The sequence below is a fragment of the Haloplanus sp. XH21 genome (genome assembly GCF_023276355.1).
Classification (GTDB): domain Archaea; phylum Halobacteriota; class Halobacteria; order Halobacteriales; family Haloferacaceae; genus Haloplanus; species Haloplanus halobius.
In genome coordinates this window covers 668780-780508 of the sequence record NZ_JALLPL010000001.1, presented here as the reverse complement: position 1 = coordinate 780508, position 111729 = coordinate 668780, and the positions used below count along the sequence as shown (strand labels likewise).

At 66.9% G+C, this 111729-nt stretch carries 105 protein-coding genes, 1 tRNA gene, 3 rRNA genes, 3 pseudogenes and 1 CRISPR repeat array (2 of these 113 only partly in view); of the genes and pseudogenes, 61 read left to right on the top strand and 51 right to left on the bottom strand.

The genetic code is table 11. The annotated features are described in order from the left end of the window. A protein-coding gene (locus MXB53_RS04045; RefSeq protein WP_248895919.1) for a molybdopterin molybdotransferase MoeA crosses the window boundary here: on the bottom strand, window positions 1-166 show its start. Its footprint begins 1061 nt before the window's first position; only the first 166 of its 1227 coding nucleotides appear in the window; its start codon is at window positions 164-166; its stop codon lies off the left edge, out of view. A gap of 88 nt (window positions 167-254) precedes the next feature. On the opposite strand from MXB53_RS04045, the gene MXB53_RS04040 reads away from it, so the two are divergent. After that, window positions 255-686 (top strand): VOC family protein, encoded by a 432-nt coding sequence (locus MXB53_RS04040; RefSeq protein ID WP_248895918.1) that lies wholly within the window; start codon window positions 255-257, stop codon window positions 684-686. Window positions 687-754: 68 nt separating this feature from the next. On the opposite strand, the gene MXB53_RS04035 is transcribed toward MXB53_RS04040, so the two are convergent. Then, a complete protein-coding gene (locus MXB53_RS04035; protein WP_345779695.1) occupies window positions 755-1684 on the bottom strand; it encodes an NAD(P)-dependent oxidoreductase in 930 nt (309 codons plus the stop codon). 67 nt (window positions 1685-1751) lie between these two features. Between MXB53_RS04035 and MXB53_RS04030 the strand changes: the two genes are divergently transcribed. Next, window positions 1752-2297 (top strand): CinA family protein, encoded by a 546-nt coding sequence (locus MXB53_RS04030; RefSeq protein ID WP_248895916.1) that lies wholly within the window; start codon window positions 1752-1754, stop codon window positions 2295-2297. Here the strand turns inward: MXB53_RS04030 and MXB53_RS04025 are convergent. Next, entirely contained in the window at window positions 2294-3484 is a 1191-nt protein-coding gene (locus MXB53_RS04025; RefSeq protein WP_248895915.1) for a redox-regulated ATPase YchF, read from the bottom strand. The genes MXB53_RS04030 and MXB53_RS04025 overlap by 4 nt on opposite strands. A gap of 112 nt (window positions 3485-3596) precedes the next feature. Between MXB53_RS04025 and MXB53_RS04020 the strand changes: the two genes are divergently transcribed. After that, entirely contained in the window at window positions 3597-3914 is a 318-nt protein-coding gene (locus MXB53_RS04020) for a DUF8124 family protein (protein ID WP_248895914.1), read from the top strand. After that, window positions 3911-4255, top strand: coding sequence for a hypothetical protein (locus tag MXB53_RS04015; RefSeq protein WP_248895913.1), 345 nt, complete (start codon window positions 3911-3913; stop codon window positions 4253-4255). The genes MXB53_RS04020 and MXB53_RS04015 overlap by 4 nt, the downstream gene beginning before the upstream one ends. Before the next feature lie 9 nt (window positions 4256-4264). On the opposite strand, the gene MXB53_RS04010 is transcribed toward MXB53_RS04015, so the two are convergent. From MXB53_RS04010 to MXB53_RS03985, 7 genes are all read right to left on the bottom strand, one after another. Further along, entirely contained in the window at window positions 4265-6028 is a 1764-nt protein-coding gene (locus MXB53_RS04010; protein WP_248895912.1) for a hypothetical protein, read from the bottom strand. 201 nt (window positions 6029-6229) lie between these two features. Continuing rightward, window positions 6230-6351, bottom strand: a 5S ribosomal RNA gene (gene rrf, locus MXB53_RS04005). A gap of 130 nt (window positions 6352-6481) precedes the next feature. Continuing rightward, window positions 6482-9406: ribosomal RNA gene (locus MXB53_RS04000) — 23S ribosomal RNA — on the bottom strand. Between the two features lie 217 nt (window positions 9407-9623). Then, window positions 9624-9695: transfer RNA gene (locus MXB53_RS03995), tRNA-Ala, on the bottom strand. Window positions 9696-9834: 139 nt separating this feature from the next. Beyond that, a 16S ribosomal RNA gene (locus MXB53_RS03990) occupies window positions 9835-11305 on the bottom strand. Together the 16S, 23S and 5S rRNA genes with 1 tRNA gene alongside form the textbook arrangement of a ribosomal RNA operon. A 170-nt stretch (window positions 11306-11475) precedes the next feature. Beyond that, window positions 11476-11604, bottom strand: a complete 129-nt coding sequence (locus tag MXB53_RS15600; protein WP_283102229.1) for a hypothetical protein — start codon at window positions 11602-11604, stop codon at window positions 11476-11478. Between the two features lie 356 nt (window positions 11605-11960). Beyond that, window positions 11961-12272 carry a non-histone chromosomal MC1 family protein gene (locus MXB53_RS03985; RefSeq protein WP_248895911.1) on the bottom strand — a complete coding sequence of 104 codons (312 nt, stop codon included), beginning with the start codon at window positions 12270-12272 and terminating at the stop codon, window positions 11961-11963. 196 nt (window positions 12273-12468) lie between these two features. Between MXB53_RS03985 and MXB53_RS03980 the strand changes: the two genes are divergently transcribed. After that, entirely contained in the window at window positions 12469-12666 is a 198-nt protein-coding gene (locus MXB53_RS03980) for a hypothetical protein (RefSeq protein WP_248895910.1), read from the top strand. Between the two features lie 63 nt (window positions 12667-12729). After that, a complete protein-coding gene (locus MXB53_RS03975; protein WP_248895909.1) occupies window positions 12730-13785 on the top strand; it encodes a quinone-dependent dihydroorotate dehydrogenase in 1056 nt (351 codons plus the stop codon). Window positions 13786-13787: 2 nt separating this feature from the next. Here the strand turns inward: MXB53_RS03975 and MXB53_RS03970 are convergent, their stop codons facing one another. The 8 genes from MXB53_RS03970 to MXB53_RS03935 all read right to left on the bottom strand — a co-directional run bounded on the left by MXB53_RS03970 (window position 13788) and on the right by MXB53_RS03935 (window position 30126). Next, on the bottom strand, window positions 13788-14216 hold the full coding sequence (locus MXB53_RS03970) for a universal stress protein (RefSeq protein ID WP_248895908.1): 429 nt from the start codon (window positions 14214-14216) through the stop codon (window positions 13788-13790). 22 nt (window positions 14217-14238) lie between these two features. Continuing rightward, a complete protein-coding gene (locus MXB53_RS03965; RefSeq protein ID WP_248895907.1) occupies window positions 14239-14673 on the bottom strand; it encodes a universal stress protein in 435 nt (144 codons plus the stop codon). Window positions 14674-14737: 64 nt separating this feature from the next. Next, entirely contained in the window at window positions 14738-17341 is a 2604-nt protein-coding gene (locus tag MXB53_RS03960; protein WP_248895906.1) for a valine--tRNA ligase, read from the bottom strand. Between the two features lie 182 nt (window positions 17342-17523). Further along, window positions 17524-23063: direct repeats of the CRISPR family, unit length 30 nt; unit sequence GTTTCAGACGGACCCTTGTGGGGTTGAAGC. A gap of 85 nt (window positions 23064-23148) precedes the next feature. Beyond that, window positions 23149-24903, bottom strand: coding sequence for a phenylalanine--tRNA ligase subunit beta (pheT, locus tag MXB53_RS03955; protein WP_248895905.1), 1755 nt, complete (start codon window positions 24901-24903; stop codon window positions 23149-23151). Continuing rightward, window positions 24903-26408 carry a phenylalanine--tRNA ligase subunit alpha gene (gene pheS, locus MXB53_RS03950; RefSeq protein WP_248895904.1) on the bottom strand — a complete coding sequence of 502 codons (1506 nt, stop codon included), beginning with the start codon at window positions 26406-26408 and terminating at the stop codon, window positions 24903-24905. The genes pheT and pheS overlap by 1 nt, the downstream gene beginning before the upstream one ends. A gap of 266 nt (window positions 26409-26674) precedes the next feature. After that, complete coding sequence (locus MXB53_RS03945; RefSeq protein ID WP_248895903.1) at window positions 26675-28288, bottom strand: tryptophan--tRNA ligase; 1614 nt, start codon at window positions 28286-28288, stop codon at window positions 26675-26677. A 1-nt stretch (window position 28289) separates the two neighbouring features. Beyond that, window positions 28290-29339 carry a tRNA-intron lyase gene (locus MXB53_RS03940; protein ID WP_248895902.1) on the bottom strand — a complete coding sequence of 350 codons (1050 nt, stop codon included), beginning with the start codon at window positions 29337-29339 and terminating at the stop codon, window positions 28290-28292. Window positions 29340-29397: 58 nt separating this feature from the next. Continuing rightward, window positions 29398-30126, bottom strand: a complete 729-nt coding sequence (locus MXB53_RS03935; RefSeq protein ID WP_248895901.1) for a topoisomerase DNA-binding C4 zinc finger domain-containing protein — start codon at window positions 30124-30126, stop codon at window positions 29398-29400. Between the two features lie 76 nt (window positions 30127-30202). On the opposite strand from MXB53_RS03935, the gene MXB53_RS03930 reads away from it, so the two are divergent. Then, window positions 30203-30532, top strand: a complete 330-nt coding sequence (locus MXB53_RS03930) for a hypothetical protein (protein ID WP_248895900.1) — start codon at window positions 30203-30205, stop codon at window positions 30530-30532. Between the two features lie 63 nt (window positions 30533-30595). Here the strand turns inward: MXB53_RS03930 and MXB53_RS03925 are convergent, their stop codons facing one another. Beyond that, window positions 30596-32941, bottom strand: coding sequence for a DEAD/DEAH box helicase (locus MXB53_RS03925; protein ID WP_248895899.1), 2346 nt, complete (start codon window positions 32939-32941; stop codon window positions 30596-30598). 207 nt (window positions 32942-33148) lie between these two features. Continuing rightward, window positions 33149-34594 (bottom strand): MATE family efflux transporter, encoded by a 1446-nt coding sequence (locus MXB53_RS03920; RefSeq protein WP_248895898.1) that lies wholly within the window; start codon window positions 34592-34594, stop codon window positions 33149-33151. Between the two features lie 111 nt (window positions 34595-34705). Here MXB53_RS03920 and lipA point away from each other — a divergent pair, with 111 nt between their 5' ends. From lipA to glyA, 6 genes are all read left to right on the top strand, one after another. After that, the gene (lipA, locus tag MXB53_RS03915) at window positions 34706-35635 is read left to right on the top strand and encodes a lipoyl synthase (protein ID WP_248895897.1); all 930 of its coding nucleotides are present in this window, start codon (window positions 34706-34708) and stop codon (window positions 35633-35635) included. 156 nt (window positions 35636-35791) lie between these two features. Then, window positions 35792-37240 (top strand): dihydrolipoamide acetyltransferase family protein, encoded by a 1449-nt coding sequence (locus MXB53_RS03910; protein ID WP_248895896.1) that lies wholly within the window; start codon window positions 35792-35794, stop codon window positions 37238-37240. 106 nt (window positions 37241-37346) lie between these two features. Next, the gene (gene ilvA, locus MXB53_RS03905) at window positions 37347-38564 is read left to right on the top strand and encodes a threonine ammonia-lyase (protein ID WP_248895895.1); all 1218 of its coding nucleotides are present in this window, start codon (window positions 37347-37349) and stop codon (window positions 38562-38564) included. Window positions 38565-38621: 57 nt separating this feature from the next. Continuing rightward, window positions 38622-39950 carry an aminomethyl-transferring glycine dehydrogenase subunit GcvPA gene (gcvPA, locus tag MXB53_RS03900; protein WP_248895894.1) on the top strand — a complete coding sequence of 443 codons (1329 nt, stop codon included), beginning with the start codon at window positions 38622-38624 and terminating at the stop codon, window positions 39948-39950. Next, window positions 39947-41401: an aminomethyl-transferring glycine dehydrogenase subunit GcvPB gene (gcvPB, locus tag MXB53_RS03895; protein WP_248895893.1), complete on the top strand. Its 1455-nt coding sequence runs from the start codon at window positions 39947-39949 to the stop codon at window positions 41399-41401. Before gcvPA ends, gcvPB begins: the two co-directional genes overlap by 4 nt. A gap of 78 nt (window positions 41402-41479) precedes the next feature. Next, window positions 41480-42733: a serine hydroxymethyltransferase gene (gene glyA / locus MXB53_RS03890; RefSeq protein ID WP_345779694.1), complete on the top strand. Its 1254-nt coding sequence runs from the start codon at window positions 41480-41482 to the stop codon at window positions 42731-42733. A 23-nt stretch (window positions 42734-42756) separates the two neighbouring features. Here glyA and MXB53_RS03885 read toward each other — a convergent pair whose 3' ends face one another. Beyond that, window positions 42757-43443, bottom strand: a complete 687-nt coding sequence (locus MXB53_RS03885) for a hypothetical protein (RefSeq protein ID WP_248895892.1) — start codon at window positions 43441-43443, stop codon at window positions 42757-42759. A gap of 483 nt (window positions 43444-43926) precedes the next feature. Between MXB53_RS03885 and lpdA the strand changes: the two genes are divergently transcribed. From lpdA to MXB53_RS03860, 5 genes are all read left to right on the top strand, one after another. Continuing rightward, complete coding sequence (gene lpdA / locus MXB53_RS03880; RefSeq protein ID WP_248895891.1) at window positions 43927-45351, top strand: dihydrolipoyl dehydrogenase; 1425 nt, start codon at window positions 43927-43929, stop codon at window positions 45349-45351. A gap of 169 nt (window positions 45352-45520) precedes the next feature. Continuing rightward, complete coding sequence (gene fer, locus MXB53_RS03875) at window positions 45521-45910, top strand: ferredoxin Fer (protein ID WP_248895890.1); 390 nt, start codon at window positions 45521-45523, stop codon at window positions 45908-45910. A gap of 104 nt (window positions 45911-46014) precedes the next feature. After that, window positions 46015-46965 carry an A24 family peptidase gene (locus tag MXB53_RS03870; RefSeq protein ID WP_248895889.1) on the top strand — a complete coding sequence of 317 codons (951 nt, stop codon included), beginning with the start codon at window positions 46015-46017 and terminating at the stop codon, window positions 46963-46965. A 47-nt stretch (window positions 46966-47012) separates the two neighbouring features. Next, entirely contained in the window at window positions 47013-47378 is a 366-nt protein-coding gene (gene hisI, locus MXB53_RS03865) for a phosphoribosyl-AMP cyclohydrolase (protein WP_248895888.1), read from the top strand. Beyond that, window positions 47375-48505 carry a DUF7118 family protein gene (locus MXB53_RS03860; protein ID WP_248895887.1) on the top strand — a complete coding sequence of 377 codons (1131 nt, stop codon included), beginning with the start codon at window positions 47375-47377 and terminating at the stop codon, window positions 48503-48505. The genes hisI and MXB53_RS03860 overlap by 4 nt, the downstream gene beginning before the upstream one ends. Here MXB53_RS03860 and glmM read toward each other — a convergent pair. After that, the gene (gene glmM, locus MXB53_RS03855; protein ID WP_248895886.1) at window positions 48488-49864 is read right to left on the bottom strand and encodes a phosphoglucosamine mutase; all 1377 of its coding nucleotides are present in this window, start codon (window positions 49862-49864) and stop codon (window positions 48488-48490) included. The two genes, MXB53_RS03860 and glmM, sit on opposite strands and share 18 nt — an antisense overlap. 100 nt (window positions 49865-49964) lie before the next feature. Between glmM and hisA the strand changes: the two genes are divergently transcribed. From hisA to MXB53_RS03840, 3 genes are all read left to right on the top strand, one after another. After that, complete coding sequence (gene hisA, locus MXB53_RS03850; RefSeq protein WP_248895885.1) at window positions 49965-50687, top strand: 1-(5-phosphoribosyl)-5-[(5-phosphoribosylamino)methylideneamino]imidazole-4-carboxamide isomerase; 723 nt, start codon at window positions 49965-49967, stop codon at window positions 50685-50687. A gap of 37 nt (window positions 50688-50724) precedes the next feature. Next, window positions 50725-51309, top strand: coding sequence for an imidazoleglycerol-phosphate dehydratase HisB (gene hisB, locus MXB53_RS03845; RefSeq protein ID WP_248895884.1), 585 nt, complete (start codon window positions 50725-50727; stop codon window positions 51307-51309). A gap of 82 nt (window positions 51310-51391) precedes the next feature. Continuing rightward, complete coding sequence (locus MXB53_RS03840; RefSeq protein WP_248895883.1) at window positions 51392-51631, top strand: hypothetical protein; 240 nt, start codon at window positions 51392-51394, stop codon at window positions 51629-51631. Here MXB53_RS03840 and MXB53_RS03835 read toward each other — a convergent pair. Next, window positions 51628-52590: a C-terminal binding protein gene (locus tag MXB53_RS03835; RefSeq protein WP_248895882.1), complete on the bottom strand. Its 963-nt coding sequence runs from the start codon at window positions 52588-52590 to the stop codon at window positions 51628-51630. The two genes, MXB53_RS03840 and MXB53_RS03835, sit on opposite strands and share 4 nt — an antisense overlap. 97 nt (window positions 52591-52687) lie before the next feature. Here MXB53_RS03835 and trpY point away from each other — a divergent pair, with 97 nt between their 5' ends. Next, complete coding sequence (gene trpY / locus MXB53_RS03830; RefSeq protein ID WP_248895881.1) at window positions 52688-53188, top strand: TrpY family transcription regulator; 501 nt, start codon at window positions 52688-52690, stop codon at window positions 53186-53188. Continuing rightward, entirely contained in the window at window positions 53188-53796 is a 609-nt protein-coding gene (locus tag MXB53_RS03825) for an IMPACT family protein (protein ID WP_248895880.1), read from the top strand. The genes trpY and MXB53_RS03825 overlap by 1 nt, the downstream gene beginning before the upstream one ends. Window positions 53797-53992: 196 nt before the next feature. Here MXB53_RS03825 and upp read toward each other — a convergent pair whose 3' ends face one another. Next, window positions 53993-54667, bottom strand: a complete 675-nt coding sequence (gene upp, locus MXB53_RS03820; RefSeq protein WP_248895879.1) for a uracil phosphoribosyltransferase — start codon at window positions 54665-54667, stop codon at window positions 53993-53995. 74 nt (window positions 54668-54741) lie between these two features. After that, the gene (locus tag MXB53_RS03815) at window positions 54742-54918 is read right to left on the bottom strand and encodes a DUF8107 family protein (protein WP_248895878.1); all 177 of its coding nucleotides are present in this window, start codon (window positions 54916-54918) and stop codon (window positions 54742-54744) included. An 81-nt stretch (window positions 54919-54999) separates the two neighbouring features. On the opposite strand from MXB53_RS03815, the gene MXB53_RS03810 reads away from it, so the two are divergent. From MXB53_RS03810 to MXB53_RS03790, 5 genes are all read left to right on the top strand, one after another. Continuing rightward, the gene (locus tag MXB53_RS03810) at window positions 55000-55410 is read left to right on the top strand and encodes an SRPBCC family protein (protein ID WP_248895877.1); all 411 of its coding nucleotides are present in this window, start codon (window positions 55000-55002) and stop codon (window positions 55408-55410) included. A gap of 127 nt (window positions 55411-55537) precedes the next feature. Further along, the gene (locus MXB53_RS03805) at window positions 55538-55720 is read left to right on the top strand and encodes a hypothetical protein (RefSeq protein WP_248895876.1); all 183 of its coding nucleotides are present in this window, start codon (window positions 55538-55540) and stop codon (window positions 55718-55720) included. A gap of 63 nt (window positions 55721-55783) precedes the next feature. After that, complete coding sequence (locus MXB53_RS03800) at window positions 55784-56080, top strand: DUF7990 family protein (protein WP_248895875.1); 297 nt, start codon at window positions 55784-55786, stop codon at window positions 56078-56080. A gap of 49 nt (window positions 56081-56129) precedes the next feature. Beyond that, the gene (locus tag MXB53_RS03795) at window positions 56130-57113 is read left to right on the top strand and encodes an ArsA family ATPase (protein WP_248895874.1); all 984 of its coding nucleotides are present in this window, start codon (window positions 56130-56132) and stop codon (window positions 57111-57113) included. A gap of 76 nt (window positions 57114-57189) precedes the next feature. Further along, window positions 57190-59037, top strand: a complete 1848-nt coding sequence (locus tag MXB53_RS03790; RefSeq protein WP_248895873.1) for a carbon starvation CstA family protein — start codon at window positions 57190-57192, stop codon at window positions 59035-59037. Here the strand turns inward: MXB53_RS03790 and MXB53_RS03785 are convergent. Both MXB53_RS03785 and MXB53_RS03780 read right to left on the bottom strand, forming a co-directional pair. Further along, window positions 59034-59663: a DUF8052 family protein gene (locus MXB53_RS03785; RefSeq protein ID WP_248895872.1), complete on the bottom strand. Its 630-nt coding sequence runs from the start codon at window positions 59661-59663 to the stop codon at window positions 59034-59036. The two genes, MXB53_RS03790 and MXB53_RS03785, sit on opposite strands and share 4 nt — an antisense overlap. 70 nt (window positions 59664-59733) lie before the next feature. Next, window positions 59734-60105, bottom strand: coding sequence for a cupin domain-containing protein (locus MXB53_RS03780; RefSeq protein ID WP_248895871.1), 372 nt, complete (start codon window positions 60103-60105; stop codon window positions 59734-59736). Between the two features lie 90 nt (window positions 60106-60195). On the opposite strand from MXB53_RS03780, the gene MXB53_RS03775 reads away from it, so the two are divergent. Genes MXB53_RS03775 through MXB53_RS03760 form a run of 4 tightly spaced genes read left to right on the top strand, consistent with a single transcriptional unit; the run spans window position 60196 to window position 63893 of the window. Next, window positions 60196-60408 carry a DUF8007 family protein gene (locus MXB53_RS03775; protein WP_248895870.1) on the top strand — a complete coding sequence of 71 codons (213 nt, stop codon included), beginning with the start codon at window positions 60196-60198 and terminating at the stop codon, window positions 60406-60408. A 45-nt stretch (window positions 60409-60453) separates the two neighbouring features. Further along, on the top strand, window positions 60454-61140 hold the full coding sequence (locus MXB53_RS03770; RefSeq protein WP_248895869.1) for a DUF5828 family protein: 687 nt from the start codon (window positions 60454-60456) through the stop codon (window positions 61138-61140). Between the two features lie 41 nt (window positions 61141-61181). Further along, window positions 61182-61424, top strand: coding sequence for a ferredoxin (locus MXB53_RS03765; RefSeq protein ID WP_248895868.1), 243 nt, complete (start codon window positions 61182-61184; stop codon window positions 61422-61424). 57 nt (window positions 61425-61481) lie between these two features. Next, window positions 61482-63893, top strand: coding sequence for a DEAD/DEAH box helicase (locus MXB53_RS03760; RefSeq protein WP_248895867.1), 2412 nt, complete (start codon window positions 61482-61484; stop codon window positions 63891-63893). Here the strand turns inward: MXB53_RS03760 and MXB53_RS03755 are convergent. Next, window positions 63887-64474, bottom strand: a complete 588-nt coding sequence (locus MXB53_RS03755) for an Sjogren's syndrome/scleroderma autoantigen 1 family protein (RefSeq protein ID WP_248895866.1) — start codon at window positions 64472-64474, stop codon at window positions 63887-63889. The two genes, MXB53_RS03760 and MXB53_RS03755, sit on opposite strands and share 7 nt — an antisense overlap. Window positions 64475-64619: 145 nt before the next feature. Here MXB53_RS03755 and mdh point away from each other — a divergent pair, with 145 nt between their 5' ends. Further along, window positions 64620-65534, top strand: coding sequence for a malate dehydrogenase (gene mdh / locus MXB53_RS03750; RefSeq protein ID WP_248895865.1), 915 nt, complete (start codon window positions 64620-64622; stop codon window positions 65532-65534). Between the two features lie 190 nt (window positions 65535-65724). Here mdh and MXB53_RS03745 read toward each other — a convergent pair whose 3' ends face one another. Beyond that, window positions 65725-67458 (bottom strand): excinuclease ABC subunit C, encoded by a 1734-nt coding sequence (locus MXB53_RS03745; protein WP_248895864.1) that lies wholly within the window; start codon window positions 67456-67458, stop codon window positions 65725-65727. A 90-nt stretch (window positions 67459-67548) separates the two neighbouring features. Between MXB53_RS03745 and MXB53_RS03740 the strand changes: the two genes are divergently transcribed. From MXB53_RS03740 to MXB53_RS03730, 3 genes are read left to right on the top strand one after another with little or no spacing between them, the layout of a single operon-like run. After that, a complete protein-coding gene (locus MXB53_RS03740) occupies window positions 67549-67809 on the top strand; it encodes a DUF7967 family protein (RefSeq protein WP_248895863.1) in 261 nt (86 codons plus the stop codon). Between the two features lie 47 nt (window positions 67810-67856). After that, entirely contained in the window at window positions 67857-68774 is a 918-nt protein-coding gene (locus tag MXB53_RS03735) for an ABC transporter ATP-binding protein (protein ID WP_248895862.1), read from the top strand. Then, window positions 68771-69676 (top strand): ABC transporter permease subunit, encoded by a 906-nt coding sequence (locus MXB53_RS03730; RefSeq protein WP_248895861.1) that lies wholly within the window; start codon window positions 68771-68773, stop codon window positions 69674-69676. Before MXB53_RS03735 ends, MXB53_RS03730 begins: the two co-directional genes overlap by 4 nt. Window positions 69677-69680: 4 nt before the next feature. On the opposite strand, the gene MXB53_RS03725 is transcribed toward MXB53_RS03730, so the two are convergent. Continuing rightward, window positions 69681-70793, bottom strand: a complete 1113-nt coding sequence (locus MXB53_RS03725; protein WP_248895860.1) for a pyridoxal-phosphate-dependent aminotransferase family protein — start codon at window positions 70791-70793, stop codon at window positions 69681-69683. Between the two features lie 120 nt (window positions 70794-70913). Between MXB53_RS03725 and MXB53_RS03720 the strand changes: the two genes are divergently transcribed. The 7 genes from MXB53_RS03720 (at window position 70914) to MXB53_RS03690 (ending at window position 78252) form a co-directional block, all read left to right on the top strand. Then, window positions 70914-72182: an O-acetylhomoserine aminocarboxypropyltransferase/cysteine synthase family protein gene (locus MXB53_RS03720; protein WP_248895859.1), complete on the top strand. Its 1269-nt coding sequence runs from the start codon at window positions 70914-70916 to the stop codon at window positions 72180-72182. Beyond that, a complete protein-coding gene (gene metX, locus MXB53_RS03715) occupies window positions 72179-73405 on the top strand; it encodes a homoserine O-acetyltransferase MetX (RefSeq protein WP_248895858.1) in 1227 nt (408 codons plus the stop codon). Before MXB53_RS03720 ends, metX begins: the two co-directional genes overlap by 4 nt. Before the next feature lie 258 nt (window positions 73406-73663). Next, on the top strand, window positions 73664-74905 hold the full coding sequence (locus MXB53_RS03710; protein WP_248895857.1) for an ABC transporter substrate-binding protein: 1242 nt from the start codon (window positions 73664-73666) through the stop codon (window positions 74903-74905). Window positions 74906-74963: 58 nt separating this feature from the next. Next, window positions 74964-75905: a branched-chain amino acid ABC transporter permease gene (locus tag MXB53_RS03705; protein ID WP_248895856.1), complete on the top strand. Its 942-nt coding sequence runs from the start codon at window positions 74964-74966 to the stop codon at window positions 75903-75905. Window positions 75906-75911: 6 nt separating this feature from the next. Beyond that, a complete protein-coding gene (locus MXB53_RS03700; protein ID WP_248895855.1) occupies window positions 75912-76775 on the top strand; it encodes a branched-chain amino acid ABC transporter permease in 864 nt (287 codons plus the stop codon). After that, entirely contained in the window at window positions 76772-77536 is a 765-nt protein-coding gene (locus MXB53_RS03695; protein WP_248895854.1) for an ABC transporter ATP-binding protein, read from the top strand. Before MXB53_RS03700 ends, MXB53_RS03695 begins: the two co-directional genes overlap by 4 nt. Beyond that, entirely contained in the window at window positions 77536-78252 is a 717-nt protein-coding gene (locus tag MXB53_RS03690) for an ABC transporter ATP-binding protein (RefSeq protein ID WP_248895853.1), read from the top strand. Before MXB53_RS03695 ends, MXB53_RS03690 begins: the two co-directional genes overlap by 1 nt. An 89-nt stretch (window positions 78253-78341) precedes the next feature. Here MXB53_RS03690 and MXB53_RS03685 read toward each other — a convergent pair whose 3' ends face one another. After that, window positions 78342-78866, bottom strand: a complete 525-nt coding sequence (locus tag MXB53_RS03685; RefSeq protein ID WP_248895852.1) for a CBS domain-containing protein — start codon at window positions 78864-78866, stop codon at window positions 78342-78344. 182 nt (window positions 78867-79048) lie between these two features. Continuing rightward, the gene (locus tag MXB53_RS03680; RefSeq protein ID WP_248895851.1) at window positions 79049-79573 is read right to left on the bottom strand and encodes a CBS domain-containing protein; all 525 of its coding nucleotides are present in this window, start codon (window positions 79571-79573) and stop codon (window positions 79049-79051) included. A gap of 200 nt (window positions 79574-79773) precedes the next feature. On the opposite strand from MXB53_RS03680, the gene MXB53_RS03675 reads away from it, so the two are divergent. Further along, window positions 79774-81066 carry an O-acetylhomoserine aminocarboxypropyltransferase/cysteine synthase family protein gene (locus MXB53_RS03675; protein WP_248895850.1) on the top strand — a complete coding sequence of 431 codons (1293 nt, stop codon included), beginning with the start codon at window positions 79774-79776 and terminating at the stop codon, window positions 81064-81066. Between the two features lie 16 nt (window positions 81067-81082). Here MXB53_RS03675 and MXB53_RS03670 read toward each other — a convergent pair whose 3' ends face one another. Together MXB53_RS03670 and serB are read right to left on the bottom strand one after the other, a co-directional pair. Then, window positions 81083-82042: an asparaginase gene (locus tag MXB53_RS03670; protein ID WP_248895849.1), complete on the bottom strand. Its 960-nt coding sequence runs from the start codon at window positions 82040-82042 to the stop codon at window positions 81083-81085. 90 nt (window positions 82043-82132) lie between these two features. Continuing rightward, window positions 82133-82780, bottom strand: a complete 648-nt coding sequence (gene serB, locus MXB53_RS03665; protein ID WP_248895848.1) for a phosphoserine phosphatase SerB — start codon at window positions 82778-82780, stop codon at window positions 82133-82135. 100 nt (window positions 82781-82880) lie between these two features. On the opposite strand from serB, the gene serA reads away from it, so the two are divergent. Continuing rightward, entirely contained in the window at window positions 82881-84476 is a 1596-nt protein-coding gene (serA, locus tag MXB53_RS03660) for a phosphoglycerate dehydrogenase (protein WP_248895847.1), read from the top strand. On the opposite strand, the gene MXB53_RS03655 is transcribed toward serA, so the two are convergent. Then, entirely contained in the window at window positions 84473-84787 is a 315-nt protein-coding gene (locus MXB53_RS03655; protein ID WP_248895846.1) for a hypothetical protein, read from the bottom strand. The two genes, serA and MXB53_RS03655, sit on opposite strands and share 4 nt — an antisense overlap. Before the next feature lie 100 nt (window positions 84788-84887). Between MXB53_RS03655 and MXB53_RS03650 the strand changes: the two genes are divergently transcribed. Then, complete coding sequence (locus MXB53_RS03650) at window positions 84888-85199, top strand: hypothetical protein (RefSeq protein ID WP_248895845.1); 312 nt, start codon at window positions 84888-84890, stop codon at window positions 85197-85199. Here the strand turns inward: MXB53_RS03650 and thrC are convergent. The 3 genes from thrC to MXB53_RS03635 all read right to left on the bottom strand — a co-directional run bounded on the left by thrC (window position 85196) and on the right by MXB53_RS03635 (window position 87249). After that, window positions 85196-86458 carry a threonine synthase gene (thrC, locus tag MXB53_RS03645; RefSeq protein WP_248895844.1) on the bottom strand — a complete coding sequence of 421 codons (1263 nt, stop codon included), beginning with the start codon at window positions 86456-86458 and terminating at the stop codon, window positions 85196-85198. The genes MXB53_RS03650 and thrC overlap by 4 nt on opposite strands. 61 nt (window positions 86459-86519) lie before the next feature. Continuing rightward, window positions 86520-86894 carry a helix-turn-helix domain-containing protein gene (locus MXB53_RS03640; RefSeq protein ID WP_248895843.1) on the bottom strand — a complete coding sequence of 125 codons (375 nt, stop codon included), beginning with the start codon at window positions 86892-86894 and terminating at the stop codon, window positions 86520-86522. A 121-nt stretch (window positions 86895-87015) separates the two neighbouring features. After that, window positions 87016-87249, bottom strand: a complete 234-nt coding sequence (locus MXB53_RS03635; protein WP_248895842.1) for a DUF8001 family protein — start codon at window positions 87247-87249, stop codon at window positions 87016-87018. 97 nt (window positions 87250-87346) lie between these two features. Here MXB53_RS03635 and MXB53_RS03630 point away from each other — a divergent pair, with 97 nt between their 5' ends. From MXB53_RS03630 to MXB53_RS03610, 5 genes are all read left to right on the top strand, one after another. Further along, window positions 87347-89608, top strand: coding sequence for an ATP-dependent DNA helicase (locus tag MXB53_RS03630; protein WP_248895841.1), 2262 nt, complete (start codon window positions 87347-87349; stop codon window positions 89606-89608). Further along, window positions 89605-90108, top strand: a complete 504-nt coding sequence (gene cgi121, locus MXB53_RS03625) for a KEOPS complex subunit Cgi121 (RefSeq protein ID WP_248895840.1) — start codon at window positions 89605-89607, stop codon at window positions 90106-90108. The genes MXB53_RS03630 and cgi121 overlap by 4 nt, the downstream gene beginning before the upstream one ends. A 57-nt stretch (window positions 90109-90165) precedes the next feature. After that, window positions 90166-91878 (top strand): formate--tetrahydrofolate ligase, encoded by a 1713-nt coding sequence (locus MXB53_RS03620; RefSeq protein ID WP_248895839.1) that lies wholly within the window; start codon window positions 90166-90168, stop codon window positions 91876-91878. Window positions 91879-92167: 289 nt separating this feature from the next. Further along, window positions 92168-92494, top strand: a complete 327-nt coding sequence (locus MXB53_RS03615; protein WP_248895838.1) for a DUF8062 family protein — start codon at window positions 92168-92170, stop codon at window positions 92492-92494. A 15-nt stretch (window positions 92495-92509) separates the two neighbouring features. Continuing rightward, a complete protein-coding gene (locus MXB53_RS03610; protein WP_248895837.1) occupies window positions 92510-93157 on the top strand; it encodes a precorrin-2 dehydrogenase/sirohydrochlorin ferrochelatase family protein in 648 nt (215 codons plus the stop codon). A gap of 1 nt (window position 93158) precedes the next feature. Here the strand turns inward: MXB53_RS03610 and MXB53_RS03605 are convergent, their stop codons facing one another. The 8 genes and pseudogenes from MXB53_RS03605 to MXB53_RS03570 all read right to left on the bottom strand — a co-directional run bounded on the left by MXB53_RS03605 (window position 93159) and on the right by MXB53_RS03570 (window position 99454). Further along, the gene (locus MXB53_RS03605) at window positions 93159-93497 is read right to left on the bottom strand and encodes a ferredoxin (RefSeq protein WP_248895836.1); all 339 of its coding nucleotides are present in this window, start codon (window positions 93495-93497) and stop codon (window positions 93159-93161) included. Between the two features lie 38 nt (window positions 93498-93535). Continuing rightward, complete coding sequence (locus MXB53_RS03600; RefSeq protein WP_248895835.1) at window positions 93536-94606, bottom strand: anthranilate phosphoribosyltransferase; 1071 nt, start codon at window positions 94604-94606, stop codon at window positions 93536-93538. Then, on the bottom strand, window positions 94603-95436 hold the full coding sequence (gene cobA, locus MXB53_RS03595; protein WP_248895834.1) for a uroporphyrinogen-III C-methyltransferase: 834 nt from the start codon (window positions 95434-95436) through the stop codon (window positions 94603-94605). The genes MXB53_RS03600 and cobA overlap by 4 nt, the downstream gene beginning before the upstream one ends. Continuing rightward, complete coding sequence (locus MXB53_RS15935; RefSeq protein ID WP_248898061.1) at window positions 95433-96083, bottom strand: DR2241 family protein; 651 nt, start codon at window positions 96081-96083, stop codon at window positions 95433-95435. Before MXB53_RS15935 ends, cobA begins: the two co-directional genes overlap by 4 nt. Before the next feature lie 57 nt (window positions 96084-96140). Next, a pseudogene (locus MXB53_RS15930) lies at window positions 96141-96956 on the bottom strand (CbiX/SirB N-terminal domain-containing protein); the annotation flags it as partial. Beyond that, on the bottom strand, window positions 96953-97240 hold the full coding sequence (locus tag MXB53_RS03580; RefSeq protein WP_248895833.1) for a DUF6360 family protein: 288 nt from the start codon (window positions 97238-97240) through the stop codon (window positions 96953-96955). The pseudogene MXB53_RS15930 and the gene MXB53_RS03580, both read right to left, overlap by 4 nt. A gap of 1 nt (window position 97241) precedes the next feature. After that, window positions 97242-99020, bottom strand: a complete 1779-nt coding sequence (locus tag MXB53_RS03575) for a nitrite/sulfite reductase (RefSeq protein ID WP_248895832.1) — start codon at window positions 99018-99020, stop codon at window positions 97242-97244. Window positions 99021-99121: 101 nt separating this feature from the next. After that, window positions 99122-99454 (bottom strand): DUF8134 family protein, encoded by a 333-nt coding sequence (locus MXB53_RS03570; RefSeq protein WP_248895831.1) that lies wholly within the window; start codon window positions 99452-99454, stop codon window positions 99122-99124. 228 nt (window positions 99455-99682) lie between these two features. On the opposite strand from MXB53_RS03570, the gene MXB53_RS03565 reads away from it, so the two are divergent. Next, window positions 99683-99841 (top strand): hypothetical protein, encoded by a 159-nt coding sequence (locus MXB53_RS03565; RefSeq protein WP_248895830.1) that lies wholly within the window; start codon window positions 99683-99685, stop codon window positions 99839-99841. A 105-nt stretch (window positions 99842-99946) separates the two neighbouring features. On the opposite strand, the gene MXB53_RS03560 is transcribed toward MXB53_RS03565, so the two are convergent. Beyond that, window positions 99947-101056: a glycosyltransferase family 4 protein gene (locus tag MXB53_RS03560; RefSeq protein ID WP_248895829.1), complete on the bottom strand. Its 1110-nt coding sequence runs from the start codon at window positions 101054-101056 to the stop codon at window positions 99947-99949. A 154-nt stretch (window positions 101057-101210) separates the two neighbouring features. On the opposite strand from MXB53_RS03560, the pseudogene MXB53_RS03555 reads away from it, so the two are divergent. The 6 genes and pseudogenes from MXB53_RS03555 to MXB53_RS03530 all read left to right on the top strand — a co-directional run. Beyond that, window positions 101211-101519: pseudogene (locus MXB53_RS03555) on the top strand (RNA-guided endonuclease TnpB family protein); the annotation flags it as partial. A gap of 142 nt (window positions 101520-101661) precedes the next feature. Then, window positions 101662-103641, top strand: coding sequence for an aldo/keto reductase (locus tag MXB53_RS03550; protein WP_248895827.1), 1980 nt, complete (start codon window positions 101662-101664; stop codon window positions 103639-103641). Continuing rightward, window positions 103638-104381: a CDP-alcohol phosphatidyltransferase family protein gene (locus MXB53_RS03545; protein ID WP_248895826.1), complete on the top strand. Its 744-nt coding sequence runs from the start codon at window positions 103638-103640 to the stop codon at window positions 104379-104381. The genes MXB53_RS03550 and MXB53_RS03545 overlap by 4 nt, the downstream gene beginning before the upstream one ends. A 170-nt stretch (window positions 104382-104551) precedes the next feature. Further along, window positions 104552-105574, top strand: a complete 1023-nt coding sequence (locus MXB53_RS03540; protein ID WP_248895825.1) for a zinc-dependent alcohol dehydrogenase — start codon at window positions 104552-104554, stop codon at window positions 105572-105574. Between the two features lie 24 nt (window positions 105575-105598). Then, on the top strand, window positions 105599-105976 hold the full coding sequence (locus MXB53_RS03535) for a 6-pyruvoyl trahydropterin synthase family protein (protein WP_248895824.1): 378 nt from the start codon (window positions 105599-105601) through the stop codon (window positions 105974-105976). Beyond that, complete coding sequence (locus MXB53_RS03530; protein WP_248895823.1) at window positions 105973-106794, top strand: class I SAM-dependent methyltransferase; 822 nt, start codon at window positions 105973-105975, stop codon at window positions 106792-106794. The genes MXB53_RS03535 and MXB53_RS03530 overlap by 4 nt, the downstream gene beginning before the upstream one ends. Here the strand turns inward: MXB53_RS03530 and MXB53_RS03525 are convergent. Then, window positions 106779-107159, bottom strand: coding sequence for a DUF7475 family protein (locus tag MXB53_RS03525; protein WP_248895822.1), 381 nt, complete (start codon window positions 107157-107159; stop codon window positions 106779-106781). The two genes, MXB53_RS03530 and MXB53_RS03525, sit on opposite strands and share 16 nt — an antisense overlap. Window positions 107160-107235: 76 nt before the next feature. Here MXB53_RS03525 and MXB53_RS03520 point away from each other — a divergent pair, with 76 nt between their 5' ends. Then, entirely contained in the window at window positions 107236-107958 is a 723-nt protein-coding gene (locus tag MXB53_RS03520) for a glycosyltransferase family 2 protein (RefSeq protein ID WP_248895821.1), read from the top strand. Window positions 107959-107979: 21 nt separating this feature from the next. Here MXB53_RS03520 and MXB53_RS03515 read toward each other — a convergent pair whose 3' ends face one another. Next, window positions 107980-108222: a hypothetical protein gene (locus MXB53_RS03515; RefSeq protein ID WP_248895820.1), complete on the bottom strand. Its 243-nt coding sequence runs from the start codon at window positions 108220-108222 to the stop codon at window positions 107980-107982. A 271-nt stretch (window positions 108223-108493) separates the two neighbouring features. Then, a complete protein-coding gene (locus MXB53_RS03510; RefSeq protein WP_248895819.1) occupies window positions 108494-108709 on the bottom strand; it encodes a hypothetical protein in 216 nt (71 codons plus the stop codon). Between the two features lie 121 nt (window positions 108710-108830). Between MXB53_RS03510 and MXB53_RS03505 the strand changes: the two genes are divergently transcribed. Both MXB53_RS03505 and MXB53_RS03500 read left to right on the top strand, forming a co-directional pair. Beyond that, entirely contained in the window at window positions 108831-109823 is a 993-nt protein-coding gene (locus MXB53_RS03505) for a type II glyceraldehyde-3-phosphate dehydrogenase (RefSeq protein ID WP_248895818.1), read from the top strand. Between the two features lie 54 nt (window positions 109824-109877). Then, window positions 109878-111200, top strand: a pseudogene (locus MXB53_RS03500) (putative PEP-binding protein); the annotation flags it as partial. Window positions 111201-111664: 464 nt separating this feature from the next. Here the strand turns inward: MXB53_RS03500 and MXB53_RS03495 are convergent. Continuing rightward, window positions 111665-111729 carry the final stretch of an Nramp family divalent metal transporter gene (locus MXB53_RS03495; protein WP_248895817.1) on the bottom strand. It continues 1333 nt past the right edge of the window, so the window shows 65 of its 1398 coding nt (coding positions 1334-1398); its start codon lies beyond the right edge, outside the window; the stop codon is at window positions 111665-111667.

Here is a 111729-nt window from a genome sequence, read left to right as displayed (position 1 = left end):
GCGTCGGCGCGGTCACCGTCTCAGCGAGCGTCCGGCCGTCGACCCGTCCCAAGGCGATGCGCTCGGTTCGGTCGTGGCCCGACACGGCGTGCAGAATCGTCTCCAGGGCCTCGTCGACGCGGGTTCGATCCTTGAATCCCGCGTGTTCGAGGTCGTCGTGGCTCATAGCCGCCCTTGCGTTCGCGCATACAAAAACCCGTAGCTGTGCGGCGGGGCGGGGAAACCTATTTCGCCCCACACTCGCCAGTGAGGGCATGGACGCCATCGACCACATCAACATCGACGTGGACGATCTGGACGACGCGTACGCCTTCTACCGAGACATCCTCGATCTCGACCTGTTGCGCCCGCCGGAGGACTTCCAGGGCGCGCACGTCATGTTCGAGACGGGCGGCGGCACGGTCGTCACGCTCATGGAGACGGGACGCGCGGAGAAGTGGGACGAGGCGGATCTGGATCACCCGCTCGATAAGGCCCATATTGCCTTTGAGACGGATCGCGACACCTACCAGGCCCTGATGGACGAACTCGACGACCAGTTTCCGATGCAGGGCCCCTACGACTGGGGCGAGTTCGAGGGGTTCTACTTCCTAGATCCGTCGGGGAACCTGCTCGAAATCGTCACGTACGACCCTGCGCCCGAGGATCGCGAGCGGCGACTGCTGGACCACGACGACATCGAGTAGCGGCCGCAGCCGACAGCCTCAGTCGTCGTCTTCGACCTGCGCCTTCGCTCGGCGGACTCGAAGAGTATTCAATCGTCTTCGACTCGCGCCTCGACACCCGCCAGATCCTCGATGACCTGCATCACGCCGGAGTTGTCGTCTTTGCCACGCCCCGTCTCGACCATCGACTTGTACATCTCGTGGACGAGTTCGGTCTGGGGCATCGGCGAGCCGTACGCCTCGCCGGCGTCGGTCGCGATGCGGAGGTCCTTGTACTGGTAGTCGGCGAAGAAGCCGGGTTCGAAGTCGCCGTGGATCATGTTCGGCGCGCGGTTGTCGAGCGTCCAGCAGCCGGCGGCGCCGCCGCTGATGGCGTCGACGACGGCTTCGAGGTCCGCGTCGGCCTTGTACGCGAACACGAGCGCCTCGCTGACGGCCTCCATCGTGCCCGCAACGACGATCTGGTTACAGGCCTTGGTGACCTGGCCCGCGCCGTTGTCGCCGCAGTACGTGATCGTCTCGCCCATCACTTCGAGGATGGGACGACAGCGGTCGAGAACGTCCTCGTCGCCACCGACCATGATCGACAGCGACGCCTCGATGGCGCCCTCCTCGCCGCCGCTGATGGGGGCGTCGAGCATCCGCGCGCCGCGGTCGCGCACCTCTTCGGCGAGGTCCTCGGTCACCATCGGCGAGATGGTGGAGTTGTCGATGACCACGTCGCCCTCGCTCAGGCCCGCGAGCACGCCGTCCTCCTGCCGCATCACCTCGGACACCACGTCCGAATCGGGCAGGCACATGATGGTCACGTCGGCACGTTCGGCGGCTTCCTTCGGCGTCTCCGCCGCCTCGCCACCCGCTTCGACGTGTTCGTCGACCGGCCCCTGCGACCGGTTGTGGCCGATCACGGTGTAGCCCGCATCGAGGAGGTTCTTCGCCATCGGTCCACCCATGATACCCAGTCCGACGAAGGCGATCGTCTCGTCTGCCATATCCAGTTCACTCCGCTCGGCCGACATAAAGGGTCGGAAAACCGGCATTCCGTTCGGCGGCCATTTGATGGGGCGCGCCGCCCAACCGGTGGCCATGACCGACGCTGATGCCGAGGCGACCGATCGGATCGGACCTGCACCCGCAGGCGAGGACGCCATCGAACGGCGGCTCGGCGACCACCTGCGGGAGCGCGACGACACCATCGCCACCGCGGAATCGCTCACGGGTGGCTTGATCGGGTCGCTGCTGACCGACGTTCCCGGGTCGAGCGACTACTTCGACCGCGGGATGGTGACGTACTCGAACGACGCCAAACTGGACGCGCTCGGCGTCTCCCGCGAATCGCTCGACGCCCACGGCGCCGTCTCGGCCCCCGTCGCCCGCGAGATGGCCCAAGGGGTGCGCGACCGGGCGAGGACGACGTGGGGCGTCTCCACGACCGGAATCGCCGGGCCCACCGGCGGCACCGAGGAGAAGCCCGTCGGTCTCGTCTTCATCGGCGTCGCCTACGCCGCCCCCTGGGGGAGCGGGGAGTCCTTCGTCCACGCCGAGCGGTACGTCTTCGACGGCGACCGCTGGACGGTGAAGGGCAAGAGCGCGAAACAGGCGCTCGAAGCCGTCCTCGAAGCGGCCGACTAGTTCGTCGTCACGAGTTCGACCACGTCGCGGTCCGAGAGTTCGTGGTCGCCACCGATCTGTCGCGACGAGCGACAGTCGATGCCGTGGAGCAGGCCGTCGCCGAGGTCGGTGTGGATGTGGTACGCGAAATCCGCCGTCGTCGACCCCGACGGCAGGAGGAAACAGTCGCGGAAGACGCCCTTCTCGGAGGTGGATCCGTCGTCGCTCCCCGGGAAGACGGCGATGCGATCCAGCGCGTCGAACAGCGCCGCCTCGAGCGACGACTGGACGCCCGTGCCGCCGTACTCGTCGACGAGCGAGCGGATCTGTTCGAGACCCGTGGCCTGCTCGTCGCTCACGTCGCCGACGACATCAAATCCCCCGTCGCCGGGTCGGTAGTCGACCGTTCCCGCCTCGTCGGCGGCCTTGAGCGCCTTCTCCGCGTGCGCGCTCGTCGGGACGAAGGAGAGGTGGTCGTAGTCCGGATCGGTCGATATCTCTTCGAAGTTCGCCGCGGCCGCGGGGTCGTCGATCTTGTTCGCGGCGATCACCATCGGCTTGGTGCGCTTGCGGATCTCCCGCGCCAGCGACTCGCGGTCCGCCTCGTCCCACGTCGCCGGGTCGGGATCCAGCTCCTCCGAGCGAATGATCCGCTCGATTTCGTCTTCGTCCGTCCGGAACGCGCTCATCTGCTCGGCGAGGTCGTCGACGATGCTCGCGTCGGCGCCGTGGTATTTCGTCTCGAACCGCTCGATCCCTTTCTCCAGGATCCCCAGATACCACATGTCGAGTTCGTCTTCGAGGAAGTCGATGTCGTCGCGGGGATCGTGCCCCTCGGTCGCTTCTCCCTTGCTGTCTGTCTTGCCCGAGAAGTCCACGACGTGGATCAACACGTCCGCCTCGTTGAGGTCGCTCAGGAACTGGTTGCCGAGCCCCTTCCCTTCGTGAGCGCCCGGGATCAGGCCAGCGACGTCGACGAGTTTCACGGGGACGAATCGCCTGCCATCGTCGCAGTTGCCCACGCTCGGGGTACACGTCTCGCCGAACTCGGGGGCCGCACACTCCACGCGGACGTAGGCCTCGCCGACGCTCGGATCGATCGTCGTGAAGGGGTAGGCCCCTTCGGGTACGTCGTTCATCGTCGCCGCGTTGAAGAAGGTCGATTTGCCCACGGAGGGCTTCCCGACCAGACCGATGGAGTAGCTCATGGCGGGACTGCGCGGGCAGCGGCCAAAAACGACGCCATCCGGTCGCGGTCTGCCAGTCAGTCTCACGCGCGACGACCGTCTCGCTTATGCGTCCGGGCCACGGAGCGCGCGTATGACCGACGACCCCGACGGCGGAGGGAGGGAAGCAGGGGAGTCGACCGCCGACACGTTCGGCGTGAGCATCGGCGTCGACGACGACGCGTTCCGGTTTCTGGTCCACGTGCCGTCGAATCTCGACGCCGCCTGGAGCGACCGCGACGCGTTCCAGCAACTCGTCGAGCGCGTCGTCTGGGAACGTCTCGACCGCGAGCGGGTGCTCCGCACGGTCGATCGGGGCGCCGAGTCCGGCGAACGCGTCGATCTCGGCACGGTGACGGTGGCGCCCGACGGCACCGTCGTCGACCACTCCCTCTCGGTACCGACGCCGTGACGTTCGCGGAGATGCGGGCAGCCGCCATCGACCGAGCGCTGGGCGGGGACGACCCCGAACCGGCACTCGCCATCGCCGGCGCCGCCGATATCGCTGCCGACGGCGGCCGGGCCGATCCGTTCACCGCCGCGATGCTCGCCGTCACGGTGGCCGCTATCGACGACGACCGTCCGTTCGACGAGAGAGCGTGGACTCCCGGAACCAGCGCCGCACCGCTGGCCGTGGCCGGCGCCGCAGCGGCCGTCAGACTGCGAGACATTTCACTCGACCGAGCGGCCGCGCTCGCCGACTGTGCGCCCGCAGCGGTCGAAAAACAGCGTTGCCGCGAAAAACCGATCTAACGGGGTCGGTTACCGGCCGTTGCCACCGGCGTTGCCGTTACCGCTGCCGCCGGCGTTGCCGTTTCCGTTGCTACCGGCGTTGCCGTTTCCGTTGCTACCGGCGTTGCCGTTTCCGTTACTCCCGGCGTCGCTTCCGTCATCACCGTCGCTCTCGGTCTCTTCGTCGTCGCTCTCGCTCTCTTCATCGTCACTCTCGCTCTCTTCATCGTCGCTTTCGTCGTCACCATTGTCGGAGCGGCCGGGCGCGTCGCCCGAGTTGCCGGGCGCGTCACTGTCGTCGTCACCGTCGTCGGACTGACCCGGTGCCGCACCCGAGTTGCCGGGCGCATCACTGTCGTCATCCTCGCCGCTGGACTGCCCCGGAGCGTCGCCCGAGTTACCGGGCGCGTCGCTCTCGTTGTCACCGTCGACCGGAGGATCAGCCGGGACGACGCGGGAGTCGTTCTCGGCCGTCTCGTTGTCGTCGGTTTCGTTCCCGTCGTCCGACGGTGGGCCCGCGTGTTCCGGCGGGCCGCGCTCGGATGCGTTCGCGTTTGCGTTCTCGTTCGACGGGTTGTTGTTCGTCACGAAGTCGGAGACCTGCTCACCGAGCGGGCCACTGAAGCCCGCGCTCTTCAGCGACTCGACGAACGACGAGACGATCTGACCGAACGGTCCCGTCGATTCGGGCGGCGTCAGTTCGGCCGTCGTGGTCGCCGTCTCGTTGTCGTCCGTCGCCGTCACCGTCACCGTGACGTTCTCGCTCGGCGCGGGGAGGACGACCGTTCCGCTATCGTCAGTGTCGTACTCGCCCGCACCCGCGTAGGAGTCGTTGCCGTCCGCCGTCACGGTCACCGTCGCGTTCGCGACGGGGTCACCGAGACGACCGACCGAGATGGTCACCGATCCGTCACTCGCCTGTTCGACGCCGACGGCCAGCGTCTCGACCGGGTTGACGACGACCGAGGTGGTCGCCGACTCGTTGTCATCCGTCGCGGTGATCGTGAGTTCGACCGGTTCGGACGGGTTCGCGAGCGTGACCGTGCCGTTCTCGTCGGTCGTGAACTCGCCCGTGTCGGCGTACGTCGTGTTCGCCGTCACGTTCACCGTGGCGTTCTCGACCGTCGAACTCCCGCGCGTGACCGTCACCACGACCGATCCGTCGTCGGCGCCCTCGACGGCGACATCGAGCGCCGGGTTGAGATCAGCGGTCGTCGTCGCGACCATGCCGTCGTGGCTCGCTTCGATGGTGACGGTCACCGGATCGTCCGGCGCCGGGAGCGACACCGTGCCGTTCGCGTCAGTGTCGTACTCGCCGGTGCCGGCGTAGGAGTCGTTCCCGCTCGTGGTCACGTTGACCGTCGCGTTCTCGACTGTCGAATTCGCGCTCGTAACCGTCACGACGGCCGAGCCATCGTCGTTCTCGGCGATAGCGACGCCGAGCGTCGGTTCGATGTCAGCCGTCGTCGTCGCGTTCGCGCCATCGTGGCTCGCCACGACCGTGATTGTCACCGATTCGTTGGGGGCAGGGAGCGAAACAGTCCCGTTCGCGTCGGTCTCGTACTCACCCGCACCCGCGTACGAAGCGTTGCCGTCCGCCGTCACGTTCACCGTCGCGTTCTGAACGGCCGTGCCGTTGCTCGTGACCGTCGCGGTCACGTCACCTGTCTCAGCGTCCTGTGAGACGCCGACAGACAGGGAATCCGAGTCTGACTGTGCCAGCGCCGGCGGCGCAACCGCCGACACGAGCAGCAGTGTCGCCACCAGTAGCGCGCCGAGTCGTTTCGTGTTCATTCCGTTCGGGAGGACGACTGGCATCCCATTAAATCGGGAACTCGCTGAACCCGGGTTGGGGCCGATTCATCCCGATTAAACCCGGTTTAATTCGGCCGACGGCGGCAGGACAGGCCGGAAAGGACGCGGTGGCGTTCGATATGAGAAAAGCCGAGCGACTGTGAGTACACGCAGTGCTCGGCGGGTGAATGAAGTATGAATGGGAGGCGGCGAATCGGCACTCCCAGAGGGTCGCCCACTCCAGTACTGCCCGATACGCAGGCAGGCTTAACGTCCGTGTTCGGGATGGGTACGGGTGTGTCCCTGCCGCTATGGCCGCCTTCATGCCGACCAACGGAATCGAACCGTTGCAATGCCAGCGTCGGTGGGTCAAAACGACCGTATATCCGTGCGATTCCAGTTAACGCCTGGACCCGATAGTCAAATCGAATCGGGTCACAGTGCGAAATCCAATGAATGTGGCTTGGTCTGTTAGTGCTCGCGGGCTGAACGTCTCGTTGCCTTGACGCGTACACCCCGAGTCTATCTAACTCGTCTTCTACGAGTGACCTCAGCGGTATCTCTTTTCCAGGTAGGTTTCGAGCTTAGATGCGTTCAGCTCTTACCCTGCGGTGCGTGGCTGCCCGGCAACTGCCCTCTCGGACAACCGGTACACCAGTGGCACCCAGGCGGAGTTCCTCTCGTACTATACGCCTGTTCCCGTCAGATACCTTCAACACCCCCAATAGATAGCAGCCGACCTGTCTCACGACGGTCTAAACCCAGCTCACGACCTCCTTTAATAGGCGAACAACCTCACCCTTGCCCGCTTCTGCACGGGCAGGATGGAGGGAACCGACATCGAGGTAGCAAGCCACCCGGTCGATATGTGCTCTTGCGGGTGACGACTCTGTTATCCCTAAGGTAGCTTTTCTGTCATCCACGGGTCCCATTAATGGACCTCGTGGGTTCGCTAGACCACGCTTTCGCGTCAGCGATCCTCGTTGGGAAGATCACTGTCAGGCTTCCTTGTGCTCTTGCGCTCTCTTCCGAGTTTCCGACTCGGATGAGGAAACCATCGGGCGCGCTCGATATCTTTTCGAGCGCGTACCGCCCCAGTCAAACTGCCCGGCTACCGGTGTCCTCCGCCAGGAGTGAGAGTCGCAGTCACTACCGGGTAGTGTTTCATGTGTGACTCGGTGGCCCGCTAGCGCGGGTACCTGTGTAACGCCTCCTACCTACTCTGCACAGTAGCGACCACGTCTCAGCGACAGCCTGCAGTAAAGCTCTATAGGGTCTTCGCTTCCCCTTGGGGGTCTCCAGACTCCGCACTGGAACGTACAGTTCACCGGGCCCAGCGTTGGGACAGTGGCGCTCTCGTTGATCCATTCATGCAAGCCGCTACTGAAGCGGCAAGGTACTACGCTACCTTAAGAGGGTCATAGTTACCCCCGCCGTTGACGGGTCCTTCGTCCTCTTGTACGAGGTGTTCAGATACCCGCACTGGGCAGGATTCAGTGACCGTACGAGTCCTTGCGGATTTGCGGTCACCTATGTTGTTACTAGACAGTCGGAGCGCCCGAGTCACTGCGACCTGCCTCTCTCCGAGGCAGGCATCCCTTATTGCGAACGTACGGGACTAACTTGCCGAATTCCCTAACGCCGGTTGATCCCGACGGGCCTTGCCTTTCGCCGGCAGAGCACCTGTGTCGGATCTCGGTACGATCATCATACTCGTCTTTTCACGGGCTCTAGGTACGACCGACTTGCGCTGTCCCGAGAGTCGTCCGCTTCCTGCCATTACGGCTTCCACGGAGGTACTCGGTTCGACTGGGCGAAAGCCCAGCTCGGTTGTCCCCAAAGCGTCGACTTTCAGTGTATGATGGCGCTGGAATATTAACCAGCTTCCCTGTTGTCTCAGTCGAGTTGCGGTGAGACTTAGGATCGGCTAACCCTCGGCTGATTAGCAGTGCCGAGGAACCCTTGCTCGTAAGGCCGTCGGGTGTCACACCCGACTATCGCTGCTACTGTGACCAGGATTATCGTCACCACTCGGTCCACACGAAATCTCTCCCGTGCTTCCGCCCGAGCGGCGTGCCAGCCTACGCGATTGTCCGGTGAAGGACACGGGTAGGTCTCGGTAGTGGATTTGAGCCCCGATCATTTTGGGCGCCCCGAACCTCGGCCGGTAAGCTGTTACGCTTTTCTTAGAGGGTAGCTGCTTCTAAGCTCACCTCCCGGCTGTCTAGGGCTCGGGACCACCTTCGATCGCACTTAATCCACATTTGGGGACCTTAACCTACCGCTGGGTTGTCTCCCTTACGGTGCACAGGCTTACCCCGCACACCGGACTCCCTTCGTCTACGGCGTTCGCAAGTTTGGAGTTCGACAGGATGGCCGACTCCTCTCGGAGGCGGATCATCCAATCGGTAGCTCTACCTCGCGAACTACCTCGGAAGAGGTCATGCTTCGACATGTTTCGGCTGGAACCAGCTGTTGCCGGGTTCGATGGGCCTTTCACCCCTACGCATAGGTCACGGGAGGGTATTGTAGGACACCACCCCTAACGGGCCTCCACGTGCCTTTCGGCACGCTTCACCCTGCCCACGCGTAGATCACCCGGTTTCGGGTCGCACCCGCTTGACTCCCCGCGCTTGAACACGGTGACCCTGGTCTTCGAATGAAGACTGCGGTCATATCGGTTTCCCTGTGCCTTCCCCGATGGTCGGGTTAGACTCGCCAAGCAAGTGCACTCCCTGGTTCGTTTTTCAAAACGCACGACGGAACATCGGCTTCCCACGAGTCCTACTAGAGGGTCGCCCCTCGGTCGTTTATCGTGGGACCTTGTATGCCCCGTCGCTCGATCGCCAACTGATTTCAGGCTCTATTGCAGTCCCCTTCTCGGGGTACTTTTCAGCGTTCGCTCACGCTACTTGTTCACTATCGGTCTCGAGGAGTGTTTAGCCTTCCCAGTTGATGCCTGGGATCTTCACGAGGAATATCCAATCCTCGCTACTCGTGGACTGACTCACACGCTACTGCATCCCGATACGGGGCTGTCACCCTGTATCGCACTCCATTTCAGGAGATTTCTCGGGATGGGTCGCGTGCTGATTGTCAGCCGACACCACATGTCTCGTTAGAGATTCGGTTTGGGCTGACCCGCGTTCACGCGCGGTTACTAACGGGATCGCATATTTGCGTTCTCTTCCTGCTCCTACTGAGATGTTTCAATTCGGAGCGTTCCCCATTGCGCGAAGCAATTGCGGTGGGGATTCCCATTCGGAGATCCTCAGTTCTTTCCCTCCATGCGGGTCCCTGAGGCTTATCGCAGCTTGGCACGTCCGTCATCGGCTCTCGAGCCGAGCCATTCACCAGCTGGCACAGTAGCCAGATTGATGGTTTGTCACACTAGTGACCCGGTTTGACTGTCGGGTCCAGTGGACGCCTGGAATCGCACGTACATACGGTCGTCATCACGCTCTCGTGGGTTGCGCGAGCGTTCGACCCTTCCCATCCGCGTTCGCACGGGATGGTGCATCGGTCTGGACCAGTTCTATCCCCCTTGACCACTTAAGCAGCGTGGTTCGCGTCGGGCGATTTTCCCGGTCCGGCATGGACCCGCTGGGATTTGAACCCAGGGCGTCCTCCTTGCAAAGGAGGTGCTCTACCGCTGAGCTACGGGCCCTGTCCCTTCCTGGGACGAGCGTAATATGTGAGCCATGGTGGTTCTTCGGTGCCCGGTCGGCGTGGTGGGCGAACGGCCACCTGTGGTACCGTCAGTGGGACGTGGTGGGCTCTCCCCAGAAGGGAGAGTCCCGATCAGTAGGAGGTGATCCAGCCGCAGATTCCCCTACGGCTACCTTGTTACGACTTAAGCCCCCTTGCGGAGCCCAGATTCGACATGGGTATCCATGCCTCATCCGGACCCCACTCGGGTGCTTTGACGGGCGGTGTGTGCAAGGAGCAGGGACGTATTCACCGCGCGCTGCTGACACGCGATTACTACCGAATCCAGCTTCATGAGGGCAAGTTTCAGCCCTCAATCCGAACTACGACCAAGTTTAGGAGATTACCGTCCTCTCTCGAGGTTGGAACCCATTGTCTTGGCCATTGTAGCCCGCGTGTAGCCCAGCACATTCGGGGCATACTGACCTACCGTTGCCCGTTCCTTCCTCCGTGTTAGCCACGGCAGTCCTCCTAATGTACCCACCCATGCGAACATGGTGCTGGCAATTAGGAGTGCGGGTCTCGCTCGTTGCCTGACTTAACAGGACGCCTCACGGTACGAGCTGACGGCGGCCATGCACCTCCTCTCAGCAACTCTGGCAAGGTCATCAACCTGACCGTCATTACTGCTGTCGGTGCTGGTGAGATGTCCGGCGTTGAGTCCAATTAAACCGCAGGCTCCTCCGGTTGTAGTGCTCCCCCGCCAATTCCTTTAAGTTTCATCCTTGCGGACGTACTTCCCAGGCGGTCTGCTTAGCGGCTTCCCTACGGCACAACACCCACTCGTAGTGGGAGTCACACCTAGCAGACATCGTTTACGGCCAGGACTACCCGGGTATCTAATCCGGTTCGAGACCCTGGCTTTCGTCCCTCACCGTCGGATCCGTCTTCCCGAAGTGCTTTCGCCATCGGCGGTCCGTCCAGGATTACAGGATTTCACTCCTACCCAAGACGTACCCTTCGGGTCTTCCGGTCCCAAGCCACACAGTTTCCACCGGACGCCCGCCAGTTGGGCTGGCGGATTTCCCGGTGGACTTGCGTGGCCGGCTACGAACGCTTTAGGCCCAATAAGATCGGCCATCACTCGAGCTGCCGGTATTACCGCGGCGGCTGGCACCGGTCTTGCCCAGCTCTTATTCCACTACCATCGTACGGTGGTGAAAAGCGAGGACTGTATGCCCTCGCACTCGGGGTCCCCTTATCGCACTTGCGTGCAGTGTAAAGGTTTCGCGCCTGCTGCGCCCCGTAGGGCCCGGAATCTTGTCTCAGATTCCGTCTCCGGGTTCTTGCTCTCACAACCCGTACCGATTATCGGCACGGTGGGCCGTTACCCCACCGTCTACCTAATCGGCCGCAGCCACGTCCTACAGCGCGTGAGCATTTGCGCGTCTCGGCATTCCAGCGTGAGACGGGTATGAACTATTAGCCTCAGTTTCCCGAGGTTATCGTTCTCTGTAGGGTAGTTTGGCCACGTGTTACGGAGCTATTTGCTACGAGTCTGAACTCGTACAACTAGCATGGCTAAGTCGGACCCCGATAGCAATGGCCTCCGGCAGGATCAACCGGAATGGGCTCACTCCGTGTGGAGTGAGGGGTGGCGGGAAGACTCGTTGTCTTCTCGTCGTATAGACCACTGAGGTCCAAGGTGGCGGTTCGGTCCACCGCGTCGACCGGGTGACACCGAACCACCATGGCTCACATCAGATCCCGTCTTACGGCGGACCGCAGGGGTGGGATCCTCATGTTTCGTCCGGACCTGAACCGAAGACGGCGACCATCATAAACCCGTTGATCGGGCGTTGACGGGCGGCCAGTTCATCGGCGTTCCAGTCCGGGCCGAGGGCGTTCGTGCCCTCGCTTCTTCGCATTACCACCGAACGCCCTTGACCACTTAAGGTCGTCGGAAGCGTTCCGACGCCGGCCGTCGATTAGCGGTCGACCGAACCGACTCCGGCCGCCGTCATCGACGCCGACGACGTGTGTACTACAACACAAACCGGTGTGATAGATAAGGCCGTCGAAGTGGGACCGCTTCGTCAAGCGATTCCATGGGGGGCGCATTACGATCCGTCAGTAGAATGTCGCGTGGCTGGAGGCCGGTCGGTCATCCCTCGCTTGCACGGTCGGTCTCGCCGGGGAGCGGCCACGCGGTCACCGATGCGCGACGAACGAGTAAAGCCCTGTCGGCACTCGTCGGGGGGAGCGCCCCGACGCTCCGGCGCGGTTACTCCTCGATATGCTCGATGCCTTTCTTCGAGACGTTCCCCTTCGTGATCTCCGCACCCATCCAGTCAGGCTTGTCCTCCGGTGCCTCCTCTTCCCAGGCCCAGGCCTCGAAGATGTGGACCTTGTCGGTCCCTTTCTCCCGAAGCCGGATTTCCTCGGCGTCCTCCTCGGCTGCATCCTCGGAGTCCTCCGGTTCGAGTCGGCGCGCCGCCTTCAACGCGGCCTGCCGTGGCATGTTCCCCGAGAACACACTGTCCTCTTCACCGTCCTCGCGCATCACGAAGTTTCGCTTACCGTCCTCTCGTACCATGATTTTGCACCTCTGTGGGAACCGAGCACATGCCACAACATAAATATATCGGCAAATCGAGGGCTCTATCGGCGGGGACGTATAAATGCAGGGCGGCAGCGACCCGCCTCTCGGCGGGACAACATGACGACGAACCGACCCACAAGTAACCAACACTTATGTATATCCTGTAGCGAAAGACGGCTAGAGACCCCCGATGGTCCGGAAAAAGAAGCTCAGTCCAAGCGGTGCCAAGGACGAAGACGGCGAATACCATAACGTCCATGTCAATCTGCACGAGGACGAACTCTCCGTGGCCGGGATGGACATCGGCGACGAGGTGTTCGTCCGGGTGCGAGACAGCAAGATCATCATCCAGAAAGCCGATCAGGACGACGTCGAACACGACTTCTGATCCGATGGCTCACGACCGGGGCAGAACCCGCCGTAGACGCGATATAGCGCGGAACGATGGCCGATGAACCCATACGAACTACTCAAACCGGCGCTGTTCGCACTGCCTGCCGAGACGGCCCACCGGGCCACCCACCGACTACTTCGGACCGTCCAGCACACGCGGGTCGAAGACGTACTCCGCGCGCAGTATCACGTCGACGACGACCGCCTCACGACCGAGACCTTCGGTCTCACGTTCGACAACCCAGTCGGTGTCGCCGCTGGCTTCGATAAGAACGCCGAACTCCCGTCGATCCTGACGGCGCTCGGCTTCGGTCACGTCGAAGTCGGCGGCGTCACCGCGGAACGGCAACCGGGCAACGCCCGGCCACGCCTCTTTCGCCTCCCCGAGGACGGCGCGCTCATCAACCGCATGGGGTTCAACAACGAGGGCGCCGACGCCATCGGCGCCCGCCTCGACGACGCCGACCTGCCGGCTGCGCCGGTCGGGATAAACATCGGCAAGTCGAAGTCGACGCCCCTCGACGAGGCTCCCGACGACTACCGCTACACCTACGAACGCGTGGCCGACGCCGGCGACTACTTCGTCGTGAACGTCTCCAGTCCGAACACGCCGGGCCTGCGCGAACTCCAGCACCGCGAGTCGCTCGAACGCATCCTAGGCGGCCTCGTCGACGCCGGCGCCGACCCGCTGCTGGTGAAACTCTCGCCGGACCTCGCGGCGCCTGCCATCGAGGAGGCACTCGCCGTCGTCGACGACTTAGACCTCGCCGGCGTCGTCGCGACCAACACGACGGTCGAGCGCCCGTCGGGCCTGCGCAACCCGAACCGGGCCGAACGCGGCGGCCTCTCGGGCAAGCCCATCGAGGAACGCGCCACCGGAACCATCCGCTTCATCGCCGAACGAACGGACGCGCCGATCATCGGCGTCGGCGGAATCACCGACGCCGCAGGCGCCTACAGAAAGATCCGGGCAGGCGCGAGCGTCGTCCAGTTGTACACCGGCCTAGTGTACGAGGGGCCGAGCCTCGCCCGCGACATCAATCGGGGGCTGCTCGAACTGCTCGAGCGCGACGGCTTCGGTTCCGTCGCCGACGCGGTCGGCGCCGATCTGTGATCTTAGACGACGACGACCGGCACCGGCGCCGTGTTGGCGATGCGTTCGACATCGTCGGCGACGACGTAGGACGTGAAGGCGTCGCGGTCGCTACTTCCGACGATAACGGTGTCGACATCGTTGTGGGAACAGTACTCTCGGATAGTGTCAGCGAACGGGCCGAACGCGACGACCGTCTCCAGCGTAACGCCGTGTTCGTCGGCGACCGCACGGGCGTCGTCGAACGCGCGCTGGGCCCGTTCGCGGTGGCCGTTCATCCAATCGTCCGTCGCCGTCTCGGAGTCTTCGAATCGGACTGATCCGAGATCGTCGGCGGCCGAGTCGACGTACATCGCGGTGATCGTATCCTTCGGGAACGTCTCGCAGGCGTAATCGAGACCGCTGTGCAGGTTGTGGCCGTCGTTGACGACGACGAGGTGATGTCGAGTCATTGGTGGGATGAGTGAATGGGGATCATTTCACGAGCGCAACCGGGATGTCCGAGGTGCGGATAACCCGATCGGAGAATTCGCCGGCGAGATACGCCGAGAGCCGCGAGCGCGGGTGAAAGCCCATCACGACTAGGTCGACATCGTTGTCGTCGTAGAAGTCGATGATGGCGCGGTGGACGCGGCCGATGGCGGTGACGGTTTCGATGGTCGCCCCATGCTCGTCGGCGATGGTCTCCGCGTGTCGATACAGTTCGTCGGCGAACTCACGCCGGGAGTTGATCCACTGCTCGTACTGGTCGGTCGTGTTCCCCCACCCGATGGCTGCCGTCTCGTCGGTGTGGGAGTCGATAACGTGCATGACCGTGATCCGGTCATCCGGAAACGTCGAACAGGCGAATTCGAGTGCCCGTGTCGAAAGATCGGAGTCGTCGAACGGGACGAGTAGGTGCCGTGTCACGACGGTCAAGACGACGTGTGAGATATTAAACATAGGTGCCCGCTCGCCGGGCGACGCCGCGCAGTCAGTTCTGGACGATGACGACCGTCTCGTCGGCTTCGACCATTTCGCCGTCGCCCGTGTACTGCCGCTCCTCCTCGATTTCGAACATGTCTGGACCGAGTTCGACGCCGGCGGCGTGGAGGTGGCCGTCGACCACCTCGTACTCGCCCTCGGCGATGGCGGCCTCGATGTCGGACACCTGATTCCCGAACTCGGGGCCGACCAGCGAGTAATCGAGGTCGACGCCGGTCACGACGGCCTCCACCGGCGGCTTTTCGCCGACCGATTCGAGCTCGTCGACGTGCATCACGCGCCGAATGTCGTCGGCGAAGGCCGCGACGTCGCCGTACACCCGGACCGTGTCGACGCTCGCGTTCATCGACAGCTGGTGATCCGTCTTGTACTTCCGGAGCGCACCGACGACGGCCATCGCCCGTTCGCCAGCGTCGAGGTCGGCCTCCACGCCGAGCGGTTCGGGCCAGTCGGCCGTGTGGACGCTCCCCTCGCTGTACATCTCCCGCCAGAGTTCCTCGGTGACGTGGGCGAGGATGGGAGCAAACAGCTTACAGAACCGCCGGTGAGCGATCTGGAGCGTGTACGCCGCCGACTCGTCGTCGCCGTCGCGGAGCCGCTGTTTGGCGATTTCGAGGTAGTCGTCACAGAACGTATGCCAGAAGAACGACCGGAGGCCGTCGCGGGCCTTCGAGAACTCCCGGCGCTCGAACTGCTGGGTCGCGGTTTCGATGCGCTCGTCGAGTTCGGCCAGCAGCCAGCGGTCGATTTCGCGGAGGTTGGGCCGCGAGAGTCGTTTCTCCGGCGTGAGGTCGTCGACGAGTTTCGACGCGTTCCAGAGCTTGCGGATCAGGCGCTCGCCGGCCCGGAGCCCTTTCTCCTTGTACGGCAGGTCGTCGCCGACGGCGCTTCCGGCAGCCCAGTAGCGGGCGGCGTCGACCGGGAACTCGTCAAGCACCTCGTCGGGCGTGACGACGTTGCCCTTGGATTTCGACATCTTCTCACGGTTCTCGTCGAGCACCATCCCGTTGATCATCACGCTGTCGAAGGGCACCTCGCCCGTGTGCTCGTAACACTTGACGACGGTGTGGAACAGCCAGAACGAGATGATGTCGTGGCCCTGCGGGCGCAGGTTCATCGAGTAGAGTTCGGGCCGTTCGATCTCCATCTCCTCGGTCTCGGGGTTCCACTCCCAACCCGCGTTGATGAGCGGCGTCAGCGACGAGGTGGCCCACGTGTCGAACACGTCCTCCTCGGGCACCAAGTCCTCGTGGCCACACTCCGGGCAGTGGTCGACAGGCGGGTCGTCAGAGAGCGGGTCGACCGGCAGCTGGTCGCGGTCGGCGATGACCTCCGCGTCGCACTCGTCGCAGTACCAGACCGGGAACGGAATGCCCGAGGAGCGCTGGCGCGAGATGGCCCAGTCCCACTGAAGCCCCTCGATCCAGTTTTTGTACCGCGTGAACATCTTCTCCGGGATCCAGTCCATCGACCGGCCCGCCTCCAGATACTCCTCGGTCTTATCGAGGAGTTCGATGTACCACTGCTCGGTGACCAGGAACTCGACTTCCGTATCACACCGCTCGTGGACGTTGACGACGTGGGTGATGGGTCGGCGGTCCAGGAGCGCCCCGTCGTCATAGAGGTCCTCGACGATGGCCTCCCGGGCCTCGTCGGCGGAGAGCCCCTCGTAGTCGCCCGCGACATCGGTCATCGTCCCCGACTCGTCGATGGCGATGCGGAGCGGCAGGTCGTGGGCCTGATACCACTCGATGTCGGTCTGGTCGCCGAACGTACAACACATCACGACGCCGGAGCCCGTCTCCATGTCGACGCGTTCGTCCGCGATGATCGGTACCGTCTGGCCGAAAATCGGGATTTCGGCCTCCCCGCCCACGAGATACTGGTTGTCGTCGTCGTCAGGATGGACGAAGACCGCCACGCAGGCGGGGAGGAGTTCGGGGCGGGTCGTCGAGATGGTGAACGTCTCGTCGTCGCCCGCGACGTCGAACTCGATGTCGTGGAAATGCGAGTCCTGCTCGGAGTCCTCCATCTCGACCTGGGAGATGGCGGTCTGGCAGTCCGGGCACCAGATGGCGGGCGCGCGCTGGCGGTACTCGCGTCCCTTCTCGTAGAGGTCGATGAAGGAGAGTTGCGAGATGCGCTGGACGCGCGGTTCGATCGTCTGGTAGGTCTCGGTCCAGTCGATGGAGATGCCAAGCGCCTGCATCTTCTCCGTGAAGTCCGCCTCGTATTTCGCACAGACGCCGCGACACATCTCCTGGAAGATGTCGCGGTCGTACTCCTGGTGCTGGACGTCGAGTTCGCCCTCGGTGAGACGCTCCGAGGCGATGCCGTTGTCGTCGTAGCCGAACGGGAAGAAGACATCCTTGCCCTGCATCCGGTTGTAGCGGGCGACGAAGTCCTGCAGCGTGAACCCGTATACGTGGCCCCAGTGGAGGTCACCGGACACGGTCGGCGGCGGCGAGTCGATGGAGAAGACGGTGTCCGGATCTACCTCTCCCCCGCCCTCGTAGGCGTAGAGGTCCTCCGCCACCCACCGCTCCTGCCACTGTCGTTCGACCGTCTCCGGGTCGTATTCTCCGCTCGGCATTGCTCGCCTGACGCTACCGGAGTGACCGATGTTAAACGCCTCGGTTAGCAGTTTGCAGGGCCGATCCGAGCGTCGCCGTGGTTCTCAGTCGACCCCTGGGGGATAGTAGACTATCGAGGGTCGACGGAAGTTCTTTGTCGAAGTCGACAGATAGGGAACCTGTGTGCCCAGTATGGGGCATGGTTTCAGACGGACCCTTGTGGGGTTGAAGCGCGCCGCTCGGTTGGCGACAAACCGCTCCCCTGCTGGTTTCAGACGGACCCTTGTGGGGTTGAAGCAACCTCGCAATGGCCATCGCGGCGGCTCTTTGTGCGGTTTCAGACGGACCCTTGTGGGGTTGAAGCTCATTGTCGTACTCCAGCGACCCCACACGGCGGGTTTCAGACGGACCCTTGTGGGGTTGAAGCCCGCGGCGTCGGAGTCGTGCATGATCTGTGGGCTTCGTTTCAGACGGACCCTTGTGGGGTTGAAGCATCGGCGAGGTCACAGTCCTCGTCGTGGACGATCGCGTTTCAGACGGACCCTTGTGGGGTTGAAGCGATGCCAGCCGCCAGCGCCCTCGGTTTAGGTTGGTAGTTTCAGACGGACCCTTGTGGGGTTGAAGCTCCGTGACTTTCGCCCGCTCGTCGGCAGTGAATCCGTTTCAGACGGACCCTTGTGGGGTTGAAGCATTGGCCGGACTACACCAACCGAGCGTTCGGGTTTCCCGTTTCAGACGGACCCTTGTGGGGTTGAAGCTGGAAGAATTGACGATTGTAGTCCTTCGCCGCCTCGTTTCAGACGGACCCTTGTGGGGTTGAAGCGTCCTCGACGAGCTCGGTGCCGTCGTCGACGCCCGTTTCAGACGGACCCTTGTGGGGTTGAAGCGTCGAACTCGGCGCCGCAGTTGTAGCAGACCCACGCGTTTCAGACGGACCCTTGTGGGGTTGAAGCTCGCGACTGGTGGTGGCCTCGGGGTCGAGACTCTCGAGTTTCAGACGGACCCTTGTGGGGTTGAAGCGCACCCAGGGCGTCAGCGTGGGGTCGATCCCGGGCGAGTTTCAGACGGACCCTTGTGGGGTTGAAGCAGCGCGGCGAAGGCACCGACGAGGAGGCCCACAGGTTTCAGACGGACCCTTGTGGGGTTGAAGCTCCCTCGGGCTTGATGCGAACACGATCTGGGGCAGTTTCAGACGGACCCTTGTGGGGTTGAAGCGCGTGCGGGTAGAGGCGGCGGTTGTGGCACCTCGTGAGTTTCAGACGGACCCTTGTGGGGTTGAAGCCGGACAACGGAGCCACGGGCTCCCGCATCGTGCCCGTTTCAGACGGACCCTTGTGGGGTTGAAGCCTCCCGATCCAGGCCGAGGCCGACGCGAACGCCGCCGGTTTCAGACGGACCCTTGTGGGGTTGAAGCGAATCACCACCGACGCGACCACTGCCGACGCGCTTCGTTTCAGACGGACCCTTGTGGGGTTGAAGCGGGCCAGACCAGCCGGAGTTACGACCCCCAGCCCGAGTTTCAGACGGACCCTTGTGGGGTTGAAGCTCGTAGTACTGTTCGTCGCGCTGTCCCATGTGTCAGCGTTTCAGACGGACCCTTGTGGGGTTGAAGCGCGTGCGGGTAGAGGCGGCGGTTGTGGCACCTCGTGTTTCAGACGGACCCTTGTGGGGTTGAAGCCTCGCGTGCTGTCTCCCGGCCGCCTGCGACATGTCGTTTCAGACGGACCCTTGTGGGGTTGAAGCGTGTTGGTCCGAGATATCGACCGGGTCCCGTCGCTGTTTCAGACGGACCCTTGTGGGGTTGAAGCCGAGCGACACGGCGCCGATCGGCTGGATCGAGCGCGTTTCAGACGGACCCTTGTGGGGTTGAAGCCGGTCCAGCGATGCGGCGCCGTCGCGAACAGCGGCGGGTTTCAGACGGACCCTTGTGGGGTTGAAGCGGTCGGGGAGTCCGCGGCGATACGTAGTTGACTCGGGTTTCAGACGGACCCTTGTGGGGTTGAAGCCTCCGTCGGCACCGACGGATCGACTCCGAACGGGTTGGTTTCAGACGGACCCTTGTGGGGTTGAAGCCGAGCGACACGGCGCCGATCGGCTGGATCGAGCGCATGTTTCAGACGGACCCTTGTGGGGTTGAAGCGAGGAGACATCGAAGTTATCAGCTATCTCTCGGTGGGTTTCAGACGGACCCTTGTGGGGTTGAAGCCCGTCGCGGTGATGGACGTCGACACGGTCGACCTGGTTTCAGACGGACCCTTGTGGGGTTGAAGCGGGAGCTATTCGGCCCGCCAGTTGATCGCCATCCTCGTTTCAGACGGACCCTTGTGGGGTTGAAGCCGGCGATCCGCACGGCGCAACTCTGGGCGAGCGCGTTTCAGACGGACCCTTGTGGGGTTGAAGCGTCGAAAGAATTGCCACCCCCGCTCCCGATATTCGCGTTTCAGACGGACCCTTGTGGGGTTGAAGCGTCGAAAGAATTGCCACCCCCGCTCCCGATATTCGCGTTTCAGACGGACCCTTGTGGGGTTGAAGCCTATAGCCATAGACATGACCCTACGCGGTGGCACTGTTTCAGACGGACCCTTGTGGGGTTGAAGCGCATACCCCGACGTGTCGACGCGATAGGTCTTGTCGTTTCAGACGGACCCTTGTGGGGTTGAAGCGGGTTGTAGTCGTTGCCCTCGACGTCCTCCTGGGGGTTTCAGACGGACCCTTGTGGGGTTGAAGCTCCGTGCCCTAGTCCAACCAGAAGCATACGATACCGGTTTCAGACGGACCCTTGTGGGGTTGAAGCCGCCACTGTTCGCTCGCGCCCTCTGGACCCGAGTGTTTCAGACGGACCCTTGTGGGGTTGAAGCACGAGAACACGAAATCAGAATAGACGATGACTGAGTTTCAGACGGACCCTTGTGGGGTTGAAGCGCGAGCGTGTCGGCCGGGATGATCGCGTGGAACCCGTTTCAGACGGACCCTTGTGGGGTTGAAGCCATCTGCAAACTCGTGGGTCGTCGGATACTCCCGATGAGTTTCAGACGGACCCTTGTGGGGTTGAAGCCTCGGAGGATGGCTACCCCCGCATCGTTGGCTACCCGTTTCAGACGGACCCTTGTGGGGTTGAAGCATCTCGGTGAAAGCGCCCGTCAGTCGGCGGAGCAACAGGTTTCAGACGGACCCTTGTGGGGTTGAAGCGAGAACCCGAATCGGGCGGCGCCCCCGTGCCCGGTTTCAGACGGACCCTTGTGGGGTTGAAGCTCGCTGATACCCGGCGCCAGCTCGACGCCGAGGTCTTGTTTCAGACGGACCCTTGTGGGGTTGAAGCCTCCTGGAGAGCGTCGGCCTGTACTGTCCAGAGCTGTTTCAGACGGACCCTTGTGGGGTTGAAGCCCAACGGCGAGGTCGCCCGACGCCAGAGCGCCGAAGTTTCAGACGGACCCTTGTGGGGTTGAAGCGCGTGCTGCTCCAGGCAATCTCGAATATCCCCGTCGTTTCAGACGGACCCTTGTGGGGTTGAAGCCGCGAGGCGCTGTTTATGCTCTGGGTTGCCGGGGTGTTTCAGACGGACCCTTGTGGGGTTGAAGCCTTCCATGTCTGGAGCCACTCGGAAACGGCACCATTTGTTTCAGACGGACCCTTGTGGGGTTGAAGCGACGTCGGCTGTCCGTGGCCGTTAACCTCCGCGGCGTTTCAGACGGACCCTTGTGGGGTTGAAGCTGCCTCCACGAGGGGGCAGGAGCCTCTGTAGACGACGCGTTTCAGACGGACCCTTGTGGGGTTGAAGCGGTCCTCGCACGCGTATCTGTGGACGCCGGTCAACGGTTTCAGACGGACCCTTGTGGGGTTGAAGCTCGGTACGGCTCACCGTCCGGGAGGTCGTCGCCGGTTTCAGACGGACCCTTGTGGGGTTGAAGCGACAACAGTGACGACATCGACGAACAGGTGTCGGCGTTTCAGACGGACCCTTGTGGGGTTGAAGCATCATGAATCTCGGCCGCAGGGTAGTCACCAGTAGTTTCAGACGGACCCTTGTGGGGTTGAAGCATCATGAATCTCGGCCGCAGGGTAGTCACCAGTAGTTTCAGACGGACCCTTGTGGGGTTGAAGCTGGGCGTCGTCGACGCTGATCGGATGCAGCTCGGGGTTTCAGACGGACCCTTGTGGGGTTGAAGCGAGGTCGTCCCCGCGACATCCAGCGCCCCGTCGCCGGTTTCAGACGGACCCTTGTGGGGTTGAAGCTTGTGGATAGCTCTTCCCACAGCCCATGCAGCGCTGGTTTCAGACGGACCCTTGTGGGGTTGAAGCGACCAGAGTCTGGGCACGCCACAGTCCTCGCAGCTGTTTCAGACGGACCCTTGTGGGGTTGAAGCGAGCGTGACCATCTCGACGTGGACGCGCCAGTCTTGGGTTTCAGACGGACCCTTGTGGGGTTGAAGCTGCTGCTCACGGCTTGTTGCTTGTTGGGACAGTTCGTTTCAGACGGACCCTTGTGGGGTTGAAGCTCGGTCAGGGTGAATGTCCCTGACATCGATGTACTCGCGTTTCAGACGGACCCTTGTGGGGTTGAAGCCCGCCAGGGATGCTCGATGTGACCCACTACGTCGTCGTTTCAGACGGACCCTTGTGGGGTTGAAGCATGGTGGTGAGTGGTGAGGTTGGATGCCCGGGGCAGGTTTCAGACGGACCCTTGTGGGGTTGAAGCCGTGTGGATCGCCCTTTCGCGCCCACCGCCTGCTTGTTTCAGACGGACCCTTGTGGGGTTGAAGCGGTCATCTGGATGGTGACATCCTGATCCGGTGGTTGGTTTCAGACGGACCCTTGTGGGGTTGAAGCCCATCACGATACCAACGAGGATCGGATAGATCCAGTTTCAGACGGACCCTTGTGGGGTTGAAGCAATCATACACGCGGTCCGGCAGGCGATTTTCAATCGTTTCAGACGGACCCTTGTGGGGTTGAAGCCGCCACCGGAGGCCGCACCGACCCTCGCGATCAGTTTCAGACGGACCCTTGTGGGGTTGAAGCCACTACGAATGTGTCGAGACGGTAGTCGTCGAGGGTTTCAGACGGACCCTTGTGGGGTTGAAGCGACATCATGGAAGTCGCCGGTCTCGGGTGCCGTTGGGTTTCAGACGGACCCTTGTGGGGTTGAAGCGCCCACTACCAGAAGGTGGAACTCCTGCGTGACTGCTGTTTCAGACGGACCCTTGTGGGGTTGAAGCTCGCGTCTCGGCGTGGAGTAGGTGCGACTCCGAATCGTTTCAGACGGACCCTTGTGGGGTTGAAGCCCCGAGGCGACGGTGCAACGGGTGACAGACGGTGGCGTTTCAGACGGACCCTTGTGGGGTTGAAGCGAGTACGAGGAACTGGAGGACGGCAAGCTCATCGCGTTTCAGACGGACCCTTGTGGGGTTGAAGCGAGGATGTCGAACCCGAACGCGTGGAGGAAATCAAAGGTTTCAGACGGACCCTTGTGGGGTTGAAGCACGAGTACAGTAAGCCGTTCGCCGTCGTCGAGATCGTTTCAGACGGACCCTTGTGGGGTTGAAGCGGCGTCGGCCATCGTAATCTCGTCGCGAAGGTGCAGTTTCAGACGGACCCTTGTGGGGTTGAAGCCCCGACCTCTCGGGGAACGACGGGGACAAGCGGTAGTTTCAGACGGACCCTTGTGGGGTTGAAGCTCCTCGAAGTCGTCGGGGTGTGACCCATGCCCACCGTGTTTCAGACGGACCCTTGTGGGGTTGAAGCGTCGCGAGGAGCGCACCATCGTCATCGCGAACGGCGAGTTTCAGACGGGACCTCACGAAGTCGACGCCGAACGGAGAGACGGCGATTACGCCAGCGCGTCCAGCCGGAACTCGAACGCCGCAACGGGGAGTTCCAGATCGTGGTCGACCAGCACCTGGGGGTGAACCTCGCCGATGACGCCGACCGCCTCGCCGTCGATGACGACATCGGCTGCGCGCCCGTCGATGAACGTCGGATGGTCCGTCGCCGGCGTCGCCAGCTCGACATCGAAGTCGTCACAGAGCGCCGCGAGACGCGATTTGACATCCTCGTAGGAGGCGTCGTGGCGCGCGAGCGCCGCGGCGACGGTGCGGTGTTCCGCGACGCCCGTGTTCGCCGTGTCGTCCGCGTCGGCCGCCAGGCCGATCTCCGCGAGATCCTGGGGGTACGCGCGGTGGGTGTTGTTTTCGAGGACCATCAGCAAGGAGGGGAGCGCCCACGTCCGGAGCATCGTGTAGTCCTCGCTGTACGGTTCGGTGATGGTCACGGGGTCGCCGCCGCCGACGACGGCGGTGTCGGGATCGACCCGCATCCGCTCGTAGTTCTCCCGCTCGGAGATCATATGGAAGTTGAGCAGGTCCTCGAAGCCGAGACCGACGAGTGACGTTCGGGCGGCGGCTTCGAGCGTCGAGCGGTCGTGACGGCCGCCGACCGTCGCCACGTCAGGGTAGCTCGGGTCGAGTTCGTTGAACCCGTAGGCGCGGCCCACGTCGTCGACCAAGTCGAGCGGATGGAGCACGTCCGTTCGGTACGGCGGCACCGAAACCTCGTAGGTGACGGTCCCGTCGTCTTGCTCCTCGTGGATGGCGTCCAGTCCCGACCGCTCGAAGAGGTCGACCGCCTCCTCGACGCCGAGGTCGATGCCGAGCAGCCCTTCGATGCGGTCGTGGACGACGGTTTTCTCCTCAGTGTCGAAATCGGGGCGGACCAGCCGTTCGTCGGGGTAGTCCACCTCGACGGATTCGATGGTCGCCCCGCGGGCGTCCAGCGCGTAACAGATGACGTTACACATCCGGTCGATGGTCCACTGATCGGTGCCCGTGAGTTCGACGAAGAGGTTCCGCGAGTCGGTCGACACCTCGGTCCGGCGGCCGTTGATGACCGGCGGGAACGAGAACAGGCCGATTTCGTCGTAGATGGCGGGGTAGCGGCCGTACTCGCGGACGATGGGGGCGTACTCTTCGCCAGTCGGGTGGTCGTCGAGGACGTCGACCGGCGTCATCTCCCGGTCGGCGTCGAGGGGGACGAACCGGTCGCCCTCGGGGTCGATACCGCGGTACGTGATGGAGTTGCGGCGCCCGCCGCCGCTACTGCTGTCGGGGCCTTCGTCCATCTCCTCGGCGTCGTAGCCCGCGCCCTTGAGCATCGTCAGGTCGTGGATACCGATGGCGCCTTTGGCGCGTTTGCGCCCCATCGTGGCGTGGAGTTTCTCCTGTAACTGGATCAGGGAGTCCAGCGCCGCCTCGTCGAGGTCGACACCGCGAATCACCGCGCCGGTGACGTACGGGCGCTCGTCGGGCACCGACTCGTCGACGACGATGGTCCAGTCCGCGTCGTTCGTACTCGGGGTGTAGACGCCGCGGTCGTCGCCGTACTGGTAGCGAAGCGAGCGGGCGACTCCCTCGACGGAGAGGCGGTCAAGGCGGTCCGGACCGAACTCCAACTGGAGTTCGCCGTCCTCCGTCTCGCCCTCGTACTCCAATCCGAGCGCGAACAGGTCGTCGATGAACTCCTCGTCCGATTTCTCCTCGTGGCCCGTCAGGTCCCGCAGTTCGTCGGGGTCGATGTCGACGACGGGCATCAGTGAAGCACCTCCGTCTCCCGCAGGAGTTCGAGGTCACAGAGCGTCCCGTGCACGTCGCGGATGTCGTCGAAGCCGTACATGAGCATCAGGAGTCGTTCGAGCGCCAGCCCCCAAGCCATCACGTCACACTCGACGCCGAGTGGACGGAGGACTTCCTCGCGGAACATCCCGCTGTTGCCGATTTCGATGAGTTCGCCCGTCTCCGGATGCGTCCCGAACAGTTCGAACGACGGTTCGGTGTAGGGGTTGTAATGCGGCTTGAACTGCAGGTCGGTGATACCGAACTGCTGGTAGAACTCCTCGAACGTGCCCATCAGGTCGCGCACGGAGAGATCTTCGGCCATCACCCAGCCCTCGATCTGGAAGAACTCCAGCAGATGCGTCGGGTCGAGCGTGTCGTTGCGGTACACCTTCTCGACGCTGAAGAACCGCTCCGGGGGTTCGAGGTCGCCGATTTCGTGCCCGGAGAGGTAGCGCATCGACAGCGAGGTGGTGTGCCCCCGGAGGTCGACCTCGCGGGCCACCTCCTCGGTCCACGGCGAGTGGTACCCCTGGCCGTCCTCGCCGACGCCGTCCAGATGCGCGGCACGAACGCGGTCGAGGAGGTCGTCAGGGATGTCCTGCATCGGCGGTACGTCGAGGGCGAACTGGTCCCAGTGGGTGCGCGCCGGGTGGTCCTGGGGCATGAACAGGCAGTCGTTGATCCAGAACTCCGAGTCGGCGTGGGGGCCGTCCATCTCCTGGAACCCCATCCCGACGAGCGTGTCCTTCACGCGCTCGGCGGTCTGGCGGAGGATGTGGACCTTGCCGCCCTGGGTCTCGGGCGCGTCGGCCTCGACGTTGTACGCGGTGAACTCCACGTCGCGCCACTCGCCCGAGGCGAGCATCTCGGGCGTGAGGCGGTCGACCGTCTCGGCGACGTCGACGCCCTCCATCAGCGCGGTCACCCCCTCGTCCGTGAGCGTCACCGACCGGACGGATCGCTCCTGTCGATCGACCAGCCCACGACGCACGAGTTGGTCGATCGCGTCCGACGAGTCGACCGATTCGCCGGCGACGAGGGCGTGAAGCGCCTCGGCCTCTTCGTCGTCGTCCGGGTCGGCGTCCGGATCCGCGGTGATCTGTCCCGACTCGATGTCGCCGTACCCCTTGCGGGCGTAGTTGGCGAGGGCGATGTCGACCGCGTCGCCGTCGAGGTCGGCGTCGCCGATGACCTCGCCCAGGGAGACTGGCTCCGCGTCGGCACCGGCCGAGAGGGCGGCGCGGTAGAGACGGACCTCGGGCAGTCCCGACTCGGCGTAGGCCTCGCCCTCCGCCGTCACCGCGTGAGAGACGGCTTCGGCCTCCGAGACGGTCACCAGCCCCGCGTCTTCGAGGTCGAACGCCGCACCGGTCACCGTCTCCGATTTGAGATTCGTCGCCTCGCTTAGCTGTTCGATCGTTCGATCCTCCGTCGCGCTCGCGGCTTCCAACACCGCGGCCTGTGATTCCGGAAGTCGCATTCTTGTCTTGTTCACGGCCACCGAAGTTAGTTAGCAGTTCCGAAGCCCCACGCAGCCGCGTAGCCGCGTAGCCCGTCGAACGGACCGGTTTCGTCACCCACCGCGGGCGGAGTCCGCCGCCCCTACGCGTCGAAAAAGAATCCGAAACCGAACCCCTGTGCAGTCGCTTCGCGGGCAAGCGAGTCGGCCGTGGCGGGGTCGGTCGCCATACGCGTTCGATGCGTGGCGGGCGGCAAAAGCGTTCTGCAAACCCGGCTCGCGGGCGACTAGTGCCCGTCGCCAGCGACGCCCCGACGATCGGTGTCGAGGTCGATATCCAGGTCGTCGAGGACGGCCTCCATCTCCTCGCGTTTCTCCTGGTGGTCTTCGAGGAACTCGCGCATGAGTTCGGCGGCCTGTTCCTTACACCCGCCACAGAGGCGTTCCCCACCGACACATTCCTCGTACACCTCGGTCGCGAACTCGTCGTCGTCGCCGGCGAGCAGGTAGGCGTACAGTTCGTAGACGGGACAGTCGTCGGCCTCGCCGCCGAGTTCGCGCTGTTTCTCCGCCGTCTCGCGGCCGCCGGTGGTCGCCGACTTCACCTTGTCGTAGCCGTCCTCGGGGTCGTCGAGCAGCGAGATGTGGCTCGCGGGCACCGACGACGACATCTTCCCGCCGGTGAGGCCAGTCATGAACCGGTGGTAGATGGAGGAGGGTGCCATGAACCCGAAGCCGCCGTGGTCGACTTCGACCTCGCGGGCGAGGTCCTCGGCGTCCGCGCGGTCCATGTCGAAGGCGTCGATATGTTCCTCGTAGCGCCGCTTCTCGCCCGGAATCGCCTCGATGAGGGCGTCGAAGGCCTCGGGCGTCGCGTTGCGGTCGAGGAAGCGTACCCGGGGCCGGAGCGGTTCCTTCCCGGCGGCGCGGAGTTTGTCGACGACCGAATCGTGAGCGGCGTCGGCCGCCATCTCGGCTTCGATCCAGTCGGCTGCCGCCGCACACCGGACGGGAGAATCGTCCTCGCCGTCCCGGAGCGCCGCGTACGCCGCCGCGAGGTGGTCACGTTCCGCCGCGTTGGCCTCGAAGGAGGCGTACGCCTCGGTCACCTTGAAGTAGCGCATCCGCGCGGCCACGTCTCGCGCGAGGCGCATGTGCGGATCCTGGTCGGGGCCGACGGGGATGACCGTCGGCTTCGGCTCGTCCAGCTGGGGATAGAGGATGTCCGCCATCTGGGTCACCACGGACTGCATGTGGGAGACGGAGGTTTCGCCGTCGAAGCCGTAGATGCCCTCGAACTCCGCGAACCGCGCTTTCGACCCGAGTTCGAAGGCGAGGTCCTGCACCTCGCGGTTGGTGGACTGCCGGTAGAGTTCGCCCTCCTCGGGGTCGAACCCGAGCGCGAGCAGGGAGAGCAGGTAGTCGCGCGCGTGTTCGTCGATTTCGTCCCACGAGAGGCCGCGGGCGCTGTGGGCCTCCAGATCGGCGATGAGGCCGTAGGCGTCGGCGCCGCGCTCCTGATGCCAGATGATCTCGTCGAAGACGAGTTTGTGGCCGATGTGGGGGTCGCCGGTGGGCATGAATCCGGAGAGGACGGCCGCGTCCTCGCCCTCGCGGAGCGCTCGCGCGACGGGACGGTAGTCGCGGTGGCCGAAGATGACGCCCCGCCGCATCAGATAGTGCGGACTCGGCACCTCGGGGAGCAACTCGTCGAAAGATTCGATGCCGAACTCGTCGAAGAGTTTGCGGTAGTCGGAGACGGTCGAGGACCCCCACGGATCGAGCGCAACCTCGTCGGCGCCGGCGGCGACGTCGCTGCCGCCGTCGGTGGCGGGGCGTGCCGCCGGGTCGTCGGTGGGTGTCTCCTCGTCGGAGTCGTCGCGCGGCGTGTCTCGTGTCATGTTAGGGCGTGAGTCGGGCGACCGAGAGCCAGTCTATCCCCTGGTTCACGTCGGTCAGCGCAAAAACCATTCGCTTCCGGACCCCACCGGCGAGGCGGACGTCCAGCGAGAGGTCGCGGGGCAGGAACGTGTGATCGGGCGACACCACGCGAATCAGGCGGGTGGAGTGGTCCATCTCGTCAACGGTGGTGAAGGCGTCGTAGGTGCGGAAGTCAGCGCCGAACTTGAACCCGCTTTTCGGGACGCTGCCGGCCGCTCGGAGCGCCGCGTAGGCGCGAAGCCGGCGGTCGAACCGCTCGCCTTCGACCTGCCGGCCGCGCTCGACCACGCGTGGTTCGGGCAGGTGGAGGGCGTCCCGTCGGGCGAGAAACGCCGCTTCGACGAGCGACAGCTGGAGCGGCCCGGTTTCGGCGCTCCGCCCGTGGAGCCGCTGGCCGTAGAACCCTCGATCGTGGAGGTCGTCCGGCGGGTCCCAGACGATCGCCCGGTCGGCCAGGAGCGACGCCTCCTGCCCCGACGGCGGAGTGTAGCGCTCCTCGTCCGTCGCGTCGGTCCCGCCCGCGGCCGTACCGTGGGTCGTCTCGAAGTAGGTGAGTTCTCCCTCCTCGTCGACGACGGCGAGGACCACGCCGCCGAGCGTGTCGGCGCGGATGGATTCGCGCTCGCCGACGACACGAACCCGGTGTTCGACGGCGTCGTCCGCGGGGCCTTGCCCGCGCGGATAGACCACGAAGTCGGCGCCGACGGGGTCGTCGACCCACTCCTCGCGGGCGGGCGAGAGGTAGAAGCCCCGGTCGCGAAGGTCCTTGTAGACGACGAACTCGAGGGCGATATCGGTCGCGACGAGGAACTCTCGGAACCCCAGGCGCTCGTCGCTTTCGGGGACGGCGACGGCGTCGAGGTCGTCCCGAAAGAGGAGGTGGGCGGCCTCGACGGGCGCGAGTTCGATGCGGTTGCCCGAGAGCGGCCGGCCGTAGCCGCTGGCGTCGTAGAAGCGCTGGCGCGCGTCGCCGCCGACGCGGACCACACCCTCCTCGAAGGTCCCCTGCATATCCGTGTGGGGGTGCGGCGGCGGTAAAGGGCCTGCGGTGCGGTGAGACGGCAGGGCCTCATCCCGAGAATCGGTCACAAGTCCCGTCGAGGCACCGACGGCCTGCCGCGGTTTCGAAGACCGGCAGCCCACAGGGGCAGTCGTCGACGACGACACCCGCGGGGATGGTGAAGGCCGTCTCGCAGTCGGGATAGGCGTCACAGCCGGCGAGCAGCCGCCCGTTCCGGCGGATGATCCGCAGGTCGTCACCACAGTCCGGACAGGTCCAGGCGCGGTCGAACCGGTCGCGCACCGCGTCGTCGAGGGGCTCACATCCCCGGTCCAGACACACCTCGAAGACGGCGCCGCGTTCGACGCGCATGCGCGGGAGGCCACAGTCCGGACACCGCTCGTCGAGCACGGTCGCCCCGGCGACGAGCGGATATCGCGTCTCGGTCGCGAGGTCGACCACCGCACCGCCGGTGCGAACCAGCGTGCCGCCGGTGTCGGGATGCGTCCCGACGGGGACGCCAGCGGGAGTGACGGGGTACACCGACCGCCGGATCCGGTCGGCGGTCACCCGGAGCGTCCGGCCGTCGAGGCGAGCGACGAGGCCGAACCCGTCGCCATCGGTTTCGACGGTGACGGCGTCGGCGCGGGTGAACCACGCCACCGGTTGGTAGCCCTCGGCGTCGTGGACCAGCACGGTCCGGTCGGGCTTGACGAGGACGAGGACGCGGCCCCGGTGGGTCTGGTCGTCGGTTTCGACGGTACAGTCGCCGGCGAAGGCGCGAATGGCGTCAGCCATGGCCCGGATGGGCCGCGTCATCGGATGAAAAGCTCCGGGCGAACGCCTAAGGTGGCGACAGATGTCGTAGAAGGAAATGGCGCTCCCCGGGTTCGTCCGACTCGGTGCCCTCGCCGTCGTGTTGCAACTTGCCGTTGTCGGCGTCGTCTACGCCTATCTCCGGCACCGTCATCCGGTCGCAGACCCCTCCGTTCGGCGGCGGCGGACCCGTCTCGTGCTCGTCGGGTCAGGGCTCGCGGCACTCGGTCAACTCGCTGCCCTCGGCGCAGTCGGGATCCTCCGTCTCGCCCCAGTCCTCTCGCTGGACGCGGCGCTGGCGGTGCAAAACGTCGGGGTCCTTGCGGCTGCCCTCGGCTACATCGGCGTGATCGCGGGGTTCGTCGTCCACATCAGAGCGGCCGACTAACACGGAAGGTTCGCCCCACCACCCGAAAGTCGAGTTCGTCGGCGTCCGCCGAGAACTCGACGACTACGCCACCCGCACCACGCGCTCTGCCACCACCGGCCGAATCGGCAACTCCGGGAACGACACCTCCACCTCGAAGTCGAGTTCGTCGGCGTCCGCCCCAAACACCCCGATCGGCGCCGTCGTCTCGTCGGTGAGATACGCCGCCTTCTCGTGCATCTCGACGCCGTTGACGGTGACGCGGACGCCCACGCGGGCGCCACCACCCGCGTTGCGGACCCGCACCTCGCACATCTCGCTGTCGCCGGGGGCAACGGTATCGGGAAGGTCGTCCCACGACACCGAGATGTCGGGGAGGTCCGCGGCCGCCTCGACGACGCGTTCGGCGACGCCCTCGGCGAGGCCGGCGTTCGTGAGTTCGGCCGCGCCGGCGTCGACCAGATCGGCGGGGCGCGAGAGGCCGCCGGTGGCGAGCTTGCTGGCGCGGCCGGCACCCACGCCGTCGATGGCCGTCAGCGAGACGGCGTCGCGACTGACGCCGTGTTCGATGCGGGCTTCGAGGCGGCGCGAGAGGTTGGCCGCCCGCGGGCCGGAAAAGCGGTCGAGGAACTCCCGGAGCGCCGCGAGCAGGCGAAGCGCGTTCCGGCGGATGATCCATGCGTCGCTCCGCAGATCCGAGGGAATGGAGTCGCTGGTGCTCGCCTGCAGGATGGCGAGGACCTTCCGTCCGCCGTCGTCGAGGGCGGCCTCGCCGTCGGCGTCGCCGAGAACGGCGTCGACGGCATCGGCCTCGGACTGACGGGCAGAGACGGAGTCGAACTCGGCGGCGGCGGCGACCGTTTCCAAGATAGCGTCGACATCGATGCGGTCACGCTGAGCGAGGTCGTGAAACGCCGTTGCGGTCGAGAGTCGGAGGTAGTATTTCGACGCGAGGCGGCCGAGCGACGTCGCCTGGATGGCGAGGTCGTCGCCCATCTCGACGAAGCCGCGGTCGACGAGCGATTCCAGCGTCTCGCGAACCCGGTCGCGGAGGCCCTCGAAGTCGTAGGCCGCCGGTTCCGACGCCGCGCGGACGTAGTAGTACGTCGTCTCCAGCCACGAGAGTACGTCGTCCAGGTCGTCGACGGTCCCCATGGCGATTTCGGCGTTGAGATGGGCGTCGAGGTCGGCCGCGAGGTGGGACTCGATCTCGGTGCCCTCCCGCAGAAGGCGACGGTAGCGGTCGGCGTCGGAGCGGTCACAGACGATCCAGCCGTAGCCCACGTCGTCGTAGCCGGGGCGCCCGGCCCGGCCGAGCATCTGGAGGAGGTCAAGCGGGCTGATGTCCACCTCGCCCTCCAGCGGATCGTGGTACTTGGTGTCGCGGACGATGACACACCGCGCGGGGAGATTGACGCCCCAGGCCAGCGTCGACGTCGAAAAGAGGATGGAGATCTTCCCCTCGCGGAACCAGGTCTCGATGCGGTCGCGGTCGGCTTTCGAGAGACCGGCGTGGTGGAAGGCCACGCCGTCGAGGACAGCCTTTCGGAGGCGGTCGTCGCCGAGTTCCTTCGCTTCGGTGTGGAAGTCGTAGTCGCCGCGCGAACCGACGGGGACATCGCGTTCCGCGAGTTCGTCGCGGGTCTTGGCGGCGGCGCTGACGGCGTCCTGTCGGGAGGCGACGAAGACGAGCGCCTGGCCGTCCTCGCGGATGTGCGGTTCGGCGAGATCCAAGGCCCGGTAGAGCCGGCGATACTTGTCGGCGAAGGCGTTCTCGCCGTGGGTGTAGGTCTTCACGCCCGTCTGCAGGTCGACGGGTCGGTAGTCGTCGCCGAAGGCGAAGGTCGCCTCGGGCGGGGCGTCGAGCCACGCGGCCACGTCCTCGACGTTGGGCATTGTCGCCGAGAGCGCGACGAATCGGGGGTCACAGAGTCGGCGGAGCCGCGAGACGGTGACTTCGAGGACGCCACCGCGTCGCTCGGAGTCGAGCAGGTGGACCTCGTCGATGATGACACAGTCCACGTCGGTCACGAAGTCGTAGCGCCGGGAGTCGTGTTTACGGGTCGCGGAGTCGACCTTCTCGGGCGTCATCACGAGGACATCGGCGTGACGCGCGCGGCGCGGATTCAGGTCGCGTTCGCCGGTGACGACGTACACCGAGTAGCCCATCTCCTCGAAGCGCTCCCACTCGCTTTCCTTCTCGTTGGTCAGCGCGCGCATGGGGGCGATGAAGAGCGCTGTGCCACCCTCGCGGAGCGTCTTACAGATGGCGAGTTCGGCCAGCGCGGTCTTCCCGCTCGCCGTCGGTGCCGAGGCGACGACGTTGTGATCGGTCTCGACGATGACCGGGAGGGCCTCCCGCTGCATCGCGTTGAACTCCTCGAAGTCGAACGCGTCGGCGAACTCGGGGATCGCGTCGGCGACCTTCACGCGGTCGGCACCTCCCGTCTCGGAATCGGAGCGCGGCGCGTGCCGTGGCGGGTGGAGCCGTGAGTCATGTACCGAGTCGCGGGGCCGTGACGGCAAAGGCGTTTCCGTCGTGGCGCGCGCCACCTCATACGGTGTATTGTAAGTCAGTACCAGTGGGTCGCCGACCCGTCTTGGGGACCCACCGGAAGACAGTTACAATACACCGTATCAGTCGGACGGGTCGGTGCCGCCGCTTGCCGAGTCGTCGACCGCCGCGTCGGCGAACAGGCCGCCCCGAACGGCGCGGGCGTAGTAGGCAGCGACGCCGACGGCGGCGGCAACGTTCGATCCCGTGACCGCCCAGAAGACGGCGGGCATCCCCAGGTCGAAGCCGGGTGCGAGGGTGACACCGAAGATGGCCACTGCGGCCGTCGCGGGCAGCGCGAGGGCGGCGACCGGGAGGCGCACCCCCCAGTATTTCACCAGGTCGGCGATGAAACTCGTCCGGGTCCGACTCGCGCCGTTGAACCCCGCGAGCAGGAGGTCGACCGCACCGATGGCGGGGTAGCCGTAGGCCAGGATGCGGAGGTAGTCGACGGTGAGCGCGAAGCCGTCGCCGGAGAGGTCTGGCACGAAGATCCGGGCGACGGGACCGGGAACGACCCACTGGACGGCGCCGAGGGCGGCGAGCGCCGCGACGGCGATGGCGACGCCGACGCGGGTGGTCCGCCCGGCGCGGTCCGGTCGGCCGGCGCCGACGTTCTGGCCGACCATGCTCTGGGCGGCCTGCCCGAGCCCCTGGGAGGGCAGTACGGCTACGCTCGCCACCCGCGCGCCGACGGTGTAGGCGGCGAGGCCCGCCGCCCCGCCGGTGATGGCGACGATACCGACCAGCAGGACGCGGACGCTTTGGCTCACCACCTGTCGGCCCGTGATCGGCGCGCCGACCGAGAGCAGGGCGCGGAAGTCGTCGACCGAGAGCGAGAGGTGTCGGCGCGCGAGGGTCATGCGCGGGCCGAGCGCGAGCGCGAGAGCCAGCAGGAGGCCGGCGGCGTAGCCGGCGACCGTCGCCAGCGCCGCACCGCGAACCCCCATCGCGGTGATCGGTCCGACACCGAAGATGAGAATCGGGTCGAGGACGACGTTGACGGCGACGGTGGCGACGTTGATCCAGAGCGAGGCCCGCGAGTCCCCCTGCCCGACGAAGCCGGCTTCGAGCGCGTCGCTGGCTGCCGCGAGCGGGAGACCGAGCGCGACGACCCCGAGATAGAGCGCCGCGGCGGGCGCCACGTCGGGGCCGGCACCGACGAGGGTGACGATGGGACGGGCAACGAGGAAGACGCCGACACCGAGGGCCGCACCGAGCACGAGCGCGAGGGCGAGCCCATGGACGACCGTCCGGGTGGCGCCGTCGCCGTCGTCGGCGCCGACGCGCTGGGAGACGAGGATCTGCGTGCCGACGAAGGGCGTCACCAGCAGGGCAAAGAGGACGCCCATGACGGGTATCGTGAGGCCGACGGCGGCGACGGCCGTCTCGCCGAGACGCCCCAGCCAGAAGGTGTCGATCACCTGCTGGGCGACGCGGACGACGTTCTGGGCGACGAGGGGCAGGGCGAGACCGACCAGCGTCCGGGGGATCGATCCGTCGACGATGTCCGCCCGCCTGTCGGCCATACCGGCGTGGGTTCACGAACGACGACCATAGACGTGTCGGTCGCGGCGACGGTTCGATGATCGAACAGATCTGCCCCACACGTTTTTGCCCGCTAGGCCGAAGGATGGGGTATGGCACGCAGGCGCAAGCCCGACTGGCTGAAGATCCAGCCACCGTCGGGCCAGCGGTTCGCGGAGATCAAGGAGACGCTCCGGGACCGCGACCTCCACACCGTGTGCGAGGAGGCGAACTGTCCCAACATGGGCGAGTGCTGGAGCGGCCGCAACGGCCCCGGGACGGCCACGTTCATGCTGATGGGCGACCGCTGTTCCCGCGGCTGTAACTTCTGTGACGTGGAGACGGGCGGGATGGACGCACTCGACCCCGAGGAGCCGGCGAAGGTGGCCGACGCCGTCGCGGAAATCGGCCTGGACTACGTCGTCCTGACGAGCGTCGACCGCGACGACCTGCCCGACCAGGGCGCGGGCCACTTCGCCCGGACCATCGAGGCGATCAAAGCACGGGATCCGGGGATTCTGGTGGAGGTGCTCATCCCCGACTTCCAGGGCGATCCGGCGCTCGTCGACCGCATCGTCGACGCCGGTCCCGACGTCCTCGCGCACAACGTCGAGACCGTCGAGCGCCTGCAGTGGCCGGTGCGTGACCGCCGGGCCGGCTACGAGCAGTCGCTCTCGGTGCTCGAACGCGCCAGCGACACGGCGGACGTGTACACCAAAACGAGCCTCATGCTCGGGGTGGGCGAGTACGACCACGAACGCTACCGGACGCTGTCGGACTGCCGCGAGGCCGGCGTCGACGTGGTGACGCTCGGCCAGTATCTCCAGCCCTCACGTTCACATCTCGACGTGTACGAATACGTCCATCCCGACGCCTTCGAGACGTGGCGCCGGGTCGCGGAGGAGGAACTCGGCTTCCTCTACTGTGCCAGCGGGCCGATGGTCCGGTCGTCGTACCGGGCGGGCGAACTGTTCGTCGACGCGGTGCTCCGGGAGGGCCGGAGCGTCGACGAGGCGCGCCGCGAGGCACACGCCGCGACGTGATGCGGACACCGAACCGACCGCACGACCACCACGACGAACCCTCGACATGAGCACGAACACACGGGCGACGAACCCACCGCAGGAACAGCCGACCGACCCCGATTCACGGAGCGACATCGACGCGACGCACGTCGACGGCGCGGAGGGGGCGACACCATGACCGTCGAAACCGTCGTCCTGCCGGACTTAGGCGAGGGCGTCGTCGAGGCGGAACTGCTCCAGTGGCTGGTCGACCCGGGCGACGACGTGACCGAAGACCAGCCACTCGCCGAGGTCGAGACCGACAAGGCCGTGATCGAAGTCCCGGCACCGATGGCGGGGACGGTCCAAGAGCGCCACGCCGAAGCCGGCAACATGGTGCCCGTCGGGACGCCGCTCGTCGCGCTCGACGTGGGGGATGAGGGCGACGAGGCAGACGGAACTAGCGACGAACCGGAGGAGACACCGGCGACCGAGGCGGCCGAACGACCGATCGAGGGCGGCGAACCGAGCGGCAGTGCGTCGGTCGCGACGGCGGCCGAACGCTCCCGCGCGTTCGCCCCGCCGCGAACCCGCCGCCTGGCGCGCGAACTCGGCGTCGACCCCAGTCGCGTGGCGGGCACCGGCGAACGGGACCGCGTCACCGACGCGGACGTACGACGGGCGAGCGAGAAGTCGCCGCAGGATCGCCGGCCGACGCCGCGGGCGCTCTCGGCGACGGCGACGCCCGTTCTGCGAGAACGGGACGAGCGCGCGGAGCCGACCCATCGGGAGTCGGCGACGACCGTCGACCGCGCGTCGGCGGCCGCCGCCGACGTGACCGGGAACGGCGCACCGACGACAGAGGAGGAGACGGTGAGCGGAGGGGCGGAGACGGCAGAACCCGAGAGTGAAGTGCCGGAGACGGCACAGGAGAGCGGGATCGCGCCCGGCGATCGGCTCCCCGTCGAAGACGTACCGGCCGCCGGCGGTCGGTCGGGTGCGTCTGCGTCCGCATCCGCGTTCGCAGTGCCGCACACCACCCACGCGGACGAGGTGGACGTGACCACGCTGGTGGATGTCAGAGCGGACCTCGAACCGTACGCCGAGGTCGAGGGGATCGACCTCACCGAACTCCCCTTCGTGCTGCGCGCGGTGACGCTGGCGCTACGGGAGTTCCCGCGACTCAACGCCTCGATAGACGAGTCTCAGGGGGAGATCGTCTGTCACGACACGTACGACCTCGGCGTGGCGACGGCGACGGATGCGGGGCTGTCGCTACCGGTCATCGACGCCGTCGACGGACGGGGATTGCTGGATCTCGCGTCGGAGACGGCGACGAAACTGTCGCGGGCCCGCGAGGGGCACGTCGCCGACGAGGAGTCGCCGGACTGCACATTCACCGTCACGGACATCGGCGCCGTGGCCGGAACGTACGCCACGCCACCCGTCGTCCGTCCGACGGTAGCGACGCTCGCGCTGGGGCGAATCGAGTCCCGTCCGCGTGTCGTCGACGGTGAGGTGGTCGCCCGCCAGACGCTCCCGCTGTCGCTGTCGGTGGATCCGCGCGTCGTCGACGGCGCCGTCGCCGCGCGGTTTCTCGACCGGGTGGCGAGACTGCTCGCGACGCCCACCCGCCTCCTGTAGTCGCAGTCAGTGCGAACAGTTCCGGACGCGACGACGGTCGAGTGACGGCGCGGGAACGTTGCGGTAAGCAGGTGATTTAACCCGCCGCTTCGCGAGAGGATAGGTCATGACAGTTACCCTCGCGGATATCGAGGCGGCGCGCGAACGGTTCGACGACCCGGACATCGTCCGGCAGACGCCCATCGAGACGAACCGGTCGCTCAGCAAGATGTCGGGCGGCGACGTCCACCTGAAGATGGAGCATCTCCAGCGGACGGGGTCGTTCAAGACGCGAGGGGCGTACAACAAGCTGAAACAGGAGGCCGAGGCGGGCAGCGACAAACACGTCGTCGCCGCGAGCGCGGGCAACCACGCCCAGGGCGTCGCGCTGGCGGCGACGACGGTCGGACTGGAGTCGACCATCGTCATGCCGGAGAACGCGCCGCAGGCGAAAGTCGACGCGACGCGGAGCTACGGCGCGTCGGTCGAACTCCACGGGTCGACGTTCGGCGAGGCGATGTCGTACGCCCAGGCGAAAGCCGAGGAGCCCGGGATGCTGTTCGTCCACGCGTACGACGACCCCGACATCGTGGCGGGTCAGGGGACGCTCGGCCTGGAGATCCACGAACAGGTGCCGGACGTCGACACCGTCATCGTCCCCATCGGCGGCGGGGGACTGATCGGCGGCATCAGCACGGCACTGAAATCACTCGACGACTCCATCCGCGTCATCGGCGTCCAGGCCGAGATGGCGTCGACCGTGCCGGACAGCCTCCAGAAGGGCATCCCGGTCGACGAGGAGTCGCCGAAGACCATCGCCGACGGCATCGCCACGGGGAGCATCTCGTCGCTGACGCTGGGGCTGATCGAGGACCACGTCGACGAAGTGGTGACGGTGAGCGACGACCAGATCGCGCGGAGCATCCTCGTGGTGCTGGAACGCGCGAAGCAACTGGTCGAGGGGGCGGGCGCGGCCTCCATCGCCGCCCTGCTTAGCGACGCGGTCGACGTCGAGGACGAGACCGTCGTCCCGCTGCTCTGCGGCGGGAACATCGACATGTCGATGCTCCAGACGGTGTTGACCCACGCCCTGACCGACCGGAGCCAGCTGCTCCGCCTGCGCATCCGCATCCGTGACGAACCGGGCGAGATGGGCCGGATTTCGGGCATCATCGGCGACGAGGGCGCGAACATCCGGACGGTGCGCCACGACCGAGCCGTCGGCGACCTCCACGTCGGCGACGCGTACCTGGTCTTCCAGGTGGTCACGAGCGGCGAGGGCCACGCGAAAAACGTCATCGAGGCCATCGAAGACGTGGGCTACGAGGTCGAGCGCGTCAACTGACGGCGACGCCGGCCGCGGCGTCGAATATATACGTCGAGCGACCGGAGGGCGACTAGTATGCCGTACGCGACTCACACCGGCGCGGAACGGTCGGCGATGCTCGACGCCGTCGGGGTAACGGATCCCGACGAACTGTTCGACATTCCCGAATCGGTCCGATTCGACGGCGACTACGGGATCGAGTCCCACTCGGAACGGGCAGCGCGGGCGGCGGTCGAGGGCATCCTCGACGGCTCGCCCGACCTGACCGAGTTCCTCGGCGGCGGCCACTACGACCACTACGTCCCCTCGGTGGTCGATCATCTCTCCTCGCGCTCGGAGTTTCTCACGAGTTACACGCAGTACCAACCGGAGATCACGCAGGGCTTCCTCCAGGCACTGTTCGAGTTCCAGTCGCTCGTTCGCGAGTTGACGGGGCTGGACGTCGCCAACTGCTCGATGTACGACCGGTCGACCGCGCTGGGCGAGGCGGCACTGCTCGCCGACCGAGTGCGGGCGACCGACGGCGATACGGTGCTGGTGCCCGAGAGCCTGCCCGAGCGCGTGCGGTCGGTGCTCGACAACTACACCGACGGTCCGGACATCGGCGTCGACACCTACCCGACGACGGGTGGCACGGCGGACGTGGACGGCCTCGCGGAACGCATCGGCGACGACACGCTGTTCGTCTACGCCGCGACGCCGAACGCGCGGGGTCTCCTCGAACCCGACCTCGACGCCATCGGCGACCTGGCCGACGACAACGACGCCCTGTTCTGTGTCGGCTCGGACGCCGTCGCGCTGGCGCTGCTCGAACCGCCTGCCGCCGTCGGTGCCGACGTGGTGGTCGGCGACGCAAGCGTGCTCGGCCTGCCGACGACGTACGGCATGGGCCTGGGCCTGTTCGCGTGTCGCGAGGAGTTCCTGCGACAGGTGCCGGGACGTCTCGTCGGCGCGGGCGAAGACGGCGCGGGCAACCGGGCGTACACCCTGACACTGCAGACGCGCGAGCAACACATTCGCCGGGAGCGAGCGACGTCGAACATCTGCACGAATCAGGCGTGGCTGGCGCTTCGGGCAGCCATCCACGCGGCGTGGCTCGGCCCGCAGGGCCTGGTCGACCTGGCCGAGGAGTGCGTGACGGGCATCAGGGAGGCCTGCGAACGCATCGGCGAACTCGACGGCTTCACCGCGCCCGTCTACGACGGCCACCACTTCCGCGAGGCGCTCGTGGACTGTGACGCGCCGGCGGCGGACGTGGTGGATCACTGCCGACACGCCGGCCTCGCCCTCCGGACCGTCGCGGACGCGGGCGAGAACCGCCTGGCCGTCTGCGTGACCGACACCAACCGCGACCAGGTGGACGACCTGGTCGACGCGCTCGCGGGCTACGGAGGTAGCGTATGAGCCAAGAGCAGCGGGAGGCCAGCGAGGAATCGGCCGAGAGCGCCCCGCACGAACAGGCACGGTGGTACGCCGGCGGCAAGTACGAACCGCTGCTGATCGAGAAGGATTCGACGAGCGTCGACGTGGAGTCGTCGCTGCCGGACGACCTGACGCGCGACGAACTCGAACTACCCGCGCTGGCGGAACCGGAGGTGGCGCGCCACTACACCCGCCTCTCGCAGATGAACTACGGCATCGACTCCGGTCCCATCCCGCTGGGGTCGTGCACGATGAAGTACAACCCGAAGTTCACGGAGGACGTGGCGGCCCACCGCGGCAACCGGATCCATCCGCTCCGGAGCGACGACGACAAACAGGGCATCCTCGGCCTGTTGTACGAGCTACAGGAGACGCTGGCAGCCATCGGCGGGATGGACGCGGTGACGCTCCAACCGCCCGCCGGCGCCGCCGGCGAGTTCACCGGCATCCAGGTGGCGAAGGCGTATCACGAGGCAAACGACGAGGGAGAGCGAAACGAGGTCATCGTCCCGGAATCGGCCCACGGGACCAACTTCGCGAGCGCCGCGATGGCGGGCTACGACGTGGTCGAACTGCCGTCGAACGACGAGGGCCGGGTGGAAGTCGAGGCGCTGCGGGCGGCCGTGGGCGACGAGACGGCGCTGCTGATGCTCACCAACCCCAACACTCTGGGCCTGTTCGAGCGGTCGATCGAGGACATCGCCGAAATCGTCCACGGCGCCGGCGGCCTGCTCTACTACGACGGCGCGAACCTCAACTCCCTGCTCGGCAAGGCCCGGCCGGGCGATATGGGATTCGACATCATGCATTTCAACCTGCACAAGACGTTCGCGACGCCCCACGGGGGTGGCGGGCCGGGACAGGGTCCCATCGGCGTCGGCGCTGACCTCGCACCCTTCCTGCCGACGCCGCAGGTCCGCGAAGTCGACGGCGACTACGAGACGTACGAACCCGCACGCAGCATCGGCCGCGTCCACGAGTTCATGGGCAACTGGCTGGTGCTGGTGAAAGCCTACGCTTACATCCTGCGCCACGGCGACGAGGGGCTGGAGCGCATCAGCGAGCGAGCGGTGTTGAACGCCAACTATCTCGCCTCACAGATCGACTACGAGGTGCCGTACGGCCCCTTCCACCACGAGTTCGTCGCGAGCGCGGACGCGGATGCGGCCGACGTAGCGAAGGGGATGCTCGATCACGGCGTCCATCCGCCGACGACGAAGTGGCCCGAAATCGTCGACGAGGCGCTGATGACGGAGCCGACGGAGACGGAGTCGAAGGCGCGACTCGACGACCTCGCGGCGGCGTTCAACGCCGTCGCCGAGATGGATCCCGAGGAACTGGCCGAGACGCCGGCCCAGACGACCGCGCGACGCATCGATCAGGCGGCGGCGGCCCGCACCCCCCGCCTCTCCTGGCACGCGCTCGACGAGTAGGGGGCAAGCCGTCACGAATCGCGGGAAAGTTTGTGACGGACCCTGCTACTTATCTGGGTGTTCGTCCTGCACTGTACCGTGACAACGAGCCATTCGCACCTGCAGGAGACCGATCCAGCGGTCGCCGAGGCTATCGCGGGCGAGGAGCGCCGACAGGAGAACAACCTGGAGATGATCGCGTCGGAGAATCACGTCTCCGAGGCGGTACTGGAGGCCCAGGGCAGCGTCATGACGAACAAGTACGCCGAGGGGTATCCGGGCGAGCGCTACTACGGCGGCTGTGAGCATATGGACACCGTCGAGAACCTCGCCATCGACCGGGCGAAACAGCTCTACGGCGCCGAACACGTCAACGTCCAGCCCCACAGCGGGACGCAGGCCAACATGGGCGTCTACTTCTCCGTCCTGGAGCCGGGCGACCGCATCCTCTCGCTCGACCTGAACCACGGCGGCCACCTGAGCCACGGCCACCACGTCAACTTCTCCGGCCAGCTCTACGACGTCGAGCAGTACGGCGTCGACCCCGACACGGGCTACATCGACTACGACGCCGTCGCCGCCCAGGCCGTCGAGTTCGACCCCGACATGATCGTCAGCGGGTCCTCGGCGTACCCCCGCGAGTTCGACTTCGAGCGTCTCTCGGAGATCGCCGACGAGGTGGGCGCCTACCACCTCGCGGACATCGCCCACGTCACCGGCCTGGTCGCCGCGGGCGTCCACGTCAACCCGGTCGGCGACGCCGACTTCGTGACGGGGAGTACGCACAAGACCATCCGCGCCGGGCGCGGCGGCATGATCATGACGACCGACGAGCACGCCGAAGCGGTGGATAAGGCCATCTTCCCCGGCGGCCAGGGCGGTCCCCTGATGCACAACATCGCGGGGAAAGCGGTGGGCTTCGGCGAGGCGCTCGAACCCGAGTTCGTCGACTACGCCGAGCAGGTGGTCGCGAACGCCAAGACGCTCGCCGACGTGTTCACCGACGCGGGCATGGCGCCCGTCTCCGGCGGCACCGACAAACACCTCCTCCTGCTCGACCTGCGCGAGTCCCATCCGGACCTCACGGGCGAGGAAGCCGAGGACGCCCTCGACGATGTGGGCATCACCGTCAACAAGAACACGGTGCCCGGCGAGACGCGCTCGCCGTTCGTCACCAGTGGCATCCGCGTCGGCACGCCGGCGCTCACCACGCGCGGCTTCGATGACGACGACATGGCGACGGTCGGCGAACTCATCGTCGAGCGCCTGAACAACCCCGACGACCCCGACGTGGCAGCGTCAGTGCAGGACGAAGTCGACCACCTCTGTGCGAAGAACCCGGTCTACGAGTAAGCTCCCCTTCTGGCGTTTCGCCGTCACAGAGTCGTCTGCACGGAGAGTTGCACGATCTGTGGGAGAATGACGCTGATGAGAATCTGCGTCCACATCGTGAACGTCGTCGGATACGTGCTGGTCGACCGAACGAAATCCAGCCGTTGTTGCACCTCGTCAAACTTCTCTCGGTCGCTGATTTTCGCCGAGCCGATGTCGTAGGGGTCGTCGACGGTGTCGTGAAGTTCTGCCTCGATCTCCTGGATTTTCGCCTCCTTCTCGCGCGCCATGAGCTGGTGTACTTTGTAGATAGAATAGGAGAGCGTCGCCAGCCCGACGAGCCACAGGAGCGTGAAAAACACGGCGGCGACAGTTCCTGGCTCCGAGACGACCACGAACTCATAGGGCACCAGAATCGGGCCGTAGATCCACGTGAGATACAGCAGCAGGCCCGTCGTATAGAGATAGTAAGATCGCTTGAGGAGTGCGCCGAACGGTCGGAAGCCGCCCATCTGTCGCGGGTCGAAGAAGTGAACCCCGAGGTCCGAGTTCGCCAACCGTCTCGGGAGCAGGAGATGTATCGAGAGATAGATTAGCACGGCTTCGACGGCGACGGAGATATAGAGCGGCCCGATAACAAACGTGGTGATGACCGTCCAGATGACGCCTCTGACTCGAAAGAGCGATTCGAGGCCAACGACGAAGACGACGTGGCCGTAGACGGCGGCCAAACAGACGAGATAGACAGCGACGGTGGTTTTGAACGATATCGGGCGGGCAGGGAATTCGCTGTCGTTTCGCTGCGTTCCGTGAGATGGCGGACGCTCCCGCGCAGCCCGTCGCGCATATATCGAATCCCGACGACAGCGAGGACGAGTCCGACGGGAATCAGCACCGAAAATGGGTTTTGCAGGAACCAGAGCGGTGACCCGGTGAGCAGCTGTCGAAGGGTGTTTCCAATCCCGAAATCGACGAAGAGGACGAGCCCGAGAAGGAGATACGGTGGGTACAGGCGCTCTCCGGGGAGCCGTCGGGAAAGAGACTCAACTCCGAGCCACTTGGCAAGCCATTCGACGAGAAGTGGGTCCGTCCCCTCGACTGTTTCCGACACAGAACCTAGGGGCGACGCGGATGGTTTCAAACTGCTGCCGCTAGAAGTATCCCCCCAATCCTGCCAGTTTTTATAACCAGGGGCCACCCGACGTGTACCAACGATGGTCGTCGGAGACGCCACCACCGAAACCGAAGTACTGGTCATCGGCGCGGGACCGGGCGGCTACGTCGCCGCCATCCGCGCCGCCCAGCGCGACCTCGACGTCACGCTGGTCGAACGCGACGCCTACGGCGGCGTCTGTCTCAACAGCGGCTGTATACCCTCGAAGGCGTACGTCACCGCGGCGGACGTCGCCCACGACGCTGCGACGGCCGAATCGATGGGCATCTACGCGGATCCCGCCGTCGACCTTGCCGGGATGTGCGAGTGGAAAGACGGCGTAGTCGACCGACTCACCGGCGGCGTGGAGAAACTCTGCAAGGCCAACGGGGTGACGCTTCTGGCGGGAACGGCGCGCTTCGTCGACGAGGAGACGGTGCGGGTGGACCGCGAAGGCGACGAAAGCGAGACAGAGAGGGTGAAATTCGAGCACTGCGTCGTCTCCACGGGGAGCCGGCCGATCGAACTCCCGAACTTCTCGTTTGCCGACGACCCAGTACTGGATTCGGCGGCCCTGCTCGACCTGCAGACGGTGCCCGACCGACTCGTCGTCGTCGGCGCGGGCTACATCGGGATGGAACTCTCGACGGTGTTCGCCAAACTCGGGAGCGACGTGACGGTGGTAGAGATGCTCGACAGCGCCCTTCCGGGCTACGCAGACGACGTGACGCGCGTAGTGCGCAAGCGCGCCGAATCGCTGGGCGTCGACTTCCAGTTCGGCGAGGGGGCGAGCGGGTGGCGCGACAGCGCCGACGGCGGCATCGTCGTCCGAACGGAGACGGAAGACGGCGAGGAGTCGACCTACGGCGCCGACCGCGTGCTCGTCGCGGTGGGACGAACGCCGGTGACCGACACCCTGGAACCGGAAAACGCCGGTCTCGAACCGAACGACGAGGGCTTCTTCGACACGGACGACCAGTGCGAGACCGACGTGGACGGGATCTACGCCGTCGGCGACGTGGCGGGCGATCCGATGTTGGCCCACGCGGCCTCGACGGAAGGGATCGTCGCCGCCGAAGCGATCGCGGGCGAACCGGCCGCCCTCGACGCGCGGGCGATTCCGGCGGCGGTGTTCACCGATCCCGAGATCGCGACGGTCGGGCTAACGGAAGCCGAGGCCGCAGCGGACGGGTACGACCCCGTCGTCGGCGAGATGCCGTTCAACGCAAGCGGCCGGGCGCTGACGGCGGGCGAGTCGGCGGGGTTCGTCCGCGTCGTCGCCAGCGCGGACGGCTTCCTGCTCGGGGCACAGATCGTCGGTCCGGAGGCCTCGGAACTCATCGCGGAACCCACCCTCGCCATCGAGATGGGGGCGACCCTGGAGGACGTGGCGGCGACGGTCCACACCCATCCGACGCTCGCGGAGGCGGTGATGGAGGCCGCCGAAAACGCACGCGGCCAGGCGATTCACACACTGAACCGGTAGCGCGACGCCGCGGTCGTTGTGTTGGTGTCGATATCACGCTCGTTTCCCGTCAAAAGGTGCACGGATCGGAGCGACGCCAGTCGAATCGAACACGTTCGGCGGCCGATCCGTCGACAAGGCTTCGCCGAACAGCAAAGTCTAATGGGGTGGCCACGCAACAATTCGCCTGATGCCCACGGTAGAATACCTCAACTACGAAGTGCTGGACGATCACGGCTGGGAAATGGACGATGACGACCTCTTCGAGAAGGCTGCTGACGCCGGTCTCGAAGACGTGGACTACGGCAGTCTCGAGGTCAACGAGGGCGAGTACGTCCTCGAAGCGGCCGAGGCCCAGGGCTATGACTGGCCCTTCTCGTGCCGCGCTGGCGCGTGTGCGAACTGTGCTGCCATCGTTCAGGAGGGCGACCTCGACATGGACATGCAGCAGATCCTCTCGGACGAGGAAGTCGAGGAGAAGGACGTGCGGCTGACCTGCATCGGCAGCCCCGCCGCCGACGAGATCAAGCTCGTCTACAACGCGAAACACCTCGACTACCTGCAGAACCGCGTTATCTAACGCGGACACGCAGCCATTCGACCCCCATTTTTTCGACGCCACCCACGTAGCGACCGCACCGCCGAGCCGGAAACCCTAATTCCGTGCCCCGCGCCTACCGGACCATGATCGCGGAGCCGACCGACCTGTTGCGCCTGCTCGCCGTGCCGGCCTTCGGCTGGGCGGCCTGGCGCGACGTGCGCACCCGTCGCCTGCCGAATCGGCTCTGGTATCCGCTGTTCGCCATCGGCCTGCTCACGCTCCTCTGGGACGCCCGCGCCCACCTCCCCGTCGCGGGAATCGGTGATCGCCTCTTTCTCATCCGCGTGGGGATCAGCATCCTCGTCATCGTCCCGCTCGCCTACGGCCTCTGGTGGTTCGGCGGGGTCGGCGGCGCCGACGCCAAGGCGCTGATGGCGCTGGCCGTCCTCTTTCCCACCTCTCCGGTGTTCTACCTCTCCACCGGCGCCTACCCCGCGGTGGTGACCACGCTCGGCGTGTTCTCGCTGACCATCCTGACGAACGCCGTCCTCGTCGGCATGACCTACCCCGTCTATCTCACCGTTCGCAACGCCCTCCGTGGCGACTGGGCACCGATCATGTTCCTGGGGCGCCGGGTGGACGTGGCGGCGCTCCCGGCCGAACACGGCCGCCTGTTCGAGACGACGGAAGGAGTCACGCGCCAGGGGCTCGACATCGACGCGCTCCGGATGTACCTGCGCTGGCGTGGGGTCACGCTCGCGGAACTGCGTGACGACCCGGAACGGTTCCGCGACCCAGAGAGCGTCGGCGAGACGCACGAGCCGACCGACGGGGCGGTGGCGACCGACGGTGGCGAAGAGCGCGCTGTCGACGACCCCTGGGCGGCCGCACGCTTCCTCGACGAAATCGAAGGGAGCGCCTACGGCACGACGCCGGAGACGCTCCGCGAGGGGTTGCGCGTCGTGACCGAGCGGGAGACGGTGTGGATATCGCCGGGCATCCCGTTCATCGTCCCGCTCTTCGTCGGCCTGTGTGTCGCGCTGACGTACGGCGACCTGTTGTTTGCCCTGTTGCGCGCCATCGGTGCGGTGTGACGCCGCTCCGACACAAGACCTATCGGGGGAGACGCCCAGCATCGGGCATGACCGTCGACGTTGATTTCGGTTCCGACGGCCTCGTCCCCGCCGTCGCACAGGACGCCGACTCCGGCGAGGTGTTGATGCTGGCGTACGTCTCGCCCGAGGCGCTCGAACGCACCCGCGAGACGGGGCGTGCCCACTACTACTCTCGGAGCCGTGACGAACTCTGGGAAAAGGGCGCGACGAGCGGCCACACGCAAGAAATCGAGGAGATACGGGTCGACTGTGACGCCGACGCCCTCCTGTATCTGATCGACCAGAGGGGCGGCGCCTGCCACACCGGCTACCGCTCGTGTTTCCACCGGACCGTCGAGGGGGAGACCGTCGGCGAACGCGTCTTCGACCCCGACGACGTGTACGACGAATGAGCGTCGAAGACCTCCAATCGGACGGGGACGACGCCGCGGCGCTGCGGACGGCCCGCGAACGCCTGGAGTCGGCCCGCGCGGCCGTCGAGGACCACGGCGAGGAGCGCCTTCAAGCGGTCGCGACGGCCTACCGCGAGGCGACGGACCTCCTCGAACGCTACGAGGAGCGCGCGACCGGCACGGGCGACTTCGCCGCCTTCGTCGAGTTCCAGGAGCAGTTCGTGGAACTCGTCGACGGACTCGACGATGACCTCCCGGCACGGAACGCGTTCGAGGAAGCCAACGACATCCTGGATCAGCGCCGGCTCAGCGAATCGGATTTCGACCGGGCGCGTGACGCACTCGACCCCGCCGCGGACCTCGTGTCCCTCCTCGACGACCGCGAGGCCGCAGTCGAGCGCTACGAGGCCGCAAAGCGCGACGCCCGCCGCCGACTCCAGGAGTTGGACGAGCGCATCGAGACGTTAGAGCGTCTGCAACGGCTCGGCGAAGCGGATCTGGACGCCCCCGTCGAGCGCCTGCGAGAGCCGATCGAGGCGTACAACGAAGCGGTCGAAGAGTCGTGGACGACGTTCAAAGGCGAGGCGAGCGCTCGCGAGGTGTTCCGCGTCGTCGACGCGAGTGAGGCGTATCCGCTCGCCGCCTTCCGTCCACCGCCGTCGGCGCTGCGGGAGTACGTCGAGTCGAAGCCGGCCGGCGAGGAACCGATCCCGACGCTGCTCGAGTACGCCGACTACTCCGACTCGAAGCGCTCGCACTACGTCGACGATCCGACCGCGCTCCGGACGCGCGTCGCGACCCACCGGACCTACCTGGAGCGACTCGACGCCGAGCCACTGATCGTGTCGTGGCCGCCGCCGGAGGCGGGCACGCTCCGACACCGCGCCGCGGAACTCGTCTCCGTCGTCGCCCGGTTCGCGCCCGATTCCGTGGTTTCGCGGGCACGGACGCTGCGCACGTTACCCGACCGCGTGGACTACGGTCGCCTGCGCGAGACGGCGCTCGCCCGCGACGAGTTGATGGCGGACGAACGCGACCGTCTGGAGCGGGGCGCGGTCGAGGAAGAACTGACGGCCGCCCGCGACGAGCGGGAGCGGTTGCAAGCGGCGCTAGAAGACATCGGTTAGGCGCGCGTCGTCGAGGTGGCGGCGGAGGTCGCCGGCGAGGTCGGCCGCGCGGTCGGCGTCACGGGCCTCCGCGTAGATGCGGATCTTCGGTTCGGTGCCGCTGGGACGGACGAGGAGCCACGCGTCGCCGAAATCGAGGCGGTAGCCGTCGGTGGTGTCGAGGTCGGCGTCGGCGTCGCGGGCGTAGGCCTCGGCAGCGCCGAGTAACCGATCACGCTCGGCGTCGGTGTCGTAGCCGACGTTCTCGCGGACGAAGTGGTAGTCGGTGTAGGGTGCGACCACCTCGCTGGCGGGTGCGTCGACGCGGGCGAGGCGTTCGAGGAACTTCGCGGCGGTGTACGCGCCGTCGCGAGTGAGGCGGTAGTCGGGGAAGAACACCCCGCCGTTGCCCTCGCCGGCGATGGGGACCGTCTCGCCCGCGCGCTGTCGCTCGCCGACGCGCGTGATGATGTGCGTCGAGCCGATGGGCGTGAGGTCGAGGTCCGCGCCCGCGTCGGCGACGACGTCCACGAGTCGCTGGGAGACGTTGACCGCGGTGACGACGACATCGCCAGCGTCGAGTTCGCCGGCCGCGAGCGCCGCGAAGGAGGTGTCGCCGTCGATGAACGCGCCGCGCTCGTCGACGAAGATCGCGCGATCGGCGTCGCCGTCGTGCGCGATGCCCACGTCGGCGTCGGTCGAGCGGACGAGACGCCGGAGCGCGGTCAAGTTCTCGGCGACGGGTTCGGGGTCGCGGCCCGGGAAGTGACCGTCCGGATCGGCGTTGACCGTGCGGACGGCGCAGCCGAGTTCGCGGAAGAATTCGGGCGAGACGAGTGCGCCCGCGCCGTGGCCGGGGTCGAGGGCGACGGTGAGGTCGGCGGCCGCGATAGCGTCCCGGTCGACGCCAGCGCAGAGGGCCGCGCGATAGTCGTCGTTGACGCCATCAACGAGGCGGGTCGTCCCCACACCATCCCACGGCGCGAGGGTGTCGGTGTCGGCGAGGACGTGTTCCTCGACGCGTTCGTAGCCATCGACCGAGAGTTCCGTCCCGTCGGCGCCGACGAGTTTGACGCCGTTGTACGCCGGTGGGTTGTGCGAGGCGGTGAGGAGAACGGCAGGGACGCCCGCCGTCTCGCAGTAGTGGGCGACGCCTGGCGTGGGCACCACGCCCAGCCGGTCCACGTCGACGCCGGCGCTGGCGAGGGTGCCAGCGGCCACGTCAGCGAGGGGTTCACCCGAGAGGCGGGTGTCGCGGGCGACGGCGACGCGGTCGGCGTCCCAGACGGTGGCCGCGGCGCTCGCGACCCGTCGGACGAGGTCGGGCGTGAACTCCTCGCCGACGACACCACGGGTGCCACTCGAGCCGAACAGTTGCATTCGAGCAGTGGTCGGCGCGCGGGCCACAAATCCGTTCCGACCGCGCGCCGCCAATCGGTCGGAACGGTGGGTTTAGGCCGCCGCCCCGTCCAGAGCCCGTATGACGCAGTTTTCGACGTTCGAGGTCATCCCGGCGGTCGACATGCAGGACGGCGAGGTCGTGCAACTGGTTCAGGGCGAGCGCGGCACCGAGAAACGCTACGGCGACCCCGTCGAGGCCGCCGAGCGGTGGGTCGACGCCGGCGCGCGCACCCTGCATCTGGTCGACCTGGACGGCGCCTTCGAGGGCGAACGGGCGAACGCCGCGGCCGTCGAGGCCATCGTCGACGCGGTGGACGTGCCGATCCAACTCGGGGGCGGTATCCGCACCGTCGACGACGCGGCGTCCCTGCTTGACCGCGGCGTCGACCGCGTGATCCTCGGAACGGCCGCCGTCGAGGACCCCGACATCGTCGCCGAGATCAGCGAGCAGTATCCGGAGAGCGTGATGGTGAGTCTCGACGCGAAAGGCGGCGAGGTGGTCGTCTCGGGGTGGACCGAAGGGACGGGACTGGATCCCATCGACGCCGCCGAACGGTACGCGGACCTGGGTGCGGGCGCCATCCTCTTTACCGATGTCGACGTGGAGGGTCGCCTGGAAGGCGTGCGCACCGACCGCATCGAACGTCTCGCGGGAGCGGTGGACATCCCCGTGGTCGCCAGCGGGGGCGTCGCCTCGCTGGACGACGTGCGAGCGTGCCGCGAGGCGGGCGCCGCGGCGGTGGTCGTCGGCACCGCGCTGTACGAGGGGGCGTTCACGCTCGAAGACGCGCTGGACGCCTAGACGCAACCGACTTACGCACGCCGCGAGAGGGTCGCGTATGGACCGCACGGCCGCCCGAACCCGCGAAACCGCGGAGACGACCATCGACCTGACGCTCGACGTGGACGGCGACGGCGACGCCCGCGTCGACACCGGCATCGGCTTTTTCGACCACATGCTCGAATCGTTCGCCAAACACGGCCTGTTCGACCTCACGGTGGAGTGTGACGGCGACCTGAACATCGACGACCACCACACCGTCGAGGACGTGGCGCTCGTCCTCGGCGCGGCGTTCGACGACGCCCTGGGCGACAAGCGGGGCATCCGCCGGTTCGCCGACCGCCGGGTGCCGCTGGACGAGGCCGTGGCGAGCGTCGTGGTCGACGTGAGCGGGCGCCCGCTCTTCCGGTTCGAGGGCGAGTTCTCCGAGGAGCGCGTCGGCGAGTTCACGAGCGTCATGGCGCGACATTTCGCCCGGTCGCTGGCGACAGCGGGCGGCCTCACGCTCCACGCGGAGATCGCGGGCGAGAACGCCCACCACGAGGTGGAGGCGCTGTTCAAGGCGCTCGCGCGGACGCTCGACGACGCCACGCGCATCGACGACCGGCGGTCCGACACGCCGAGCACGAAAGGCGAGCTGTGACAGGTGTTCGTCACAACTGCTGTCGTACTCTCTTTCGACACCCGTCGTTACTTATTTGAGCACGCCCGGAGAGAGCACACGTATGCAGGCGTTCGACACGCTCGAAAGCGATACGTCGAAACTGGTCGTGTTGTACCTCCAGCGCGTCGGGGACGACACGCCGGACCACATCGCCGAGCGACTCCGACTGCCGCTGTTGACCGTGTTGACGACAGTGCGGTATCTGGACGAGAAGGGCATCGTCCGCCGCCTGGAGGGCTCCGACCGGGTCGTGCTGGCCGACGAGGGCCGCGCACGCGGACGGCTGCTCGACGCCGCCTAGTCGAGGACGCGTTCGTTCACCAGATACTCCGGCACGTCGCCGTCGAGGACCTGCTTGACGTTACGGGCGGCTTTCTCTCGCAGTTCGACGACGCTCTCGGCGGAGTTGAAGGCGGCGTGAGGCGTCAGAATCACCCCGTCCAGGTCGAGCAGCGGCGAGTCGTCGGCCGGTGGCTCGGACGCGAGAACGTCCAAGCCGGCGCCGGCGATAGAGCCCGACTCGACCGCTGCGGCTAGAGCGTCCTCGTCGACGATGCCGCCGCGGGCGGTGTTGACGAGGAACGCCGACTCCTTCATCGTCGCCAGTTCGTCGGCACCGATCAGTCCCTCGGTCTGGGGAGTGAGCGGGCTGTGGACCGAGACGACGTCGGACTCGGCGAGGAGCGTCGAGAGGTCGTCGACCAGCGTGGCGTCGGTGTCACCCACCTCGGCCGGATCGAGATAGGGGTCGTGGGCCAACACGTCCATTCCGAGCACCGTCGCCTTCTCACAGACGGCGCGGGCGATGTCGCCGAACGCGACCAGGCCGAGCGTCTGGTCGGACAGGCGGTGCATCGTTCGTCCGGCGAAGACGTCCCACTCGCGGTTCCGCACCCGGTCGTTGTAATCGACGATTTTGCGCTCCAGCGCGAGCATGAGCGCGATGGTGTGGTCCGACACCTCCGGGATGCAGTAGTCGGGCACGTTCGCGACGTAGACGCCGCGCTCGGTCGCCGCGTCGAGGTCGACGTTGTCGATGCCGATGCCCGTTCGCGAGACGATCTGGCAGTCGGGCATGGCGTCGAGGAGGTCGCCGTCGACCGTCTCGTACATCACGATGACGGCGTCGGCGCCGGCGACGAGGTCCGTGAGGGGTTCGTCGGTCGCCTCGCCGTCGATCAGGTCGACGTCTGAGAGGATCTCCCGTTCGATGTCGAGGTCGTCGAACGTGTGGTCGATGAAGACGACGGTGTCGGGCATGGTGGCCCGGACGCGTGACATCGCCGTAAGCGTTTGGCCGACGGACGGCCCCGTGGCCGAGAGTATATGAGGCGCGCCGGCCAACGGCCAGCAACGAATGTTCGACGAGATCATGGAGAAGTTCGAGGGGAGTCCCAGCCAGCAGGAGGTGATCCGCCTCCTGCTCGAACGGGGCTTTTCCGTCAACGACGAGGGGCGGGTCGTCTCCGGCGGCATCGAGATTCCCAACACGGGGATCGCCCGTGAGATCGGCGTCGACCGCCGGGTGATCGACTCGACGACCGACGCCATCCTCGACGACCCCGAACTCCGCCGCATCTTCCAGAACATCACCGCCATCCCGAGCCTGATGGACCTGGCTCCTGTCCTCGATCTGACCGTCCTGACCGTCTGGGTCGACGACGAGACCGAATCCGGTATCGTCGCGGAGGTGACCGCGGCCATCGCCGACCGCGACATCTCGATCCGGCAGGTCATCAGCGAGGACCCGGAGTTCGTCGACGATCCGAAACTCTACATCATCACCGACACCACGCTGCCGGGTGACCTGCTCGTCGAGATCCGCGAACTGCCGTACGTTCGCCGGGTCGAGTTCTGATGGCCGACGCGTACCGCACGGTCGCGGCGCACGCCCAGGCCGACTTCGAGGTGAAGGGCTCGGAGTTCATCGGCCACGTCGCGCCCGCGGAGTCCGTCGACGCCGCCGAGGCGTTCGTCAGCGAGGTGCGCGAGGCGTACGCCGACGCGACTCACAACGTCCCGTCCTACCGGGTGCCGGCGGAGGAGGGCGGCGGGGAGATGCTCCGCGAGTGGGCGAGCGACGACGGCGAGCCCTCGGGATCGGCGGGCAAGCCCGCGCTGAACGTCCTCGTCCAGCGCGACGTGCGAAACGTCGTCGCCGTGGTGACCCGCTACTACGGCGGCGTCAACCTCGGCGTCGGCGGCCTCGCGCGGGCGTACGCTCGCGGCGTGAGCGACGCCGTCGACGCCGCGGGCGTCGTCGAGGAGCGCCCCCACGAACGGCTCACGGTCACCGTCGAGTACGACGACTCGGGCACCGTTCGCGGCATCCTGGAGAGCGAGGGCGTCGATTTCGACGCGGCCTACGAGGCGCAGGTGACCTTCGAAGTGCGGGTGCCCGTCGACGACGCCGACGCCCTCCGGGACCGCCTGCGGAGTGCGACGAGTGGACGAGTGGAGTTGTAGTTGCGTTTGGAACTGGTTGCACACCTGATCGCACGCGTACTGCGATCTGGTATGCACTGACTTGCGAAGGCTACTATGGGATAACTCCGGAGCGCTCCGGATCACTCCGGGGGTCGGCTTCGGTCGAGATGCTATCGGGTGAAAACGCGCCGCAGTCAGTCTGTTTTCGACGTGAAGCGAAGGGGTTGTGAACGAGTCACTTCGTCCGGAAGGCGCGGTCGCCGGCGTCGCCCAGCCCGGGAACGATGAAGCCGTCGTCGTCGAGGTGGTCGTCGATGGCAACGGTGAGGAGGTCGGCCTCGGGGACGGCCTCCTGCACGCGGAGCAGACCGTCCGGCGCGCTGACTGCCGAGAGGACGAAGACGTTCTCGGGGGCGGCGTCGTCGAGGACGTACTCGAGGACGGCACACATCGTCGACCCCGTGGCGAGCATCGGATCCGCGACGATGACGGTGTCTTCCTCGTGGATCTCGGGGAGTTTCACGTAGTCGATGGTGATGGGGAAAGTACCCGACTCGTCCATGCCGGCCTCCTCGTCGCGGCCGGCGCTGATGACGCCCTGTTTGGCCCGGGGGAACGCCTTCAGCAGGCCCTCGACGAACGGCGTCGCCGCGCGGAGGACGTTGATGATGACGACATCGTCGAGGCCTTTGACGCGCTCGCCGGTCGTCTCCGCCATCGGCGTCTCGATTGAAACGTACTCCGTCTCCATCGCGCCGTCGATGATCTCGTAGCCGCAGATGCGGCCGAGCTTCACCAGGCCCTTCCGGAACGCGACCTGTTCGGTGTCGGCGTCGCGGATCTTCGACAGGGTGTCCTTGGCGAGGGCGTGAGTGATGAGGTGTGCGTCGTCGCGGTCTTCGATGGGCATACTCTCACCCGAACGACCGAGAACCATAAATGGACGACATCGGCGGTCGCAGAGCCCCTACGGCGCGTTCGCCCTCACCGCGTCACCAGGTGCGTGATCGCCATCAGGAGGAGCGCAAGCGACGCGACGGTCCACGGGGAGAACGCCACGACATCGAGAAACGAGAGCCCCCAGACGACGGTGGCGGCGAACAGCGACGACAGCACGGCGTTCATCACGAAGAGCACGCGCGGGTCGCCCTCGGAGGCCATACGTCGGGATGCCGTCGGCGACGACTTAAACCGTCGGATGTGGGCCAACCGCTTTTACCGCGGGACTGCGAAGCTGTGACGATGCGAACGGTCGAAGTCTCGCGGTTCGTTGCCGCGCCGTCCCCTGTCGTCGAGCGAGTTCTGACGCCCGCCACCGTCGTCGAGAGCGAAGGTAGTTTTACGGTGCGCGAGGTGCGGGAGACGGCCGACGCGACGCTGGTCACCGTGGGCGGGCGCGGCCTCACGTTCACGCTCCGCTTCGAGGCGCGCGACGACGGTCTGCACTACGCGCAGGCGGGCGAGGCGGGGCCGTTCGACGCCATGACGACGGATCTGAGGGTCGCCGCCGAGGACGAGGGGTCGCGGGTGACCGCGCGGTCGGCGGTGAGTCTCGGCCTCCCGCTCCCGACGGTGACGGACCGGGTCGCGGCGTGGAAGCGCCGCGGCGAACTGACGCGCCTGCTCGACGCGCTGGCGGAGACGGCGGTCTGAGCGGGCGCGAAAGCTGTCGACTGCGTGCGGGGTGCGTCGGTCGCGGACATCGACCGAGCCTTTAGGCACCGGCGCGCGAACCCCAACTAGGGGGTGACTCGACACGCTCACCGCGGCGCTCGAAGCGGTGTCCTCGACGGCGAACCGCGGCGAGGGGGGCGGCGAGTCGACGGGGGCGTACTGGTGTCACGGCTGTCGCGAGCGCGTCCCCGCTGGCGACGTAGCGGGCGACGACGTGCCGAACTGTCGGTCCTGTGGCGCGACGATGCCGTTCGAGCGCTCGCCCGGGGCGACGGGGTATGCCTGCTAGCAGTACGCATGCGCCCCGACGCACGACGACATGTTTTTCTCGCCGCCGCTGAGAGACGAAGACATGGATCTCGCGGAACGTATCGCTACCTACCGGCGGATCGCCGAGGAGTGGATCCACGGCCTGTACCACGGGATGATAGAGCACCCCGCCTACGAGAAGATCGAGAAGGAGGCCGAGGACGTGGCGGACGCGTTCATGCTCGCGTGTTTCCCCGACGCGTTCGGCATCCCCTCGCCCGTCTCGTACTACACCGCGGAGCTACTCCCCCACCTCGAAGACGAGTTCGACGCGTGGGAGCGGCGCCTGTGGGACCGCGAGAGCTACATCGAGCGCAAGGGACAACAGTACCACTTCTGATGGACGGGCACGACACGCAGGACCCGGCACGGACAGCGGAGTGTCGCTGATGGAGCCGTTCGTCTTCTTCGGCGGCAAGGGCGGCGTCGGCAAGACGACCGTCTCGTGTGCGTACGCCCACAAATGCGCGACGGCGGGCGTCGAGACGCTGGTGGTCTCGACCGACCCCGCTCACTCCGTCTCCGACGTGTTCGACCAGGCGTTCGACGACACTCCGCAGTCGGTCGACGGCGTCGACGGCCTCTCGGCGATGGAAATCGACCCCGACGAGGAAGTGACCGCCCACCTTGAAGACGTGCGGAGTCAACTCTCCGAGCAGGTGTCGGTGGGCATGATACACGAAATCGAGCAGCAACTGGAGATGGCCCACCGGACCCCCGGAGCGTACGAGGCGGCGCTGTTCGACCGCTTCGTCGAGGTGATGCGGAACCACGACCCCTACGACCGGGTGGTGTTCGACACCGCACCGACGGGGGCGACGCTACGCCTGCTGGAACTGCCCGCGTTTCTCGAGGGGTGGATCGACCGCCTGCTCACCAAGCGCCGGAAGAGCCTCGACCTCTTCGAGAAGGCGGCGGTCGGCGACCATGCGCCGAGCAAGACGATGGCGGGCGACCCCATCCTCGAGCATCTCCAGACCCGCAAGGAGTTTTTCGAGTTCGCGGGTGGCGCGTTACAGCACGACGCCGCCTTCCTGCTGGTGTTGAACCCCGACCAGCTCTCGGTCAACGAGACGGCGCGAACCCTCGACAGCCTCCGGACCAGCGACCTCACGGTCAAGGGGCTCATCGCCAACAAACTCACGCCCGAACCCGACGCCGACGAGGACGGCCGCGGCGCCCGGTATCTCCGAGAGCGCGTGGCGACCGAACGGGACCGGCTCGACCAGGTGCGCGAGTCGCTGGCGCCGCCGCTGCTCGCCGAGATCGCGTTCCGCTCCGAGGAAGTGCGGGGGGACCTCCTTGTCGACGTGGCCGAAGAACTCGACCTCGGTGTCGGCGTCGAGTCGCCGACGTTCGTGGGATCTGAGTGACGGAATCAACGGTACTGGCCCGTAAGCCCAATGTTTAAGGCGATTTTTCGTTATGCTCTACGGTGAGGAGCAACTGATGACACAAGTAATCTGGCTCGTGGCCGCCGTACTGGTAACGTTCACACTGGGGTACGTTGGGTACTCCCGGTATCTCAGCCGCTTCGTCGAAATCGACGACTCGCGGGAGACGCCGGCGCACAAGTACGAGGACGGACAGGAGTACGTCCCGTCGAAGAAACCGGTGTTGCTGGGGCACCACTTCTCGAGTATCGCCGGCGGGGCGCCCATCGTTGGCCCGATAACCGCGGGCGCCATCTGGGGATGGCTGCCGGCGCTGCTGTGGGTCGCCATCGGCAACCCGCTGCTGGGGGCGGTCCACGACTTCGTCTCGCTCAGCAGTTCGATGCGACACGAGGGGCGGTCCATCGGCTACATCATCGGGCAGTACATCGGCGAACGGGGCAAGAACATGCTCCTGTGGTTCGCCTTCCTGACCATCATCCTCGTGGTCGCGGTGTTCGCCCTCGTGGTCGGCATCGTGCTGAACGCGTACCCCCAGACGGCGACCGCGAGCCTCGTCTACATCGCGCTCGCGTTCGTGTTCGGGGTGTATCTCTACCAGTTGAACGGGCCGTTCATCCCCGGCACCATCCTGTTCGTCGCCGGCGTGTTCGCCGGCGTCTGGGTCGGCATCCAGTATCCGCTCGCGCTGTTCGAACTCGCCGAGGGAAGCCACCCCGCGGGAACCATCGTCCTGTTCAACGGCGCGGGGTCGTGGGTGCCCGGCGCGGGCGCACTCGGCGGGAACACCGCGGCGTGGATTCCCGTCATCCTGGTGTACGCCGCTGTCGCGAGCGCGCTCCCCGTGTGGGTGTTGCTCCAGCCCCGTGACTACCTCTCGTCGTTCCTGCTGTACGCGGGGGTCGGCGGATCTGTCCTGGCTATCATCGTCGGAACGCTGCTGGGGACGGCCGCCGAACCGCTGGTGGTCGCCGACTCGCTCAGCGCGTACCAGGGCTTCCTCGGTCACCCCGATGTCTCGCCGTATCCGCTGTTCCCGCTGCTGTTCGTCACCATCGCCTGTGGGACCATCAGCGGCTTCCACTCGTTGGTGTCCTCGGGGACGACGGCCAAACAGTTGGACAAGGAGAGCGACGCTCGCCTCATCGGCTACGGCGGGATGCTCGGCGAGGGCCTGCTCGCCGCCGTCGCGCTCTCGACGCTCGCGGTGGCCGGCCTCCCCGACACCTCGGGTGGCATCGGCGCCGCGCTCCCGAACTTCGCGACCGGTGGTGGGACGATCCTCACCAGTTTCGGCATCCCGGCCGAGTACGGGGCGCCGTTCATGGCCCTGGTGCTCGTGAGTTTCCTCCTCACCTCGACCGACACCGCGGCGCGGCTCGGGCGTTACATGATGGAGGAAATCGTCGGCTTGCCCGACAACCGGACCGACACGGGGCTGTCGGGTGGCTTCGGGTCGTTCGTCCGGGGGCGCTACACCAACCCCATCCTGCAGATCGTGCCGGCGTACCTGATGGTCGTCTCGGGCGAGTGGGCCACGCTGTGGGCGCTGTTCGGCGGCGCGAACCAGCTGCTCGCCGCGCTCGCGCTCCTGACGGCGACGGTGTGGCTAGCCAACTGGGACGCGTCCAAGCAGCTCATCAGCACCGGCGTGCCGATGGCGGTGATGGTGAGTATCACCGTGCTCGCGCTCGCCTGGCTGGCGTTCTACGAGAACCTGTATCTCAACCTCATCCAAGGGGGTGCCGGGTCGCTCAGTGCACAGGTGTCCGCCGCGGTCCAGATGGTGCTCGCGGTGGTGCTCATCGTGCTTGCGCTGTCGCTCGTCCGAATGGGCTATCGGAACATCAAGGCGGTCAGACGCCCCGAGAGCGGCGTCGGCACCGAACCCGGCGACGACTAGCGCCAGAACCGGCGGGCGATGCGGGAGAGCAGTCCCGGTGACTCCCGCTCCACGGCCGCCCAGAGGGCGAACGCGTCGGCGATATCGGCCGCCTCGCTGGCGATCAGCGTCTCCGCCTCGGGGGCGACGACGACGAGATTGAGTTCGTAGTGGCCGTGGTAGCCGAACGTGAGGAGCGTGCGGTCCCGGAACCCGTCGACGTAGTCGGCCACCGCGTCGGGAACCGTCTCGCTGACGGCGACGAACGTAACGTCGGTCCGATAATGCTCCTCGTCGGGCGTGACGCGCTCGTCGGCCACGTCATGGCCCACCTCGACAAGACGCTCGAGTTCGGCGACCGTCGGCTCGGCGACGCGTTTCACGAAGAGATACTCCTCGGCCTCGTGGTCGGCGTACGAAAGCGCGGGGTGGAAGAACTGCTTCTGGCTGAGCACGCGCATCTCGCCGTAGAGGTCCCACCGCTCGCCGGCGGCCGCGTGGTCTTTCTCCAGATCGTAGTTGTACATCAGGCGGTCGCTCACGCGGTCGAGATACGGGTCCGACTCCCAGTAGGGGACGTTCTCGACGATTTCCGCGGGGAGGTCGTCCTTCGGAACCGCGCCGTCGGCGCCAGCGTCGTCGCTCATGGTCGCCGCCGGTGGCGCTTGGCGGTCGGCGAGGCGGACCCCGTTCCGGATGCGACGGAAGCGGTCATTCTCAGGGCTCGTAGGCGTGGGCGTCGTCGCTCGCGGGCGGTGCGCCGATGGCGATGACATCGACCGTCTCGTCGGCGTCGGCGGGGTTGTACGCCCGCTGTGGGCTGTCGGGGTCGACGGCGAAGAGGCCGTCCTCGGCGATTTCGAAGGGTCCCTCGGGCGTCTCGACATGGAGCGTGCCCGAGAGGACGTAGAACGCCTCCTCCTGTTCGTCGTGGTAGTGATAGGCGAGGGGAAGCTGTTCGCCCGGGTCCGCGGTGAAGCGGTTGAGCGCCATCTGCGAGAGGCCGGCGGCGTCGGCGAGACGGCGGAGCGTGCAGGGGCGGTCCGGTTCGGGAGCGACTTCGTCCGTGTCGACGACGGTGTAACCCATACGCGCCGAGAGTCGTGGCAGCGCAAAAAGCTCGTCGTCACGGGGGGCACGGGAAGGTTTAATCGAGTCGTGGCCCTATATGCGAGCACGATGGGCGGAAAAGGAACCGAAGCGTGTGGCCGGTGTGCGATGAGTTCGGTCGTCGACGCCGCGACGGAAGACGGTGGGGACCGCGACCCGTTCGCTGGCGACCGCATCGAGGTCGCAGAGCGCGACCTCCGGACCGTCTCGCCGGCGGCGTGGCTGGGCCGGGTCAAGCGGCGCCTCGACGCGTTCGCGACCCGTCTGACGTACGGCCGGTAGCACGGAACCGTTTTGTACGCAGACACCGTGGGAGTCTGACGAGCGATGGAAGAGAGCGTGTCCGGATTCAAACGCCGGGGGACGTGGGCGGAAATCGTCGAACACGGCGAGCGGATCACGCAGGCGCTCCGTGAAGCCGGTGCCGACAGCGACGCCTTCGAGGAGTGGGACGAGTGGCGGCCGAAGTCCCACGAACGCCTCGGCGAGGACGTGAGCGAAAAGACCGCCGAAAAGGCGAGCGTCGGCGAGGGCGAAGGCGAAAAAGCCGGCAAGGAGCCCGAAGAGGACCTGCGAACGGCGGGCGAGAAGCTCTCCGAGTCATACGAGCGCGTCGAGAGCGGCGAGACCGGGAGCGCCGTCGAGCGCTGGCAGGACTCCATCAACTACGTCGCGCGCGCCGCCGACTCGGCGGGGCGGAAGGCGCTCCGCGCCGTCGAGGACACCGTCTACCAGAAGGTGATGACCCAGCTCGCGCCCTACTACTTCGACAACGAACTCGTGAGCGCGAACGTCCAGAAGACGGCCCGCGGCGGCGACGAGGACCAGTTCATCTTCGAAGTGAACATCAACGACGACGAGTTGAAGGAAGCGGTGAGCGAGCGCCTCGCCGACTATGAGAGCGCGGTCGACCGCTGGCACGTCGCCACCGAGAAGGAGACGGCCGTCGCCGAGGCGGCCGAGGGCGTCGAACCGCCGCGCACCGACGGCGAGTCGAAGTCGACGACCAACTAACCGAACACCACATCTATCCCCGTCATCCACGAAAGAAGCGTATGCGCGTCGAATTCGACCGCGATACGTGTATCGGGATGTTCCAGTGTGTCGACGAGTGGGCGGCGTTCGAGGAGAACCGCGACGACGGCAAGGCCGACCTGCAGGACGCGACCGAGACGGAGCCGGATCTGTTCGTGCGAGAGGTGCCGGACGGCGCGGAACTCGACGCGGAGTTCGCCGCGCGCACCTGCCCGGTCGACGCCATCCGGCTGTACGACGACGACGGCGAGCGGATCGTCTGATTTCACTTCCACTGCGGTTCGCCAACCCTTAACCGCGACGACGCCGAACAACGGCCGATGGCGGCCACCGACGAGGGCGAATACGTCGAACATCCGCTGCTCGCGCCGGGGTTCATCGAGCAGCGTCGCTACCAGCGCCAGCTTGCCGACACCGCGGGCGACGACAACACGCTGGTCTGTCTCCCGACCGGTCTGGGCAAGACGACGGTCAGTCTGCTCGTGACCGCCGACCGCCTCCACACAGTCGGAGGAACGGCGCTCTTTCTCGCCCCGACGAAGCCGCTCGTTCAGCAGCACGCGACCTTCTACCGCGAGGCACTCACCATCCCCGACGACGAGATCACGGTCTTCACGGGCGACGTGCGCCCGGACGACCGGGCCGCGCTGTGGGATGACAGCCGCATCGTCATCGCGACGCCACAGGTCGTCGAGAACGACCTCATCGGCGGGCGAATCTCGCTGGCCGACGTGACACACCTCACCTTCGACGAGTGTCACCGCGCGACCGGCGACTACGCCTACGTCTACATCGCGGAGCGCTACCACGCCGACGCTGAGAACCCGCTCGTGACCGGGATGAGCGCCTCGCCCGGCGGCGACGAGGAGGCCATCCTGACCGTCTGTGAGAACCTCGGCCTGACCGAGGTGGCGGTGATGACCGAAGACGACGCCGACGTGGCGGCCTACACCCACGACACCGACGTCGAGTGGGAGCGGGTGACCCTCCCCGACTCGGTGATCGAGATTCGTGACGCGATAAACGAGGTCATCACCGATCGTCTGGAGCAGTTGAAAGAGCTCGGCGTGACGAACACGACGAGTCCGGACCTCTCGCAGCGCGACCTGAATCAGATGCGCGGGGAGCTACAGCAGCTCATCGACGCCGACCAGTCGGAGGGGTACGAGGGGATGTCGGTCCACGCGGAGGTGATGAAGCTCCGGCGGGCGGTCGAACTCGCGGAGACGCAGTCGGTGGAGTCGCTACGGCGGTATTTCGAGCGCCAGCGCAACGCCGCCCGGTCCTCCGGAGCGTCGAAGGCGAGTCAGCGACTGGTCTCCGAACCCAAGGTCCGGGAGGCGATGCGGAAAGCCGAGGCGTTCGACGATCTGCATCCCAAGTTCCGCCAGACGCGCGTGTTGCTGGCCCAGACCCTCGGCATCGGCGGCGGCGAGCGCGTCATCGTCTTCACCGAATCCCGGGACACGGCCGAAGCGCTCACCGACTTCCTCTCGGAGAGTTTCGACGTGCGGCGGTTCGTCGGCCAGGGCGACAAGGAGGGCTCGGACGGCATGACCCAGAAAGAGCAAGGGGAGACCCTCGACGCCTTCCGGGCGGGCGAGTTCGAAGTGCTCGTCTCCACCTCCGTCGCCGAGGAAGGGCTGGACGTGCCGGAGGTCGACCTCGTGCTCTTCTACGAACCCGTGCCGACGGCCATCCGGTCGATCCAGCGAAAGGGCCGGACGGGGCGACAGGAGGAGGGTCGTGTCGTCGTTCTCATGGCCGAGGACACGCGCGACGAGGCCTTCTTCTGGATTTCGCGGCGCCGCGAGAAGGAGATGGAGTCCGAACTGGAGAAGCTGAAAGGCGTCGCCGACGAGGTGGAGGAGGAACTCGTCGACTCCCAGACGGCGCTCGATTCGTTCGATGGCGACGCGGCAGCCGATAGCGCGGACGGCGACGCCGATACCAGAAGCGCCACCACGGACGACCCCGCGACCCAGCCCGGTCTCACTGAGTTCGACGCGGGAGACGAGGCGAGCGGGGACGGCGCTGCCGCCGACACCGACGACGGCGTCGTCGCCACCGCGGACGCCGACGACGACGCGGTCGAAATCGTCGTCGATCAGCGAGAGCTCGATTCGGCCATCGCGCGCGACCTCTCGACGCGCGAGGGGATCGAGACGCGGCTGGAGACGCTGGCGGTCGGCGACTACGTCGTGTCGGACCGCGTGGCGGTCGAGCGCAAGAGCGTCTCCGACTTCCTGGACACGCTCACCGGCGGCGACCGGTCGCTGTTCGATCAGGTGGGCGACCTCGCACGGCATTACGCCCGTCCGGTCGTCCTGATCGAGGGCGACGGACTCTACGAGGAGCGCAACGTCCACCCCGACGCCATCCGCGGCGCGCTCGCGTCGCTCACGGTCGATTTCGACGTGAGCGTGCTCCGAACCGACGACGAGGGCGACACCGCGGACCTGCTGGCCGTCCTCGCCGGCCGCGAACAGACCACGCGCGACCGGGCCGTCAGCGTCCATGGCGAGAAAAGCGCGAAGACGCTGGCCGAACAACAGGAGTACGTCGTCGGCGCCATCGCGGACATCGGGCCAGTGACGGCGCGGTCGCTGCTGGAACATTTCGGCAGCGTCGAGGCTGTGATGACCGCGAACCAAGACAATCTCAAGAACGTCGACGGCGTGGGAGAAGTCACCGCCGAGCGCATCCGAGACGTCGTCGGTAGCGACTACTGACGGAGGGCCGCGATGGTCTCGGCAGCCTCGCGCGCGGCGGCGAGCAGTTCCTTGGCCCGGCGCGGATCGTCCGTTTCCTCTGCCGCCTGCGCGTATCGAACGAGTGTCCGCGAGAGCGACGCCTCGGCCGTGGCGAGCGGCGAGTCCTGATCGGGCGTCGCCGTCCGGTCGCTCGCAGCGCCGCCAGATACCCGTTCGTCGACATCGGATCGTTGCTCGCCGGCGGTCCGGCGCTGGGTCGGTTCGGGTTGCGATGGCTGTTCGACCCCTTGGGCGTCCGCCTGCGGAGATGGTTCAGACGGCTTAACCGGTGTGTCCGCGTCGGCGGCAGCGTCGGCCGTCGACTCCTCGCCCTCCGCGTCAGCGGTCGCCGCCTCGCCAGCGGCCTGGCACGTCGGACAGAACTCGTTGCCGTCGTACCGGAAGATGGGATCGCCGCAGGTGTCGCAGTGGCTGTTGGTCATGGTCGCGCCCTGCAACAGCAGTTCGCTCATGCGCTGGGTGGCTTCCCGGCTCTCCTGGTCTGCCTCGTATTTCTCCCGGAGACGCTCGCGCTCGGCCTCCTTATCGAACTCACTCATGTCTCAGCGAAGGCGGCCGAGGTCGAAAAAGCCCACGGGGTCGGGTGAGGAGTGTCGGCGGTCCTCCGGTGCCGAAACGCTGGCGACGGTCGAAATTCGGTGTTCCGAAGCGTTTAATCGGAATCCCCGGCCATTGGTACGTGAAATGACGAAAGTGAGCATCATCGGCGCCGCCGGGACGGTCGGTGCCGCGACGGGGTACAACATCGCGCTCCGCGACATCGCGGACGAACTCGTCTTCGTCGACATTCCAGACATGGAAGCGGAGACCGTCGGGCAGGCGGCCGACACGAACCACGGCATCGCCTACGATTCCAACACGGACGTCCGGCAGGGCGACTACGAGGCGACGGCGGGGTCCGACGTGGTGGTTATCACGGCGGGCATCCCCCGCAAGCCCGGGCAGACCCGCATCGACCTCGCGGGCGACAACGCGCCCATCATGGAGGACATCGGCTCCTCGCTCGCGGAACACAACGACGACTTCGTCACCATCACCACCTCGAACCCCGTCGACCTGCTGAACCGTCACCTCTACGAGACGGGCGACCGCGACCGGCACAGCGTCGTCGGCTTCGGCGGCCGACTCGACTCCGCGCGCTTTCGCTACGTGCTCTCTCAGCGCTTCGACGTGCCGGTCAAGAACGTCGAGGCGGCGATCCTGGGCGAACACGGCGACGCGCAGGTGCCCGTCTTCTCGAAGGTCCGTGTCGACGGCCGCGACCCCGAGTTCACCGCGGCCGAGCGCGAGGAAATCCTCGGCAACCTGCAGGAGTCCGCGATGGATGTCATCGAGCGCAAGGGCGCGACCGAGTGGGGACCGGCAACGGGGGTCGCCCACATGGTCGAGGCCGTGCTCCGCGATACGGGCGAGGTGCTGCCCGGCAGTGTCGTCCTCGACGGGGAGTACGGGTACGAGGACACCGCGTTCGGCGTTCCCGTCAGACTCGGGGCGAACGGCGTTGAGGAAGTCGTCGAGTGGGACCTCGGCGACTACGAGGCCGACCTGATGGACGAGGCCGCCGAGAAACTCTCCGAGCAGTACGACGAAATCGCCTGACGTTTATGCCGGATGAGGCGACCAACCGCCCCGTGACCTGACGCCCAGTCGTGGGGCGGTCGCGGGTGTGCGGCGCCACGTCCCACGAACTCGCGGTTGGCGCCGCCTGCTCGCTCCTCGACACGGACGGATCGTCATGCCTGTTTCCCGGCGGTCACCGACCGTCGGAACTGACGGACGATCGGCCGACTCACAACCGCCGCGCTAGCGACTCGGCGGTTTTCTCGCCGACGCCCGCGACATCCTCCAGGTCCGCCGCCGACGCGTCTCGAACGTTCTCGACGCTGCCGAACCGTCGGAGGAGACGACGCCGGGTCTCCGGACCGACGCCCGGCACGTCGTCGAGCGCCGTCGACACGTCGTCACGGACCGTCCCGTGGTACTGGACGGCAAAGCGGTGGGCCTCGTCGCGAACCCGCTGGAGGAGGCGGAGGTGTGGCGCGTCGTCATCCCAGTCGTGGACGCCGTCGGGCGTCACGACCCGTTCTTCGGCTTTGGCCAGGGCCACTGCCGGCACGTCCCAGCCCGTCTCCGCGAGGGCGTCGCGCGCAGCGGCGAGTTGCCCGTCGCCACCGTCGATGAGAAGGAGGTCCGGATCGGGGCGATCGTCCGCGCCGTCGACGGCCCTGACGGCCCGCCAGCGCACGAGTTCGCGCATGTTCGCGTAGTCGTCGTTGCGGTCGGTGAGTTTCTTCCGGCGATACGCTGACTTCTCGGCGCTGCCGTCGGCGAAACAGACGTTGCTGCCGACGACGGCCTTGCCGCCGGTGTGGCTCACGTCGAACCCCTCGATGCGTTCGGCGCTGTCGAGTCCGAGAGCAGCGGCGAGACGGGCGGCACCGTCGTCGTCGCCCGTCCGGCGGCGGGCGTTCTTCAGCGCGAGGTCGACCAGTTTCGCCTCGCGGCCGGCGCCAGGCACGCGCACGGCGACGCCCTCGGTTTCGAGCCACGAGACGACGTCCGGATCGGTCGGACGTTCCGAGCAGATGACGGCGTCGGGTAACTCACGGTCGGCGTAGTACTGGGGAATGAAGGCATCGAGGAGTGCCCCGATTCGCTCCTCCTCCTCCGGGGCGTCGAGTCGGTGCCGCGACCGGTCGACGAGTTGGCCGCGTTCGCTGTGGAGACGGGCCACCGTCGCTCGATCTCCCTCGACGACGGCGCCAAGGACGTCGACCGTGCGCTCGTCGCTCGGCGTCGACACCGCGTCGCCGCCGTCGCCGTGGAACGATTCGACGGTCTCGAGCCGGTCACGAAGGTTGGCGGCGCGTTCGAACGACTGTGCCTGCGCCGCCGCCTCCATCTCCCGGCGGAGCGGATCGGCCAGCGCACCTGTCTCGCCCTCGAAAAACCGGACGGCTGCCCGCACGTCTTCGGCGTACGCCGCCTCGTCGATTTCGCCGGTGCAAGGGGCGCTACACAGACCCATCTCGTAATCGAGACAGGGACGATCACGGTCGCGATACTTGTGATCCGAACAGCCACGGAGGCCGTACGTCTCGCGGAGCGCCTTCACCACCGTCTCGACGCGTCCCTTGTCGGTGTAGGGACCGAACACCCGTGCGCTTTCGTCCGGGTCGCGCGTCACTTCGATTCGAGGGGCCGGGTGGTCGGTGAGTTGGACCAGCGGATAGGATTTGTCGTCCTTGAGCCGGACGTTGTACCGTGGCTGGTGGCGTTTGATGAGGTTCGCCTCCAGCAAGAGCGCCTGCGTCTCGGTGTCGGTGACCGCGATATCGATCCGGTCGGCTCGCTCAACCATCCGGCGAATGCGGTCGCTTCGGGGGTCAGTGTAGGACCGCACGCGGTCCCGGAGATCGACCGCCTTCCCCACGTACTGGACCGTCTCGCCCTCGTAGAAGAGGTAGACGCCGGGGTCGCGAGGAAGATCATTCGCGCGCTCGCGAACCGCGGTCGCGTCCATCACTGAGAACGTAGCGGCCGAGCGCAAATGAGCCTGACGCGTCGGACTCACAGGCGAGAGTATAACACCGTCACGGCCGTGTGTCGACGCATGGACGGGCGCCTGTGGCTGGTCGAGCGGACGTACGACGACAAGGGACTCATCTCGCTGGTGTACGCGACGACCGACGGCACCGCGGTGCGCCGTATCGAGCGAGCACCCATCGCCGTCGAGCGATCAGGCGGGGTAACCGCGGCTGTCGAGGCCGATCCCGACGTGCTCACGCCGGTCGAGGACAAAGCCCTGCAGGAGCGGTACGCGGCAGAGGCGACGCGAATGGCCGAGCGTCACGACCCCGAGGAGACCGTGTAGGCGAGCCAACCTAAACTCTTTAACCGGGACTGGCCCAACGGCTTCCCATGTCCGCAATCGAACTCGACGGCGTGACCAAACGGTTCGGCGATGTCACCGCCGTCTCGAACCTCGACCTCACGGTCCCCGAGGGCGAGGTGTTCGGCTTCCTCGGGCCGAACGGCGCGGGGAAGTCGACGACGATCAACATGTTGCTCGATTTCGTCCGGCCGACGGAAGGGCAGGTTCGCGTGCTCGGACTGGACGCGGGCCGCAACAGCGTCGCCGTCCGCCGGCGCACGGGCGTGCTGCCGGAGGGGTACGACGTGTATCACCGCCTCACCGGACGCAAACACGTCGAATTCGCCATGCGGTCGAAGGAGGTCGATGGCGATCCCGACGCAGTGCTGGAACGCGTGGGAATCGCGGACGCCGCCGACCGCAAGGCCGGGGGCTACTCCAAGGGGATGCGCCAGCGACTCGTCCTCGGGATGGCGCTCGTGGGAGAACCGGATCTGCTCATTCTCGACGAACCGTCGTCGGGACTCGATCCGGGCGGCGCACGCGAGATGCGCGACATCGTACGCGCGGAAGCCGACCGCGGCGCGACCGTCTTCTTCTCGAGCCACGTGCTGGGACAGGTCGAAGCCGTCTGTGACCGGGTCGGCATCCTCCGGGGCGGCGAACTCGTCGCCGAGGACAGCATCGAGGGACTCCGGGAAGCGGTGGGCGAGGACGCGACCCTGGTCGTCACCGTCGACGCAGCGAGCGAGAGCGACCTCGACGCCGTTCGCGCCCTCGACGGCGTGAGCGCGGCCACGACCGACGGGACGACGGTCACCGTCTCCTGTGATCCGGCCTCGAAGACCGCCGTCATCGGCGCACTGGAGGACGCCGGCGTGACGGTCGAGGACTTCCAGACAGAGGAAACCTCGCTGGAAGATCTATTTCTCGCGTACACCGAAGGGGAGGCGGTGTCGGCATGACGTGGAGCGCCGTGGCCCGGAAGGACTTCGAGGACGCCATCCGGTCGCGGTGGCTGTGGGGGCTGTCGGTCGTGTTCGTACTCGTCTTCTCGTTCCCGGCGGTCGTCCGCCTGTACTCCGGCGACCTCGGCGGGCCACAGAACAGTTCCGGCATCGTCCAACTCGTCATCTTCTTCATGAAGGAGGCGACGGCCATCGTCGTTCCCCTGACCGCGGTGGTGGTCGCCTACGCGTCGATAACCCGCGAGCGCGACTCGGGAACGATGAAGCTCCTGCTGTCGATGCCCCACTCGCGGACGGACGTCGTCATCGGCAAGTTGGTGGGCCGGAGCGCCGTCATCGTCGTGCCGGTGTTGCTCGGCTTCCTCGTGTCCATCCTCCTGCTGATTCCGGGGTCGTCGGCGCTCGACTGGCTGACGTACGTGCAGTTCGCGTTGTTGACCGCGTTCCTGGGCGTGGTGTTCGTCGGCATCTCGGTCGGCATCTCGGCGGCGGCGAACGGCAATCGACAGGCCATCCTGGGGAGCGGGGGCGCGTTCGCGCTGTTCTGGTTCGGTTGGGACTTCCTGTCGAACCGCCTGGTCGACGGGGCCATCGCCCTCCTCGGCGACGTCGGCGTCGACGTGGCGACGGCGACGCGCTATGAGATAGTGCTGTTGCTGAAACTGCTCAACCCGATTCAGGCGTACAAGACGCTCGTCGACGCCCTGTTCATGTCGGCACTCAATGCGCGTTTGCAGATGTTCGGGTTCTTCCTCGGCATCGACCCGCGGGCCCGAGAGGCGCTCGGCTCGTCGCTGTCGGTTATCTACGGCGACGTCGCCACCGTCGTGTACATGCTCCTCTGGCTGGTGGTGCCCATCGCCGTCGGCGCCTTCGTCTTCCAGAGCACCGACCTCTAGGCCGTCACAGGTCCGCCACGTCCTCGATGGCGTCGGTCAGGGCTTCGATGCTCTCGACGGTGTGTTCGCCCATGTGGCCGATGCGAAACGTCTTCTCGCCGAGTGTGGAGCCGTAGCCGTTGGAGAAGACCATATCGTACTGCTCGGAGACGGCGTCGATGGTCGCGGCGATGTCGATACCGCGCGTGTTCGCGATGCAACTCACCGTCTGGGACTCGTAGCCCGCCTCGGGGAAGAGATCGAAATGCTCGCGGGCCCACTCGCGGGTGTATTCGGCCATCTCCCGGTGGCGCCGGGCGCGGGCCTCGTGGCCCTCGTCGAGCATCCGTTTCATCTGCGCGCGGTAGGCCAGCATGATCGGAATCGCCGGCGTGGAGTGGGTCTGTCCCTTCCGATCGTAGTAGTCGAGGGTGCGCTGGAAGCCGCCGTACCACGACGCGGAGTCCGTCTCGAGTTCGCGCTCGTAGGCGTCGTCGCTGACGACACAGACGGCGAGGCCCGGCGGCATGGCGAAGGCCTTCTGAGTCGACGCGAAGATGACATCGATGTCGTGGGCGTCGATGTCGACGTAGTCGCCGCCCAGCGCCGACACCGCGTCGACGACGAAGTAGGTGCCGGGATACTCCGCGACAACATCGCCAATCTCCTCGATCGGGTTCCGAACGCCGGTCGAACTCTCGTTCATGACGCAGGTGACGACGTCGTAGTCGGCGTCGTTACGTTCGAGTTCCGCCCGGATATCGTCGGGTTTGACCGCCTCGCCCCACGCGTATTCGAGTCGGTCGACGGTCTTTCCCAACCGCTCGGCGACGTTGGCGTGGCGCTCGCTGAAACTGCCACAGGTCGGCACGAGCATCCGGTCGTCGACGAGGTTGAGCGTGGAGGCTTCCCAGAACTCCGTCCCCGATGCGGTGAGGATGATGACATCGTTGTCGGTGCCGAGGAACGTCTTCGTGTCCTCGACGATGGTCGTATAGAGATCCGTCATCCGGTCCATGCGGTGACCGAACATGGGTTCGCACATGGCCTCGATGACGTCTGCGCGCACCTCGGTCGGCCCCGGGATGTACAGCGTCTTGTCGGGATAGTCGTCCCTGTATTCGCGTGTTTCGGGCATTCGAGCCACCTCGATGTGAAAGACGGGGGCGCGAGATGGCATGGAGCTTTTGGTGCCGGCCGCGGGCGCTCGTCGCGTAACTACCGGTTATAAGTTTCTCCAGGAATATGCATGATACACATGACCGACGGCTTTCATACCCGAAGCCTCCACGCCGGGCAGGAGCCGGACCCGGCGACGGGCGCACGGGCGCCTCCGATCTATCAGACCACCTCGTACGTCTTCGACGACGCCGAGGACGCCGCCGAGCGGTTCCGCCTCGACGTCGAAGACAACATCTACGCGCGGTTCTCGAATCCGACGACGCGGACCCTCGAACGGCGCCTCGCCTCGCTGTCGGGCGGGACCGACGCCGTCGCCACCGCGGCGGGGATGGCCGCCCTCGACGCCGGAACGAGCGTCCTCGCGTCCGCCGGCGACAACATCGTCGCCTCCGCGGATATGTACGGCGGGACGAGCACCTACTTCTCGAAGATGGCCTCGCGACGCGGTGTCGAGGTCCGCACCGTCGACACGCTGGACTACGACGCCTACGCCGAGGCCATCGACGAAAACACCGCGTTCGTCCACGTCGAGACCCTCGCCAACCCGTCGCTGGTGACGCCGGATTTCGAGCGCATCGCCGACATCGCTCACGACAACGCGGCGCCGCTACTCGTCGACAACACGTTCGCGACGCCCTACCTCTGTCGGCCGATCGAACACGGCGCCGACGCGGTCTGGGAGTCGACGACGAAGTGGATCCACGGGTCGGGCACGACCGTCGGCGGCGTCCTCGTCGACGGCGGTACCTTTCCGTGGGACCACCCCGACGCCGACTACCCCGAACTCGCGGGCGAAAATCCGGCTTACGGCTTCGATTTCACCGAGCGATTCGGCGACCGGGCGCTGGCGGCGGTCGCCCGCTACCGCTCGCTTCGCAGCCTCGGCAACGGCCAGTCGCCGTTCGACGCCTGGGTGACGCTGCAGGGCTCCGAAACGCTCCCCTTGCGGATGGACCGCCACTGCGCGAACGCGATGGCCGTCGCGGAGTTCCTGGCCGACCATCCGGCCGTCGACTGGGTGACCTACCCCGGCCTGGAGTCCCACGAGACCCACGACAACGCGAACGAATACCTCGATGGCGGCTATGGCGGCATGATCACCTTCGGCCCCGCCGGAGGGTACGAGGCCGCGAAAGACCTGTGTGAGACCGTCGAGATGGCGAGTTTCCTCGCCAACATCGGCGACGCGAAGACGCTCGTCATCCATCCGGCGTCGACCACGCACTCGCAGTTGACGGAGGAAGAACAGCAAGCGGCGGGCGTCACCCCCGACATGGTTCGCCTCTCGGTCGGTCTCGAAGACGTGGAAGACATTACGTCCGACCTCGAACGAGGGTTACGATGACCTCGGTCGAAAGCGGCACGCGCCACCTCGGCGAGTTCGAGTTCGAATGCGGGGAGTCGATCGACGACCTGCAGGTGGCGTACGAAGCCTACGGCGAGTTCGAGGCCGATCCGGAGGGCGGCAGCAACGCGGTGCTGGTCTGTCACGCCCTCACCGGCAGTCAGAACGTCGCCAGCGAGGGCGTCGCGAGCACGGCCGGCCAGGCGCGGGCGTGGTGGAACGACATCGTCGGCGCGGGCAAGGCCATCGACACCACCGAGTATTACGTCGTCTGTGCGAACGTGCCCGGGTCGTGTTACGGGTCGTCAGGGCCGCCGGCGGAGAACCCCGAAACCGGCGACCCCTGGGGGACCGACTTCCCGCCCGTGACGATCGGCGACTGGACGCGTGCGCAGCGACGACTGCTCGACGACCTCGGCGTCGGCCGTCTGCACGCCGTCGTCGGCGGGAGCGCCGGCGGAATGAACGTCCTCGACTGGGCGGTGCAGTACCCCGACGATGTCAAGCGCATCATTCCGGTCGCGGCCGCGGCTCGCCTCGACTCGCAGTGTCTCGCCCTCGACGCCATCGCCCGCCGCGCCATCACGAGCGACGACGACTGGCAGGGCGGCGACTACTACGGCGGCGAAGCGCCGACCGACGGCCTGGCGCTCGCCCGACAGATCGGTCACGTGATGTACCTCTCGAAGCAGTCGATGGAGGAGCGGTTCGGCCGCCGGGCCGCGGGTCGCGACGCCGTCCGCTCGTTCCCCGCGGACCGCGCCGCGGGCTATTTCCCCTACCGCGAGGTGGAGTCCTATCTCGACTACCAGGCCGAGAAGTTCGTCGACCGGTTCGACCCCAACGCCTACCTCTATCTCACCCGCGCGATGGACGACTACGACCTCAGCGAGGGGTACGAGAACGACGCCGACGCCCTCGCGGCCTTCGAGGGCGAAGCGTTGATCATGTCGTTCACCGGCGACTGGCATTTCACCGTCGGGCAGTCAGAGTCGCTGGCTGAGGCGTGTCGCACGGCGGGCGTCCCGGTTGCCCACCACGTGGTCGAATCCGACCACGGCCACGACGCCTTCCTCGTCGAACCCGAGAAGGTCGGCCCGCCGCTCCGGGACTTCCTCGGCGAGGGGCTAGAGGGCCGGGCGATCCACGACACGGCCGAAGAGGAGGAGCCGGTCGAGACGGACGACTTCGCCCCGGTTCACAACTCGCTGTTCAGCGGCTAAGAGAGAGTATCGGTAGCCACGAGGATTTCGATACGCCAATCCGCACGCGCCGAGGGATCGGACCGCGTGCGAGCGAGTGGATCGGCGTTTTTTGCCGCCTCCGACGCGATAGCGCGCGAAATCTCTCGTGGATGGATATTTGTGATATATCGAGATAACTAATAACCAACTTTATTTAATTAATCGCGAACGTTAAGCGGTATCAAGCAACAATACCACAATAATTAATGGGAAAGAGCCGGGGGAGTTTGGACCGAAATGTCCGATAGAAGCGTTCGACGGCGTCAGTTCGTCAAGGCAGCGGGTGCAGCGGGAATCGTTGGCCTCGCCGGATGTTCCGGCGGTGGCGGCAGTGGCGGTGGAAGCGGCGACTCGATCCTCGTCGGAACCCTCGCTCCGTTCAGCCAGGGTCTCGGCTGGGTCGGGCCGAACGCCGCACGTGGCCGCGACGTTGCGCTCGCAGACATCAACGACGCCGGCCTTCTGGGACAGGAAGTGGAGATCAACGAGCAAGACACGGAGACGACCCCACAGGCAGCGATTTCGGGGTTCAACACGCTCGACGAGGCCGGCGTGGTGGCCACGCTCGGCCCGTCGAGCAGCGTGATGCCGAACCTTTTCCAGCCGATCCGGGACGCGGGGCTGCCGACGCTTTCGGTCTCCGCGGGGACGACGCAGATGGACGACGTGGGGGGTCCCGACGAATACCTGTGGCGGACGGTGCCGAGCGACGCCATCGCCGGACGGGCACAGGGGCAGTACGCGCTCACGAACGACTACAACACGATGGCGGTCACGTACAAGGACGACAAGGGATCACAGAGTTTCTCGACGGCCGTCGCCGACTACTTCACCTCGCAGGGCGGCGAGCAGGTGGCCGACGTGGCGCTCGGGATCAACGCCGACTCCTACCGGAGCGAGATCCAGGAGATCGCCGACGCCGAGCCTGACGTCATTTCCATGACCGCCGGGACGGAGGTGTCCGCGCTGTTCATGCGCAACTACATAGAGGCTGGCCTAGACATCCCGATTTTCATCGGCAACGACGTGGTCACGGCGGACTTCATCGAGCGCATCGGTCCCGACGTGATGGCGGAGGCGCCCATCTTCGGCCAGGCGCCCGCTCCCGGTCCGTCGTACGACTCGTTCGCGGAGCGCCATCAGGAGATGCACGGGCAGGCCCCCGGCACCTTCACCGCGGCCGGTTACGACGCGATGAACCTCATCGCGCTGGCAGCCCAGCGGGGCGGCGAAGCGACCCGCGAGGCGATCACGAACAACATCAATCCGGTCGCTCGTCCCGAGGGAACCGAGGTGACGACGTTCTCGGAGGGGAAGGAAGAACTCGAGGCCGGCAACGAAATCAACTACCAGGGCGCCTCGAACCCGCAGGACTTCGACGAGGACGGCGATCCGGTCGGGCCGTTCTCCGTCCTCGAAGTCGAGGACGGCGAGTGGACCGCAGTGACGACGTTCTCGGCCGAAGAGCTCACCGCTTGAGACGGTCATCGCCGACCGTTTTTCACCGGAATATCAACCATACACAACATATCAAATCATGGCACTCGTAGACCTCCTGTTGGTCGTCGGCATCATCGCCGGCATCTACTCGTTGTTAGCGATCGGGATGAATATGCACTGGGGCGACACCGGGCTGTTGAACTTCGCGCACGCGGCCTTCTTCGCGGTCGGTGCGTACACGTCCGCGATCCTCACGACACCGCCGGCGACGGGCGATCTGGCGACACGGGTCGTGGGGTTCAACTTCCCCATCGTCGTTGGCCTGATCGCCGGCACTGCCCTCGCGGGAGTCACCGGCCTGCTGATCGCCACGACGAGCGTCCGCCTGGAAGGGGATTACCTGGCGATGGTGACGCTGAGTTCCGCGGAACTCATCCGATTGATGATCCACAACGAGGCGTGGCTGACGACCGGCGCACAGACGTTGAAGAACATCCCACGACCGCTCGATGGCGCGGTTCCGGTCAGCTACGACCTCTTCTACTTCGTCCTCGTGTGGGCCATCGTCGGCGTGTGTTACCTGCTGTTCACGCGGCTCTCACACAGCCCGTTCGGCCGGGTGCTCCACGCCATCCGCGAGAACGACGACGTCCCGCTCGCCCTCGGCAAGAACATCACCATCTTCAAGCTGAAATCGTTCGGCATCGGCGCCGCGGTCGCCGGACTCGCGGGCGGGCTCTGGGCACACTACGTCTACGCCATCTCGTCGATCATGTTCCTGCCCAGCATCACGTTCCTGATCTGGGCGGCGGTCATCATCGGCGGGGCCGGGAGCTACGGTGGCGCGATCCTGGGCGCTACCGTCATCGTGTTCCTTCGTCAGATCACGCGGTTCATCCCCGGTGACGTACCGTTCGGCGACCAGCTCGCATACATCCGCCTGATGATCGTGGGCGTGGTGTTGATTCTCGTCCTCTACTACCGGCCGGAGGGACTGCTCGGCGATGCCGAACGACTGCAGGCTGGTACTTCGGAGTGATCACTGATGGTACTCGATCCACAACTCATCTGGAACGGACTGGTCGTCGGAAGCATCATCGCCGTCTCGGCGCTCGGACTGACGCTCATCTTCGGGATCCTCAACTTCATCAACATCGCGTACGGTGACTACATGGCCGCCGGCGCGTACGTCGCCTGGGCGGTCAACGCACAGGTGGGGCTCCCGCTCGGCGTGGCCATCGTCGTCGGCATCCTCACCATGTCGGTCGGTGCGGTTGCCCTCGACAAGCTCGTGTTCCAGCATTTCCGCACACGGAGCCCGATCACGCTGCTCATCGTCTCCATCGGACTGGCCTTCATCATCCGGAACTTCATCCGCGCGATTTGGGGGCCGAGCGGCCACTTCTACGAACTCCCGATGGAGGCCAATCCGTCGTTCGCGGGCGTCAGGTTCAGCGTCGAGCAGGTGGCGATCATGGTCGTGAGTATCCTGTTGCTGCTCGGCGTGTACGTCCTGCTTCGGCGGACCCGCATCGGCATCGCGATGCGAGCGGCGTCCGACGACCGGATGCTCTCGCGCATCCGCGGTGTCGACACCGAAAGGATCGTGTTGTACGTCTGGCTGATCGGCGGCGCCATCGCTGGACTGGGCGGCATCATGCTCGGCCTGGATGCGCAGATTCGGCCGAACATGGGCTTTACCGCCCTGATCCCGATCTTTGCGGCGGTCATCCTGGGCGGCATCGGTGATCCCAAAGGCGCCGTCGCCGGCGGATACACCATCGGCGTCGCACAGGAGGTGAGCGTGGCCGTCATCCCGTCCGAATACAAGTTCGGTGTCGGGCTCCTGGCGCTCATCGTCGGACTGATCACCCGTCCGGACGGCCTGTTCGGGGAGGCAACACGATGACACTCCTGGAAGCTCGCAACCTCCGGAAGACGTTCGGCGGTATCGTCGCCGTCGACGACGTCTCCTTCGAGGTCGATCGCAAGGAGATCGTCGGCGTCATCGGTCCGAACGGCGCCGGCAAATCCACCACGTTCAAGCTGCTGACCGGGTTCCACCAGCCCGACGACGGGACGGTGGAGTTCGACGGCGAGAACGTGACGGACCTCGAACCCAACGAGCGTGCCCAGCGCGGCATGGTCCGAACCTTCCAGATCGCCCAGGAACTCACCGGGATGCGCGTGATGGAGAACATGCTACTCGCATCACAGAACCACCCCGGCGAGAAGGTGCTCGCGGCAGCGGCCAACACGGGCAGCGTCCGCGACCACGAGGAAGACGCCCGCGACCGGGCCGAGGAGCTGTTGAAGTTCCTCGAGCTCTGGGATCTGCGCGACGAGTACGCGGGGAACCTTTCCGGCGGCCAGCGGAAGCTGCTGGAGCTGGGGCGGGCGCTGATGGCGGAGCCGGATCTCCTGTTGCTCGACGAGCCGATGGCCGGGGTGAACCCCGACCTGACCGACCGGCTCCTCCAGCGCATCATGGAGCTACGCGACGAGCGCGACATGACGTTCCTCGTCGTGGAACACGACATCGAAGCGATCATGCGAATATCCGACACGGTTATCGGGATGCACGACGGCAAGGTGCTCTCGAAAGGGACGCCGGAGGAGGTCCAGTCCGACGAACGGATGCTCGAAGCGTATCTCGGAGGTGATGTCTAATGTTGCTCGAACTGGAGGATGTCGTCAGCGGCTACGGCGACGCGATCATCGTCCACGGCGTCGACATGGGCGTCGACGACGGCGAGATGGTCACGGTCATCGGCCCGAACGGCGCCGGCAAGTCCACGCTCCTGAAGACCATCGTCGGCGTCGTCGAGGCTCGGGAGGGAACGATCACGTTCGACGGCGACGACATCGCCGGCAAACCCCCGGAGGAAGTCGTCGAACACGGCATCTGCTACGTCCGGCAGGACGACAACATCTTCCCGAACCTCTCGGTCATGGAGAACCTGAAGATGGGGGCGTGGCCGGCCGAGGGTGAGGACTGGTTCGACTTCGACGAGCGCCTCGAGGAAGTGTACGAGCAGTTCCCGGTCCTCGAGGACCGCGCCGACCAACAAGCGGGCTCCCTCAGTGGCGGCCAACAGCAGATGGTCGCGATGGGGACCGCGATGATCCTCGATCCGGATCTGCTCGTCCTCGACGAGCCGTCGGCGGGACTGGCCCCACAGCTCGTCGAGGAGGTGTTCGAGAAGATCGTCGACATCAACGACGCCGGAACGACCGTGCTGATGGTCGAGCAGAACGCTCGGGCAGCGCTCAAGCGGTCCGATCGCGGCATCGTCCTCGACATGGGCGAAAACCGGTTCGAAGGCACCGGCGAAGAACTGCTCGGTAGCGAGGAAGTGGCCGAGCTCTACCTGGGAACCGACTGATCCGCCGGTCGTCGGTGTTCGTCACCGCGAGGTGACGACTCCCTCGAAACGAGGGGCCAATAGACTACTCGTCTCGTGTGGCCGATGCGTCAGTCGCTGGTGACCGCCGTCGGCGCCGCGGCGTCGGCAGTCGTCGCCGAGGCATTCTGTGGCACGTCGAGTCGGTGGTCGGCGAAATGCATGGCGACGGATCGAATGGAGACACAACCCCAGTAGGTGCCGTCGGTGTCGGCGTCTGGCCGACTGCCCGAGGAGTGTGGCGCCCCGCTGTCACCGGTGCCCCGAGGCGTCTCCGACGCCCCGCCGTCGACGACGAGGACCCGTTCGACGCCGTGGCGGCGCATCCGGTCGGCGACGGTCGACAGCGGCGTCAGGGGCGACGCCGTGATCGGCGGACTCGACATGAGTTCGGTCACCGACACCTCGTCGGTGGTCTCGGCGACCATCTCGACGAAGTCCGATTCGGTCACGACGCCCTCGATGCCCTCGTCCTCGACGACGAGGATGGGGACATCGGCGTCGCGTAGTTTCCGTGCCGCTTCCGTGGCCGACGCGTCGGGGGATACAGTGCGCCCGTATCCCGTCAGCGCCGCTTCGACTGGCGTGTTCGACATTGTGTCCGAACGGAGGGCCTCGACGCATTTTAATCTCTGTATAACCGTATGCATCCTCCTAATATTCATACCTATAACATGGAGGGCGTTCACACAGGTCCAAGGAAGGTTCAGCGTCGCGGGCGGTGGCGACGACGGGTCGCAGGAGTAGTGAGTCGGGGCGCGACGACGCGACGCGGGACCTAGTCGCCGGCCGCACGGATCGGAGAGTCCGTCGCCTCCACGGTCGTTTGTGGGCCGTTCCACTCGACCTCGATGCACGAGTCAGTGAGATGAGGCTCGACCGAGTCGATGGAGACGAACCCCCAGTAGGTGCCGTCGGTGTCGGCCTCCGGCCGACTGCTCGAGGAGTGTGTCTCGCTGTCACCGGCTTCGCCGGTTGGCGTCTTCGACGCCCCGTTGTCGACGACGAGCACCTGCTTGACACCGTGGCGATGCATCTTCTCGACGACGGTCGATACCGGCGTCAGCGGCGAGACGGTTACGGGCGAATCGGACATGATGGCCGAGACGGGAACCGGTTCGGCCGTTTCCGCGACCATCGCGACGAAATCGGATTCGGTCACGACACCTTCGACGCCTTCGTCCTCGACGACGAGGAGCGGAACATCCGGTTCGCGGAGCGTCTGTGCGGCCTCGGATGCGGGCGTCTCGGGAGCGACGGTGCGTCCGTAGCCAGTCAACGCGGCTTCGACGGCGGGTTCCATCATGATACGGTTTGGTGTGCGTGTGCTTACCACTTCAATCTCTGTATGTATGGCTCGTTAATCCTAATATTCCTAGCTCGCTTTAGAATTTATCTGAGTATAACACCGCGAACATCAATATTATTCCTAATCGAGTGCCCGATCGTCGAATCGACGCGTTCGGCGGCGGTTTTAGGGGAGTCGCCGTCGAAGGCGGATCCATGGCAGACGAAGACACGCGCGGATTCCACACGCGAAGCCTCCACGCCGGACAGGAACCCGACCCCGCGACGGGCGCACGGGCACCACCGATCTATCAGACCACCTCGTACGTCTTCGACGACGCCGAGGACGCCGCCCAGCAGTTCGCCCTCGAAAAGGAGGGGCACATCTACTCGCGGCTGATGAACCCGACCGTGGGGATGCTGCAGGAACGACTGGCGTCGCTCGAGGGCGGCGTCGGCGCCGCGGCCACCGCGTCCGGGATGGCCTCCCTCGACCTCGCGACCTTCCTGCTCGCGGAGGCCGGCGACAACATCGTCACGGCCTCGGCGCTGTACGGCGGGACGTACACGTATTTCACTCACTCCGTCGAACGCCGCGGGATCACGACCCGCTTCGTCGACACGCTGGATTACGAGGCGTACGCCGAGGCCATCGACGACGACACCGCGTACGTGCATCTCGAAACCATCGGCAACCCGGCGCTGGTAACTCCCGACATCGAGCGCATCGCCGACATCGCCCACGACCACGGCGTGCCGTTGTTCATCGACAACACGTTCGCGACGCCCTACCTCTGTCGCCCCGTCGAACACGGCGCGGATCTGGTCTGGAACTCGACGACGAAGTGGCTCCACGGCTCGGGATCGACCGTCGGCGGCGTCCTCGTCGACGGCGGCACTTTCGATTGGGGCGAGTACGCCGAGGACTACCCCGAAATCGGGCAGGCGAACCCGGCCTATCACGGCGTCAACTTCCACGAGACGTTCGCGCCCGCGGGCTTCACCTACGCCGCCATCGCCCGCGGCCTGCGCGACCTGGGTAACACCCAGTCGCCGTTCGACGCCTGGGTCACCCTCCAGAAACTGGAGTCGTTCCCGATGCGCATGGACCGCCACTGCGCGAACGCGATGGCCGTCGCCGAGCATCTGGAAGACCACCCCGACATCGAGTGGGTGAACTACCCCGGCCTGGAGTCCCACGAGACCCACGGCAACGCGAGCGAGTATCTCGACGGCGGCTACGGCGGCATGATCACCTTCGGCCTCAGCGAAGGCTACGAGGCTGCCCGCGAGACGGTGAACAACGTCGAACTCGCCTCCCTACTCGCCAACGTCGGCGACGCGAAGACGCTCGTCATCCATCCGGCGTCGACCACGCACCAGCAGTTGACGGAGGAAGAACAGCAAGCGGCGGGCGTCACCCCCGATATGGTTCGCCTCTCGGTCGGCTTAGAGGATGTCGAGGACATCATCGCCGACCTGGACCAGGCCATCGACGCCGCGACGTAACCGTCGGCGCGCCGCCCTACGCGTAGTCGAAGGCGTCGTCGAGGCGGTCTGCCGCCTGGGCGACGATGGTTCGAATCCGCGTTTTCTGGAGGTTCAGATCGGAGAAGCGACAGCCGAGGCGCTGAAGCGTCCGCTCGCTGCCTCGGAAGTCGTAGGTCGACCGGGCGAGTCTCCCCTGAGGGCACCGCGAGGTCACGACCACGGGAACGCCCGCCGATCTGAGGTCCGCCAGGGCGTCGGCGATCGGTTCGTTCACGTGGCCGGCACCGGTGACGGCGAGACAGACGGCCGAGGCGTCGGCGTGTGCCGACAGGTGCGAAGCGGACGCGTCGACGGTGACGTACACGGCGGCCACGTCGTTCGTGATACGACGGGGATCCGGGTCGAACGTCGGATCGGGATTCTCGGCGCGTCGCCGCCACGTGACGGCCTCTTCCTCGACGATGCCGAGCGGACCGAACTCGGGACAGGCGAACGTGTCCACCATCTGCGAGTGGGTCTTCGTCGCCTCCCTGGCGGGCAACACGCGCCCGGCGAACACGACCAGAACGCCTCTCCCAGTGGCGTCGGCGTCCAGCACGGTTCGGACGGACGCCAGCAGATTCGCGGGCCCGTCGGGACTGGGGAGCGACGGGTTCCGCATCGCGCCGGTGACGGCCACCGGCGTCGTCCCGTCGTAACACAGGTCGAGGAAGTAGGCCGTCTCTTCGAGGACATCCGTCCCCTGTGTCACGACGATGCCGTCCACCTCGGGGTCGGCGTCGAGGTCGCCGACGAGCGTCGCGAGGTCGACCATCTGCTCGACAGTGAAGTGGGGACTGGGGATGGTCGAGAACTCGACCGTCCGTAGGGCTACGTCGTCCAGAGACGGGACGGCGGCGACCAGTTCGGCACCCGAAAGGTCCGGCGCTGCGTCTCCGCCCTGTTCCTCGGTGGAGGCGATCGTCCCCCCGGTCGAGACGACGGCAACAGTCATACACGACGAGCGTCGGCGGAGGCGAAAAAGCCACCTGCTGTCGTCGCGTTCGGTGCTGGTCGCCCGCAGTCCTGTAGGACGGCTGCGCTGTTATCGTTCGGCGCCGAGCAGACCGTGCTCCGCGAACACGCGCCCGAGGCGGTCCATCGAGGCCACCACCACGTCGCAGGCGGGCCGCACCGCGGATTTGGGGAGAAAGCCGATGGAGAGACCGGCCACCTCCAGCATCGGCAGGTCGTTGGCGCCGTCGCCGACGGCGACGGTCCGGGACTGTGGGATATCGAGGTCGGCCGCCAGCGACTCCAGCGCTTCGTCTTTGGTGCCCTCGATCAGCGGGCCCGTCACGTCCCCCGTCAGATGGCCGCCGCTCGCGGGGAGGCGGTTGGCGACGAGGGTGTCGACGGTGACGCCCGCCCGGTCGAGCGCGCGTTCGACGCCGCGCTCGAAGCCGCCGGTGAGGATCGCCGTGTGGTGCCCGGCGTCGTTCAGGCGATCGATCAGGGCGGCCGAGCCGGGGCGCAACCGCACCTGGGCGAAGGCGTCGTCGGCGCGGTCCATCGATAGCCCCTCCAGGAGCGCCGCCCGTTCGCGCAGGCTCTCGGCGTAGCTGATCTCGTCGTTCATCGCCCGTTCGGTGATCGTTGCCATGCGGCCGGCGACGCCACACTGATCGCCCAGAAGGACCGTCATCTCGGAGTCCGAGAGCGTGCCGTCGAAATCGAACGCGACGAGTCGCATATCGGGTCGTCGCCGGCCGAGGATTTGAATCTCCCGCCCGGTCGTCTGGCAATATTTGCGTTTGGAAACGCTTAACAGCCGCCCTCGGGTCGGTTCGAGTATGAAGGTACTCGTCACGGATCCGATCGCTGACGCGGGGCTCGACCGCCTCCGCGACGCGGGCTACGAGGTGGAGACCGCCTACGGCGTCGAGGGGGAGGCGCTCCTCGACGCCGTCGCGGACGCCAACGCGCTCGTCGTGCGATCCGGGACGGACGTGACCGAATCGGTGTTCGAGGCGGCGCCCGACCTCGTCATCGTCGGCCGGGCGGGCATCGGCGTCGACAACATCGACATCGACGCTGCGACCGACCACGGCGTCATCGTCGCCAACGCGCCCGAGGGCAACGTCCGCGCGGCTGCCGAACACACCGTCGCGATGGCCTTCGCCACCGCGCGCTCCATCCCCCAGGCGCACGCTCGCCTGCGGGCCGGCGAGTGGGCGAAAGGCGACTACCTCGGGACGGAGCTCAACGGCAAGACCCTCGGCATCGTCGGCCTGGGCCGCGTCGGCCAGGAGGTGGCCCGCCGCCTCGGCTCGCTCGGGATGGAACTCGTGGCGTACGACCCCTACATCGGCGAGGAGCGGGCCGACCAGCTGGGCGCCGAACTCGTCGGGTTCGAGGCGTGTCTCGACCGCGCCGACTTCCTGACGGTGCACACGCCGCTAACCCCGGAGACGGAGGGGATGATCGCGGGCGACGAACTCGCCCGGCTGGAGGGCGGCTATCTCGTCAACTGCGCCCGCGGCGGCGTCGTGGACGAGACGGCGCTCGCCGCGGCCGTCGAGGACGGTACTCTCGCCGGCGCCGCCGTCGACGTCTTCGCCGACGAACCGGTCGGCCCCGACAACCCCCTGCTCGACGTCGACGACGTGGTCGTGACGCCCCACCTGGGCGCGGCGACGGAGGCCGCCCAGGAGTACGTCGCCACGAGCATCGCCGACCAGATCGTCGCGGCCTTCCGCGACGAACCCGTCGCGAACGCGCTGAACGCGCCGTCCATCGACGAGAGCGCGTTCCCCCGCGTCAGCCCCTACATCGACCTCGCGGAGACGGCCGGCAAAGTCGCCGCCCAGATGTTCGACGGCCGCATCTCGGAAGTCCGAGTGCGCTACGAGGGCGACATCGCCGACGAGGACGTCGAGTTCGTCACCGCGAGCGGGCTCAAGGGCGTGTTCGAACCGCTAGAGTGGCAGGTGAACGCGGTCAACGCGCCGAAAATCGCCGAGGAGCGCGGCATCGAAGTGACCGAGGAGAAGACTCGCCAGAGCGAGGACTTCCAGAGCCTCGTCACCGTCACCGTCGGCGACGGCGACGACGAAGTCGGCGTCTGTGGCACCCTCTTCACCGGTGACGACCCACGCATCGTCCGCATCGACGGCTACCGCGTCGACGCCGTCCCCCACGGCCAGATGCTGGTCGTGCGCAACTACGACCGGCCGGGCGTGTTGGGCCTCATCGGCACCGTCCTCGGCGACAACGACGTCAACATCGCAGGCATGTTCAACGGCCGCGAGACGGTGGGCGGCGAGGCGATGACGGTGTACAACCTCGACTCGCCGGTGCCAGCAGACGCCGTCGAGACGATCAAGGCCGACGAGCGCATCATCGACGTGAAACAGATCACGCTCGGGAACGGCGAGGGCGAGGACTAGCGACGAAAGGCGCGGGCGATGCGGGTCAGCGTGCCCGCCTCGGGCACCGAGGCGGTAGTCGTCTCGCGGTCTGCCGTCTCGGCGTCGGCCTCCGCGCGCTCTTGTTCCAGTAACCGCTCGTATCGCTCGACGATGCGTTCGTTCTCCCGACGCTGTTTCTCCACCGCGGCGCGGAGCGCCTCGTTTTCCCGCTCCAGTTCGGCGATGCGAGCGCGGGCGTCGGTGTCGTCGGTGCGCGCGGATCGGTGCGCGTCCGACGGCTCGTCGCGCCCGCTACTGACCGTGCCGGTCGGAAAGCCGCTGGGAGCCATGCGTGTGACACGTTGCCACGCGAGCAAAAACCCCCGTCAGACGGCCGTCCGACGGCTCCGTCTCGCAAGCTATACGTGGAAACCGACCGAATCGTCGCGTATGAGCCAAGACGAGACCGCGTTCGAGCAGACGGTGGCCGAAGCGTTCGAGGAGCGATTCGACGCCGATCCGGACGAGGCGGCCGCCGCCGCCGAACGGGCCGCCGCGTTCCGGGACGACGTCGACGAGGAACTGACCGCCGAGGAACTCATCGACGCCGTCGAGGCGGCTGACGACTACGACGGGTTCGCCCACCGATACGATCTGGCTATCGGCGAACTCGCCGCGGCCGACGAGGACTGCACCGACTCGCGAACGTACCGCCTGGCCGGGTTCGACGACCTGGCGGCCGACCCCGACATCGGGGCCTAGTTCTCGGCGAGATACGTCAGGATCTCGTCAGTGTCGTTCGGCACGGATTCGGGCTTGTTCCCGGCCGCAAAGGCGGCGTCTGGATCTTTCAGGAGGTGGCCGGTGGTGAGACAGACCACGTCCTCGTCGGCGTCGACGACGCCGGAGTCGCGGAGTTTCCGGAGACCGGCGACGGACGCGGCCGACGCGGGTTCGACGCCGACGCCCTCGCGGGCGAGGGTGCGCTGGGCGTCGGTGATTTCCTCGTCGCTCACGGCGACGGCGGTGCCGCCCGTGTTGCGAATGCCCGGTAGCGCCTTCGGCGCGTTCACCGGGTTGCCGATGCGGATGGCGGTGGCGATGGTTTCGACGTCGTCCCACCGACGCACTGTGTCATTGCCCTCCTGAACGGCTTCGACCATCGGCGCCGCGCCCTCGGCCTGGACGCCCGTGAGTTTCGGCACCTGCTCGGGGTCGAGCGCTCCGCTCTGGACGAGTTCGCGGAAGCATTTGTAGAGCGCGGCCGTGTTGCCGGCGTTGCCCACCGGGAGCACGATCCGATCCGGGAACCGGCCGTAGTCGTCGCGGAACGCCTCCAGAATCTCGAACCCGATCGTCTTCTGTCCCTCCAGGCGGAAGGGGTTCAGCGAGTTGAGCAGGTACACTTCGCCGCGGGCGGCGAGGTTCTGGACGATGTCGAGACAGTCGTCGAAGTTGCCGTCGACCTCGAGGATGCGGGCGTCGTGGAGCGCGGCCTGTGCGATTTTGCCGGCCGCGACCTTGCCGGCGGGCAGGAGAACGAGCGTCGCCATCCCGGCACGGCCGCCGTAGGCGGCGAGCGCGGCGCTCGTGTTGCCCGTCGAGGCACACGCCAGGCGGTCGACGCCGAGCTCTCGCGCGACGCGAACGCCGACGGTCATGCCCCGGTCTTTGAAACTCCCCGTCGGGTTCATCCCCTCGTGTTTGATCCGGAGGGTGTCGACGCCGACCGACTCCTCCAGACGGGGGACCCGGTGAAGCGGCGTGTCGCCTTCCGGGAGGGTGACGCCCTCCGCGAAAGGGAGGCCGGCGGCGTAGCGCCAGACGCCGCGCCCCTCGAAGTCGTCGAAGGTCGGCGGGTCGGCGTAGCGGACTTCGAGCAGGCCGTCGCAGTGGTCGCAGGTGTAGCGGATCGCCGAGAACGGAGCGAACTGCTCGCCACACTCGATGCACGCGAGCCAGACGCCGTCGTCGGCGACGGCGGGCGCCGCCGGCGTGGCCGCAGTCAGGTCGAAACTCATTACCGGGGAGATGGGTTGCGAGGCAAAAAACGGGACGGGTTCACGTTGCGGCTCACCACGATCAGGTCCCGAAGTCGTCGATAGCGTCGTGGACGCGGTCGACCCACTCGTCGAGAGTGCGGTGGAGCATCTCCTTTGCCTCCGGGAGCGGCGTCGCGGTGTACTGGTAGACGTAGCCGCCGGGATCGAGCAACCGGCGCTCCCGGTCGACCAGGCCCTTCTCCAGCAGCGTCGTCAGCGAGCGGTTGACGTTGCTCCGGTCGCGGTCGAGTTCGTCCGCGAGTTCCGCGACGGTGGAGCCGGGGTTGTCGAGGAGCGTCAGATACGTTCGGCTCTCGTGGTCCTGAATGCCGAACACACAGGAGAGCACATGTCGAAAGTTCGGCTCGTCGACGCCGACGAGGTCCTCGATTTCCGGGGCGTCGGATTCGGCCATACCCATTGTACGCCCGCGCGCGGCGTTAAACCTGCGGCCGTTATACTGTCGGCTGTAAGTCAATCAAGATGTCCGTCACTCCGGGACGACGGACATCTTGAAACAGTTACAGCCGACAGTATTAGGCGTCGCTCGCGTACCCCATCCGCTCGATGCACGTGCGCATCCCGTCAACGGAGCCGTGTTTGTGCAGCGTCGTCGGCGTATCACAGTAGTACGTCGTCCCATCGTGACGGAGCGTCACTTCGTGGACGCCGCCGAACAGCTCGGTGCGCACCACGACCCGCTGGCCCGCCTCGAGGGCGTCGAGAATCTCCTCAACGGTCCGCTCACCCGCGTCGATCGTCAGCGTCATCGGGCGGAGATGGGCGGGACAGTCCTAAAGACCCACCGCGGCGGGCAGGGCGACCCGACAGGTTAAACGCGGGGACGCGCCAAGGCTTGCCCAAGCGATGAACCCCGCGGACATCCCCGGCCTCCCGCCGGGCGTCCCCGACTTCCTCGTCGAGTCGGGCATCGAGGAACTCTACCCGCCCCAGGCCGAGACGGTCGAGAAGGGCATCACCGAAGGGGAGAGCCTCGTCGCCAGTGTTCCCACGGCGAGTGGCAAGACCCTCGTGGCGGAACTCGCCATGCTGTCGAGCGTTCACCGCGGCGGAACGGCGCTGTACATCGTCCCGCTGCGTGCGCTCGCCAGCGAGAAAAAGGCCGAGTTCGAGCGCTGGGCCGACTTCGACATCGACGTCGGCATCTCCACGGGAAACTACGAGTCGAGCGAGGAGTGGCTCGCCTCGCGGGATATCGTCGTCGCGACGAGCGAGAAGGTGGACTCGCTCGTGCGCAACGGCGCTCCGTGGCTGGAGGATCTCACCTGCGTCGTCGCCGACGAGGTGCATCTCGTCGACGACCCGAACCGAGGCCCGACGCTTGAGGTGACGCTGGCGAAACTCCGGCGCATTACCCCCGACCTGCAGGTGGTCGCGCTCTCGGCGACCGTCGACAACGCCGACGCGGTGGCCGACTGGCTGGACGCCGAACTCGTCAAATCCGACTGGCGGCCGGTCGACCTGCGAACCGGCGTCCACTTCGGCGACGCCATCACGTTCGACGACGGCGAGCAACGCGAAGTGCCGGTGGAGAAAGGCGAGCGCCCGACCGCCGCGCTCGTCGACGACGCCCTCGACGAGGAGGGGTCGTCGCTCGTCTTCGTCAACTCCCGTCGGAACGCGGAGGCGGCGGCCCGCCGACTGGCCGACGTGACCGCCGACCACCTGACCGACGACGAACGCGACGAACTCGCGACGCTGGCCGAGGAGATAGCCGACGTGTCCGACACCGAGACGAGCGACGACCTAGCCGCTGTCGTCCGAAAGGGTGCCGCGTTCCACCACGCCGGCCTCTCGGCCGACCACCGATCGCTCGTCGAGGACGCCTTCCGCGACCGGACGATCAAGGCCATCTGCGCGACGCCGACGCTCGCGGCGGGCGTCAACACCCCCAGCCGGCGGGTCATCGTCCGCGACTGGCGACGCTACGACGGCGAGTTCGGGGGCATGAAGCCACTCGAAACGCTGGAGGTCCACCAGATGTTCGGCCGCGCCGGGCGGCCGGGCCGTGACCCCTACGGCGAGGCCGTGTTGCTCGCGAAGGACCACGACACGATGGACGAGTTGTTCGAGCGGTACGTGTGGGCCGACCCGGAGCCGGTGCAGTCGAAACTCGCCCGGGAACCCGCGATGCGCACCCATCTGCTGGCCACCGTCGCCTCCGGCTTCGCCCGCACGCGGTCCGGCCTCCTCGATTTCCTCGACCGGACGCTCTACGCCACGCAGGCCGACGACACCGAGCGCCTGGAGTCCGTCGTCGACGACGTGCTGGCGTATCTCGACGCCAACGGGTTCGTCGACCGGGACGGCGAGGAACTCACCGCGACGAACTTAGGCCACACCGTCTCCCGCCTCTATCTCGACCCGATGAGCGCGGCCGAAATCGTCGACGGCCTGCGCGCGGCCGACGACCCCACGCCACTCGGCCTCTATCACCTCGTCTCGCGGACGCCCGACATGTACGAGCTCTACCTGAAATCGGGGGATCGGGAGACGTACACCGAACTCTGTTACGAGCGCGAGTCGGCGTTCCTGGGTCGCGTCCCCTCGGAGTTCGAGGACGTGCGCTTCGAGGAGTGGCTCTCGGCACTGAAGACGGCGAAACTGCTGGAGGACTGGGCGAGCGAACTCGACGAGGACCGCATCGCGGAGCGCTACGGCGTCGGCCCGGGCGACATCCGGGGCAAAGTCGACACCGCGGAGTGGTTGCTGGGCGCGGCCGAACGCCTCGCGACCGAACTCGAACTCGACTGTGTCGTCGCCGTCCGCGAGGCGAAAAAGCGAGTCGAATACGGCGTCCGCGAGGAGTTGCTGGACCTGGCGGGCGTCCGGGGCATCGGTCGCAAGCGCGCCCGCCGCCTGTACGAGGCGGGCGTCGAGTCGCGGGCCGACCTCCGGGAGGCGGAGAAGTCGGTGGTGCTCGGCGCGCTCCGCGGGCGCGAACGGACGGCCGAGCGCATCCTGGAGAACGCCGGGCGGCGCGATCCGTCGATGGACGCCGTGAGCGCGGACGACGAGGCGGCGAGCGACGCCGACGGCGCGGTGGCAACGGAGGAAACGGAGACGGCCGACGCCGACCAGCAGGCCAGCCTGGGTGATTTCGGATGAAGGTCGTCGAAGGAATCGCCGACATCGCCGACCTCGATATCTTTCTGGGCCGCCTCGACGACATCGCCACGACCCACGGCGTGTCGGTGCAGGCGTTCGACGCGCGCTACGTCGTCGGCCGACAGCAGTTGGCGCGGGCGGTCGAACTCGCGGATCGGGCGTTCGCCCGCGACGAGAACGTCGCGCGCGAGCGAAGCGTGGAGATTCTGCTCTACGCGGCCGGCCGCCGACAGATCGACGACGCCCTGGAGATGGGCGTCAGCGGGGGGCGGACGCCGGCAGTGGTGGTCGTCTCGGCCGCGGACGGCGACGCGGAGCGAGAGACGGCGGCCGCCGACGCCGTTCGCGACGAACTCGCCCTCGAACCGACGCTCGACACCGTCGACGCCGACCGCGTGCGGGCGTTTTTCGACGTGACGGCGGCGGAACTCGACGCCGTCGACGGCGACCTCCTGGCGCTGGTGTGTGAACGCGTCGCACTCCTCGACGTCGGGAAATAATCGTGAAACTCGCCAACGTCGCGGCATACATATGGAGGGGTTGTGTATCTCCCGACGATGACTTCGGACGACACCGACGGCGGCGACGCACCGACGGACATGGAGATCGCACGGGCGGCGGAGACGCGGCCGATCGAGGACGTAGCCGGTGACCTCGGCCTCGGACCCGACGACCTCGATCCCCAGGGCAACGGGATCGCGAAGATCGAACAGGACGCCATCCGACGGACGCTGGGCGACGCCGACGAGGGCAAACTCATCCTGGTCACGGGGACGACGGCGACCCCGAAGGGCGCGGGCAAGACGGTAACGACCGTCGGCCTCGGCCAGGGACTGAACCGCCTGGGCGACCGGAGCGTCGTCGCGGTCCGTGAACCCTCGCTCGGCCCCGTCTTCGGCATCAAGGGCGGTGCCGCGGGCGGCGGCCACTCGCAGGTGCTCCCGATGGAGGACATCAACCTGCATTTCACGGGTGACCTCCACGCGCTGACGACGGCGCACAACCTCGTCTCGGCGACGCTCGACACCAAGACCCACTACGACGAACTCGACATCGACGTCGACAACGTGAGCTGGAAGCGCGCGCTGGACATGAACGACCGCGCGCTCCGCGACATCGTCGTCGGCCTCGGCGGGGAGACCAACGGCCCGCCGCGCGAGGACGGCTTCCAGATCACGGCCGCCTCCGAAGTGATGGCCGTGCTCTGTCTGGCCGACTCGCTGTCGGACCTGAAAGAACGCCTCGCACGGATGATCGTCGCCTACGACATGGGCGGCGATCCGATCACCGTCGGCGACCTGGGCATCGAGGGCGCGATGGCGATGCTGCTGAAAGACGCGCTGCGCCCGAACCTCGTCCAGACCATCGAGGGCTCGCCCGCGTTCGTCCACGGCGGCCCCTTCGCCAACATCGCCCACGGGACCAACTCGCTGCTGGCCGACAAACTCGGCCTCGCGCTGGGCGACTACCTCGTCACGGAGGCCGGCTTCGCCGCCGACCTCGGCTTCGAGAAGTTCGGCAACATCGTCTCGCGACGCGGCGTCGCGCCGGACGCGGCGGTGCTGACGACCGCCGTCCGGTCGATGAAGTATCACGGGCTAGATATGTGGCCGACCGACTACGACCTGCTGAAGGAACCCGACGCCGAGGCGGTGCGTGACGGCCTGTCGAACCTCGATCACCACGCCGGCATCATCGAGCAGTTCGGCGTCCCCTTCGTCGTCGCCATCAACCGCTTCCCGACGGACACCGACGCCGAGATTCAGGCCATCATCGACCACTGCGAGGAGCAGGGCTACCCCGTGGTGATCTCGGAGGCGTTCGCCGAGGGCGGCGAAGGCGCGGAGGAACTCGCCACGACGGCCAAGGAGCTGGCGGACAGCGACCAGGGCGCGTTCGAACCGCTGTACGAGCTGGATCTCGGCCTCAAAGAGAAGATCCGCACCGTCGCGACCGACGTGTACGGCGCCGAAGACGTCCACTTCACCGAGGACGCGAGCGACGACATCGCCCGCCTCGAGGACCAGGGATACGGCGACATGCCCGTCTGTCTCTCGAAGACCCAGCACTCGACGACGGACGATCCGACGCGGAAGGGGGCACCCACGGACGACTGGACGCTCACCGTCCGCGAGTGTTACCCCGACGCAGGCGCCGGATTCGTCGTCGTGCTGACGGGCGACGTGCTCACGATGCCCGGTCTCCCCGCCGAACCCGCGGCTGAGGGGATGGACGTCGACGAGGACGGCAACATCAGCGGCCTGTTCTGAGACGGGCGGCCGTACGCGCCGTTCGCCGCTGGACCGCCGCGTTTCAGCACCCTACGAAAGGGAAATCGGGTAGAGCAGTTCCCCTTAGTAAAGGGAAAAGATTAGAACAGTCCGGTTGTAGTGTGGGAACGTCCACCGGTCTGCAGAGGCACCCCACACGCCGATCATCCGATCGTCGTGCCGGTGGACGATCGATCGCCGATATGGTCGCGGCGTCCCCCTTGTCGCGGCCATCCCCTTTCGCAGTAGATGTGCTACGTTGAAGGGCATCGCGTCCGTACTCGACGACGTGTCAGACCGGATCGACGACGTTCCGACCGTCTCGTGTGAACGCTGTGGTCGCGAGTGGGATCTGTCATACGAACTCGACGAGTTGCTGGCGGGCAACCGCGCTGTCGAGCAGTTCGCGCTCGATCACGAACGCCACACCGGCCACTACCCCGACGGCGTCACGACGTGGCGAGCGACCTGTCGCCACTGCCCCGACGGCGTCGAACGCCTGGCGGAGACCGCTGCCCGTCGCTGGGCGCAGACCCATGCCCGCCACACCCGGCACGACGTAACCCTCCACCACGCGGAGGAAGACGAGACGACGCTGATCGAAGGCGCGGAGTGACCACCGGGACCGACCGTGATCCCCCTGATCCACGACTTCGACGACGAAACCGTGCTCGTGTTCGGCGGCGGCGCCGTCGGCGCGCGGAAAGCCCGGCGGTTCGCCGCGGAGGCCCACGTCATCGTCGTCAGTCCAACCTTCGTCGACGCCGATTTCGGCGACAGCGAGTGCGTCAGAGCGGCGCCCGACCACGACGACGTGACGGGATGGCTCGACCGCACGTCCCCCGCCTTGGTCGTCGCCGCGACGGACGACGCGGCGCTCAACGCCGCCATCGAACGCCACGCCCACGACGCGGGGGTCCTCGTCAACCGGGCCGACCGGAGCGGCGACCGTGATCCCCGGAGCGTCGTCGTGCCGGCGACGCTCCGAGACGGTCCCGTCGGCATCGCCGTCACGACGAGCGGGACGAGTCCGGCGGTGAGCCGTCGCCTGCGCGACGAACTCGCGCCCGTCGTCGAAGGAGCGGGTCTGGTAGCGACCGTCGTCAGCGACCTGCGGGCGGATCTGAAAACGCGCGACCTGTCGGCCGAGACGCGCCACGCGGCTATCGGCGCCGTCGCCCAAGACGACGCCGTGTGGGAGGCGGCCAGAGACGTGGGGACCGAATCGGCGGTTCGGGCGGCCGCGGAGCGGGCACTGGCGGCGGTCCTCGACGAGTGACCTACCAGTCGACGCTCAGCGTGCCGTCGCCTTCGGGGTCGGGAGCAATCTCCTCGTCGGTCCGGCGGTCGACGACGTGGATGACGCCGTTGCCTTTCTTCGCGGGACAGACCTCGGCGGCGCGGACGTTGTGGTCCAGGTCCTCCTCGCCGACGTAGTATGTTTTGGGCCGAGCCAGTCCCGTTTCGAGGTCGAGATCCCAGTTCGACGACACCTCCGCGCATTTCCCGGTGCCGATGCATTTGTTCGCCTCGAAGACGATTTTGTACGGCTTTGCCTCGACGGGCGGCGCGTCGCTGTCGCCGATGTCGCTCGGGCGGATGACATCCTCGTCGCTCATGGGGTGGCGTAGTCGGGGAACAGTGTTAAGCGGGCGGTTCAGAACGCCCGCAGGTCGTCGAGGACGGCCGCCGCCGACCCGTCGTCGATGGCGGCGCGAGCGGCGTCGAGGCCCGCACCGAGGGAGTCGGCGTCGCCGCCGGCGTAGATGCGGAACGCGGCGTTGAGCGCGACGGCGTCGTACCAGTGGTCGTCGCGTTCGCCAGTCACCACCTCGCGGGTGAGGCGAGCGCTGTCTACGGCCACGTCGTCGACTTCGAGATCCGCTTCCTCGAAGTCCATGCCGTATTCGGCCGTCTCGATCTCGTAGTCGTCGAAGTCGCCGTCGGCCGACCAGTCGGCGACCTTGGTGTAGCCGGGGCGGATGTCGTCGTACCCCTCCATCCCCTGGAACATGATGACGCGGTCCAGGTCGTGGGTCTCGCTCCGCTCGAACGTGTCGACCACTTTCTTCGCGAAGGCGAGGTGATAGAAGGAGCCGAGATGGACGCTCGCGCCGGCGGGGTTGGCGAGCGTCTCGACGGTGTTGACGAACGTGCGCACGCCCATCCGGTCGCGGTGCTCGAACAGGTCGGCGACGGCGGGGTTGAACGCGGGCTGGTAGTAGAAGCCAAAGCCCGTCTCGTCGACCATGTCGGCCGAGTCGCGGGGCGTCAGCTCCGTCGCGACGCCGAGTTCGTCGAGGACGTGCTTGTACGCGTCCTGTTTCTGCGTGGGGACGCGGTCGCCGGAGTGGGCCACGACGGGGGTTCCGGCACCGGCGGCGACGACGCCGGCGGCGACGCCCAGAATCGCGGTGCGGCCCTTGCCGTCGTAGTTGGCGCCGCAGTCGACGGGGTCGGCGTCGGGCGTGGCGTACTCCACGCGGTCGCACATCTCGTCGGTGTAGGCCGCGAGTTCCTCGCTCGTGTTGTGCTTCCAGCGGTTGGCCAGCCAGAAGGCGCCGAGGGTCGTCGGATGCGGTTCGCCGGCGAAGATGCGGCGCATCGCCTCGGCGGCCTGCTCGGAGGTCATGTCCTCGGCGGATTTGGTGCCGGAGCCGACCACCTCGGTCATCAGGCGCTTGAGGGGCCAGTCGCCGAAGTCGGCAGCATCGTCGGCGTCGCTCATTGGCGGTTCACCTCCACGACCTCCGACCCGTTCGCAGAAGGGCCGTCGACCACCGCATCGGTGTCGCCGAGACAGTGTGCGACCGTCTCGCGGACGCCGACGACCTGCCCGACGACGGTGACGGCGGGCGGGTCGATGCTGGCTTCTTCGGCGCGGTCGACGATGGTGTCGAGCGTCCCCGTGACGGTGCGTTCGTCGGGGAGAGTGGCGCGTTCGACCATCGCCACGGGCGTGTCGGGGGCGACGCCGCCCTCCCGGAGCGCGGCCACGTTGTCCGGCAGTCGACCCACGCCCATCAGGATCACCAGCGTGCCGCCCGCGTCGACGAGCGACGAGAGGGCGTCCCAGTCGAGGGCGCTGTCGGGCTTGCTGGGGTCCTCGTGACCCGTCACGACGGCGAGCGTCGAGGCGTGGTCGCGGTGGGTCGGGGGGATACCGGCGACGCCCGGCGCGGCGATGGCGCTCGTGATGCCCGGCACCACCTCGAAGGGGACGCCGTGGCGGGCGAGATGCTCCGCCTCCTCGCCGCCGCGGGCGAAGATGGTCGGATCGCCGCCCTTGAGACGGACCACGTCGCGGCCGGCCTTGGCCTCGCGGACGAGACGGTCGTTGATCTCCGCCTGCGGGGTTCGTTCGCCGTCGGCACGCTTGCCCACGTTCTCGACGCGCGTGCCGTCGGGAATCGATTCGATCACGCCGTCGCCCACGAGCGAGTCGTGGAGGACGACATCGGCCTCGTCGAGCAGTCGCCGGGCCTTCACCGTCATGAGTTCCGGATCGCCCGGACCGGCACCGACGAGGAACACCGTTCCGGTGGTTGTCGTGCTCATCGTTGGGGAGTGTCGGGGACGCCACGTGCGCGCCGGTAGCGGACCCGGTATCGGTTGCCCGGATCGGTCAGATCGCCCGGCGGCACGTCGGCGTCGGGATAGTCAGGTGCCTGTTCGTCCGGCGGTTCGTCGACGAGGACCTCGCGCGCGGCGGCAACGAGGAACGAACACGGCTCCCGGCAGGGGAGCGCACCGTCGCCCCGGTCGACCGGAAGCCGGTCGTCGGCGTGTTCGTCCCAGTCGCGGCGCTTGGCGCAGTTGCCACACACCGCCTCGGTCACGTCGACCAGTTCCTCGCGGGAGAGGTTCGCGACGCGCTCGTAGATACCGGTCTGTCGCGTCGCCACCTCGCGGTAGGAGACGGGGTTGGGGTCGTCGGCCCACGTCTCGACGGACGCGGGATAGACAGTGGCGAGCGCCCGGAGCAGGGCGGTCCGGTCGAGACCGGACAACACCCACCCCGTCGGCAGCGACTGCTCGCCGGCGAAGGGTCGGTAGCGCCCGTCGTCGTCCGCGCGCACGAACGCGCGGAAGTCGTCGGGATCGCGGTCGGCAAGCGCCGTGCGAGGAACGCCCCGGTCGGCGCGATGACGGAGTTCGTAGCCCGTCTCGGTCGCGGCGACGACGAGGTCGCCCCACTCGCGCACCCGATGGCCGCCCTCGCCGGGAGCGGAATCGAGCCACGACAGGAAGGCGTCGGCGGCGTCGGGCCGGACGGGCGTCTCGTCGTCGGCGTCGCGGTCGATGTCGGCGCCCGCGTCGGCGGCCCGCTCCAAGAGCACGTCGGGCATGAGCGGGTCGGTGCCCACGGCCGACGTGTACCAGATGCGGCGGCCGGCGACCTCGCCGGGGACGGGGTAGCCCGAGCGCGGGTCGTCGGTGATCCCCAGCAGTTCGGGGATCTCGTCTTGCGTATGAAAGCCGTCGGCGATGAAGAGGGGGACGACCGCGATGTCGTCGGCGTCGAACGCCTCCAGCACGTCGTCGACGTAGGGCGCCTCGTCCATGAAGAGCGCGCCGACCTCCGCGAAGTCGGTCGTCTCGCGCAGGGCGTCGACGTGGTCGTAGATGGCGTCGGCGCTGTTCGGGTTGCGCTCGGTGCCGTGGCCGATGACCGCGAGCGCGGTGTCTTCCTCGGCGACGCCCTCGTCGAGATATCGACGGGCGCGTTCCGCGACCACCTCGGTCATCGCGGGATGGGTGCCGACGGGGTCGGTGTAGATCACGTCGGATTCGACCGGCGTGCCCGTCACGTCGGCGACGCCGAGGCCGAACTCCCGGGGGAGCACCCGATCGACGAAGTAGCCCTGACTCACGAACAGCGGGACGATGTACGCTTCGTCGGCGTCGACGGTGCGGAGGACCGAGCGAAAGGAGGGTGACTCCTTCCAGAACGCCTCGCGCACCTGATCGAAGCAGCCGCGCTCGCGGATGGCGTCGGTGTGGGCGTACGTCGGCGTCGCGGAGTCGGGGTTGCGGTGGGAGCCGTGGGCCGCGACGATGAGGGCCTGGGAGGTCATGCGTCCGTCTCGTTTGCGTCCAGACGCTCCGCCGCCTTTTGTAGTTCGGTCGCGAGGGTGCGCGCCTCGTCGGCCGAGAGGGTGACGCGGTCCGCGTGTGGCTCCACGTTGTCGAGCTGCGTGTTGTCGAGTTCGAGTTCGAGCGTGATTTCGTCGGGGTCCTCACGCGGGGTGCGCACGTTGAGCGTGGCGAAGGCCTCCTCCTCGAAGCCGTGGCCCTCGACGCTGGCGTCGAGGAGGTCGAACGTCGTGAAGGCGTTGACCTTCATCACGCGGTCGGCCATGTTAGTCGTCCGAGGGGAGCGGCTGGTCGTTGCGGTCGGTCGGTGCCGGCGACGCGCCCATGTCGGTGTCCTCGGCGTAGGGGTACCACGTCATCTTCGTGTTGTTGAGATAAGGGTCCTCGTAACTCGTCTCCGCCGGTTCGGCGAGGGCGGCGAGTTCGTCCTCGTCGCGGTCGGCGACGAAGTCACGGAAGGACTCCTCGGGGCTCTCGCGTTCCTGCTCGTAGGTCTCCAGCAGGTTGGCGATGTAGCCCGGAATCTCGTCGGCGGGGATGCGCATCTTCACCCAGTCGGCGAACTGCGGGTTCTCGCCGAGGCCGCCGCCCAGGCCAACGTCGAACGCCTCGACGGGATCGCCGTCCTTCCGGGTCTTCATGCCCCGGAGGCTGATGTCGGCGATCTGTGGCTGGGCACACGAGGCGGTACAGCCCGAGAGGTGGATGTGGAAGTCCGAGACGCCCTCGGGGATCTCCACGTTGTCCCGGAGCCAGCGGCCGTACCGGACCATCCGGTTTTTCGTCTCGACGATGGAGAGCGAGCAGTATTCGGTGCCCGTACACGCGATGGAGCCGCGCATGAACGGGTTGGGGTCGGGCGAATGTTCGTCCAGCAGCGGCTCGGCGAGGAAGTCGTCCAGATCCTCGTCGGCGATGTCGCCGACGATGACGTTCTGGCGCTGCGTGAGGCCGATCATCTCGGAGCCGTACTCCTCGGCGAGGTCGGCGAGGTCGATGACATCGTCCGCGCTCATGCGGCCGACGAGGACGGAGAGGCCGACGAAGTTCTGTCCATCGCTCTGGTCGTGGACGCCCACGTAGTCGCCGGGGGCGTCGGAGCGGCCGGCGTTGTAGTCGTACTCGTCGCGGAGGTCCTCACCCGCGGTGGGGAGTTCGTAGTCGACGTACTCCTCCTGGAGGACGGACCGAACCTTCTCGGGACCCCACTCGTCGACGAGGAACTTGATGCGGGCGTTGAAGCGATCCTCGCGGTCGCCGTAGTCGCGGAAGAGCGCAGAGAGCCCGGCGGCGACGTCGGTGGCGTTCTCGGGGCGGCAGAAGACATCGATATCGCGGGCGAAACGGGGTTCCTTGCGGGCGAGACCGCCGCCGACGTGGACGTTGAACCCCTCGACTTCCTCACCGTCGATCTCCTTGGTCGCCGGTTCGAAGGCGAGGTCGTTGATGTCGCCCTGGCCGGAGCCACGGCGGTCGCCGGTCATGGCGACTTTCCACTTGCGGGGCAGGTTGGCGTAGAGGTCGTTGCCCTTGAACGTCTCGTGGAGTTCCTGCACGATGGGCCAGACGTTGATGAGTTCGTCGGCGTCACGGCCCGCGACGGGCGAACCGACGATGTTGCGCCAGGAGTCACCACAGGCCTGAATCGTCGAGAGGCCGGCGGATTCGAGTTCGTCCCAGATGTCGGGGATGTCCTCGACTTTGATCCAGTGGAGCTGGATCGACTGGCGCGTGGTGAAGTCGGCGTACGCCGAGCCGAACTCGGGGTTGTCGACGGGACCGGTGGCGTAGTCGCGGGCCACCTCGCCGACGGTCCGGAGCTGTTCCGGCGTCATCCGGCCCATCGGCGTCCCGATGCGCATCATGAAGTAGCTCTCCTGTCCCTTCCGCTGGTGGTACAGCCCCCACCATTTGAACCGCTCGAACCAGGCGTCGTGTTCGTCCTCGGGGATGGCGTCCCACCCTTCCTCGGCGAATCGGAGGAGATGGTCGCGTATCTCCATCCCGTAGGTTTCGTCTTTCCAGCGCTCGACCTTGGACGGCATGCAAGGCTAGAAGGCTCCCGAACATATACGGTCGTGCCCGCCGTCAACCTTCCCCGGCTCTCCGGGGATGCGACAATATTTGCCGCTATATGTGAGCCGTCTCACGCCGTGGCCGGCGTTCGGCCACAGCCGGGGAGATGGACGCTCTCGGGGACGACTGGCCGAAATTCGCCCGTCTCCGGATCGACGCGGCCGACGGTGAGCCAGTCGGTGACGCCGCTCGTCCCGCACTGAATGCACCGGCCGGCGATGCGGCCGTCGACGTTCGCGCCGTCGGCACCGACCTCGACGAACCCCTCCGCCAGGAAGTCGGCGCACCGACAGGAACAGAAATCGTGCTTCGCGAGCCGCCAGAGGTTGCTCACGTTCACCTCCCGAGAATCGTTGACACTGATCCAGGCTCCGGCGTCGAGCTGGTGAACGTCGGTGGTCATGCATCCCGATACGGGGGCAACGGCGGTAAGGTCGTCGGCGCCCGCGACGATTGCCGGTCGTCACACGCGGATTCGGGGGTGAAATCCGGGGTGATCGCCAGACTGCGCCGCCCTGCCCCCGACACACCGCCGTCAGGGATACCGGAAAGGACCGCCTCAATGCGGGAGAACGGGTAGTGATTACGTGCGAAGACGGCCTTATACGGGCCTAGCGTCTACGAGATATCGATGACCGAGAAAAGTGAGACCGTGACGCGGTCGTCGGACGCCGACGCCGAAGACAACGCCGAAGAGCGAAACCATCTCTCCGACGTCGAGGCCGGGGCCGGCTGCACGGAAATCTGGGAACACCTGAGCGAGCGGCGAGACGGCGCAAACCAGGACTGACCTTCTCTCCGAGCGACGCTACTCGCACCGAAACCACCGGAAAGGCCGGTGTGGAGACCGTTTCGAGGAGTCCGATAGCGACGGCGATGCAGTTCCCTCATCGACCTATTCGTCGAGCACCGCGGCGACGTGGCGACGGATCACCGCGTGAAACCGGTCGCTCGCGTAGCGGTCCCGCGGACGCGTCGGCCGAGCATCGGTGTCGACGGCGGCGGCGATGGTCGCCACGGCGTCGGTCGTGGTGTCGAACAGCCGGTCCGCGCGGCCGCCGAGGATCTCTCGCTGGCCGCCCGAATCCGGGGCGAACGCCACCATGCCGGCGGCGACGTACTCCGCGACGGCCATCCCGAAATGCTCCGCCGGCTTGCAGTTCAGCCCGTAGCGGTGGGTCGCGAGCAGTCGGTCGATCCGCGACCGCGGCGCGTCCCGATGGAGGTGGACGTAGTCGCGGTCGGCCGCCGCCGACGCGACGCGCCGGGCGTAGTCGGCGTATCGTGCCGACGACGACCCGACCAGGTGGAGATGCAGGTCGTGACCCCGGGCACGGACGCCGTCGACGATCCGAACGGCACGAAGCGGCCGCTTGTCGGGGGCGAGACGCCCCACGAACACGACGCCGGCCTCGCGCTCGGCCCAGGGACGCGGGTCCGGCGGCGGATCGACCGGCGGATGACACACGGTCGGGCGCCGGCCGTATATCGTTTCGACGGCGTCGGCCGTCCACGCGGAGTTGGCGAGGAGACGGGCGTCGGCGGGCAGCGTGCGGTCGCCGAGGCCGCTCAGGCGACTCCAGACCGGATCGAGTCGCCCCGCCGTCTCGCCCGCGGCGTGCCGCCGGTTGAACTGCGGGAAGTGAACGTACTGGACCGACGGAAGCGGGAGCGCGAACTCGTTGGCGGTGCTGACGGCGATGTCGAAGTCGTCGGCGCGGCGGGCGAACGCGCGCCGGAGCAGGACGCTCCGCGGCGGTAACTGCGGCCCGAACTGCTCGGGGAGGGCGTCGAGCGCCCGCGAGACGACGGCCTCGCGCGGTCGGTGGACCGCCACGTAGACCTCGGTGTCGAACAGCCGGTCGAGGTCGGCGATCGACGAGCGGGAGAAGGTGACGAGCGTCACGTCGTGGGCGGCCTGGAGCGCCTCGCAGACGTGCAGACAGACCGCGTCGGCGCCGCCGCGGAAATCGAGCGTGTTGTGGAGGACCGCCACCCGCGCCATACGGCCTGTCCGGGACACAGCGACTTATAGAACATGCGAGGCGAAAACCACGGCTTTAGCCGTGGGATGAAGCGGACAACTGGGAACCAAACCGCGCTACGGCGGCAGTCAGACTCCCCCAGTATTCAAGAAACACCAGGCTCACATATAAGAGATGGAGGTGCGGCGTACCGTCCCCGTTGCGCTCGACGTGGACAATGACGACGCCGTACTCCTTGAAGACACCGTAGACACCTTCCTCTGGTCGGCACAGTACGTCGTTGACCACGCTTTCCAAGGCGAGTACGTCACCACCAGCAAAACACAGTTGGACGACGAAACTTACGACGACGTACGAGAGGCCACGGACGGTTTCAATGGCGGTCTGGTGCAGGCCGCTCGGAACAAGGCCGCTGAAGCCTGCAAGAGCGTTGTCGCACGCTGGAAGAACGGGAAGAAAGCGTCGAAACCACGCTTGAACAGCGGGATGATGAACGTGAACGGAGGCTATTCTCCTGCCGAGGAATCGGCCAGAACGGGAGTCCACGCTGAATCCCACCGCTTTAGCGGTGGGTAGCTCAAATCGTCGCCGAGGGACTTTTCACGACCGCTGCCCGCCGGAGGGTATGGACTGTGCGTTCGTGGGGTGTGGTGCCGTTGCCCACAAGTACGCCGAGACGCTCGCCCGGTCGTCGCTCACGCCGGTCGCCGCGTGTGACCTCGACGCCGAGCGCGCCGCGTCGTTCGCGTCCGACATCGGCGCGACGGCGTACACCGACCTCGACGCACTCCTCGAGGCGGAAGCCGCGCCGCTGGTGGTGACCCTCACGGGCCACGACGCCCACGCCGACGTGACCGAGCGCGCGCTCCGCGCCGGGCGCCACGTCTGGAGCGAGAAGCCGCTCGCCCTCGACGCGGCGCGGGCGACGGCGCTCGTCGATCAGGCCGAGCGCCGCGGCCTCGCACTCGGCTGTGCGCCCATCACCGAGCGCTGCGAGGCCCAGCGACTCGCGGCGACGGCGCTCGCCGACGGCCGCCTCGGGACCGTCCGACTCGCGTACGCCCACGCGCACGTCGGTCGCGTGACCGACTGGCACGACGACCCCGAGTCCTTCCTCCGGGTCGGCCCCCTGTACGACGGCGCGGTCTACCCCCTCTCCCTGCTCGTGGCGTGGTTCGGCCCCGCGACGCGGGTGCGGACCGCCGACGCGACGACCCCGTGGCCGGACCGCGACCCCACTTCGGACCGACCCACGCACGTCGAGGCGACCGTCGGATTCGCCGACGGCCCGCAGGTCCGCCTGACAGCGAGTTTCTACGCCCCCCACCGGAGCCGGGAGTTCGTGAGCCTCGAATGCCACGGCGACGACGGCTCGCTCTACCTCGACGACGCCGGCGACCTCGGCGGCGGCGACGGGCACCGCGTCTCGTTCGGGCGGATCGGCCGTCGGTACACGCCGATGCCGCTCCAGCAGCCGTCGGCGCGGACTCCGTATCTGGCCGGTCCGGAGCGCCTCGCGGCGAGTGTCCGCCGCGGACGGCCCGAACGGGCGTCGGCGCGGCGCGCGGCCCACGTGGTCGCCATCTGCAACGCCATCGAACGGGCAGCCGAGCGCAGCAGCGGTGTTGCCATCGACCACTCGAACGGCGTTCCCACGACGACGCGGCGGCGACCCTCCCTGGGCGGGGCCGGCAAGGGAGCGGAGCAGCCACCGGAACCGCCCCGGGCCGCGCTCCGGCTACCGCCGGTCGGGTTCGGCTGTTCGCGCTACCGCGACGGCGACTACGTCGACCGGGAAGACTCCATCGCGACGGCGCTCGACGCCGGCTACCGCTTGCTCGACGCCGCGGAACTCTACGGCAACGAGGCGCGCATCGGGGAGCTGCTCGCCGCACCGGGAAGCCCTGACCGGGAAGCGCTCGTCCTCGCGAGCAAGGTGTGGAACACCAACCACGGCCACGTCGTCGAAGCCTGCGAGACGACGCTCGCCGACCTGGGCGTCGACGCGCTCGACTGCTATCTGGTCCACTGGCCCGACGCGTGGGCGTACACCGGCCCTCTCCGGCGCCTCGCGGAACTTCCCGTCGACAAACAGGAGGCGCTCACCTTCCCCGAAACCCCCGAGGGCGACCGGGCCACCGCGGACGTGAGCCTGGAGTCGACGTGGCGGGGGATGGAGGCGGTCCACGACCGGGGGCTGGCGGCGACGCTCGGCGTCTGTAACGTCGACCGCGAGACGCTGGCGGACCTCGTCGAGTTCGCGCGCGTCCCGCCGTCGGTGGTGCAGGTGGCCTGCCACCCCTATCGCCCGCGTACCGACCTGGTGTCCTGGTGTCACGAGCGGGGCATCCGGGTGATGGCCCACTCGCCGCTCTCGGTGCCCGGCCTGCTCGATGACCCCGTCGTGACGGCCGTCGCGGCCGAGATGGGCGTCTCGCCGGCCGCAACCGTCCTCGCGTGGGCGGTCGGCCGGGGCGTCGTGCCGATTCCGTCGAGCAACGACCCCGATCACATCGTCGAGAACCTCGCCGCGGCGGGGGACCGGCTCACGTCCGCCCAGCGCGAGCGCATCGACGCGCTCGAAGACCCCGAGTTCGAGCGATGAGCGGGGGGCGATTCACGAGGCACCGACGGCACGTCGCGGCGGCGACCGTCGCAGGGACGGTGGCCGCCGGCGCGGGAATCGGCGGCTGGCTGTTCGTCGCCGAGGCGGGGACGCGCGCCGACGCCGACCGGTGGCTCGTGGTCGCTGGCGCGGTGTTCGCCGCCGTCGTCGGCTTCGCCGCGTACCACCTCGACGACCCGGACGACGCGCTCGCCCCGCCGAATCTCGTCACGGCGAGCCGTGGGGGCCTGTACGCGGCGACGGCGGGCTTTCTGGCCGTCCCGCCGTCGACGCCGGCGGTGGCGTGGGCGCCCGCCGCCTGCTACGGGACGGGCGTCGCCCTGGATCTGGTCGACGGCCACCTCGCGCGACGCCTCGGTCGGACGACCGCCCTCGGCGCACGTTTGGATCTCGCCTTCGACACGCTGGGCTTTCTGGTCGCCCCGCTCGTGGGCGTCGTCTGGGGGCGACTTCCCGTGGCGTATCTGTCGATTTCGGCCGCGAAATACGCGTATCGGGCGGGGATCGGCTGGCGTCGCCGGCGGGGGCGCCCGATCGGTGACCTGCCCGAAAGCCGACTCCGTCGCCCGCTGGCCGCGCTCCAGATGGGCTTTATCACCGTCGCGCTCGCGCCCGTGCTCCCGGTGTCGGTCGTCCATCCGGTGAGTCTCGTCGTCGTCGCGCCGTCGCTCGTGGTGTTCGGCCGGGATTATCTGGCCGTCACGGGGCGATGGGGCTGATAGGGAGTATCGTAACTGTCCAGAGCTTCTCACCGAGACGGTCCGGCGAGAGTCTCCGACGACTTCCGATACCCCCTATGAGTCCGGCGGCAGGATGAAGTATCACGCGTCGCTACGGGGAGCGTGACGGGGGATATCAGGGACGACCGCCCGACGGGGACGGGCCACGGATGAACCGGCGGTCGCTGTACTTCACCGGACCGCGGACCGTCGAGGTGAGACAGGAGCCGCTGCCGGACCCCGGACCGGACGAGGTGCTCGTCGAGACGCGCGTCTCCGCCGTGAGTTCGGGGACCGAGACGCTGCTCTACCGCGGGGAGATGCCGCGGACGCTGGCCGCCGACGAGACCATCGACGCCCTCGAGGGCGACCTCTCGTATCCGCTCAAATACGGCTACGCGGCGGTCGGCGACATCGTTTCCGCGGGCGCCGGGGTCGACGAGGCGTGGCGGGACCGGACGGTGTTCGCGTTCACCCCCCACGAGAGCCACTTCACGGCGTCGCCGGCCGACCTCGTGCCGCTTCCGGAGCGGATCTCGGCGGAAACGGCCGCACTGTTGCCGACCGCGGAGACGGCGACGGGGCTCGTCATGGACGGCCGCCCGCGCGTTGGCGAACGGGTCGTCGTCTTCGGCGCGGGGATGATCGGCCTCGTGACGACGCGACTGCTGTCGCAGTTCCCGCTCGACCGTCTCACCGTCGTCGAACCCGCGACGCGGCGACGTGAGATGGCCGGGCGCCTCGGCGCCGACGAGACGCTCACCCCCGAGCGGGCCGCATCCATCGGGGGGCGGGGTGAGCCGGCGGGCGCCGACCTGGCCTACGAACTCTCGGGGCAGCCCGCGACGCTCGACGACGCCATCGACGCCGTGGGGTACGACGGGCGGATCATCGTCGGGTCGTGGTACGGCCGCAAGCGCGCGGAGACCGACCTCGGCGGCGTCTTCCACCGGAACCGCATCGACATCTCGTCGAGTCAGGTAAGCACGCTGGCGCCCGAACTCCGGGGGCGGTGGACGAACGAACGTCGCCTCGACGTGGCGTGGGAGCGGTTGCACGGGCTCGACACCGACCGCCTCGTCACCCACCGGATTCCGATCCGGGATGCCGCCGAGGCGTACCGCGTCCTCGACGGCGGCCCGGAGAACGCGCTCCAGGTGTTGCTCACCTACGAGGAGCCCCCGTGCGTATAAGTCGGTCCACGGCCACGAGCGGGTATGTACCGCCTCTCGGTCGCGCGGGATTTCGTCGCCCAGCATTACCTCACGGTCCCGGATCCCGGCCCGGAAGGTGACGTCCACAGCCACCAGTTCGAGGTGGCGGTTCGGCTCGCCGGTCCCGAACTGAACGAGTACGGCTACCTCGTCGACATCGACGCCGTCGACGCGGCGCTCGACGACCTCGAAGCCCGGTATCGCGACGCGCTGTTGAACGACCTGCCGGAGTTCGAGGGGCTGAATCCGAGCGTCGAGCGCTTCGCGAAACGGTTCGGCGACCGGTTCGTCGCGGCGGGGGCGACGGGCACCGCGACGCGACTCACCGTCCGCGTCTGGGAGGACGAGGACGCCTGGGCGAGCCACGAACGCACACTATGACCCACGCCGACGAGCGGTATCTCGAAGCGAAGCGGACGGTCGACGACCGCGCGCTCGACCGCCGCGTTCGCGACCGACTGCTCGACACCCTCCCGTCCGACACGCAGATAGTGGAAGCCGGCGCGGGCACGGGAGCGACGGTTCCGCGACTGCTCGACTGGGGAGTGCGGTCGGGGACGTACCGCGGCGTCGACCGGAACGCGGCCATCGTCGACCGCGCCCGGGCGTTGCGACGCACGGAACTCGACGGCGATCCCGTCGACGGCGGCTTCCGCGTCGACGACCTGGCCGTCCGGTTCGAACAGGGAGACGCCCTGGAGGCCTTCGACGGCGAACAGGCCGACCTCGTCGTCGCGCAGGCGTTTTTCGATCTGGTGCCCGTCGAGGCGGCGCTCGACGCGTTCGCGGCCGCCCTCGGTTCGGGCGGACTGGTGTACGCCCCGATCACGTTCGACGGCGAGACGGTGTTTCAGCCGTCGCATCCGGCCGACGACGCCGTCATTGCGGCCTACCACGACCACATCGACGGGACGCCGGGACGGGACGTCCACGCCGGGCGCCGCCTCCTCGATCGCTGTCGGGAGCGGGCGGGCGACCTGCTGGCAGCCGGTGCGTCGGACTGGATCGTCAGGCCGATGGATGGGGCGTATCCCGCGGACGAGCAGCAGTTTCTCGCCACCATCCTGTCGTTCGTCGCCGACGCCGTGAGCGACGTTCCGGGCAGTGACGACTGGCTTCGGACCCGTCGTCGACAGCTCGACGAGGGAACGCTGACCTACGTCGCCCACGGCTACGACGTGCTCTACCGGGTGGCGTGAGTCGCCGACGACTCCCGCCGATACAGCGTCACGAGAACGGCGATCAGGGTGACCTGCACCACCTTGTCGCCGAGGCCAGCCGGGCTGACGACGTTCGGCCAGTTCAGGGAGAAATAGAGGACGACCTGGACGGCCGTGAACGGAATCCCGACGAGGTAGAGCAGTCGTCGGCGGTAGTCGAGCAAGAAGAGCAGGACGGCGACGCCGAAGGCGATGCCCGCGAGGACGAAACTGACGCCCTGGAGCGTGTCGATATACTGGACGCCGATAGCGAGGTGGATCACGCCGGTGACGAGCGCGAGGCCGACACCGATCCAGTGGAGCGTGGTCAGCGACGCCGTCTCGAAGCGGGTCGTGGAAGACATGTGTGCAACGATAGCGTGGCACGATAGTAAAGTACCGGGACGCACGCTTATCGGCCAGCGGGCCGTGGGACTGGGCATGGGTATCGAGTACGTACAGCGGGCGTCGTCGCCGGCGGTTTCGGTCGTCGTCCCGTCGGTGCCGGCGTACGACCACGAACCGACCATCGCCTGTCTACGGGCCCAGGAGTTCGATCGACCGTACGAAATCATCCTCGTCGACGACGGGACGGTCGACCGCTCGGAAGCGCGGAACCGGGGGCTCGACGCCGCGGCGGCGCCGGTGGTTGCGCTCACCGACGACGACACCAGGCCGCCGGCCGACTGGGTGGCGACCGCACACGCGGCGTTCGAGGCGGATCCGGACCTTGTCTGTCTCGAGGGGCCGGTGTACGGCGGCTGTCGGAGTTTCGGCCCGCGCCACTACGTCGGCTGTAACCTGGCCGTGCGTCGATCAGCCGCCCGCGAAGTCGGTGGCTTTCGGTCGGCATTTTCGGAGTGGCGCGAGGACGTCGAGTTCGGGTGGCGGATGGAAGCCGAGGCCGCGGGCCACTGTCGGTTCAAAGAGCCGTTCCGGATGTGCCATCCCGAGGTGCCCCGGACCGCGTTCGATTCGTCGCTCGAACGGCGGTTGAAAGAGGAGTATCCCGAACGGTACGCCGAGGTGATGGACGTGACGGTGACCCGGCGGCTCTACCGGCGAGCGAGGGCAGCGGGACTCACACAGCCGATTCAGCGGGGTCGCAACGCTCTCAGGCGGCGGCTTCGCGGAAAATGTGAGGCGGCCGCCCGGATCGAGTGATCGGGGCGGAGCGGATCGGTTCTATCGCGCGAGGCTGGGGTACGCCGAGTGGTTGTCGAGGTCGGTGCGGAGCGAGGCGATGATGAGGAAGGGCAGCATCACGACGGCGGACATCGCGGCGGCGCTGGGACCGAAGACGGTCCCCGCGGCGGCGACGACGAACACCGTCGACACCATCACGGCGCCGAGGACGGCCTGTGCGTTGGTGTGGTCGTCGTCCGATACGCCTACGTCACTCCCGAAGGAGTCAGAGATTGCGCTCATAGCTATCTAGCAAATACTGCGCCAACCCAATATATTTACCGGACTGTCCAAATGACCATGATAAAATGATCGATGGTGAAGAATACTGCCGGGGGAGTACATGAACAATAATTAAGGATTCGTGGGAGAGGAGTGAGATCCGAGGGCGATAGTAGCGTTTGGAACTGTGTACACACCTGATCGCACGCTGTCTGGCGATCAGGTGTGCGATGACTTACAAAGGCTACTGTAGGAGAGGGGTGAATGGAAACGCCGAAATCACGGGATAGCGCTACTCCGAGGGGTCGAAGCTAGCCATGTACGACGTGTGGAGATAGTAGAAGAGCACCATCCCGCCGATCCAGCTGATGATGCCGTAGGCGACGTACGCGAGGGCGGGGAGGTCGAGATAGAAGTACATGTACGACCCGATGACCAAGTACACGGCGACGAAGACGCCGAGCACGCGAATACCGGAACTGGAGACCTGTTGTTTCGGATCGTTCATACTGAGCGGAGACACCGGGCGGTGATACCAGTACCTAGTCCCCCCACGATTTAAGAACGAAAGTTCATGCAAAATCTGCGAAAGGCGTCGGCACTATATGAGGGTGAAGCCAACTCCCGGTATGATCCGCGTAGGCGTTAATGGGTACGGCACCATCGGCAAGCGCGTCGCCGATGCAGTGAACTCGATGCCCGACATGGAACTGGTCGGCATCGGGAAGGCGAGTCCGAACCACACGGCGGACGCCGCCGCCGAGCGAGGCTACGACATCTACGTCCCCGAGGGGCGTCACGACCGCTGGGAGGGCGTCGACCTGGACGTCGCGGGCGACATCATCGACCTCATCGACGCGAGCGACATCGTCGCCGACGCGACGCCGGCCGGGATGGGCGCGGAGTACCGCCCCATCTACGAGGAACACGACACCCCCGCTCTGTTCCAGGGTGGCGAGGGCGCCGACGTGGCCGACGAGAGCTTCACCGCCCGCGCCAACTACTCCGAGGCGATGGGCAAGGACTACGTCCGTATCGTCTCCTGTAACACGACCGGCCTGAACCGGATGTTCGCCCCGCTCGTCGAGGAGTACGGCGTCGAACGCTCCAGCATCACGCTGGTTCGCTGCCGCGGCGAACACGCCGTCACCTCGGCCGACCCGGTGACACTGCCCTCGCACCACGGCCCCGACGCGCTCGAAGTGATCCCCGAAATCGGGCAGATCACGACGATGGGCATGAAGGTGCCGACGGTGCGCCACCACTTCCACGGCATCAACGTGGAACTGGACGCGGAGCCGAGCGCCGAGGAGGTCGCCGATCTGCTCGCCTCCCAGTCCCGCATCCACGTCATCGACGGCGACCTCGACATGTCGTCGGGGTGGGATCTCCAGGAGTTCGCGCTCGACCGCGGGCGCGACCGGATGAACCTCTACGAGAACCAGATCTTCGAGGACTCCATCACGGTCGAGAGCAACCAGCTCCACCTGTTCCAGTCCATCCACCGCGAGAGCGACGTGGTGCCGGAGAACGTCGACGCCATCCGAGCGATGACGGAGTCGGCCGACGCGGAGGAGAGCATCGAACTGACGAACGACGTGATGGGGATCGGCGACATTTAAATGACGGTCAACGAGAACATGGCGGAGGCGGAGGAAGACGAAGAGACGCCCGAGGCGGGCGAGGAACTGGTCAACGGCTACGGGTCGAGTCCCGGCGTCGCGACCGGTCCGGTGAAGATCATCGAGGACATCGACGAAGCGGACCGCATCGAGGAGGGCGACGTCATCGTCACCGAGATGACGGCCCCGGACATGGTCCCGGCGATGAAGCGGTCGGCCGGCATCCTCACCGACGAGGGCGGGATGACCTCCCACGCGGCCATCGTCTCGCGCGAACTCGGCGTGCCGGCCATCGTCGGCGCGGGCGACGCGACGGACGTACTCTCCGACGGCCAGCGCATCACGCTGGACGGCCAGAAAGGCACCGTCGTCGCCCCGGAACCGGAGTCGGAGTCCGACACGACCGACGTGGCGGACGCCGACCCCGAGGGCGACGTGGAAGTGACCGGCGGCGCCCCCACGACGGCGACGGAAGTGAAGGTCAACGTCTCGATTCCGGACGCCGCAGAACGGGCGGCCGACACCGGCGCGGACGGCGTCGGCCTGCTCCGTCTCGAACACATCCTGCTCTCGACGGGCAAGACGCCCGAGCGCTACGTCGCCGATCACGGCGAGGAGGCGTTCGTCGAGGAGATTTCCGAGGAGATCCGGAAGGTCGCGGACGCGTTCTACCCGCGACCGGTCCGGGCCCGCACCCTCGACGCGCCGACGGACGAACTCGCGGAGCTCACGGGGGGGGAGAACGAACCCCACGAGCACAACCCGATGCTCGGCTACCGCGGCATCCGCCGCAGTCTGAAGGAGCCCGAGATGGTCAAGCTCGAACTGCGCGCGTTCAAGCGCCTGCACGACATGGGCTACGACAACGTCGAAGTCATGTTCCCGCTCCCCAACGACGCGTCGGACGTGCGCCGGGCACGGGAACTGATGGAAGAGGTCGGCATCGACCCCGAGAAGCGCGAGTGGGGCGCCATGATCGAGACGCCCGCCAGCATCCGATCCATCGACGAGATCATCGACGAGGGTATCGACTTCGTCGCGCTGGGCACCAACGACATCGTCCAGTTCATGCTCGCCGTCGACCGCAACAACGCGATGGTCGCGGACCGCTTCGACGACTTCCACCCCACGATCCTGGAGGCGATGGCGGAGGTCATCGAGGCGTGTAACGAACACGACGTGGACACCACCATCACCGGTCAGTCCGGATCGCACCCGGACATGGCGAAGTTCCTCGTCGAGAAGGGTATCAGTTCGCTGTCGTCGAACATCGACGCCGTGGCCGAGGTGCGCCGCGTCGTCGCCCGCGCCGAGCGGAAACTCCTGCTCGACTCGGCGCGCGAGAACCTCGACGACGCCGAACCGCAGATCGACTGACGGCGCAACGCTTTCTTCGTTGTTTTCAGCGGCGACCAGCGGCGGCACACGGCGGTGTCCGGTCGACCGGGCGGCGGCTATCGTGTGAGACCACGCGTGCCAATCGAAGCGTGTCGAGGGCGGGCGCGGTGCCGAGGAGTGTGGGGTGGACACCGAGAGAAGGTGGTATAGTAGCCTTTGAAAGTCATCGCACACCTGATCGCGTGCCGTCTGGCGAGCATGGGCAAACAGTTCCTAACGCTACTATAGCAGTCTCGGATGGGGCGTCACGGCGTGTGGTCGGAAAAGCGCCGATGCCGGCGGCAGGTCGGCCGTCCGAGGTACGGCTACGGCTACGACTCTCTCCGGGCGCGTCGACCTCCGACGAGTGACGAGTGCCAGTCACCGAGGGACACAGATCCGTCTCCGGTGTCTCGGGCGAGAAAGCGGAACCGAGGCCGCACCGCAGGGTCGCGAGTCGCCGACTACAGGCCGAGCAGCGTCTGGATGGTCTGGAGCGAACTGCGGGCTTCCCAGACCCCGGAGACGA

Bases quoted from the DNA above. Each gene is read 5' to 3' on its own strand.
- MXB53_RS04040 (WP_248895918.1), top strand. From the start codon at position 255: ATGGACGCCATCGACCACATCAACATCGACGTGGACGATCTGGACGAC.
- MXB53_RS04035 (WP_345779695.1), bottom strand. From the start codon at position 1,684: ATGTCGGCCGAGCGGAGTGAACTGGATATGGCAGACGAGACGATCGCC.
- MXB53_RS04030 (WP_248895916.1), top strand. From the start codon at position 1,752: ATGACCGACGCTGATGCCGAGGCGACCGATCGGATCGGACCTGCACCC.
- MXB53_RS04025 (WP_248895915.1), bottom strand. From the start codon at position 3,484: ATGAGCTACTCCATCGGTCTGGTCGGGAAGCCCTCCGTGGGCAAATCG.
- MXB53_RS04020 (WP_248895914.1), top strand. From the start codon at position 3,597: ATGACCGACGACCCCGACGGCGGAGGGAGGGAAGCAGGGGAGTCGACC.
- MXB53_RS04010 (WP_248895912.1), bottom strand. From the start codon at position 6,028: ATGAACACGAAACGACTCGGCGCGCTACTGGTGGCGACACTGCTGCTC.
- MXB53_RS15600 (WP_283102229.1), bottom strand. From the start codon at position 11,604: ATGCGAAGAAGCGAGGGCACGAACGCCCTCGGCCCGGACTGGAACGCC.
- MXB53_RS03985 (WP_248895911.1), bottom strand. From the start codon at position 12,272: ATGGTACGAGAGGACGGTAAGCGAAACTTCGTGATGCGCGAGGACGGT.
- MXB53_RS03980 (WP_248895910.1), top strand. From the start codon at position 12,469: ATGGTCCGGAAAAAGAAGCTCAGTCCAAGCGGTGCCAAGGACGAAGAC.
- MXB53_RS03975 (WP_248895909.1), top strand. From the start codon at position 12,730: ATGAACCCATACGAACTACTCAAACCGGCGCTGTTCGCACTGCCTGCC.
- MXB53_RS03970 (WP_248895908.1), bottom strand. From the start codon at position 14,216: ATGACTCGACATCACCTCGTCGTCGTCAACGACGGCCACAACCTGCAC.
- MXB53_RS03960 (WP_248895906.1), bottom strand. From the start codon at position 17,341: ATGCCGAGCGGAGAATACGACCCGGAGACGGTCGAACGACAGTGGCAG.
- pheT (WP_248895905.1), bottom strand. From the start codon at position 24,903: ATGCCCGTCGTCGACATCGACCCCGACGAACTGCGGGACCTGACGGGC.
- pheS (WP_248895904.1), bottom strand. From the start codon at position 26,408: ATGCGACTTCCGGAATCACAGGCCGCGGTGTTGGAAGCCGCGAGCGCG.
- MXB53_RS03945 (WP_248895903.1), bottom strand. From the start codon at position 28,288: ATGACACGAGACACGCCGCGCGACGACTCCGACGAGGAGACACCCACC.
- MXB53_RS03940 (WP_248895902.1), bottom strand. From the start codon at position 29,339: ATGCAGGGGACCTTCGAGGAGGGTGTGGTCCGCGTCGGCGGCGACGCG.
- MXB53_RS03935 (WP_248895901.1), bottom strand. From the start codon at position 30,126: ATGGCTGACGCCATTCGCGCCTTCGCCGGCGACTGTACCGTCGAAACC.
- MXB53_RS03930 (WP_248895900.1), top strand. From the start codon at position 30,203: ATGGCGCTCCCCGGGTTCGTCCGACTCGGTGCCCTCGCCGTCGTGTTG.
- MXB53_RS03920 (WP_248895898.1), bottom strand. From the start codon at position 34,594: ATGGCCGACAGGCGGGCGGACATCGTCGACGGATCGATCCCCCGGACG.
- lipA (WP_248895897.1), top strand. From the start codon at position 34,706: ATGGCACGCAGGCGCAAGCCCGACTGGCTGAAGATCCAGCCACCGTCG.
- MXB53_RS03910 (WP_248895896.1), top strand. From the start codon at position 35,792: ATGACCGTCGAAACCGTCGTCCTGCCGGACTTAGGCGAGGGCGTCGTC.
- ilvA (WP_248895895.1), top strand. From the start codon at position 37,347: ATGACAGTTACCCTCGCGGATATCGAGGCGGCGCGCGAACGGTTCGAC.
- gcvPA (WP_248895894.1), top strand. From the start codon at position 38,622: ATGCCGTACGCGACTCACACCGGCGCGGAACGGTCGGCGATGCTCGAC.
- gcvPB (WP_248895893.1), top strand. From the start codon at position 39,947: ATGAGCCAAGAGCAGCGGGAGGCCAGCGAGGAATCGGCCGAGAGCGCC.
- lpdA (WP_248895891.1), top strand. From the start codon at position 43,927: ATGGTCGTCGGAGACGCCACCACCGAAACCGAAGTACTGGTCATCGGC.
- fer (WP_248895890.1), top strand. From the start codon at position 45,521: ATGCCCACGGTAGAATACCTCAACTACGAAGTGCTGGACGATCACGGC.
- MXB53_RS03870 (WP_248895889.1), top strand. From the start codon at position 46,015: ATGATCGCGGAGCCGACCGACCTGTTGCGCCTGCTCGCCGTGCCGGCC.
- hisI (WP_248895888.1), top strand. From the start codon at position 47,013: ATGACCGTCGACGTTGATTTCGGTTCCGACGGCCTCGTCCCCGCCGTC.
- MXB53_RS03860 (WP_248895887.1), top strand. From the start codon at position 47,375: ATGAGCGTCGAAGACCTCCAATCGGACGGGGACGACGCCGCGGCGCTG.
- glmM (WP_248895886.1), bottom strand. From the start codon at position 49,864: ATGCAACTGTTCGGCTCGAGTGGCACCCGTGGTGTCGTCGGCGAGGAG.
- hisA (WP_248895885.1), top strand. From the start codon at position 49,965: ATGACGCAGTTTTCGACGTTCGAGGTCATCCCGGCGGTCGACATGCAG.
- hisB (WP_248895884.1), top strand. From the start codon at position 50,725: ATGGACCGCACGGCCGCCCGAACCCGCGAAACCGCGGAGACGACCATC.
- MXB53_RS03840 (WP_248895883.1), top strand. From the start codon at position 51,392: ATGCAGGCGTTCGACACGCTCGAAAGCGATACGTCGAAACTGGTCGTG.
- MXB53_RS03835 (WP_248895882.1), bottom strand. From the start codon at position 52,590: ATGCCCGACACCGTCGTCTTCATCGACCACACGTTCGACGACCTCGAC.
- trpY (WP_248895881.1), top strand. From the start codon at position 52,688: ATGTTCGACGAGATCATGGAGAAGTTCGAGGGGAGTCCCAGCCAGCAG.
- MXB53_RS03825 (WP_248895880.1), top strand. From the start codon at position 53,188: ATGGCCGACGCGTACCGCACGGTCGCGGCGCACGCCCAGGCCGACTTC.
- upp (WP_248895879.1), bottom strand. From the start codon at position 54,667: ATGCCCATCGAAGACCGCGACGACGCACACCTCATCACTCACGCCCTC.
- MXB53_RS03815 (WP_248895878.1), bottom strand. From the start codon at position 54,918: ATGGCCTCCGAGGGCGACCCGCGCGTGCTCTTCGTGATGAACGCCGTG.
- MXB53_RS03810 (WP_248895877.1), top strand. From the start codon at position 55,000: ATGCGAACGGTCGAAGTCTCGCGGTTCGTTGCCGCGCCGTCCCCTGTC.
- MXB53_RS03800 (WP_248895875.1), top strand. From the start codon at position 55,784: ATGGATCTCGCGGAACGTATCGCTACCTACCGGCGGATCGCCGAGGAG.
- MXB53_RS03795 (WP_248895874.1), top strand. From the start codon at position 56,130: ATGGAGCCGTTCGTCTTCTTCGGCGGCAAGGGCGGCGTCGGCAAGACG.
- MXB53_RS03790 (WP_248895873.1), top strand. From the start codon at position 57,190: ATGACACAAGTAATCTGGCTCGTGGCCGCCGTACTGGTAACGTTCACA.
- MXB53_RS03785 (WP_248895872.1), bottom strand. From the start codon at position 59,663: ATGAGCGACGACGCTGGCGCCGACGGCGCGGTTCCGAAGGACGACCTC.
- MXB53_RS03780 (WP_248895871.1), bottom strand. From the start codon at position 60,105: ATGGGTTACACCGTCGTCGACACGGACGAAGTCGCTCCCGAACCGGAC.
- MXB53_RS03775 (WP_248895870.1), top strand. From the start codon at position 60,196: ATGGGCGGAAAAGGAACCGAAGCGTGTGGCCGGTGTGCGATGAGTTCG.
- MXB53_RS03770 (WP_248895869.1), top strand. From the start codon at position 60,454: ATGGAAGAGAGCGTGTCCGGATTCAAACGCCGGGGGACGTGGGCGGAA.
- MXB53_RS03765 (WP_248895868.1), top strand. From the start codon at position 61,182: ATGCGCGTCGAATTCGACCGCGATACGTGTATCGGGATGTTCCAGTGT.
- MXB53_RS03760 (WP_248895867.1), top strand. From the start codon at position 61,482: ATGGCGGCCACCGACGAGGGCGAATACGTCGAACATCCGCTGCTCGCG.
- MXB53_RS03755 (WP_248895866.1), bottom strand. From the start codon at position 64,474: ATGAGTGAGTTCGATAAGGAGGCCGAGCGCGAGCGTCTCCGGGAGAAA.
- mdh (WP_248895865.1), top strand. From the start codon at position 64,620: ATGACGAAAGTGAGCATCATCGGCGCCGCCGGGACGGTCGGTGCCGCG.
- MXB53_RS03745 (WP_248895864.1), bottom strand. From the start codon at position 67,458: ATGGACGCGACCGCGGTTCGCGAGCGCGCGAATGATCTTCCTCGCGAC.
- MXB53_RS03740 (WP_248895863.1), top strand. From the start codon at position 67,549: ATGGACGGGCGCCTGTGGCTGGTCGAGCGGACGTACGACGACAAGGGA.
- MXB53_RS03735 (WP_248895862.1), top strand. From the start codon at position 67,857: ATGTCCGCAATCGAACTCGACGGCGTGACCAAACGGTTCGGCGATGTC.
- MXB53_RS03730 (WP_248895861.1), top strand. From the start codon at position 68,771: ATGACGTGGAGCGCCGTGGCCCGGAAGGACTTCGAGGACGCCATCCGG.
- MXB53_RS03725 (WP_248895860.1), bottom strand. From the start codon at position 70,793: ATGCCCGAAACACGCGAATACAGGGACGACTATCCCGACAAGACGCTG.
- MXB53_RS03720 (WP_248895859.1), top strand. From the start codon at position 70,914: ATGACCGACGGCTTTCATACCCGAAGCCTCCACGCCGGGCAGGAGCCG.
- metX (WP_248895858.1), top strand. From the start codon at position 72,179: ATGACCTCGGTCGAAAGCGGCACGCGCCACCTCGGCGAGTTCGAGTTC.
- MXB53_RS03710 (WP_248895857.1), top strand. From the start codon at position 73,664: ATGTCCGATAGAAGCGTTCGACGGCGTCAGTTCGTCAAGGCAGCGGGT.
- MXB53_RS03705 (WP_248895856.1), top strand. From the start codon at position 74,964: ATGGCACTCGTAGACCTCCTGTTGGTCGTCGGCATCATCGCCGGCATC.
- MXB53_RS03700 (WP_248895855.1), top strand. From the start codon at position 75,912: ATGGTACTCGATCCACAACTCATCTGGAACGGACTGGTCGTCGGAAGC.
- MXB53_RS03695 (WP_248895854.1), top strand. From the start codon at position 76,772: ATGACACTCCTGGAAGCTCGCAACCTCCGGAAGACGTTCGGCGGTATC.
- MXB53_RS03690 (WP_248895853.1), top strand. From the start codon at position 77,536: ATGTTGCTCGAACTGGAGGATGTCGTCAGCGGCTACGGCGACGCGATC.
- MXB53_RS03685 (WP_248895852.1), bottom strand. From the start codon at position 78,866: ATGTCGAACACGCCAGTCGAAGCGGCGCTGACGGGATACGGGCGCACT.
- MXB53_RS03680 (WP_248895851.1), bottom strand. From the start codon at position 79,573: ATGGAACCCGCCGTCGAAGCCGCGTTGACTGGCTACGGACGCACCGTC.
- MXB53_RS03675 (WP_248895850.1), top strand. From the start codon at position 79,774: ATGGCAGACGAAGACACGCGCGGATTCCACACGCGAAGCCTCCACGCC.
- MXB53_RS03670 (WP_248895849.1), bottom strand. From the start codon at position 82,042: ATGACTGTTGCCGTCGTCTCGACCGGGGGGACGATCGCCTCCACCGAG.
- serB (WP_248895848.1), bottom strand. From the start codon at position 82,780: ATGCGACTCGTCGCGTTCGATTTCGACGGCACGCTCTCGGACTCCGAG.
- serA (WP_248895847.1), top strand. From the start codon at position 82,881: ATGAAGGTACTCGTCACGGATCCGATCGCTGACGCGGGGCTCGACCGC.
- MXB53_RS03655 (WP_248895846.1), bottom strand. From the start codon at position 84,787: ATGGCTCCCAGCGGCTTTCCGACCGGCACGGTCAGTAGCGGGCGCGAC.
- MXB53_RS03650 (WP_248895845.1), top strand. From the start codon at position 84,888: ATGAGCCAAGACGAGACCGCGTTCGAGCAGACGGTGGCCGAAGCGTTC.
- thrC (WP_248895844.1), bottom strand. From the start codon at position 86,458: ATGAGTTTCGACCTGACTGCGGCCACGCCGGCGGCGCCCGCCGTCGCC.
- MXB53_RS03640 (WP_248895843.1), bottom strand. From the start codon at position 86,894: ATGGCCGAATCCGACGCCCCGGAAATCGAGGACCTCGTCGGCGTCGAC.
- MXB53_RS03635 (WP_248895842.1), bottom strand. From the start codon at position 87,249: ATGACGCTGACGATCGACGCGGGTGAGCGGACCGTTGAGGAGATTCTC.
- MXB53_RS03630 (WP_248895841.1), top strand. From the start codon at position 87,347: ATGAACCCCGCGGACATCCCCGGCCTCCCGCCGGGCGTCCCCGACTTC.
- cgi121 (WP_248895840.1), top strand. From the start codon at position 89,605: ATGAAGGTCGTCGAAGGAATCGCCGACATCGCCGACCTCGATATCTTT.
- MXB53_RS03620 (WP_248895839.1), top strand. From the start codon at position 90,166: ATGACTTCGGACGACACCGACGGCGGCGACGCACCGACGGACATGGAG.
- MXB53_RS03605 (WP_248895836.1), bottom strand. From the start codon at position 93,497: ATGAGCGACGAGGATGTCATCCGCCCGAGCGACATCGGCGACAGCGAC.
- MXB53_RS03600 (WP_248895835.1), bottom strand. From the start codon at position 94,606: ATGAGCGACGCCGACGATGCTGCCGACTTCGGCGACTGGCCCCTCAAG.
- cobA (WP_248895834.1), bottom strand. From the start codon at position 95,436: ATGAGCACGACAACCACCGGAACGGTGTTCCTCGTCGGTGCCGGTCCG.
- MXB53_RS03580 (WP_248895833.1), bottom strand. From the start codon at position 97,240: ATGGCCGACCGCGTGATGAAGGTCAACGCCTTCACGACGTTCGACCTC.
- MXB53_RS03575 (WP_248895832.1), bottom strand. From the start codon at position 99,020: ATGCCGTCCAAGGTCGAGCGCTGGAAAGACGAAACCTACGGGATGGAG.
- MXB53_RS03570 (WP_248895831.1), bottom strand. From the start codon at position 99,454: ATGACCACCGACGTTCACCAGCTCGACGCCGGAGCCTGGATCAGTGTC.
- MXB53_RS03565 (WP_248895830.1), top strand. From the start codon at position 99,683: ATGACCGAGAAAAGTGAGACCGTGACGCGGTCGTCGGACGCCGACGCC.
- MXB53_RS03560 (WP_248895829.1), bottom strand. From the start codon at position 101,056: ATGGCGCGGGTGGCGGTCCTCCACAACACGCTCGATTTCCGCGGCGGC.
- MXB53_RS03550 (WP_248895827.1), top strand. From the start codon at position 101,662: ATGGACTGTGCGTTCGTGGGGTGTGGTGCCGTTGCCCACAAGTACGCC.
- MXB53_RS03545 (WP_248895826.1), top strand. From the start codon at position 103,638: ATGAGCGGGGGGCGATTCACGAGGCACCGACGGCACGTCGCGGCGGCG.
- MXB53_RS03540 (WP_248895825.1), top strand. From the start codon at position 104,552: ATGAACCGGCGGTCGCTGTACTTCACCGGACCGCGGACCGTCGAGGTG.
- MXB53_RS03535 (WP_248895824.1), top strand. From the start codon at position 105,599: ATGTACCGCCTCTCGGTCGCGCGGGATTTCGTCGCCCAGCATTACCTC.
- MXB53_RS03530 (WP_248895823.1), top strand. From the start codon at position 105,973: ATGACCCACGCCGACGAGCGGTATCTCGAAGCGAAGCGGACGGTCGAC.
- MXB53_RS03525 (WP_248895822.1), bottom strand. From the start codon at position 107,159: ATGTCTTCCACGACCCGCTTCGAGACGGCGTCGCTGACCACGCTCCAC.
- MXB53_RS03520 (WP_248895821.1), top strand. From the start codon at position 107,236: ATGGGTATCGAGTACGTACAGCGGGCGTCGTCGCCGGCGGTTTCGGTC.
- MXB53_RS03515 (WP_248895820.1), bottom strand. From the start codon at position 108,222: ATGAGCGCAATCTCTGACTCCTTCGGGAGTGACGTAGGCGTATCGGAC.
- MXB53_RS03510 (WP_248895819.1), bottom strand. From the start codon at position 108,709: ATGAACGATCCGAAACAACAGGTCTCCAGTTCCGGTATTCGCGTGCTC.
- MXB53_RS03505 (WP_248895818.1), top strand. From the start codon at position 108,831: ATGATCCGCGTAGGCGTTAATGGGTACGGCACCATCGGCAAGCGCGTC.